110 protein-coding genes, 1 other RNA gene and 1 riboswitch (2 of these 112 running past the window's edge) are annotated in these 115343 nt (G+C 32.5%); of the genes, 95 read left to right on the forward strand and 16 right to left on the reverse strand.

The features are described from left to right. From ahrC to AST02_RS03030, 10 genes are all read left to right on the forward strand, one after another. Positions 1-401, forward strand: the 3' portion of a protein-coding gene (gene ahrC / locus AST02_RS02985; RefSeq protein WP_002507526.1) for a transcriptional regulator AhrC/ArgR. Its footprint begins 52 nt before the window's first position; only the last 401 of its 453 coding nucleotides appear in the window; its start codon lies off the left edge, out of view; its stop codon occupies positions 399-401. Positions 402-422: 21 nt separating this feature from the next. Continuing rightward, positions 423-2102, forward strand: a complete 1680-nt coding sequence (gene recN / locus AST02_RS02990; RefSeq protein ID WP_069815536.1) for a DNA repair protein RecN — start codon at positions 423-425, stop codon at positions 2100-2102. Between the two features lie 52 nt (positions 2103-2154). After that, the gene (locus AST02_RS02995; protein WP_069815539.1) at positions 2155-3051 is read left to right on the forward strand and encodes a phosphate acyltransferase; all 897 of its coding nucleotides are present in this window, start codon (positions 2155-2157) and stop codon (positions 3049-3051) included. A 263-nt stretch (positions 3052-3314) separates the two neighbouring features. Continuing rightward, positions 3315-4376, forward strand: a complete 1062-nt coding sequence (buk, locus tag AST02_RS03000) for a butyrate kinase (RefSeq protein WP_069815541.1) — start codon at positions 3315-3317, stop codon at positions 4374-4376. A gap of 10 nt (positions 4377-4386) precedes the next feature. Continuing rightward, the gene (gene lpdA, locus AST02_RS03005) at positions 4387-5808 is read left to right on the forward strand and encodes a dihydrolipoyl dehydrogenase (RefSeq protein WP_069815543.1); all 1422 of its coding nucleotides are present in this window, start codon (positions 4387-4389) and stop codon (positions 5806-5808) included. 15 nt (positions 5809-5823) lie between these two features. Further along, on the forward strand, positions 5824-6822 hold the full coding sequence (locus AST02_RS03010; protein ID WP_069815545.1) for a thiamine pyrophosphate-dependent dehydrogenase E1 component subunit alpha: 999 nt from the start codon (positions 5824-5826) through the stop codon (positions 6820-6822). Continuing rightward, the gene (locus AST02_RS03015) at positions 6815-7798 is read left to right on the forward strand and encodes an alpha-ketoacid dehydrogenase subunit beta (protein ID WP_046465401.1); all 984 of its coding nucleotides are present in this window, start codon (positions 6815-6817) and stop codon (positions 7796-7798) included. Before AST02_RS03010 ends, AST02_RS03015 begins: the two co-directional genes overlap by 8 nt. A 12-nt stretch (positions 7799-7810) precedes the next feature. Next, positions 7811-9079 carry a dihydrolipoamide acetyltransferase family protein gene (locus tag AST02_RS03020; protein ID WP_046465400.1) on the forward strand — a complete coding sequence of 423 codons (1269 nt, stop codon included), beginning with the start codon at positions 7811-7813 and terminating at the stop codon, positions 9077-9079. Between the two features lie 237 nt (positions 9080-9316). Next, entirely contained in the window at positions 9317-9754 is a 438-nt protein-coding gene (brxB, locus tag AST02_RS03025) for a bacilliredoxin BrxB (protein WP_046465399.1), read from the forward strand. Between the two features lie 12 nt (positions 9755-9766). Next, positions 9767-10759 carry an aromatic acid exporter family protein gene (locus AST02_RS03030; protein WP_069815547.1) on the forward strand — a complete coding sequence of 331 codons (993 nt, stop codon included), beginning with the start codon at positions 9767-9769 and terminating at the stop codon, positions 10757-10759. A 157-nt stretch (positions 10760-10916) separates the two neighbouring features. Here AST02_RS03030 and prli42 read toward each other — a convergent pair whose 3' ends face one another. Then, the gene (gene prli42 / locus AST02_RS14280) at positions 10917-11015 is read right to left on the reverse strand and encodes a stressosome-associated protein Prli42 (RefSeq protein ID WP_155398016.1); all 99 of its coding nucleotides are present in this window, start codon (positions 11013-11015) and stop codon (positions 10917-10919) included. A 219-nt stretch (positions 11016-11234) separates the two neighbouring features. On the opposite strand from prli42, the gene AST02_RS03035 reads away from it, so the two are divergent. The 4 genes from AST02_RS03035 to AST02_RS03050 all read left to right on the forward strand — a co-directional run bounded on the left by AST02_RS03035 (position 11235) and on the right by AST02_RS03050 (position 16819). After that, positions 11235-12371 carry a M20/M25/M40 family metallo-hydrolase gene (locus AST02_RS03035; RefSeq protein ID WP_069815550.1) on the forward strand — a complete coding sequence of 379 codons (1137 nt, stop codon included), beginning with the start codon at positions 11235-11237 and terminating at the stop codon, positions 12369-12371. Positions 12372-12439: 68 nt separating this feature from the next. Next, positions 12440-13849, forward strand: a complete 1410-nt coding sequence (gndA, locus tag AST02_RS03040) for an NADP-dependent phosphogluconate dehydrogenase (protein ID WP_021339229.1) — start codon at positions 12440-12442, stop codon at positions 13847-13849. Positions 13850-14151: 302 nt separating this feature from the next. Next, a complete protein-coding gene (locus AST02_RS03045) occupies positions 14152-15168 on the forward strand; it encodes a LacI family DNA-binding transcriptional regulator (RefSeq protein WP_069815552.1) in 1017 nt (338 codons plus the stop codon). Between the two features lies 1 nt (position 15169). Continuing rightward, entirely contained in the window at positions 15170-16819 is a 1650-nt protein-coding gene (locus tag AST02_RS03050; RefSeq protein ID WP_069815553.1) for a glycoside hydrolase family 13 protein, read from the forward strand. A 79-nt stretch (positions 16820-16898) separates the two neighbouring features. Here AST02_RS03050 and AST02_RS03055 read toward each other — a convergent pair whose 3' ends face one another. Beyond that, a complete protein-coding gene (locus AST02_RS03055) occupies positions 16899-17771 on the reverse strand; it encodes an AraC family transcriptional regulator (protein ID WP_069815555.1) in 873 nt (290 codons plus the stop codon). Between the two features lie 290 nt (positions 17772-18061). After that, on the reverse strand, positions 18062-19546 hold the full coding sequence (zwf, locus tag AST02_RS03060) for a glucose-6-phosphate dehydrogenase (RefSeq protein ID WP_046465393.1): 1485 nt from the start codon (positions 19544-19546) through the stop codon (positions 18062-18064). Positions 19547-19696: 150 nt separating this feature from the next. Between zwf and rnz the strand changes: the two genes are divergently transcribed. Next, a complete protein-coding gene (gene rnz / locus AST02_RS03065; RefSeq protein WP_046465392.1) occupies positions 19697-20617 on the forward strand; it encodes a ribonuclease Z in 921 nt (306 codons plus the stop codon). Positions 20618-20900: 283 nt separating this feature from the next. On the opposite strand, the gene proC is transcribed toward rnz, so the two are convergent. After that, positions 20901-21716: a pyrroline-5-carboxylate reductase gene (gene proC / locus AST02_RS03070; RefSeq protein ID WP_002507543.1), complete on the reverse strand. Its 816-nt coding sequence runs from the start codon at positions 21714-21716 to the stop codon at positions 20901-20903. Between the two features lie 142 nt (positions 21717-21858). Between proC and AST02_RS03075 the strand changes: the two genes are divergently transcribed. Next, complete coding sequence (locus AST02_RS03075) at positions 21859-22617, forward strand: SDR family NAD(P)-dependent oxidoreductase (RefSeq protein ID WP_046465390.1); 759 nt, start codon at positions 21859-21861, stop codon at positions 22615-22617. A gap of 140 nt (positions 22618-22757) precedes the next feature. On the opposite strand, the gene AST02_RS03080 is transcribed toward AST02_RS03075, so the two are convergent. Beyond that, positions 22758-23672 (reverse strand): aldo/keto reductase, encoded by a 915-nt coding sequence (locus tag AST02_RS03080; RefSeq protein WP_069815558.1) that lies wholly within the window; start codon positions 23670-23672, stop codon positions 22758-22760. A gap of 218 nt (positions 23673-23890) precedes the next feature. On the opposite strand from AST02_RS03080, the gene AST02_RS03085 reads away from it, so the two are divergent. The 3 genes from AST02_RS03085 to xerD all read left to right on the forward strand — a co-directional run bounded on the left by AST02_RS03085 (position 23891) and on the right by xerD (position 25914). After that, positions 23891-24433 (forward strand): NUDIX hydrolase, encoded by a 543-nt coding sequence (locus tag AST02_RS03085; RefSeq protein ID WP_069815560.1) that lies wholly within the window; start codon positions 23891-23893, stop codon positions 24431-24433. Positions 24434-24538: 105 nt separating this feature from the next. Continuing rightward, positions 24539-24985, forward strand: a complete 447-nt coding sequence (fur, locus tag AST02_RS03090) for a ferric iron uptake transcriptional regulator (protein WP_046465387.1) — start codon at positions 24539-24541, stop codon at positions 24983-24985. A 41-nt stretch (positions 24986-25026) separates the two neighbouring features. Then, entirely contained in the window at positions 25027-25914 is an 888-nt protein-coding gene (xerD, locus tag AST02_RS03095) for a site-specific tyrosine recombinase XerD (protein WP_046465386.1), read from the forward strand. A gap of 92 nt (positions 25915-26006) precedes the next feature. On the opposite strand, the gene AST02_RS03100 is transcribed toward xerD, so the two are convergent. After that, positions 26007-26513 carry a DUF309 domain-containing protein gene (locus AST02_RS03100; protein ID WP_069815562.1) on the reverse strand — a complete coding sequence of 169 codons (507 nt, stop codon included), beginning with the start codon at positions 26511-26513 and terminating at the stop codon, positions 26007-26009. Between the two features lie 93 nt (positions 26514-26606). Here AST02_RS03100 and AST02_RS03105 point away from each other — a divergent pair, with 93 nt between their 5' ends. The 6 genes from AST02_RS03105 to AST02_RS03130 all read left to right on the forward strand — a co-directional run bounded on the left by AST02_RS03105 (position 26607) and on the right by AST02_RS03130 (position 32201). Then, positions 26607-27341: a segregation and condensation protein A gene (locus tag AST02_RS03105; RefSeq protein ID WP_069815563.1), complete on the forward strand. Its 735-nt coding sequence runs from the start codon at positions 26607-26609 to the stop codon at positions 27339-27341. After that, the gene (scpB, locus tag AST02_RS03110; RefSeq protein ID WP_046465638.1) at positions 27331-27873 is read left to right on the forward strand and encodes an SMC-Scp complex subunit ScpB; all 543 of its coding nucleotides are present in this window, start codon (positions 27331-27333) and stop codon (positions 27871-27873) included. The genes AST02_RS03105 and scpB overlap by 11 nt, the downstream gene beginning before the upstream one ends. Next, positions 27866-28603: a pseudouridine synthase gene (locus AST02_RS03115; protein WP_046465383.1), complete on the forward strand. Its 738-nt coding sequence runs from the start codon at positions 27866-27868 to the stop codon at positions 28601-28603. Before scpB ends, AST02_RS03115 begins: the two co-directional genes overlap by 8 nt. A gap of 132 nt (positions 28604-28735) precedes the next feature. Further along, the gene (locus AST02_RS03120) at positions 28736-29461 is read left to right on the forward strand and encodes a response regulator transcription factor (protein ID WP_002507553.1); all 726 of its coding nucleotides are present in this window, start codon (positions 28736-28738) and stop codon (positions 29459-29461) included. Then, entirely contained in the window at positions 29445-31220 is a 1776-nt protein-coding gene (locus AST02_RS03125; RefSeq protein WP_046465637.1) for an ATP-binding protein, read from the forward strand. Before AST02_RS03120 ends, AST02_RS03125 begins: the two co-directional genes overlap by 17 nt. Positions 31221-31454: 234 nt before the next feature. Next, positions 31455-31590, forward strand: a riboswitch (FMN riboswitch). A 65-nt stretch (positions 31591-31655) separates the two neighbouring features. Continuing rightward, positions 31656-32201 (forward strand): ECF transporter S component, encoded by a 546-nt coding sequence (locus AST02_RS03130; protein WP_069815565.1) that lies wholly within the window; start codon positions 31656-31658, stop codon positions 32199-32201. A 281-nt stretch (positions 32202-32482) separates the two neighbouring features. Here the strand turns inward: AST02_RS03130 and AST02_RS03135 are convergent, their stop codons facing one another. Continuing rightward, on the reverse strand, positions 32483-32731 hold the full coding sequence (locus AST02_RS03135; RefSeq protein WP_002507556.1) for a ferredoxin: 249 nt from the start codon (positions 32729-32731) through the stop codon (positions 32483-32485). 109 nt (positions 32732-32840) lie between these two features. On the opposite strand from AST02_RS03135, the gene AST02_RS03140 reads away from it, so the two are divergent. From AST02_RS03140 to ypdA, 4 genes are all read left to right on the forward strand, one after another. Further along, on the forward strand, positions 32841-33806 hold the full coding sequence (locus AST02_RS03140) for a helix-turn-helix domain-containing protein (RefSeq protein ID WP_046465381.1): 966 nt from the start codon (positions 32841-32843) through the stop codon (positions 33804-33806). Next, positions 33793-35172 carry a RecQ family ATP-dependent DNA helicase gene (locus AST02_RS03145; protein WP_046465380.1) on the forward strand — a complete coding sequence of 460 codons (1380 nt, stop codon included), beginning with the start codon at positions 33793-33795 and terminating at the stop codon, positions 35170-35172. The genes AST02_RS03140 and AST02_RS03145 overlap by 14 nt, the downstream gene beginning before the upstream one ends. 148 nt (positions 35173-35320) lie before the next feature. Further along, positions 35321-37132: an elastin-binding protein EbpS gene (ebpS, locus tag AST02_RS03150; protein WP_069815567.1), complete on the forward strand. Its 1812-nt coding sequence runs from the start codon at positions 35321-35323 to the stop codon at positions 37130-37132. Positions 37133-37325: 193 nt separating this feature from the next. Then, positions 37326-38312, forward strand: a complete 987-nt coding sequence (gene ypdA / locus AST02_RS03155; protein WP_069815576.1) for a bacillithiol disulfide reductase YpdA — start codon at positions 37326-37328, stop codon at positions 38310-38312. A gap of 195 nt (positions 38313-38507) precedes the next feature. Here ypdA and AST02_RS03160 read toward each other — a convergent pair whose 3' ends face one another. Further along, on the reverse strand, positions 38508-39482 hold the full coding sequence (locus AST02_RS03160; RefSeq protein ID WP_069815578.1) for an asparaginase: 975 nt from the start codon (positions 39480-39482) through the stop codon (positions 38508-38510). 78 nt (positions 39483-39560) lie between these two features. Here AST02_RS03160 and cmk point away from each other — a divergent pair, with 78 nt between their 5' ends. From cmk to AST02_RS03285, 25 genes are all read left to right on the forward strand, one after another. After that, positions 39561-40220 carry a (d)CMP kinase gene (gene cmk / locus AST02_RS03165; RefSeq protein ID WP_046465636.1) on the forward strand — a complete coding sequence of 220 codons (660 nt, stop codon included), beginning with the start codon at positions 39561-39563 and terminating at the stop codon, positions 40218-40220. A gap of 308 nt (positions 40221-40528) precedes the next feature. After that, positions 40529-41710 (forward strand): 30S ribosomal protein S1, encoded by a 1182-nt coding sequence (gene rpsA / locus AST02_RS03170; protein ID WP_069815579.1) that lies wholly within the window; start codon positions 40529-40531, stop codon positions 41708-41710. Positions 41711-41900: 190 nt separating this feature from the next. Beyond that, the gene (gene der, locus AST02_RS03175) at positions 41901-43211 is read left to right on the forward strand and encodes a ribosome biogenesis GTPase Der (RefSeq protein ID WP_069815581.1); all 1311 of its coding nucleotides are present in this window, start codon (positions 41901-41903) and stop codon (positions 43209-43211) included. An 18-nt stretch (positions 43212-43229) separates the two neighbouring features. After that, a complete protein-coding gene (locus tag AST02_RS03180; RefSeq protein WP_069815583.1) occupies positions 43230-44228 on the forward strand; it encodes an NAD(P)H-dependent glycerol-3-phosphate dehydrogenase in 999 nt (332 codons plus the stop codon). Positions 44229-44396: 168 nt separating this feature from the next. Then, positions 44397-44669 (forward strand): HU family DNA-binding protein, encoded by a 273-nt coding sequence (locus AST02_RS03185; protein WP_002483248.1) that lies wholly within the window; start codon positions 44397-44399, stop codon positions 44667-44669. A 331-nt stretch (positions 44670-45000) separates the two neighbouring features. Continuing rightward, positions 45001-45570 (forward strand): hypothetical protein, encoded by a 570-nt coding sequence (locus tag AST02_RS03190; RefSeq protein ID WP_046465374.1) that lies wholly within the window; start codon positions 45001-45003, stop codon positions 45568-45570. Between the two features lie 6 nt (positions 45571-45576). Then, on the forward strand, positions 45577-46278 hold the full coding sequence (locus AST02_RS03195; protein ID WP_046465373.1) for a demethylmenaquinone methyltransferase: 702 nt from the start codon (positions 45577-45579) through the stop codon (positions 46276-46278). Positions 46279-46304: 26 nt separating this feature from the next. After that, the gene (locus AST02_RS03200; protein WP_176721567.1) at positions 46305-47258 is read left to right on the forward strand and encodes a polyprenyl synthetase family protein; all 954 of its coding nucleotides are present in this window, start codon (positions 46305-46307) and stop codon (positions 47256-47258) included. 140 nt (positions 47259-47398) lie between these two features. Continuing rightward, positions 47399-47848: a nucleoside-diphosphate kinase gene (ndk, locus tag AST02_RS03205; RefSeq protein WP_069815587.1), complete on the forward strand. Its 450-nt coding sequence runs from the start codon at positions 47399-47401 to the stop codon at positions 47846-47848. Positions 47849-48277: 429 nt separating this feature from the next. Then, the gene (gene aroC, locus AST02_RS03210; RefSeq protein ID WP_046465370.1) at positions 48278-49444 is read left to right on the forward strand and encodes a chorismate synthase; all 1167 of its coding nucleotides are present in this window, start codon (positions 48278-48280) and stop codon (positions 49442-49444) included. Positions 49445-49482: 38 nt separating this feature from the next. Further along, complete coding sequence (gene aroB / locus AST02_RS03215; protein ID WP_069815589.1) at positions 49483-50550, forward strand: 3-dehydroquinate synthase; 1068 nt, start codon at positions 49483-49485, stop codon at positions 50548-50550. 9 nt (positions 50551-50559) lie between these two features. Beyond that, the gene (gene aroA / locus AST02_RS03220; protein ID WP_069815590.1) at positions 50560-51858 is read left to right on the forward strand and encodes a 3-phosphoshikimate 1-carboxyvinyltransferase; all 1299 of its coding nucleotides are present in this window, start codon (positions 50560-50562) and stop codon (positions 51856-51858) included. Between the two features lie 4 nt (positions 51859-51862). Then, on the forward strand, positions 51863-53110 hold the full coding sequence (locus AST02_RS03225) for a tetratricopeptide repeat protein (RefSeq protein ID WP_046465367.1): 1248 nt from the start codon (positions 51863-51865) through the stop codon (positions 53108-53110). 18 nt (positions 53111-53128) lie between these two features. Beyond that, positions 53129-53689 (forward strand): YpiB family protein, encoded by a 561-nt coding sequence (locus AST02_RS03230; protein WP_069815592.1) that lies wholly within the window; start codon positions 53129-53131, stop codon positions 53687-53689. 4 nt (positions 53690-53693) lie between these two features. Next, complete coding sequence (locus AST02_RS03235; protein ID WP_069815595.1) at positions 53694-54296, forward strand: DUF1405 domain-containing protein; 603 nt, start codon at positions 53694-53696, stop codon at positions 54294-54296. Positions 54297-54333: 37 nt separating this feature from the next. Then, positions 54334-55029: a zinc metallopeptidase gene (locus tag AST02_RS03240; RefSeq protein ID WP_046465364.1), complete on the forward strand. Its 696-nt coding sequence runs from the start codon at positions 54334-54336 to the stop codon at positions 55027-55029. A 374-nt stretch (positions 55030-55403) separates the two neighbouring features. Continuing rightward, positions 55404-55721, forward strand: coding sequence for a nucleotide pyrophosphohydrolase (locus AST02_RS03245; protein WP_046465363.1), 318 nt, complete (start codon positions 55404-55406; stop codon positions 55719-55721). Between the two features lie 32 nt (positions 55722-55753). Then, positions 55754-56902, forward strand: coding sequence for an N-acetyl-alpha-D-glucosaminyl L-malate synthase BshA (gene bshA, locus AST02_RS03250; RefSeq protein ID WP_069815597.1), 1149 nt, complete (start codon positions 55754-55756; stop codon positions 56900-56902). Continuing rightward, positions 56895-58100, forward strand: coding sequence for a CCA tRNA nucleotidyltransferase (locus AST02_RS03255; RefSeq protein ID WP_069815600.1), 1206 nt, complete (start codon positions 56895-56897; stop codon positions 58098-58100). The genes bshA and AST02_RS03255 overlap by 8 nt, the downstream gene beginning before the upstream one ends. After that, on the forward strand, positions 58087-59058 hold the full coding sequence (locus AST02_RS03260) for a biotin--[acetyl-CoA-carboxylase] ligase (RefSeq protein ID WP_046465360.1): 972 nt from the start codon (positions 58087-58089) through the stop codon (positions 59056-59058). Before AST02_RS03255 ends, AST02_RS03260 begins: the two co-directional genes overlap by 14 nt. Before the next feature lie 23 nt (positions 59059-59081). Further along, positions 59082-61784: a helicase C-terminal domain-containing protein gene (locus AST02_RS03265; protein WP_069815601.1), complete on the forward strand. Its 2703-nt coding sequence runs from the start codon at positions 59082-59084 to the stop codon at positions 61782-61784. Positions 61785-61877: 93 nt separating this feature from the next. Beyond that, positions 61878-63170: an asparagine--tRNA ligase gene (gene asnS, locus AST02_RS03270; protein WP_046465358.1), complete on the forward strand. Its 1293-nt coding sequence runs from the start codon at positions 61878-61880 to the stop codon at positions 63168-63170. 88 nt (positions 63171-63258) lie between these two features. Continuing rightward, on the forward strand, positions 63259-63945 hold the full coding sequence (locus AST02_RS03275) for a DnaD domain-containing protein (protein ID WP_046465357.1): 687 nt from the start codon (positions 63259-63261) through the stop codon (positions 63943-63945). Further along, positions 63935-64594: an endonuclease III gene (gene nth, locus AST02_RS03280; protein ID WP_046465356.1), complete on the forward strand. Its 660-nt coding sequence runs from the start codon at positions 63935-63937 to the stop codon at positions 64592-64594. Before AST02_RS03275 ends, nth begins: the two co-directional genes overlap by 11 nt. 5 nt (positions 64595-64599) lie before the next feature. Beyond that, entirely contained in the window at positions 64600-64929 is a 330-nt protein-coding gene (locus tag AST02_RS03285; protein WP_069815603.1) for a YpoC family protein, read from the forward strand. A gap of 164 nt (positions 64930-65093) precedes the next feature. Here the strand turns inward: AST02_RS03285 and AST02_RS03290 are convergent, their stop codons facing one another. Continuing rightward, the gene (locus AST02_RS03290) at positions 65094-67337 is read right to left on the reverse strand and encodes a transglycosylase domain-containing protein (protein ID WP_046465354.1); all 2244 of its coding nucleotides are present in this window, start codon (positions 67335-67337) and stop codon (positions 65094-65096) included. Continuing rightward, positions 67334-67960: a Holliday junction resolvase RecU gene (gene recU, locus AST02_RS03295; RefSeq protein WP_046465353.1), complete on the reverse strand. Its 627-nt coding sequence runs from the start codon at positions 67958-67960 to the stop codon at positions 67334-67336. The genes AST02_RS03290 and recU overlap by 4 nt, the downstream gene beginning before the upstream one ends. Before the next feature lie 249 nt (positions 67961-68209). Here recU and AST02_RS03300 point away from each other — a divergent pair, with 249 nt between their 5' ends. The 9 genes from AST02_RS03300 to AST02_RS03340 all read left to right on the forward strand — a co-directional run bounded on the left by AST02_RS03300 (position 68210) and on the right by AST02_RS03340 (position 77879). Next, positions 68210-68548, forward strand: a complete 339-nt coding sequence (locus tag AST02_RS03300) for a DUF1798 family protein (RefSeq protein WP_046465352.1) — start codon at positions 68210-68212, stop codon at positions 68546-68548. Continuing rightward, positions 68545-69111, forward strand: a complete 567-nt coding sequence (locus AST02_RS03305; RefSeq protein WP_021339200.1) for a DUF1273 domain-containing protein — start codon at positions 68545-68547, stop codon at positions 69109-69111. Before AST02_RS03300 ends, AST02_RS03305 begins: the two co-directional genes overlap by 4 nt. A gap of 11 nt (positions 69112-69122) precedes the next feature. Beyond that, entirely contained in the window at positions 69123-69488 is a 366-nt protein-coding gene (locus AST02_RS03310; protein ID WP_046465351.1) for a DivIVA domain-containing protein, read from the forward strand. A 137-nt stretch (positions 69489-69625) separates the two neighbouring features. Continuing rightward, positions 69626-70001, forward strand: an RNA gene (gene rnpB, locus AST02_RS03315) — RNase P RNA component class B. A 171-nt stretch (positions 70002-70172) separates the two neighbouring features. Beyond that, positions 70173-71306 (forward strand): THUMP domain-containing class I SAM-dependent RNA methyltransferase, encoded by a 1134-nt coding sequence (locus AST02_RS03320; protein WP_069815611.1) that lies wholly within the window; start codon positions 70173-70175, stop codon positions 71304-71306. Positions 71307-71344: 38 nt separating this feature from the next. Further along, positions 71345-72250, forward strand: a complete 906-nt coding sequence (gene rarD / locus AST02_RS03325; protein WP_046465349.1) for an EamA family transporter RarD — start codon at positions 71345-71347, stop codon at positions 72248-72250. Positions 72251-72561: 311 nt separating this feature from the next. Further along, entirely contained in the window at positions 72562-73197 is a 636-nt protein-coding gene (locus AST02_RS03330) for an SDR family oxidoreductase (RefSeq protein WP_046465348.1), read from the forward strand. Positions 73198-73536: 339 nt separating this feature from the next. Continuing rightward, the gene (locus AST02_RS03335; protein ID WP_069815613.1) at positions 73537-76977 is read left to right on the forward strand and encodes a dynamin family protein; all 3441 of its coding nucleotides are present in this window, start codon (positions 73537-73539) and stop codon (positions 76975-76977) included. Positions 76978-76997: 20 nt separating this feature from the next. Further along, positions 76998-77879: a 5'-3' exonuclease gene (locus AST02_RS03340; protein ID WP_046465346.1), complete on the forward strand. Its 882-nt coding sequence runs from the start codon at positions 76998-77000 to the stop codon at positions 77877-77879. Positions 77880-77940: 61 nt separating this feature from the next. Here AST02_RS03340 and AST02_RS03345 read toward each other — a convergent pair whose 3' ends face one another. Then, positions 77941-78348: a ribonuclease HI family protein gene (locus AST02_RS03345; RefSeq protein WP_069815615.1), complete on the reverse strand. Its 408-nt coding sequence runs from the start codon at positions 78346-78348 to the stop codon at positions 77941-77943. A 167-nt stretch (positions 78349-78515) separates the two neighbouring features. Here AST02_RS03345 and AST02_RS03350 point away from each other — a divergent pair, with 167 nt between their 5' ends. Further along, a complete protein-coding gene (locus AST02_RS03350; RefSeq protein ID WP_069815617.1) occupies positions 78516-79097 on the forward strand; it encodes an RBBP9/YdeN family alpha/beta hydrolase in 582 nt (193 codons plus the stop codon). A 17-nt stretch (positions 79098-79114) separates the two neighbouring features. Here the strand turns inward: AST02_RS03350 and AST02_RS03355 are convergent, their stop codons facing one another. After that, entirely contained in the window at positions 79115-79819 is a 705-nt protein-coding gene (locus AST02_RS03355; RefSeq protein WP_069815619.1) for a queuosine precursor transporter, read from the reverse strand. 240 nt (positions 79820-80059) lie between these two features. Here AST02_RS03355 and AST02_RS03360 point away from each other — a divergent pair, with 240 nt between their 5' ends. From AST02_RS03360 to sucB, 19 genes are all read left to right on the forward strand, one after another. Beyond that, positions 80060-80254: a zinc-finger domain-containing protein gene (locus tag AST02_RS03360; protein ID WP_046465342.1), complete on the forward strand. Its 195-nt coding sequence runs from the start codon at positions 80060-80062 to the stop codon at positions 80252-80254. A 12-nt stretch (positions 80255-80266) separates the two neighbouring features. Continuing rightward, positions 80267-80524, forward strand: a complete 258-nt coding sequence (locus AST02_RS03365) for a NifU N-terminal domain-containing protein (protein WP_002507599.1) — start codon at positions 80267-80269, stop codon at positions 80522-80524. Positions 80525-80545: 21 nt separating this feature from the next. Further along, positions 80546-81661, forward strand: coding sequence for a conserved virulence factor C family protein (locus tag AST02_RS03370; protein WP_069815621.1), 1116 nt, complete (start codon positions 80546-80548; stop codon positions 81659-81661). Positions 81662-81707: 46 nt separating this feature from the next. Next, positions 81708-82142 (forward strand): bacilliredoxin BrxA, encoded by a 435-nt coding sequence (brxA, locus tag AST02_RS03375; protein ID WP_046465340.1) that lies wholly within the window; start codon positions 81708-81710, stop codon positions 82140-82142. 284 nt (positions 82143-82426) lie between these two features. Then, positions 82427-83383 (forward strand): thymidylate synthase, encoded by a 957-nt coding sequence (locus AST02_RS03380; RefSeq protein WP_046465339.1) that lies wholly within the window; start codon positions 82427-82429, stop codon positions 83381-83383. An 89-nt stretch (positions 83384-83472) separates the two neighbouring features. Further along, positions 83473-83958 carry a dihydrofolate reductase gene (locus AST02_RS03385; protein WP_069815623.1) on the forward strand — a complete coding sequence of 162 codons (486 nt, stop codon included), beginning with the start codon at positions 83473-83475 and terminating at the stop codon, positions 83956-83958. 9 nt (positions 83959-83967) lie between these two features. After that, complete coding sequence (locus AST02_RS03390; RefSeq protein ID WP_069815626.1) at positions 83968-84807, forward strand: DegV family protein; 840 nt, start codon at positions 83968-83970, stop codon at positions 84805-84807. 134 nt (positions 84808-84941) lie between these two features. Then, entirely contained in the window at positions 84942-85469 is a 528-nt protein-coding gene (gene msrA, locus AST02_RS03395) for a peptide-methionine (S)-S-oxide reductase MsrA (RefSeq protein WP_002507605.1), read from the forward strand. Continuing rightward, positions 85462-85890: a peptide-methionine (R)-S-oxide reductase MsrB gene (msrB, locus tag AST02_RS03400; RefSeq protein WP_046465336.1), complete on the forward strand. Its 429-nt coding sequence runs from the start codon at positions 85462-85464 to the stop codon at positions 85888-85890. Before msrA ends, msrB begins: the two co-directional genes overlap by 8 nt. A 14-nt stretch (positions 85891-85904) precedes the next feature. Further along, complete coding sequence (locus tag AST02_RS03405; protein ID WP_069815628.1) at positions 85905-86405, forward strand: PTS sugar transporter subunit IIA; 501 nt, start codon at positions 85905-85907, stop codon at positions 86403-86405. Beyond that, the gene (locus tag AST02_RS03410; protein WP_046465334.1) at positions 86405-86626 is read left to right on the forward strand and encodes a YozE family protein; all 222 of its coding nucleotides are present in this window, start codon (positions 86405-86407) and stop codon (positions 86624-86626) included. Before AST02_RS03405 ends, AST02_RS03410 begins: the two co-directional genes overlap by 1 nt. A gap of 154 nt (positions 86627-86780) precedes the next feature. Next, positions 86781-88259, forward strand: coding sequence for a S41 family peptidase (locus AST02_RS03415; protein ID WP_069815630.1), 1479 nt, complete (start codon positions 86781-86783; stop codon positions 88257-88259). 21 nt (positions 88260-88280) lie between these two features. Next, on the forward strand, positions 88281-88790 hold the full coding sequence (locus AST02_RS03420; protein ID WP_069815632.1) for a GNAT family N-acetyltransferase: 510 nt from the start codon (positions 88281-88283) through the stop codon (positions 88788-88790). A 10-nt stretch (positions 88791-88800) separates the two neighbouring features. After that, entirely contained in the window at positions 88801-89874 is a 1074-nt protein-coding gene (locus tag AST02_RS03425; protein WP_069815634.1) for an undecaprenyldiphospho-muramoylpentapeptide beta-N-acetylglucosaminyltransferase, read from the forward strand. Between the two features lie 16 nt (positions 89875-89890). After that, on the forward strand, positions 89891-90505 hold the full coding sequence (locus AST02_RS03430; protein ID WP_046465330.1) for a phosphatase PAP2 family protein: 615 nt from the start codon (positions 89891-89893) through the stop codon (positions 90503-90505). A gap of 635 nt (positions 90506-91140) precedes the next feature. Then, positions 91141-91803, forward strand: coding sequence for a response regulator transcription factor (locus tag AST02_RS03435; RefSeq protein WP_069815636.1), 663 nt, complete (start codon positions 91141-91143; stop codon positions 91801-91803). Continuing rightward, positions 91800-93155, forward strand: coding sequence for a HAMP domain-containing sensor histidine kinase (locus tag AST02_RS03440; RefSeq protein WP_069815638.1), 1356 nt, complete (start codon positions 91800-91802; stop codon positions 93153-93155). The genes AST02_RS03435 and AST02_RS03440 overlap by 4 nt, the downstream gene beginning before the upstream one ends. Before the next feature lie 198 nt (positions 93156-93353). Beyond that, a complete protein-coding gene (locus AST02_RS03445; protein ID WP_046465327.1) occupies positions 93354-96155 on the forward strand; it encodes a 2-oxoglutarate dehydrogenase E1 component in 2802 nt (933 codons plus the stop codon). A 13-nt stretch (positions 96156-96168) separates the two neighbouring features. Continuing rightward, positions 96169-97434 carry a dihydrolipoyllysine-residue succinyltransferase gene (gene sucB, locus AST02_RS03450; protein WP_069815640.1) on the forward strand — a complete coding sequence of 422 codons (1266 nt, stop codon included), beginning with the start codon at positions 96169-96171 and terminating at the stop codon, positions 97432-97434. A gap of 549 nt (positions 97435-97983) precedes the next feature. Here the strand turns inward: sucB and AST02_RS03455 are convergent. Both AST02_RS03455 and AST02_RS03460 read right to left on the reverse strand, forming a co-directional pair. Next, a complete protein-coding gene (locus AST02_RS03455; protein ID WP_046465325.1) occupies positions 97984-98532 on the reverse strand; it encodes a helix-turn-helix domain-containing protein in 549 nt (182 codons plus the stop codon). Positions 98533-99047: 515 nt separating this feature from the next. Next, entirely contained in the window at positions 99048-99923 is an 876-nt protein-coding gene (locus AST02_RS03460; protein WP_069815642.1) for an AraC family transcriptional regulator, read from the reverse strand. A 120-nt stretch (positions 99924-100043) separates the two neighbouring features. Here AST02_RS03460 and AST02_RS03465 point away from each other — a divergent pair, with 120 nt between their 5' ends. The 6 genes from AST02_RS03465 to AST02_RS03490 all read left to right on the forward strand — a co-directional run bounded on the left by AST02_RS03465 (position 100044) and on the right by AST02_RS03490 (position 105988). Further along, positions 100044-100910 (forward strand): sugar phosphate isomerase/epimerase family protein, encoded by an 867-nt coding sequence (locus AST02_RS03465; RefSeq protein ID WP_069815644.1) that lies wholly within the window; start codon positions 100044-100046, stop codon positions 100908-100910. Positions 100911-101034: 124 nt separating this feature from the next. Continuing rightward, positions 101035-101922, forward strand: coding sequence for a sugar phosphate isomerase/epimerase family protein (locus tag AST02_RS03470; protein ID WP_069815646.1), 888 nt, complete (start codon positions 101035-101037; stop codon positions 101920-101922). Beyond that, positions 101922-103064: a Gfo/Idh/MocA family protein gene (locus tag AST02_RS03475; RefSeq protein WP_069815648.1), complete on the forward strand. Its 1143-nt coding sequence runs from the start codon at positions 101922-101924 to the stop codon at positions 103062-103064. The genes AST02_RS03470 and AST02_RS03475 overlap by 1 nt, the downstream gene beginning before the upstream one ends. Positions 103065-103102: 38 nt before the next feature. Next, positions 103103-104110, forward strand: coding sequence for a Gfo/Idh/MocA family protein (locus AST02_RS03480; protein WP_069815650.1), 1008 nt, complete (start codon positions 103103-103105; stop codon positions 104108-104110). A gap of 464 nt (positions 104111-104574) precedes the next feature. Next, positions 104575-105135 (forward strand): dihydrofolate reductase family protein, encoded by a 561-nt coding sequence (locus tag AST02_RS03485; RefSeq protein ID WP_069815652.1) that lies wholly within the window; start codon positions 104575-104577, stop codon positions 105133-105135. Positions 105136-105166: 31 nt separating this feature from the next. Beyond that, positions 105167-105988 carry an ATP-binding cassette domain-containing protein gene (locus AST02_RS03490; protein WP_069815654.1) on the forward strand — a complete coding sequence of 274 codons (822 nt, stop codon included), beginning with the start codon at positions 105167-105169 and terminating at the stop codon, positions 105986-105988. A 969-nt stretch (positions 105989-106957) separates the two neighbouring features. On the opposite strand, the gene AST02_RS03500 is transcribed toward AST02_RS03490, so the two are convergent. Beyond that, positions 106958-107158 carry a hypothetical protein gene (locus AST02_RS03500; RefSeq protein ID WP_002507627.1) on the reverse strand — a complete coding sequence of 67 codons (201 nt, stop codon included), beginning with the start codon at positions 107156-107158 and terminating at the stop codon, positions 106958-106960. A gap of 206 nt (positions 107159-107364) precedes the next feature. Between AST02_RS03500 and AST02_RS03505 the strand changes: the two genes are divergently transcribed. The 6 genes from AST02_RS03505 (at position 107365) to AST02_RS03530 (ending at position 114921) form a co-directional block, all read left to right on the forward strand. Further along, entirely contained in the window at positions 107365-108177 is an 813-nt protein-coding gene (locus AST02_RS03505; protein WP_046465319.1) for a VOC family protein, read from the forward strand. An 18-nt stretch (positions 108178-108195) separates the two neighbouring features. Further along, entirely contained in the window at positions 108196-108399 is a 204-nt protein-coding gene (locus AST02_RS03510) for a DUF6501 family protein (RefSeq protein WP_002507630.1), read from the forward strand. 189 nt (positions 108400-108588) lie between these two features. Continuing rightward, on the forward strand, positions 108589-109380 hold the full coding sequence (locus AST02_RS03515) for an ATP-binding protein (RefSeq protein ID WP_046465318.1): 792 nt from the start codon (positions 108589-108591) through the stop codon (positions 109378-109380). Positions 109381-109392: 12 nt separating this feature from the next. Beyond that, positions 109393-111282, forward strand: a complete 1890-nt coding sequence (locus AST02_RS03520; protein ID WP_069815659.1) for a vWA domain-containing protein — start codon at positions 109393-109395, stop codon at positions 111280-111282. Between the two features lie 124 nt (positions 111283-111406). Beyond that, the gene (brnQ3, locus tag AST02_RS03525) at positions 111407-112750 is read left to right on the forward strand and encodes a branched-chain amino acid-like transporter carrier protein BrnQ3 (RefSeq protein WP_069815661.1); all 1344 of its coding nucleotides are present in this window, start codon (positions 111407-111409) and stop codon (positions 112748-112750) included. 641 nt (positions 112751-113391) lie between these two features. Then, positions 113392-114921: a BCCT family transporter gene (locus tag AST02_RS03530; protein ID WP_226957421.1), complete on the forward strand. Its 1530-nt coding sequence runs from the start codon at positions 113392-113394 to the stop codon at positions 114919-114921. Between the two features lie 350 nt (positions 114922-115271). Here the strand turns inward: AST02_RS03530 and AST02_RS03535 are convergent, their stop codons facing one another. Continuing rightward, positions 115272-115343: the 3' end of a toxic anion resistance protein gene (locus tag AST02_RS03535; RefSeq protein WP_046465314.1), read on the reverse strand. It continues 1062 nt past the right edge of the window; the window shows 72 of its 1134 coding nt (coding positions 1063-1134); its start codon lies beyond the right edge, outside the window; the stop codon is at positions 115272-115274.

A 115343-nucleotide genomic window follows, 5' to 3' on the forward strand; every position in this document is an offset into this window, starting at 1 on the left:
AAAAGATAGAAACACAAGATGAATTAGTAAAGCGTTTAAATGAGTACGAATTGAACGTCACTCAAGCAACTGTTTCAAGAGACATTAAAGAGTTGCAACTTATAAAGGTACCGACTCCTGCAGGACAATATGTCTATAGTTTGCCAAATGATCGAAAATATCATCCTTTAGAAAAATTAGGTCGCTATTTAATGGATTCTTTTGTAAACATTGATGGAACAGGCAATTTATTAGTTCTAAAAACATTACCTGGTAATGCTCAATCAATCGGTGCAATTTTAGACCAAATTGATTGGGAAGAAGTTTTAGGAACTATTTGCGGTGATGATACTTGTTTAATTATCTGTAGAGATGATTCTGCGAGCGAAAAAATTAAGACACGCATCTTTAATTTATTATAAGTATAAGGAAGTGATATAAGGATGCTACAAACTTTATCTATTAAGCAATTTGCAATCATTGATGAATTAGAAGTGCATTTTGGTGAGGGCTTAACAGTATTAAGCGGTGAAACAGGTGCAGGCAAATCAATTATCATTGATGCAATTGGTCAACTCATTGGCATGCGTGCTTCTTCAAATTATGTAAGACATGGGGAAAAGAAATCAATTATTGAAGGTATCTTCGACATTGATGAGAGTAAAGAAGCTATTTCCATATTACGTGATTTATCAATTGATATAGACGAAGATTTTTTATTAGTTAAAAGAGAAATCTTTAGTTCTGGAAAAAGTATGTGTAGAGTGAATAATCAAATTGTTACATTACAAGACTTGCGAAAAATAATGCAAGAATTGTTAGATATACATGGTCAGCATGAAACGCAATCATTATTAAAGCAAAAATATCATTTACAATTATTAGATAATTATGCAGAGGATACATATAAATCTTTGCTTGATGATTATGTGTCTACTTTTGATCAATATAAAGCTAAAAAGAAAGAACTTGAAGATTTGGAAACTGCAGATCAAGCACTGCTTCAGCGATTGGATTTACTTAAATTTCAATATGAGGAATTACAGGAAGCTCAATTAACTGATGAAGAAGTTTCACAACTTGAAACAGATATTAAACGCATTCAAAACTCTGAAAATTTAAGCCTAGCACTAAACAATGCACATCTAACATTAACTGATGAACATGCAATTACCGATCGTTTGTATGAATTAAGTAACCAACTTCAGTCAATTAGTGATATTTTGCCTGATAAATATGATCGCCTTAAAGAAGAGGTAGATCAATTTTACTACACATTAGACGATGCGAAACATCAGCTATATGATGAACTCACAAACACTGAATTTGATGAACAATATCTTAATGAACTAGAAGCTAGAATGAACGTATTAAATAGCTTGAAACGCAAATATGGCAAAGATATTAGTGAGCTTATTGTTTACCAAGATAAATTGGATAATGAAATCAACAAAATTGAGAACTATGAAGAGAGTACGTCACAATTGCGTGAAGAAATAGAATCACTTTATGATAAAGTTTTCAAGTTAGGTGAAAAATTATCTCAAGAACGTCGTGTTGTAGCTCAATCACTGCGAGACAATATTGTGGATGAAATTCAAAACTTACAAATGAAAGACGCGAACTTAGAAATTTCCTTTAAACCATTAGATACACCTAACCGTGAAGGCATTGAATTTGTAGAATTTCTAATAAGCCCTAATAAAGGTGAACCGCTTAAAAGCTTAAATAAAATCGCTTCTGGAGGAGAATTATCTAGAATTATGTTGGCGCTCAAAACAATCTTTGTAAAAACAAGAGGGCAAACAGCGATTTTATTTGATGAAGTAGATTCTGGTGTTTCAGGTCAAGCAGCACAGAAGATGGCTCAGAAAATGAAAGACTTAGCACAACATATACAAGTAATCTGCATTTCTCATTTACCACAAGTAGCGACAATGAGTGATCAACATTTATTTATTAGTAAAGCTTCTAAAGATGACAGAACAACTACTCATGTTAAAGAATTAACCGGTGAAGAACGTATTGATGAAGTAGCAAGAATGATTTCTGGAGCAAGTGTTACTGAGCTTACACGTCAGAATGCTAAAGAAATGATAGAACAAAATCACCTTAATGATTAATAATGCGAACGTATAAATACTACTTTACTTATAGGGAAAGGTGTTGGTTTTCATGCAATATCAACATTTAATTGATCCGACTACAACTTTAAAAGGTAATATAGCCATTTTATATGCAAATGATGAAAAGATGCTTTCAGTCGTGATAGAAGCACTTACTTTAACAGATATAGAAGTGTTTTTATATGATACACATGATCCTACTGAAATCATTAGATCTTTTAATATAGATGCACGATTATTAAACAGAATTCACATTTATACATTTGATGATGAAAATGAATTATTTAAACAATGTGCACAAGATTTATCACGCGGTAAAGTTTCGATGTTAATGAAAGGTAATTTAACGTCTTCATCATTACTATCTTTTGTTTTAAGTAATAAAAATTTTATAGAAAATCATGGTTTTCTAAGTCATGTCGCATGTTTCGATATACCAAATTATCATAAAACATTAATGATGAGTGATGTTGCTTTAAACATTTCACCTTCAGTAGAGGAAAAAAGACAAATTATTAAAAATTTGTCAGTATTTAGTAAGGCATTAGGTTATGAACAATTTAAAGTAGGTTTATTATCATCTGTCGAAAAAGTTACAAGGAAAATCCCATCTTCTACGGATTCTGAAAAAATCAAAAATATTTTTAATAGAGATATGGATGATTATTTAATTGTTGACGGTCCTCTAGCTTTTGATAATGCAATCAGTATGGAAAGCGTTATTAAAAAGAATATAAAGTCTACTGTAGCTGGTGATGTCGATGCTTTGCTTGTATCACATATTGATGTTGGCAACGCGTTATACAAGTCATTCACATACTTTGGTGGTGCACGTGTAGCAAGCCTAGTTTTAGGCGCAAAATTTCCAATTGTACTTACTTCTAGAGCTGATAATAAACAAAACAAACTTGATTCATTATTGTTAGCCCTAAAAGTTTTAAATTGACCTTGCTATGAAAGGCTCATTTTACTTGTTGCCATATAAAATAGGTTATTAATTTTATATTTTGTCTATTTGATGTAAAATATAAGTGGATATTATAAATAGTTTAATATAATCCTTTTATGTGCGATGACTTTTTCAAAGTTGACTATTTATTTCAACTTTGAAGCTGGTAATCTAGCCGTTGCATAATAATAAAAGCTATGTTCCTTGAGCAGTTAAAGTTAATAACTTTCTATTTTATTTTCAATAAAGAAGGTGGGGCAATGTCTCAAATTTTAGTGCTTAATTTAGGAAGCACATCTTCTAAGGTTGCTATTTATACAGATGCGTATTGCAATTATAACGAAATAATACGGCATGACCTCGAAATTACTTCCTTAAATTTGATAGAACAAATCAAACATCGACGATTTGAAATTGAACGTTTTGTAAAAAATATAGCTGGTGTGAATTTTAGTGCCTTTGATGGCATTGCGTGTAGAGGGGGATTATTGAAACCCATACGTGGTGGCGTTTATACAATCAACGAAACGATGTATAATGAACTTCGAACATTTAAATACGGTGACCATGCATCTAATTTAAGTGGGGTTATCGGTTACGAATTAAGTCAAGATCTTCAAATACCTGTTTTTACAATTGACCCTGTAGTTGTAGATGAATTAATGGATATTGCTAGAGTTACAGGTATCAAAGATATTAAGCGAAGGTGTATTTTTCATGCATTAAACCAAAAAGCTGTTGCAAGCTTATATGCAAATTCATCCAGTAAAACATATAAACAAGTTAACGTTATTGTTGCTCATATGGGTGGCGGTATAACTGTTGGCGCACATAAACAGGGTCTTGTCGTTGATGTGAACGAAGGCTTGCTAGGCGAAGGTCCTTTTAGTCCTGAACGGGCAGGTTCTATACCAAATGATTTGTTATATGAATATGGTTATAAACGCAATTTTACACCACAAGAAATGAATCACTTTTTGAGCAAAGAAGGTGGTTTTGTTAATATGTTTAAAACAAATGATTTAAAAATGTTATCACGTAAATATGAATCAGATAGTGATGTAAAACTAGCGTTTGATGCATTAGCATATCAAGTCGCGAAAGCGATTGGTGAACGCGCAATCGTTTTTAAAGGAAACGTTGATCAAGTTATCCTTACTGGCGGACTGAGTTATAATAAAATATTAACATCCTTAATCCAATCTTATGTCGATTGGATAGCACCGGTGACAATCTACCCCGGTGAAAAAGAAATGGACGCTTTAGCGACTCGCACATCGCTTGTTTTAGAAGGTATAGAAAGTGCTAAAGTTTATAGTTAGGAGTGCAAGCATGTCAGAAGAAAAATATGATTTAGTAATATTAGGCGGAGGTACAGCGGGTTATGTCTCGGCAATTCGAGCATCTCAACTAGGAAAAAAAGTTGCACTTGTAGAAAAGTCTTTACTTGGAGGCACTTGTTTACATAAAGGATGTATCCCAACAAAAGCACTTTTAAAATCAGCTGAGGTTATGCATACAGTTAAAAATTCAAGTGAATATGGCGTTGATATAAATGATTTTAAATTGAACTTTTCGCGCGTTCAAGAACGTAAACATGAAGTCGTTAATCAGATGTTTAACGGTGTGAAACATTTGATGGACCATAATAAAATCGATGTATTTAATGGTACTGGTCGCTTATTAGGGCCTTCCATTTTTTCACCGCAAAGTGGTACAGTTTCAGTAGAATTTGAAGATGGTGAGTCAGAATTAATTCCGAATAATAACGTGCTAATTTGTACTGGTTCTCAACCAATGGAACTACCATTTTTGCCATTTGATCATAATATCGTTCTTTCTAGTGATGACATTTTAAATCTTGAGCAACTACCAAATTCTATCGCAATTGTTGGAGGCGGTGTAATTGGTTTAGAATTTGCATCATTACTAGTAGATTTTGGTGTCGAGGTATCAGTGATTGAAGCTGGAGATCGTATTCTACCAACTGAAAGTAAATCAGTAGCAAAAGTATTAAAACAAGAATTATCTAAGCGTGGTGTAACGTTTTATGAAAACACGCAACTAGGTGAAGAAAATATTGTAATTGATGAAAATAAGATAACAATAACAATAAATGAAAAGTCGGTTACATTTGACAAAGCACTCGTTTCGATAGGTCGTAAACCGAACACTGATGATATCGGCCTAAACAATACTAAAATCAAGTTGACTGATAAAAAGCACATCATCGTCAATGAATACCAACAAACTGAAGATAAGCATATTTACGCTGCGGGTGATTGTATCGGTAAATTGCAACTTGCACACGTAGGCTCAAAAGAAGGAATGATTGCGATTGATCATATGTTTGATGCATCGCCATTACCGATAGATTATCAAAAAATGCCAAGATGCGTTTATAGTCAACCCGAAGTAGCGAGTATTGGCAAAAATATAGAAGAAGCCAAAGCAGAAAATATTAAAGCACGCACAGTAAAAGTGCCGTTTAAAGCAATTGGTAAAGCTGTAATTGAAGACACACAAAATCAAAGTGGTTTTTGTGAAGTCGTAATCGATCAAGAAAATGATATTGTATTAGGGCTGAATATGATTGGACCTCATGTCACAGAACTGATTAATGAAGTGTCGTTATTCCAATTTATGAATGGCTCAACATTAGAACTTGGTTTAACAACCCATGCACATCCTTCTCTTTCTGAAGTGTTAATGGAATTAGGATTAAAAGTTGAGAATAGATCGATTCACGTTTAATAAGGAGGCAATAAAATGTTTGATTATAAATCTGTAGGCTTAGAAAAAGAAGACCTACAAGCAATGTACAAATGGATGGACTTAGGTCGTAAAATAGATGAACGTATGTGGCTATTAAACCGTGCAGGCAAAATCCCCTTTGTCATTAGCTGCCAAGGACAAGAAGCAACACAAATAGGTATGGCTTATGCTATGCAAAAAGGTGATATTTCTTCACCTTATTATAGAGATTTAGCGCTTGTAACTTATTTAGGTATGACACCTCTGAATTCTATGTTAGCCGCTTTTGGTAAACGTGATGATATCAACTCAGGTGGAAAACAAATGCCTTCTCATTTTGGTCAAAGTGACATAGGGATGCTTTCTCAAGGTTCTCCGGTAGGAACTCAAATTTTACACGCTGTTGGTGCTGCTTTAGCTTTGAAAATGGATAACAAAGCAAACATAGCAATGACAACTGTCGGTGAAGGTAGTTCCAACCAGGGTGATTTTCACGAAGGATTAAACTTTGCAGGAGTACATAAATTACCGTTTATTTGTGTAATTGAAAACAATAAATATGCAATTTCAGTTCCTGATTCACTTCAATATGGTGCTGAAAAACTTTCTGACCGTGCTATTGGCTATGGAATACATGGCGAGCATGTGGATGGAAATGATCCAATAGCTATGTATAAAGTAATGAAAGAAGCTAGAGAACGTGCTTTAAATGGCGGTGGATCAACACTAATAGAAGCTATGTGTACGAGAATGACTGCTCATTCATCTGATGATGATGATAAATACCGTTCAAAAGAAGAACGCGATGAACTTAAATCTTTAGATTGTAACCTTAAATTCAAAGCATTTTTACTTGAAGAAGGTTTTATTGATGAAGGCTGGTTAGATGATTTAGAAAAAGAACATAAAGAAATAGTCAACCAAGCAACTAAGGAAGCTGAGCAAGCACCTTATCCATCAGCAGAAGAAACTTATACACACGTTTACGAAGAAGGAGGCTCAAACAATGGCTAAATTATCCTATTTAGAAGCTATCCACCAAGGACTAGACCAATCAATGGAAAAAGATAATGACGTTTTCGTATTAGGAGAAGATGTCGGTATAAAAGGTGGCGTATTTGGAGTCACTTTAGGATTACAAGAAAAATATGGTGAGGCACGTGTATTAGACACGCCATTAGCAGAATCTAATATAGTTGGTACAAGTATAGGCGCTGCAATGTTAGGTAAACGTCCTGTTGCTGAAATTCAGTTCGCTGATTATATTTTACCTGCTACAAACCAAATCATTAGTGAAGCTGCTAAGATGAGGTACCGTTCCAATAATGATTGGCAATGTCCCATTACAATTCGTGCGCCGTTTGGTGGCGGAATTCATGGTGCGCTTTATCATTCACAAAGTGTTGAAGCGATATTTGCATCGACACCTGGATTGACTATTGTTATACCGTCTACACCTTATGATGCAAAAGGTTTATTATTGTCATCAATTGAGACGAATGATCCAGTGCTCTTCTTTGAACATAAAAAAGCATATCGATTATTAAAAGAAGAAGTACCAGAAGACTATTATACTGTGCCTATCGGTAAAGCTGATGTAAAACGTGAAGGTGATGATATAACTGTTTTCACTTATGGTTTATGTGTGAATTACTGTATCCAAGCAGCAGATATGTTATCTGAAGATGGTATTAATGTAGAAGTTGTTGATTTACGTACAGTTTATCCTTTAGATAAAGAAACAATTATTGAACGTGCTAAATTGACTGGTAAAGTATTATTAGTTACAGAAGATAACTTAGAAGGTAGTATTATTTCTGAAGTATCTGCGATTATATCTGAAAACTGTTTATTTGATTTAGATGCACCTATAATGAGACTTGCGGGACCTGATGTTCCATCAATGCCATTTGCACCAACTCTCGAAGACGAGTTTATGATCAATCCAGATAAGATAAAAATTAAAATGCGAGAACTCGCAGAATTTTAAGGAGGCACAATCATGGAAATCAAAATGCCTAAACTCGGTGAAAGTGTGCATGAAGGTACAATAGAACAATGGCTTGTATCTGTAGGAGATACTGTTGAAGAATATGATCCATTATGCGAAGTTATCACTGATAAAGTGACAGCAGAAGTGCCATCTTCATTTTCAGGAACAATTAAAGAAATTATAGTAGAAGAAGGCACAACAGTAGCGGTAAATGAAGTCATATGCCTTGTTGATATTGGTGATGAATCGCAAGAAACAAACAATTCAAATACACAACAAACAACAGAATCTAATGAACCTCAAGAGGTTGCTTCAAATGATATAGATGATAATGTTAATAGTGCTTCACATGAAGATAAACCCAAAAACAATGGTCGCTTTTCACCAGTGGTATTTAAACTTGCTTCAGAAAATCAAATCGAGTTATCTGAAGTGATTGGTACTGGTTTTGAAGGTCGAGTTACGAAAAAAGATATTGAAAAAGTAATTAAAGAAGGTACGAACAAAACACCTTCAACAGTTGTAGCACCTAAAGATTCACCTAAAGTTACAAAACAAGCGTATTACAATGAACCTTCTCCAGGGTCAGCAATTCCAGTTAATGGTGTTCGTAAGCAAATCGCTCAAAACATGGTAAATAGTGTCAATGAAATACCTCATGCATGGATGATGGTAGAATCGGACGCTTCAAATCTAGTAAAAACACGTAACTATCATAAGCAAAGCTTCAAAGAAAGTGAAGGATATAATTTAACTTTCTTTGCATTTTTCGTAAAAGCTGTTGCAGAAGGGCTAAAAGCGTATCCACTGTTAAATAGTAGCTGGTCAGATTCAGAAATTGTTATGCATAAGGATATTAATATTTCTATCGCTGTCGCAGATGAAGACAAATTATATGTCCCTGTAATTAAAAATGCAGACGAAAAATCAATTAAAGGTATTGCCCGTGAAATTAATGAGCTTGCAAATAAAGCGCGTAACAAAAAATTACGTTCTGAGGATATGCAAGGTGGTACGTTTACTGTGAATAATACAGGAACATTTGGTTCTGTTTCATCTATGGGTATCATCAACCATCCTCAAGCAGCAATATTACAGATTGAATCTATTATTAAAAAACCTGTCGTTATTGATGATATGATTGCAATTCGCAATATGGTTAATTTATGTCTATCGATTGATCATCGTATATTAGATGGTCTTCAAGCAGGTAGATTTATGAATTTTGTAAAAACACGTATTGAACAATATTCAATTAAACATACAAGTATATATTAATATATTTAACTTTGTAGACTAATTAATTTTCAAGTTTAAAAAATGAGTGTGAGACAAAAGTTTCACACTCATTTTTCATTTAATTTTTTGGTTTAACATGTGTTTTATCAACCGTCCGCGATATAATTTTTATGAATTTAAGCAATATTATTATATATTATAATCACACATGTTGAAGTATTGCGCATATATTAGTAGAATAAAAGTAATAATTCAGAAATGAAAGGTGACGTTATTATGGATTTAAATTTTGATTTATATATGACTGATGTTGTTAATCAAGCAAGAAATGAAATAGAACAGGCTGGATATGAGCAATTAACATCTCCAGAAGAAGTCGATAAAGTATTACAACAAGATGGGACGACACTTGTGATGGTTAACTCAGTATGTGGTTGTGCTGGCGGTATTGCTAGACCAGCAGCAACGCATGCTTTACATTACGATAAAACACCTGACCGCCTTGTAACTGTATTTGCTGGTCAAGATAAAGAAGCAACACAACAAGCAAGAGATTATTTTGAAGGTTATGCACCATCAAGTCCATCGTTTGCATTAATCAAAGATGGTAAAGTTGCCCAAATGGTAGAACGTCACCAAATTGAAGGTCATGACGTAATGGATGTCATTACTCAATTACAAAACACATTCGACACTTATTGTGACGAAAAATAGAGGGACTAACACATGACACGTTTGAATCCATACCGCATCGGATTTAGAACGATAAAGACTGCAATTGGAATGGCACTAGGTATTATTATTGCAAAATTAATTGGTTTAGATAATTTTGCATCTAGTGCCATTTTAGTGGTTCTTTGTATTAAACATACAAAAGTGCATTCACTACAAGCAATTGTATCTCGTTTTGTATCTTGTCTTATGATACTCGCACTTGGTTCTATTGTTTTTAATTTATTAGGACAAAACGCAATTGTTTTAGGTATCATTGTGCTACTTTTTATTCCTTTAACTGTTGTATTTAAAGTTCAAGAAGGTGTTGTTACAAGTTGTGTTATCTTACTCCATGTTTTCAATGCTAAAACGATTAATATGGATTTATTTTTCAATGAAATTATCTTATTAATTGTTGGGCTCGGTATTGCATTCTTAATGAATGTTATTATGCCAAGCTTAGATAGTAATTTAAAACAGTATAAACAACAAATTGAAAATCAATTTACTGAAATTTTTCAAATGTTCAGTAAGGCTTGTACAAGTCCAAACCCAAGCTTAGATATATCCTTTGAGAAGTTAAAAGTTACGATTCGCAAAGCTAAATCAATCGCATTTAGAGATGTTAAGAATCACTATGTTAGAAATGAAAATTCTTATTATCATTATTTTGATATGCGGGAAGAACAGTTAGAACTGTTACGAAGAATGGCTCTAATCCTTCAAAATATTGAAACAAAAGATTGCTTATTATCCAAAATATCTAATTTATTTGCTGAAGTAGGAACAAACGTAAATAGTAATGATTATACTGCATTACGATTGCATTCGTTATATGAAATTCGAATAGAATTAAATGAATTAGAGTTGCCTACGTCACATGAAGCTTTTCGAACACGTGCAAACTTATTACAACTTTTAAATGAACTTGAATCATATTTATTATTAAAATCACAATTTGGATCATTAAGATTACATAATGATTCTAAAATCGCAACATCCTAAATAATAAAGCCATACAAAATTCTTTTGATTTAAGAATTTGTATGGCTTTATTCATATTTCTACTGTACTTATTAACTATACATATATTAGTGATTCATCGCTTTTAATAATAAAATAACTTTTAATTAAAAATTGATACTTTCAAAAACCATTATAATTAATTCACTAATGGAACGACACTTGTCAATACCAATGCAAGTATAATAGCTACTAACATGACTATAATAATGACTCTTAGAACTTTGTTGTTACCCAAAGATGATTCCTCCAAATCTAGAATATGGAATTAAAACATAGATAAAATACACTGTATATATCAATATAATTCAATTACAACACATTCAATTTTAAACTACTTTATAAGTTTATTATATCATACGCACCCTCTAGAATTGAAACATATTAGTTTTGCTTACGTACACATTTCGTTACACTTAAACGTATGGCATATAAATAATGGAATGGGGATTTTTAAATGATAAATAAACAACGACTCCTAGATACTTTTTTGGAATTAGTGCAAATTGATTCTGAAAGTGGAAATGAGAGTGAAATCCAACGGTTACTTAAATCTAAGTTTGAAAAATTGGGATTAAAGGTAGTTGAAGACAATGCTGGTCAACATGAAAATTTAGGAGCAAATAATTTGATTTGCACATTAGAGGCGACGACAAATGATGAAAATATAGATAATATCTATTTCACGAGTCATATGGATACAGTTGTACCTGGCGTTAATGTAAAGCCGATAGTTAAAGATGATGGTTACATCTATTCAGATGGAACTACAATTTTAGGTGCTGATGATAAAGCTGGATTAGCTACTATTTTAGAATTAATTTACATATTAAATGAACAAGACGTAGCACATGGTAAGATTCAATTTGTACTTACTGTTTCGGAAGAATCTGGTTTAGAAGGTGCGAAAGCATTAGATACATCTTTACTCGATGCCAAATATGGCTACGCTATCGATGCAAGTGTAGACGTTGGGACAACTGTTATTAATGCCCCCACACAAATGAAAATTAATACTACAATTCATGGTAAAAAAGCTCACGCGAGTGTACCTAACAAAGGTGTAAGTGCGATTAATATTGCCGCTAAAGCTATAAGTGCGATGAAATTAGGTCAGATAGACGAATATACAACAGCAAATATAGGTCGTTTTGAAGGCGGGTCTGCAACTAACATTGTAGCTGACAAAGTAACACTTATGGCTGAAGCCCGATCACACTCAGATGAAAGTATAAATGCTCAAGTAACTCATATGAAATCTGTTTTTGAAGAAACAGCAGAAAAATATGGTTGCTCAGCTACAGTTGAAATTATTAATAGTTATCCTGGCTTTAAAATTGCACAAGATGCCACAGTTACTAACGTAGCTAAAGCCAGCGCAATTGCATTAGGGTTAACACCGAACACAGTTATGGCTGGCGGGGGTTCTGATGGTAATATAATTAACCAATTAGGCATACCTACTGTCATCTTAGGCGCGGGTTACGAACACATCCATACAACTGAAGAACGTATGTCAATTGATGCTTTAAATCTTCTAGCAGAACAGCTTATAAAAATAGTTGAAATAATTACTCAAAAATCTGAAAACTGATTAAGTGAATATGAGTGATGCTTTGTGATACAATATATGAGAAAACTTTAATAAGAGAGGTTAGTTAAATGACACAACAAATTGGTGTAGTAGGTTTAGCCGTAATGGGTAAAAACCTTGCTTGGAATATTGAATCACGAGGATATAGCGTTTCAGTTTTTAACCGTTCATCTTCTAAAACAGATGAAATGGTAACAGAATCTGAAGGTAAAAATATACATCCGACGTACTCTATAGAGGAGTTTGTGAATTCTCTAGAAAAACCCCGTAAGATTTTATTAATGGTGAAGGCAGGACCAGCAACAGATGCAACAATCGATAGCTTATTACCATTACTAGATAATGATGATATTTTAATCGATGGTGGTAACACTAATTATCAAGATACAATCAGACGTAATAAAGCACTAGCTGAAAGTGGTGTTAACTTCATCGGAATGGGCGTTTCTGGTGGTGAAGTTGGCGCGCTTACTGGTCCTTCACTAATGCCTGGTGGACAACAAGAAGCATTTGATAAAGTTAAAGACATTGTAGAAGCAATCTCTGCTAAAGCTGAAGATGGCGCTGCATGTGTAGCTTATATTGGACCTAATGGTGCCGGTCACTACGTTAAAATGGTGCACAATGGTATTGAATATGCAGATATGCAGTTAATTGCTGAAAGTTACGCAATGATGAAAGACTTACTTGGTATGTCTCATGAAGAAATTTCACAAACATTCAAAGACTGGAATGCTGGCGAACTTTCAAGTTACTTGATTGAAATCACTGGTGACATCTTCACTAAATTAGATGATGATGGTAATGGTCCATTAGTTGAAAAAATCATGGATACAGCTGGCCAAAAAGGTACAGGTAAATGGACTTCTATTAACGCTTTAGAATTAGGTATTCCATTAACAATTATTACTGAATCAGTATTTGCACGCTTTATATCTTCAATCAAAGAAGAACGTGTGAATGCTTCTAAACAATTAAATGGACCAAGTACTAAATTTGAAGGTAACAAAGAAGAATTCCTTGAAAAAATCCGTAAAGCGCTGTATATGAGTAAGATTTGTTCATACGCACAAGGCTTTGCTCAAATGAGAAAAGCTAGTGACGACAATGAATGGAATTTAAAACTTGGAGAGCTTGCTATGATTTGGCGTGAAGGTTGTATTATCCGTGCGCAATTCTTACAAAAAATTAAAGAAGCATATGATAATGATACAGAATTACAAAATCTATTATTAGACCCATACTTCAAAGATATCGTAACAAACTATCAAGATGCATTACGTGATGTTGTAGCTACTGGTGTACAAAATGGTGTTCCAACGCCAGGTTTCTCTGCAAGTATTAACTATTATGATAGTTATCGTTCAGAAAACTTACCAGCTAACTTAATTCAAGCGCAACGTGATTATTTTGGTGCACACACTTACGAACGTAAAGATCGTGAAGGCGTATTCCATACACAATGGATTGAAGACTAATAATCATCTTTATATAACATTATAAAAGACGTGAAACTACTTCACGTTTGAAACTACTAGCAAAGTCTACGGACTTTACTAGTAGTTTTTTTATGTAAATTTTTAATAACAGCTTTAGTATTACATTAAATTTCCAAGTAATGGCATTTAAATAAGAAAAAGCTAACCCATGATTACAAAAAATGCAAACTTTGTGCAATCGTTTGCACAAATCCTTTGACTTTCCCTTTATACTTAATTATCATTATAATTATAGTTTTGAAAACGCTTTAATTATATACATTAGCAAAGGATGACTCAATTTGGTAACTATAAAGGATGTTGCAAAAGCAGCAAATGTAGCACCATCGACAGTTTCACGTGTCATTAGCGGTAACAATCGTATAAGCGATACTACTAGAGTTAAAGTATTAGCGGTGATGGAAGCATTAGGCTACCAACCAAATCATGCAGCCCGAACATTAGTTACAAAAAAATCTAAAACAATAGGTGTTATTCAAAAAAGCGGGCGTAATGAAACAAGGCAAAATCCATTTATCATAGATGTCCTTTCAGGTATATATAAATCATGCAAAGCACATGGTTATGCAACAATATCTACCACAAATGAGCAATATGAAAATATAGAATTAGAAGTAAGTCACATGATTTCTTATCATGCAGTAGATGGCTTTATTTTATTATACTCAAAAGAAAACGATATGATAGAACAAATACTCGCTCAACATAATATGCCGTACGTCGTCGTTGGGAAGCCCTTATCTAATCAACAAGTCGTTCATATAGATAATAATAATGTTGAAGCAGCAGAGCAATTAACACGCTATCTCATAAGTCTTGGTCATAGTAAGTTTTTATTTTTAGCTGAACGAGGAAATTATGAAGTTGTTAAAGATCGAATCAAAGGATTTACTAATGTCCTTAAACAACATGCACAAGTAGGTCATATCGAATATTTTGATATGAACTACCAAAGCATAAAATCTTATTTTCATTATTTACTCACACATAACGAACTACCCTCAGTCATTATTACATCAGATACGATGCTCAATCATATTGTGCTTAGCGTATTGTATGAACTACAACTTCGCGTACCAACAGATTTACAAACAGCAACCTTCAATGATTCTTACTTAACTGAATTTGCAGCGCCACCACAAACTGCGGTCAATATTCATCCTGACTTATTAGGTGAAGCAGCAGGCGACGCTATCATTCGATTAATTAGTGAAGAGCATATTGTCGATTTTAATAAAGTTATTCCAACAGATATTATTAAAAGAGTCTCAACTCAACATTTAAAAAAGGAGCAATAATATGAATAAACAGTGGTGGAAAGAGGCAGTAGCATATCAAGTTTATCCTCGAAGCTTTAACGATTCAAATAACGATGGCATTGGAGATTTACAAGGGGTTATTGAAAAACTAGATTATATACAAGATTTAGGTATCGATATCATTTGGTTAAGCCCGATGTATAAATCACCAAATGATGATAATGGTTATGATATTAGTGATTATCAAGATATCATGGATGAATTTGGAACGATGGATGATTTCAATCAATTATTAGATGGTGTACACCAACGTGGTATGAAACTCATTTTAGATTTAGTAGTCAATCATACATCAGATGAACATCCATGGTTTATAGAATCTAAATCGAGTAAAGATAATCCAAAACGAGACTGGTATATCTGGAAAGATCCAAAAGCTGATGGATCTGAACCTAATAATTGGGAAAGTATATTTAATGGTTCTACATGGGAGTATGATAAAACAACAGGTCAATATTATTTCCATTTATTTAGTAAAAAACAACCTGATTTAAATTGGGAAAATAAAGACGTTAAAGCAGCTGTCTTTAACATGATGAACTGGTGGTTTGAAAAAGGGATTGATGGCTTCAGAGTGGATGCAATCACCCATATTAAGAAAACATTTGAGGCTGGAGATTTACCAGTTCCTGAAGGCAAAACATACGCGCCTGCATTTGACGTAGATATGAACCAACCAGGCATACATGATTGGTTACAAGAAATGAAGGATGAATCCTTAAGTCATTACGATATTATGACAGTAGGAGAAGCAAATGGTGTGAATCCTGATAATGCTGATGAATGGGTCGGTGAAGACAAAGGTAAGTTTAATATGATTTTCCAATTTGAGCACTTAGGTTTGTGGAATACTGGCGATATTAAATTTGATGTTAAAGCATATAAAGATGTGTTAAATAGATGGCAAAAGAAACTTGAAGATGTAGGCTGGAATGCATTGTTTATAGAAAATCATGATCAACCTAGACGTGTATCTACATGGGGTGATGATGAAAGATTTTGGTATGAGTCAGCTACAAGTCATGCGGTTGTATATTTCTTACAACAAGGCACACCATTCATATATCAAGGACAAGAAATCGGTATGACCAATTATCCATTTGAAAGTGTGGAAACATTTAATGATGTTGCTGTAGTGAACGAATATAATATCGTTAAGGCTCAGGGTGGTGATTTAACAGAACTGTTAAACAAACACAAAATGGAAAATAGAGATAATTCTCGTACACCAATGCAATGGACTAATGCTATAAACGGTGGATTTTCTGAACATGAGCCTTGGTTCCCAGTTAATCCTAATTACACTGAGATTAATGTATCATCACAGCTACAAGATTCTGATTCAATTTTAAATTTTTACAAATCTCTGATTCAAGTAAAAAAATCACATGATATTTTTACATATGGCACTTTTAATCTGATAGATGCTGAAAATGACCGTGTATTTGCTTATATTAGAGAATTAGAAGGAGAACGTGTACTTGTAGTAGGAAATTTAACTGATAAGTCTGCCTCGTTGGCATTCAATGAAACGATAAATGAAAATAATATTAAACTGCACAATTACAAAGATAACAAATTGAATTTAACTGCCTTACGTCCATTTGAAACTTTTGTAATAGCTTTATAAAAAATTAATTTATTTAAGTCTACAAAAAACCTCTAACGATATTTGAATTATTTTGAATTCAAATTATGTCAGAGGTTTTTTATAGTTCGTTGTCATGATATTGTTCTTGATCTACAGGCATCCATAGCTGGACTTTAGTGACAGCATCATCAAAAGATAATTCTAAGGGATAAACTTCCACATACAGGCTGTTATGCTCATATGGCAGGGTCATTTGAAGGCTTGTTTCGATGTAATACCAAGCTTCGTTAATGACATAGTCTAAATCACCTTGTAAGTTAAATTTAGCATATTGTCTTTCAGGTAGGAAACGGCTTTCTAGGTGTGCAGGGTATCTTTCACTTGGTACACCCACAAATATTTCCATACCTTGATCTAATGGACAATTGACTACAAATAACTCATGTGGACTTACATCATTATAACGTTGAAGCTCTTTAATTTTTCCATCGGCTAATAAATCTTCTAAAAAGTCAGGTACTTTATATGGATTTTCTAATTCATCTGCATCTAAAAATCGATTGTAACCTACTAATGACAGGCCCTGTGTATCTTCTAATCTGTAATTATAAGGTGCAGTTTCAGTTGTTGTCAGTTTTATATAAAGTCTTGGCTGCATTTTAAGTTCATCGCGTTTGGTATTCACTTGGATGGGTGACACCCCGTGAAAATCACTGAAATCATTTGCGAACGCGTTAGTATCACTATAATTGTATTTTTTAGCTACGTCCATTAAACGACTTGAACCACTAATAATCTCTTTTGCTGCTAAAGTCATTCTACGTGACCTCGCATATTCACTTGGAGACTGACCAACAATCATTTTAAATGATTGATCAAGATGATAAGGTGAAAGACCAACGTAATCACTGAGTTCTTGCAAATGAAAAGGCTCTAGCAAATGATCTTCTATATAAACAATTGCCTGTTGTATTTGCTTGATAACGTCCAAAACTTTCACTCCTAATTTTCAAATGACTCATGCGCCATCATTGCTTTTAAATTTATTGTTGGAAAACGTTAGCATCGTTTACCTAATTAATTATATTCTACATCATTTTACTTATACTTACATCTCAAAAATATTAAATAGAGTAAAATGTAAATAAGTAAAGGCATAAACTTTATGTAATTTGCTCAATAGATTAAATCATAACACAAAAAAAGGTTAAGAAAAAAGCAACAACACAAGTGATTTTTTACACTTGCGTTGTTGCTTTATGTTATAGAAAGATAAACATATTAATGAATATCGTCCCACCAATGGAAACCATCTCTACTTAAGAGTAATTCACTTTCTAATGGACCATTTGATCCTGATTCATAGTTAGGGAATTCAGGTTCATTTTGGTCCCATTCTTCTTGTATTGCATCGACAAATTTCCAAGTAGATTTTAACTCTTCCCAATGGGTAAAGTTAGTAGCATCACCATTTAGACAATCAAATAATAAATTTTCATAAGCATCGACAGTATTCATTTTATCTTGTGCGCTCATCGCATAAGATAATTGAACAGGTTCTGTTTCAATACCTTGAACATTTTTCTTCGCATTTAAATGTAATGATACGCCTTCATTAGGTTGGATGTTGATGACAAGTAAATTTGAATCTAATTTCTTATCTGTTTCATAATATAAATTCATAGGCACTTCTTTAAATTCAACAACGACTTGAATCGTTTTACTCTTCATTCGTTTACCTGTTCTAATATAAAATGGCACGCCAGCCCATCTAAAGTTATCGACAGTCAATTTACCTGAAACGAAAGTAGGGGTTGTTGAGTCTTCAGCAACACGGTCTTCATCTCTGTAACGTCTTACTTTTTGACCATCAATTGTACCTTCATCATATTGTCCGCGAACAAAGTTTTGACGAACTTCTTCTGATTCTAACTTACGCAATGATTTAAGTGCTTTAACTTTCTCAGCTCGTATATCTTCACTGTGTAAACTAATTGGTGCTTCCATTGCTAATAATGCAACCATTTGTAACATATGGTTTTGAACCATATCTTTTAAAGCACCACTTGATTCATAGTAACCACCTCTATCTTCAACACCTAATACTTCTGAAGATGTTACTTGAATGTTAGAAATGTATTTATTATTCCATAATGGTTCGAACATCGCATTAGCGAAACGAAGTACTTCTATATTTTGTACCATGTCTTTACCTAAGTAATGGTCAATACGATAAATTTCTTCTTCTTTAAATGAACGACGTAATTGTTCATTAAGTTGCTCTGCTGACTCTAAATCAGTACCGAATGGTTTTTCAATAACTAAACGTTTGAAACCAGTAGTCTCGGTTAATCCAGATGATTTCAAATAATCAGAAATCACACCGAAGAAATTAGGAGCCATAGCTAGGTAGAATAATCTATTACCCTGAAGTTGGAACTCAGTATCTAATTTATTACTCACTTCTAGTAGTGATTGATAACTTGCTTCATCACTGACATCATGTTTATGATAAAACACGTGTTCCATAAATTTATCAAGATGTTTTGTATCTTTAACATGTTCTTGAATTGATGATTTCACTTGACTACGGAAATCATCGTTTGTTAAGTCTCTTCTACCTATCCCAATGATTGCAACTTGTTCATTTAAGTTTTCTTGTTGATACAAATGGAATAATGATGGAAATAATTTTCTGTGACTAAGATCACCAGTTGCTCCAAAAATTGTTATTAAGCATGGAATATCTTTGTTTCTAGTATTCAAGATCAAAACCTCAATTCTTTTTATAAATCTCTATTTATTATAGACCAACATTCAGTATTATTCCTACAATTTTGCTTGGAAGTATTTAATTTTAATATATTTTTTATTCTTTTGTGTGATAAAATGTGAACAAGAAGAGGAGGCATATGCATGGAAATCACATTTTTTGGCACGAGTGCAGGTCTACCAACCAAAGAAAGAAACACCCAAGCAATTGCATTAAATTTAGAACCATACTCAAATAATGTTTGGTTATTTGATGTGGGTGAAGGGACTCAACATCAAATACTGCATCATTCAATCAAATTGGGTAAAGTTGATCATATTTTTATTACACATATGCACGGGGATCATATATTTGGTTTGCCCGGACTATTAACGAGTCGTTCATTTCAGGGTGGAGAAGGCAAGCCACTCACAGTAGTTGGACCAAAGGGTATTCAACAATTTATAGAAACGGCCTTACAACTATCTGAATCCAGATTAAATTATCCAATCACATACATAGAAATTGAAGATCAATTAAACTATCATCATAATGGTTTTAATGTGAACGCACATCTATTAAACCATGGTATTACATCTTATGGCTACAGAATTGAAGCGCCCTATACCCCAGGGAAAATTGATGTTCAAGCTTTAAAGGATATTGGTTTGGAACCGGGACCTAAGTATCAAGATATTAAAATTAATGAAACTTTTGAACATAATGGATTAATTTATGATTCTAATCAATTTAAAGGCGATGCTGTTAAAGGTCCTGTTATCGCTATATTTGGCGACACGATGCCTTGTAAAAATGAGTTGTTAATTGCTCAAGATGCAACAGTAATGGTACATGAAAGTACTTATATAGAAGGGGATAAAATGTTAGCAAACAATTATCACCACAGTCATATTGACGATGTGTTTGAGTTAATTGATGAAGCTCAAGTTGAATATAGTTTAATTACACACATAAGTAATCGCTATACAAAAGAAGAAGTGGAAACGATTAGTGAATCATTAAAGTCTCGAGACACAACACCACCATTCATGTTTGTTAACGATTTTGATTCGTGGTCATTTTAGTTACAGCTAATTCAAAATAGTAATATAGATATCTAACGAAAGCGTAAGTTCTTAATCTAGGAACTTGCGCTTTCAAGCTATCAACAGTGCCTTTAATATAGATTGACAATATGTTACTTCATGTTTTGTGCACGCTTTCCACGAGTTTAGTTGTAATATAAAGTGGTGAAATATTTCGAAATTAAAATAACACTAATTCATATGCAACATGCAATGAATTAGTGTTATTATTTTATATTTATAAATGAGTTAAAATAGCACTTGTATTTATACTTTAATTTAACTAATCGTCATCTTGACTTGATAATTCAATACTTCTATTAACAGCAGCGCGTAAACAATCTTCGAACACACCTTCAATATCATGTTCTGATAAAGCATTTAAGCCTGCTTGGGTAGTGCCACCTTTAGAAGTTATATTTTTCCTCAATTGTTCCATACTCAATTCAGATCGTTCAATCATTTTACTTGTGCCTATAATTAAATTACGGATAGATTCTTCAACTTGAGATTTCTCTAAACCTAGTTGCGTGCCCGCTGTCACATATTGTTCGAATACGTGATATAAAAAGGCTGGACCGCTTCCTGTAATTGCAGTAACTTGATGCAAGTTATCTTCAGAAACTTCTATTGCTGAACCAAATGCATTGATCAAATCATCAACTTCTTCTTTAGATTTTGGTCCAAAATTATTAGAAAAACTGATACCTGTTACAGAATGACCTACATGCGCATTTGTATTTGGCATAATACGAGCAATTGGATTATCAGCACCAATTTTTTCGCGAATATAGCTTATTGGTAAACCAGCCATAATAGAAATGAATTTATTATTTTCTGTTACATTAGGTCTAATACGCTCAGATAATACATCAAAATCATAAGGTTTTGTACCTAAAAATACATAATCAGCATCTTTTAATAATGCTTCATCATCATAACTATAATTCACACCTAATTTTTCTGCATAATCTTTAAGTGCAACTTCGTTAGAACGATTTGTTAAATAAATATTGTTAGAATCAATCACTTTTGAATTAACGATACCTGTAAAAATGGCATGAGCCATGTTACCAGCACCATAAAATACTAGTTTCATGTGAATATTTCACTTCCTCTTAGTTTTTATGTTTCTATACTAACATAGATTTATAATATAACTAATATTTATATTATATACATGACATATCATAGCCATTTCAATTATACTAACTGTACATTGACAAAGGGTAGGGATAATTATGATTGGCAAACATTATATTTTAACTGGAGGAACGAGTGGTTTAGGTAAAGCAATATTAAAGATACTATTAAAGAAAAGGGTGTTTGTGACAGTAATCGTACGTAATCCACAAAAATTAGATGATATTATTGCGCAGTATGGTACAGAGCATTTATCTATCATACAATGCGACTTACAATCACAAGCTCAAATTCTAAAGCTTAAGCATCATTTTCAAGACCAATCAATCGATGGTTTAATTTATTCATCTGGGTTAGGTTATTTTAAAGCAATAGAGCAACATAGTATTGATGAAATGTTAGAAACTTATACTTTAAATATAGTGAACTTCAATATACTTTTGACTACTATTCAACCATTTTTAAGTACTAATCCATCTATCGTTGGTATTGGTAGCCAGTCTGCTTTTTTAACACAAGCTTATGCTGCACATTACGGGGCAAGCAAAGCTGCTTTTAACCAAGTCTTGAATGCACTTCGCATTGAAAGACCTAACTATCATGTCCTAACTGTAAATACTGGCCCCATCGCTACACCATTTCATGAAAAAGCAGATCCATCGTTAGCATTTGCACAAAAATATAAAAGTATTATGTTAGATTCAGATAAATTAGCACAGCAAGTCGTAAAAGGGATACTTATGAACAAAACAGAAATCAATGAACCTAAATGGATGCATTTTATATTAAAGATTTATCAACTTGCACCACGTTTTATTGAAAAACATTTCACGATATTTTTTAAAAATAAAGCTTAATTGCTACTATTCTGTTTATGTATTATTGAACTTAAATGGCAATATAAAAAGAGTTAGTTGAACTTAAAAGATAATAGATGAGTAACATGACATCTACTTTCACAAGTATCAAACTAACTCTTTTTTAGTGTTGTGATTTATTATTTTAAATGCTGTGTATATTCCAGATTCTTAACACGATTACGTGCAACTTTTAGTTTTTCTAAACTAATTTCTTTTGATAATTCGTAATTCTTCACATTTTCATCTAATTGGTCAACGCTGCTTGCCCCCATAATAATAGAACCTAGAGCATCATGTGACGTAAGATAGTTAAATGTTAAACCAGTTAAATTATTTTCAACCTCTTTAATAGAGGCTATCGTTTCTCCTAATTCTTGGTAAGTATAATCAAATATACCTTCTGCAAATTTAGAATCTAACGCTTGATTACTATTGGTAGTTAACAATCCTTTAAAAACAGGGCCACGTGCAAGTACTTTAACCTTCTTAGCATGCACATCATCTAATAATACTTCTGGTCTATTATCAATTAAGTTAAATTGAGACATTAAAGTTTCGATGTCGCTGTGTTTTAAATAATAATCAATGACATTAGGTCGAATTGAAGATATGCCATACGCGCGCACAACACCTTCTTTTTTCAATTCATCAAATGCACTAATTGTTTCATCTAGTGGATCATCAATCGTACCACCATGTAATTGATATAAATCTAAGTGATCTAATTCTAGTCTTTGTAAAGAGTCCTTCACAGCAGCTTTGATATATTTTTTAGAAGGATCCCAAAATGTAGTACCATCATCAGCTAAATGATTACCTACTTTTGTGCCAATCACAATATCATCTCGATTTTGATATTTTTTCAAGGCTTTACCTACAATATCTTCGTTTACACCTTTATCATAAATATCAGCCGTATCAAAATATGTGATGCCTTGTTCAATCGCACGTTCTATAATTGGCTCTGCTTGTTCATAATCAGTGCCTAAACTCATACAGCCTAAACCTAATTCTGAGATTTCAATACCACTTTTTAAAATATTTTTTTGCATGTCGTTTCTCCTTTCGATACACTTGATGATAGGGCATAGACGTAACAAAATAAGTCGTTATGAATTACTTTTATGCATTGCGCAAAAATTTTGATATAAATGAAATCTAAATACTTAGATTTCTACAAATATCGCTTTTATCGCTTTTGCTATTCCCTGAAACACTAACGTGTTAATCTTAACAATAACTTAATTCAAATAAAAGGAACGTGATTATAATGAATCTATTCGAGAAAACATTACATAAAGAGTCCATCTACAAAGGTGCAATTATTGATTTAGAAGTCCATGATATAGAACTACCCGATGGACAAACGTCAAAACGTGAATTAGTCTACCATAACGGGGCAGTTGCAGTATGTGCAATCAATCCAGATAACCAAGTTATTCTCGTCAGACAGTATCGTAAACCCGCTGAAAAAACATTATTAGAAATACCAGCTGGAAAATTAGAATTAAATGAAGAAAGAGAATCAGCTGCCAAAAGAGAATTAGAAGAAGAAACGGGCTATATTGCTGAAAATTTAGAATTGATTACTGAAATGTACGGTTCTCCTGGCTTCTCTAATGAAAAGATTTCAATTTATCTTGCCAAAGACCTTAAAATAGGTGAAATGAATTTAGATGATGACGAATTTATTGAAATCGAAACATATAATATTAAAGAAATAACATCCATGCTCCAAAACAAAGAAATCGAGGATGCTAAAACAATTATTGCTTTACAATATCTATTACTTAATTATAATCATTCCAAATAACTTGCCTACAGACTTGCGTATTTTATCAATTATTGGTATTTTATATATATAAATCATTATGTAAATTGAAATGATTATAATTATTAGTAGGGGAGTGAGGCTTCCGTGGAAGAACGATTAAATCGCGTGAAGCAACAATTACAACAATCATCTTATAAATTAACTCCGCAGCGCGAAGCAACGTTAAGAGTTTTAATTGAAAATGAGAAAGATCATTTAAGCGCTGAAGACGTTTATTTAAAAGTTAAAGATAAAGCACCTGAAATAGGACTTGCGACTGTCTATCGTACGTTAGAATTATTAGCAGAATTAAAAGTTGTGGATAAAATTAATTTTGGTGATGGTGTTGCCCGTTTTGATTTACGTAAAGAAGGCGCGAAGCATTTCCACCATCACCTTGTTTGTATGGAATGCGGTAAAGTAGAAGAAATCGAAGAAGATTTATTGCCTCAAGTGGAAGAAAAAGTAGAGCAAGATTTTAACTTTAGAATTTCAGACCATCGCTTAACATTCCATGGTGTATGCTCAGATTGCCAAGCTCAAGGTAAGTAAGCTCAACATCATACACTATTTTATAAATAGAGGTGGTACCATTGGATACGATAATTGAAGAATATTTGAGATTTATCCAACTAGAAAAAGGGTTGAGTTCGAATACAATTGGCGCATATAGAAGAGACTTAAAAAAATATGCCACTTTTTTAGAAGAACAAAAAATAGGGCATATAGATTTTGTAGATAGACAATTAATCAATCAATGCCTCGGCTATTTACACGACGAGGGTGCTTCCGCAAAATCATTGGCGCGTTTCATATCTACAGTACGCAGTTTTCATCAGTTCGCATTACGAGAAAAATATGCTGCAAAAGATCCAACTGTATTAATCGAAACACCGAAATATGATAGGAAATTACCTGATGTCTTAGAAGTAGATGAAGTACTTGCTTTGCTTGAGACTCCGAACTTATCAAAAATTAACGGCTATAGAGATCGTACAATGTTAGAATTGTTATATGCTACAGGCATGCGCGTTTCTGAACTTATACACATTGAACTTGAGGATATCAATTTAATCATGGGCTTCGTCAAAGTATTTGGTAAAGGAAACAAAGAACGCATTATCCCATTAGGTGATGCAGTAATAGAATATTTAAATACATATTTAGATACAACACGCCCTCAATTATTGAAGCGTACTGTGACAAATGTATTGTTTTTAAATATGCATGGTAAACCTTTATCAAGACAAGCTATTTGGAAAATGATTAAACAAAACGGTGTAAAAGCGAATATCAATAAGACGTTGACACCACATACATTGAGACATTCATTTGCTACACATTTACTTGAAAATGGTGCTGATTTACGTGCTGTACAAGAAATGTTAGGACATTCTGATATTTCGACAACACAACTTTACACACATGTCTCAAAATCACAAATTCGCAAAATGTATAATGAATTTCATCCACGTGCATAAACACAAACCAGTTTATTCGTTGAATAGCTAGCTTGTGTTTTTTTGTTTGCGTCGCCATTTTAATATGACTTGTTTTTTCATTTAACTTAAGTTTATTCTTTTTTTGCACGGCGTATATCAAGTGCTTGTTGTCGCGCTTTGTCAACTTCTGAACGATCTCTTTCTAAATGATGATTTACAATATAACTATCTTCTATCAAATGTGGTGTTCTAACAAAATCAGGGTATTTTTTAAAAATATCCTGTTCCATTTCTTTTGTTATTGGTAATTGAATTGGCACAAATTGCTTAGCACTAGCCACAGACTGAATTAATTCTATGATAATTTTTTTATATTTATCTGTATAGATGCCTAAATCAATGGATTGTTCACTTTGTTCTATAACACTTAATGCTTTTTTAAATGATCGTAACGCACCAACATTGTTATGTCTGCGATAATGATAGCAACCTGTTGCTAACAAAATCAAACTTACAATCGCATCATCTTTACTAAATTGCGGATTTTCTTTCCAAGCTTCTTCTAAAATGTCATGACACAAAAAGTAGTGTTGTTCCGTATGAAATTGATAATAAAAATCTTGCAATGCATTTTCCATAATTAAAACCGCTCCAAATTTAAATGTTTTCATTAAACATGCTATAATATTTTAGTGAAATACGCACATAACTTGCTATATGAGGTAGATACTATGTATGAAGTAAAACTAGATGCTTTTAATGGTCCTTTAGATTTATTATTGCATCTCATTCAAAAAATTGAAATTGATATTTATGATATTCCCATGAAAGCATTAACAGAACAATATATGCAATATATACATGCAATGAATCAATTAGAGATTAATGTTGCTAGTGAATATTTAGTTATGGCTTCTGAACTGCTTATGATTAAAAGTAAAATGCTGTTACCACAATCAGAAGAAGTCGACGAATTAGAAGAGGATCCACGTGAAGATTTAGTAGGACGATTAATTGAATATCAAAATTATAAAGAATATACTGAGATATTAAATGAAAAGAAATCTGAACGTGCTTTTTACTTTTCAAAGCATCCAACTGATTTAACACACCTAGAATCTAATGAAACATGGGATTCAAGTAATACAATTGATTTAACAGAATTAATCATCGCTTATCAAAAAGTTAAAAATCGCGTTGAATTCAACACGCCAAAAACTGTAGATATACGTAAAGAAACATTTACGATTCAACAAGCAACTTCTCAAGTTAATGCGCGTTTACAACAACATGATTCGTTTAATTTTTTTAGTTTGTTTAATTTTACAGAACCTGTTGAAATGGTGGTCACACATTTTCTAGCAATACTTGAAATGTCTAAATCGGGCATTGTAAATATAGAACAACTCAAAAATTTCGACGATATCAACATTATAAGAGGGGTAAACTATGGCATTGAACGATAAGGGTATACTAGAAGCATTACTTTATACAGCAGGTGACGAAGGTTTAGATGAAAAACAATTACTTGAAATTTTAGACATTGACCAAACACAATTGTCACTACTCGTTTCTGAATACATATCAGATGGCTTAGAAATTCAACATTTTGGTCAAACTTATGTACTTACAACAAAAAAAGATGCAGCAAATTATATTGAAAAATTAATAGAACAAAAATCAAAAATGAAATTATCGCAAGCAGCAATGGAATCATTGTCTATTATTGCCTACAATCAACCTTTATCACGAAGCGACATTGAGATGATAAGAGGTATAAATTCTGACGGCGCTGTTAAAACTTTAATCGCTCGTGGGCTAATAGAAGCTAAAGACGAAGCGGATTCCAGAAGCCAACAACTCTATACCACAGAACTATTTTTAAACGTATTTGGCATTGAACATTTAGATGATTTACCAACAACTGATGAGGAAGATGAAGAAATAGAAGCTTTCTTCAGTAACTTAGTAAATCAAAAAGGAGAAAATAATGAATAAAGAGACAGAAAGATTACAAAAACGTATTGCAAACAGTGGTCACACGTCACGTAGAAAAGCAGAAACATTAATCACAGAGGGCAAAGTCTTAGTTAATGGCTCAGTAGTAACAGAGCTAGGTACGAAAGTTAAACCTTCGGATACAATTGAAGTTGAGGGCATTAAATTAGAACAACAAGATAAACTATATATTTTATTTTATAAACCAGCACAAGTTATCACTAGTGTATCGGACGATAGAGGTAGAAAAGTAGTTACAGATTACTTTAAACAAATTAAAACAAGAATTTATCCAGTGGGTCGTTTAGATTATGATACTTCAGGTTTACTTTTATTAACTAACGACGGCGAATTCACTAATTTAATGACACATCCGAGTTATAAAATTAAGAAAAAATATGTTGTTAAATTAAAAGGCTATTTAATGCGTGAAGAAGTTAAAGCTTTAGAACATGGTGTTGAACTAGAAGATGGCCATACACAACCAGCTACTGTAAAAGTAAAGAACCAAGATAAAGATAAAAATTCAACACTTGTTGAAATTACAATTACAGAAGGACGCAATAGACAAGTCCGTCGCATGTTTGAACATTTTGGTCACGAAGTTACAAAATTACAACGCATTGAAGTTGGTCCGCTTAACCTAAAAGGGCTTAATGCAGGTGAAGGCAGAGTCTTAACACCTCATGAAGTAAAAGTGATGCGTCAACTTGCAGAACATGGTAACTAATTGTTATTACGTTTAATTTAATTTAAATCATGAGAAAATTTTCACAATCTTTTCTTCGTAATCACTTTTCCTATTAAACGTATGATATAATGTGATTAAATTGAAAGTTAGCAGTGTGGGAGGTACATATGTATGTCAAATGAAATACTTATCGTAGATGATGAAGATCGAATCAGAAGATTATTAAAATTATACCTTGAAAGAGAATCTTTTGAGATACATGAAGCAAGTGATGGTAATGAAGCGTATAAAATGGCGATGGAACATGATTATTCATGTATTTTATTAGACCTTATGCTTCCAGAAATGGATGGTATCACTGTTGCTTCACGTCTCAGAGAACACAAAGAAACACCAATTATTATGTTGACTGCTAAAGGTGAAGAAACAAATAGGGTAGAAGGATTCGAATCTGGTGCAGACGATTATATCGTGAAACCATTTTCTCCTCGTGAAGTGGTATTACGCGTCAAAGCGTTGTTAAGACGTACACAAGTAGCGCATACAGAACAAAGTGAACCTCATGCGCGTGATTTAATTGAATTTGACCACCTTGTCATTGACAACGATGCACACAGAGTATTAGCAGATAATAACCAAGTTAATTTAACACCAAAAGAATATGAGTTGTTAATATTTCTAGCTAAAACACCTAACAAAGTCTTTGATCGAGAACAGCTTCTAAAAGAAGTATGGCATTATGAATTCTACGGCGACTTGCGTACTGTAGATACTCACGTTAAACGTTTAAGAGAAAAATTAAATCGAGTATCTGATGCAGCAGCTCAAATGATTCAAACTGTTTGGGGTGTTGGTTATAAATTCGAGGTTAAGTCCAATGATGAATCGGCTAAATAATGTAGTAATAAAACTGTGGTTAACTATTATTTTAATAGTAACGACAGTTTTAATTTTACTAAGTGCTGCACTCATAACATTTATTCAGTCCTATTTTACGCAAGAAACCGAAGATTCATTACTCAAAGATGCACAGCGTATCAGTCAATTGGTGGAAAGTGCAGATGATAAAACTACAGCTATTGAATACAGTCGTAAATTGATAGAAAACCCAGATGGGCTTATTATTATGAATGATAAGCATATGGTGAGCCAACATAAAGATAAAATTAAAGACAAGATGTTTAAAGAAATTAAAAACAATAAAGATTATAACCAAGTGTTTGATAAAGGAAAACAAATTTCAGAACACGTTACTGTCAAAATCAATGGGCAACAGCGGACTTATGTGTTAATTGGTTATCCTGCTAAAAACTTGACTGAGCAAGATAATAATCGAAATAATAACTACAGTGGCGTATTTATCTATCAAGATTTAAAAACGATTGAAGAAACCAATAACGTAATTACAGTTATTATTTTAATTATCGCTATTATCTTCTTAGCTATTACAACCGTTTTTGCCTTTTTCTTATCATCTCGTATAACAAAACCGTTACGAAATTTACGGACACAGGCCTTGAAAGTTTCTAAAGGAGATTATGCTCAAGTCGTACCTGTCAATACGCGCGATGAAATTGGTGAGTTATCTCGTACGTTTAATACGATGAGTTCTGAAATTCAACAACATATAGATGCCTTGTCATCTTCAAAAAATATTCGTGATAGTTTAATCAATTCTATGATTGAAGGTGTATTGGGATACAATGATAAAAAAGAAATTATAATTTCTAATAAAATGGCTCAAAACACACTTCAAATACTTGGTGATCATGAACTCAAAAAGCTTGATAAACAAAATGAACGTACTTTCAAAAACAAGCAAACACAATTTGAAGAATATGAAATAAATACGCGTTATTTAGTAATAATAACGAGTTATATTGACCAAATTCAACCAGATGGTCGTAGTGGTATCGTAGCTATTATTCGTGATATGACAAACGAACATAACATAGACCAAATGAAAAAAGATTTTATTGCTAATGTTTCACATGAATTACGTACGCCTATTTCATTACTACAAGGCTATACTGAGTCTATAGTGGACGGCATCGTCACAGAGCCCGATGAAATACATGAATCACTATCTATTGTACTAGATGAAACTAAACGCTTAAATCGACTTGTAAATGAGCTTCTCAGTGTTGCACGTATGGATGCTGAGGGGCTAACGGTAGAAAAATCTGTTCAGCCTATTGATACATTGCTAAATAAAATGCAACAAAAATATCAAAGTCATGCAGAGAGTTTAGGTTTAAGCATCAATTTAAATCCAAATACGCACGAACAGCTGTGGTATTATGATTTAGATCGAATTGAACAAGTCTTAACTAATTTGATAGACAATGCAACAAGGTATACCGAAGCAGGAGATGCCATCACTATCAGTTATGGGGAAACAGAGACAGAAAATATATTATATATTACAGACACGGGCTCTGGTATTGCGCCAGAGCATCTACAACAAGTGTTTGAACGTTTTTATAAAGTTGATTCCTCGCGTAAACGTGGTAAACAAGGTACAGGTCTAGGTTTATTTATATGTCGAATGATTATAGATGAACATGGTGGTAGTATTGACGTTAAAAGTAAACTAGGTAAAGGAACAACATTTATTGTCAAATTACCAAAGTTAACTAATAATGAGATGTTATAGAAAATAGTTGAGTGGTTACTGCTTCAATTAAACTAATCAAACATTAATATAAAGACCGGCGAAATCATTATTGTGATTTCGCCGGTCTTTATTATCAATTATGCTTGCAGACTCACTAAAAAGTGTAGGTTTTCTTTAATTTAGTCGCTTTTACTCCCTTTTTAGCATATTTAGAGCAATAGTATTGTTTTTACCTGAGTAATAAGCTATGATATATTTATAAAAATTTAAGATATTCATCTTCGGGGTAGGGTGTAATTCCCAACCGGCAGTAATTAAAGCCTGCGACCCATTTATTTTCATTTAAATAAATGGCTGATCTAGTGAAAATCTAGAGCCGACAGTAAAGTCTGGATGGGAGAAGATGGAGGGTTATTTGTTGTGCTATTAAATCCTCCTATTCGATGAATGATGAATGGAAGGAGATAATTTAATATGCAACAACAAACAAAACGACTTATTACGATAAGTATGTTAAGTGCGGTTTCTTTTATATTGATGTTTATAAAATTTCCAATACCATTTTTACCGCCTTATTTAACTTTAGACTTTAGTGATGTGCCCGCATTATTAGCTACATTCACACTCGGACCGCTCGCTGGTATCATTGTAGAATTTATAAAAAATATATTAAACTTTTTATTTAATCTTGGAGATCCAGTAGGTCCAGTTGCTAACTTTTTAGCAGCATCCAGTTTTTTACTAACAGCTTATTATGTTACTAAAAACAAATATAACCTTAAATCACAGATTATAGGTTTTACTGTAGCAACTATTGTAATGACAATTATTCTAAGTATCTTGAACTACTTTGTGTTGTTACCTTTATATGGCATGATTATGAATTTATCTAATGTTGTAGAAAACGTTAAGATTGTCATTGTATCTGGTGTTATTCCATTCAACATTATTAAAGGCGCTATTATTTCTATAGTGTTCATTCTTTTATTTAAACGTTTAAAAAATGTATTACCAAAATAAATATAAAAACATCTGAGAGATTAACACTCAGATAAAGAAAAACAGGGTGATTTCTATTGAAGTAATACAGAAATCGCTCTGTTTTTATATTTTAAATCAACTATTCATAATTTAAAATCATTTTAGACATAAAAATTAGCATGCTCCATGCAATGTGAACACGCTAACCTTAAACGTAGCCATTAGTAAATATAATTAGTAATCACTATATTTAGACAAACGCTTATTATATATTATTAAGTATAAACCGCATACTTACTTTTATGGTACTAAACTTGCTTTTATTCAAACTTTAACGCATCTCCATCAAATGATTCTTCTTCAATTTTAATTGAATCAGTAGGACAACCATCTAACGCATCTTCCATATCCTCATATAATTCTTCCGGCACCTCTGCTGTACCTTTGTTGTCATCTAGTATCACATAAGCAATACCTTCATCATCATAGTCATATATATCAGGGGCAGCGGCACCACAAGCACCACATGCAATGCATGTATCCATATCAACAATTGTATATTTAGCCAATTTCTTCGCCTCCTTTGACAAAAATGCTACACTAATAGCACAATTATTATTGTAGTCACTGTTTTAAGATTTTTCAAATGTTTTCGTTTTATAGAATGAGGGAGTAAACATGTATAATATAATCCAATTTGCACAAACACATGCACACAATTACAAAACTGAAAAAAGTATATTTAATATTATCACAGGGAAAAAGTCACATCAAACCTTTTTTGATGCCTGTAGTCAACAACTCTTGTCATTATATCACAGCATGCCTAACTTGAAATATCAGTCGTTTGAGCGATATTTCAATCAATTTAATGCTCAAGATAATAGCTATCAAAATATCGCTAATCATCCGAGACATACGTTTGATAGTTTAACTAACACATTTAAAGCCATACAATTATTAACTCAGACCCTATCTAATACTAAACATAAGGTCTATCAATTCGTACCTATTACTCAACATAGTACTGTACACCAACAAGTTAAATTTGTATATAAAGAAATTATAAGCAATCAATTACAGGACCAATTCATTGCAGAACTTACGACATTATTCCAATCTATGTTGAATAAAAACAACACAATATATATTCACTATTACCTACAAGGTTTTGAAGAAAGTATGTATACACGACAACAAATTAGTTTAATAGAAGACATACCACAAGAACACTTATTTGAATTAGAATTTACAGATTTAGTCACATTAATGTACGAGATTGAGCACGAATCTAACTATCCACTGTTAAATAAACTGATTGTGCTACCATCATTATTAAATAAAACAGAGCAAACTTACGTAGGTTTACAAAATGGATTAAACTTCGAACAACTGGCTGCACAACAAAATGTTAAACCTAATACGATAGATGATCATATTTTAGAGCTATTTATAAAAGGCTACATATCGAATTATGAAGATTATTTAACACATTCAACTTATACTGATTTCATGACTTATTACATTTCACATCGTAGTGAGAGGTTACGCAATTATAAAGAAATATTTTCTGACCTCAGCTATTTTGAATTGAAATTGATTATCGTTGGAATTGAGAGAGGTGAAATCAATGTTACAACATGAGCTAAAAAAGTGGTTCGGGTTTGAGACTTTTAAACCTGGTCAACAAGAGATTATAGAAAGTGTATTGAACAATGAAGATACATTAGGTATTTTACCTACAGGAAGTGGTAAAAGTCTTTGTTATCAATTACCAACATACATACGTCAACAACCGACTCTCATCATTTCACCACTCATTTCTTTGATGGATGATCAAGTCATGCAACTCAAATTACATGGTGAACATCATGTCTGTTGTATTCATTCAGGCATGGATGAAAATGAGAGAAAAAGAAACATTGAATCACTAACAAATAGTCGATTTATCTATTTAAGTCCAGAATTTATACTCCAACCGCAAAATTTCAAACTCATTAAAAATTTGAATATCGGCATGGTCGTATTAGATGAAGCACATTGCTTATCTGAATGGGGATATGATTTCAGACCGCACTATGCACTTATAGGTAAAATTATCGCACGTTTTCCGACAGCAACCGTGCTTGCTCTGACTGCCACAGCACCGAATTATTTAACTTATGATTTAAATGCTATGTTAAAAAAATCTTTTCATGTCATTAAAACGAGTATGAATAGAGACAATATTTCTTTAACTCATAAAAATTTCGCAGACGATGAAGCTAAATTAAAATGGTTACTTCCAGCATTAGAAAATTCAGGACCTACAATTATATATGTTTCTTCCAAAAAAGTGTGCCTAACCTTAGCAAAAGAAATATATAACTATGGGTTTTTAACAGGGATTTATCATGGAGATTTATCTTATCAAGAACGGCACACAGTTCAGCATCAATTTTTGAATAATGAAATACCTATCATCGTGGCAACCAGTGCATTTGGTATGGGCATTAATAAAAAAGATATACGTTCTATTTTTCATTACCATTTATCAACAAGTCCATCAAACTACATGCAAGAAATTGGTCGTGCTGGTCGTGATGGGGCTGACAGTCAAGCAATTAGTCTATTTCAACCTGATGATAGTTTTTTACTAGAAACACTATTATTTACGGATATGATGACCACTGAGGATGTAGATGCCTTTGAAGTAGGTGCCTTTGTAACTCCGGATAAATTTGAAATATTAGAAATATTAAATAGCTATTACTCATTTACTGAGTTGCGTACGATATTCGACAGGACCTATCAACGAAAACGCCAAGGTTATATACGTATGCTAGGATACAAAAACCTAGACCAATGTCGACGTACTTATATGATGGAATTCTTTGGTGAAACGTTAAGTAAAAGACCTGATCAATGCTGTGATAATGATTCTGATTTAAATGTAATTAATTTAATTAATAGAAAAAAAGTAAAAAGAAAAATGGATTTTAATGAAAAAATACAAAATTTGTTTAAATAATAGACAAATACTTTACTTCACTTTTTCAAACAAGCTATAATACTACATATATACTAGTTTAATAGTGATTTTTTGCATAAAAAGTTATACATATTTACTTATTTTTAGGGTATAACAGTATATACTTAAATTAAAACGAGGAAGGATGATGAATTTGTCTAACAACAATTTTAAAGATGATTTTGAAAAAAATCGTCAATCCATTGATCCAAAAGAACATCAAGACAATGCAAAGGATTCCGTTAACGGTTCAGTTGACAACGTAAAAGAGGAAGTTTCTGATAAGACAGACGAACAATTCCCTCCTAGAAACGCTCAAAGAAGACAGCGCAGACGTGACACAGCAACAAATCAAAATTCAGATAATCAGCCTGAACATGACAATGATGAAGTTCAAGGCGAAAATCAATCACCACAAGATAATAATAACTCAACAAAAGATCCTTCGAAGAATAATGATTTAAGCCCTGGATCTACAAACAATCAAAATACAAAAGAAAACCAAAATGATTCCAATGAAAATATTGAATCACAAAAAGATAATGAATCTAATAAGAAAGGTGCTGCTGTAGCTGGTGGCACTGCTGCAACTGGTGCAGGTGCTTATGCTGCTGGCAAGCACAATGATAATAAAGATTCAGAAAATGACTTAAATGATAATGAACAAAATATCAACAACTCTGATAACGAACAAGCAGACAAATCAGATGATGCTTCGCATTCAGAAAATGATAATAATAGTTCTAAGAAAAAAGGTGCTGCTGTAGCTGGAGGCGCCGCTGCCGCAACCGGTGCAGGTGCTTATGCTGCTGGCAAGCATAGTGATAACAAAGATGAACATAAGCAAGATAACAACCAAGATAATAACAATAAAGCAACCGAGCAGAATAAAAATGAAAAAGATATAGAAGATCAAGATAAAAAAGAGCAAGATAAAGATAACTCTAAGAAAAAAGGCGCTGCTGTAGCTGGAGGTGCCGCTGCAACTGGTGCAGGTGCTTATGCTGCTGGCAAGCACAAAGGCAACAAAGACAATAAAGATAATCACAGCGAAAACGAAGCACAAGATAAAGATGAAAAGAACAAAGAAAAAAATGGTTCTAAGAAAAAAGGTGCTGCTGTAGCTGGTGGCGCTGCTACTGCCGGAACAGGTGCTGCCGCAGCGGCACATTCTAAAGCTGGCGGCAATGGCAACGGCGGTAATGGTAATGGCGGCAATGGTAATAATGGTGATAACAATGATGACGATAATAAGAAAAAGAAAAAAGGCGGTTTATTAGGTAAATTATTACCAATATTAGCTGCGATATTAATATTAGCTGCAATTGCTATTTTCGGTGGCATGGCTTTAACTGGCGATGACGATGGTGACAAAAATAGCGATGACAAAAAAGTAGCTGATAATAAAGATAGTAAGTCTGACTCTGAAAAAGATAAAGATGAAGATAAAAAATCAGAAGATGATAAAGCCAATAAAGATGAAGACAAAGATGACTCATCTGCAAACTCAGAAGACAGCAATAGCGGTTCAGATTCTGCCAATTCTGATAGCGAAAACACTGACCAAGCAAACAGTGATGCTAATTCTGATCAATCAAGTAACGATGCTAATTCTGATTCAGCTAGCAATGGTACACAAGATGCAACAAATAGTACGCAAGACAGTCAAGGTCAAAGCGACCAAAACAGTCAGAGCGGTCAAGATCAACAAAGTGATCAATCTAACGCTCAAAGCAATTCATCTTCAGATCAATCACAAGCAACTAACAACCAAGATAGCGAACAAGCAAATAATAACTCTGGCCAACAATCACATGTAGTCAATGGTCAAAACCTATATAGAATTGCTATTCAATATTATGGTAGTGGTTCTCCTGAAAACGTTGAAAAAATCAGACAAGCAAATAATCTACAAGGAAATGAAATCCATAATGGACAACGCCTTGTTATTCCACAATAGTTCATCACCTTATAAGTAAAAACCAATTAAACGACCAAACTCCTTAAATTAGTGAGTTTGGTCGTTTTTTATTAATTTTTTAAGTTTAATAAAGTGTCAATATCAATTGTGCAAAAATATTCGATTTCTATCATTTGGTTTTTTCTAAACTACTGGTATAATATATTGGTGGTATAAGGAGGACAAATAAACTATGCAAACAGTTGAAAGTATAATTATTGGTGGCGGTCCTTGCGGATTAAGTGCTGCTATTGAACAAAAGAAAAAAGGTATTGATACTTTAGTTATTGAAAAAGGAAATGTTGTAGATGCAATCTATAATTATCCTACACATCAAACTTTCTTTTCATCAAGTGATAAATTAAGTATTGGGGATATTCCATTTATTGTTGAAGAAAGCAAACCACATAGAAATCAAGCTCTAGTATATTACAGAGCAGTGGTTAAGCATCATCAATTGCGAGTTAACGCTTTCGAAGAAGTCCTCACAGTGAAAAAAATTAATAACCGTTTTACGATTACAACAACTAAAGATGTCTACCAATGTAGATTCCTTACTGTAGCAACTGGCTATTATGGTCATCATAATCATCTTGAAGTAGATGGAGCTGAGCTTCCGAAAGTAATGCATTATTTTAAAGAAGCACATCCTTACTTTGACCAAAATGTTGTAATTGTCGGAGGTAAAAACTCAGCTGTAGATGCAGCTTTAGAGTTAGAAAAAGCTGGGGCTAACGTAACAGTTATTTATCGTGGAGAAGATTATCCAAAGGCAATTAAACCATGGATTCTACCGAATTTCGAATCTCTAGTACGCCATGAAAAAATTAACATGGCATTTAACTCAAATGTTACTAAAATAACAGAAGATAGTGTATTTTATGAGCAAGAAAATCAAACAATTGAAATTCCTAATGATTATGTCTTCGCTATGATTGGTTATCATCCAGACTATGATTTCCTACAATCAATTGGTATAGATATCAACAGTAATGAGTTTGGTACTGCGCCAGTTTATAACAGAGAAACTTATGAAACAAATGTCGAAAACTGCTATATCGCTGGTGTCATTGCGGCAGGCAATGATGCAAATACAATTTTTATTGAAAACGGCAAATACCACGGCGGTATTATCACTCAAAGTATATTATCTAAAAAACAAACACCACTTGAATCATAATAATATAATAAACTAGGGCACGAGACAGAAATTTTTCTAATGAGATTTCGTCGTTCCATCCCGGCAGTGGCTGACTATAAAATGGAATGCAAGCTTGATATAAGCGTATTTTCAATTCCGTCAGCCACTGCTAATTTAAAAAAATGATGAGGCTGAGACATGTGATATGTCCCAATCTCATCATTTTTAAAATCATTATAACTGTGATTCGAAATATTTTTTTAACTGCTTAGCGTTTAATTGATTACTTAAACCTACTAAAAGTTTAAGTCTTGCTTTAGGTCCATTTAATCCGTTTGAAAAAACAACGCCTTTTTCAGCTAAGGTAGCACCGCCACCTTCATAGCCATAAATTGGGCCAACAATACCATTAAACGATCGTGAGACAAGTACAACAGGTATTGCTTTATCCAAACACTTATCTAGACCCTCTAAACATGTAGGTGGCAAATTGCCTTGGCCTAGGCCTTCGATAATGATGCCATCAACTTGATGCTTACTATAAAAGTTTAATACATCACTATTCATTCCCATATAAGCTTTTACTAAAGGAATATTTAAATCATGGTTAATATCATTTAAAACTAAATGTTCGTATGGTTTATGGTGAAATTGAACACTATTTTTTGTCACTACACCCAATGGGCCATGATTAGGACTCTGAAATGTATTTGTATTGGAGGTATGCGTTTTAGTCACATTTCGCGCAGTATGAATTTCATCATTAAATACGACCATAACACCCATATCTGCTGCATTATCACTTGAAGCCACTCTAATAGCTGAGATGAAATTATATAACCCATCTGAACCAATTTCATTTGAAGAACGCATAGCACCCGTAATTGTTATCGGTTTTGAAACATTTATAGTAAGATCTAGTAAGTATGCTGTTTCTTCTAACGTATCTGTACCATGTGTAATAACAAACCCATCATAATTTTCATTCCTACTAGCATCCTCAATAATATGCTTTAATGTTTCTACATATTTTATATTCATATGTGGGGATGGAACGTTAAATGGCGTAATTTCTGTTACATCAGCATATTGTTCAATAATGTCTTGATGGTTGGATATTGGATTGTCTGAATTTGTTACTACTTTATTAGTTTCATCTTGTGACATGCTAATCGTCCCACCAGTATGTATGAGAAGAAGTTTTTTCATATGGGCATTCCTCCTATTTATAACTTACATATTTATGATAAAATATTATACATAAAACAACAAGGAAGGTTTACTAAAATGAAATTAATTAATATCGCACTTGATGGACCTGCTGCTGCAGGGAAAAGTACAATAGCTAAACGCGTTGCTGCACAATTATCAATGATTTATGTAGATACTGGCGCAATGTATCGCGCTATAACTTATAAATATTTACAACAAAATAAGACTGAAGACTTCTCGCAATTGATAGATTCATCTGAATTATCATTGACGTATGATGAAGAAAAGGGTCAGAGAGTCATTTTAGATAACCATGATGTTACTGATTTTTTAAGAGAAAATGATGTGACAAACAATGTTTCCTTTGTAGCATCTAAAGAAGCTGTGCGCACTTTTGCAGTTAAAAAGCAACAAGAATTAGCAGCTCAAAAGGGTATTGTTATGGATGGTAGAGACATTGGAACAGTTGTATTGCCAGATGCAGATTTAAAAGTTTATATGATTGCCTCTGTTGAAGAACGCGCAATGCGTAGACAAAAAGATAATGAACAAAGAGGCATCGACTCTAATGTTGAACAATTAAAACAAGAAATTGCCGATCGAGATAATTATGACATGACACGTGAAATTTCACCTTTGAAAAAAGCGGATGATGCAATTACAGTAGATACTACAGGTAAAAGTATTGAAAAAGTAACTGAAGAAATTTTATCCTTAGTTACTCAAATTAAATAAAATATTAATCTTTTTCTTAAATACAGTGTATTATAATGCCGTTTCTTTTTAAATTGTGTAAAAAGGTTATATAATAACTAATATAGGGTATATAAATAAGGTACATTTTTATATCAATTAGATCTGCATATATATAAATAAATGTAAATTTTAGGTAAACATTTCAAAGCTTTTGTTAGCTAGAAACCCTGATTTTACAACTTTTTAACAAATAGAATTTGAATTCCTATAATAAAGGGGAATTTCTTGACAATTCTGTCAGTTTATAAGATGTTATAATTATGTAGTGTAATAAGGAGGCAGACAAGATGACTGAAGAATTCAACGAATCAATGATCAAAGAGATTAAAGAAGGGGATACAGTTACTGGTGAGATTCAAGAAATTGATGAAAAACAAGTAATTGTAAACATTAATGGTGCTAAATTTAATGGTATCATCCCTATTAGTCAACTTTCTACGCATCATATAGACAATCCAAGTGATGCTGTCAAAGTTGGTGATGAAATTGGTGCATATGTTACAAAAGTAGAGTATGACGAAGAAAATGAGACCGGTGCTTATATACTTTCTAAACGTCAACTTGAAACAGAAAAATCATATGAATTTTTACAAGAACAATTAGACAACAATAAAACGATTGAAGCTAAAGTCACTGAAGTAGTAAAAGGTGGTTTAGTAGTCGATGTTGGCCAAAGAGGGTTTGTACCGGCTTCATTAATTTCAACAGACTTCATTGAAGATTTCTCTGATTTCGAAGGACAAGTTCTTAAACTAAAAGTGGAAGAATTGGATCCTGCTAATAATCGTGTCATTCTTAGTCGTAAAGCTGTAGAGGCATTAGAAAATGCAGAGAAAAAAGACGATTTATTAAATTCACTTAATGAAGGCGATGTGATTGAAGGTAAAGTTGCACGCTTAACTAACTTTGGCGCTTTTGTAGATATTGGTGGCGTAGACGGACTTGTTCACGTTTCTGAATTATCTCATGAACACGTTAAATCTCCAGAAGACGTAGTATCTATTGGAGATACAGTTAATGTAAAAGTAAAATCAGTTGATAGAGATTCAGAACGTATCTCATTATCAATTAAAGATACTTTACCAAGTCCATTTGAATCAATAAAAGGTGAGTTTAACGAAGGTGATGTCATCGAAGGAACAGTTGTTAGACTAACTAACTTCGGTGCCTTTGTTGAAATTAAACCAGGCGTTCAAGGTTTAGTACACATTTCTGAAATAAGACATACTCACATCGGTTCACCAAGCGAAGTATTAGAGCCTGGGGAAGTCGTAGGTGTTAAAGTATTAGGTGTTGACGTAGAAAAAGAACGCATTTCATTATCTATTAAAGCAACATTAGAATCAGAAAATGTCGTTGAAAGTGATAGTGCCACTACGAAATCTTACTTAGAAAGTGGTTCTGACGATGATGACAATCCTACTTTAGGTGATGTTTTCGGAGATAAATTAAAAGACTTCAAGTTTTAACGTTTGAATTTAACACCAATTTTAAATCTTGTCCTAACATTTATTTAGGACAAGATTTATTTTTATGTAATCTCTAAAAACAAATTTTTTAAAACTAACCTAATAATATTAGTACAGATTAAATATTTCTTTTGATTTGGTTACCCCTTATGATAGAATTATAGAGATTAAAAAAGAGAGGAAGTTAGTTATGACTAAACCTATAGTAGCAATTGTAGGCAGGCCCAATGTAGGCAAATCTACAATTTTCAATAGAGTCGTAGGTGAACGTGTATCTATAGTAGAAGATACACCCGGTGTGACTCGAGACAGAATTTATTCATCAGGCGAATGGTTAACACATGATTTTAACGTCATCGATACCGGTGGTATTGAAATTGGTGACGCACCATTCCAAACACAAATAAGAGCACAAGCAGAAATTGCAATTGATGAATCTGATGTCATTATTTTTATGGTCAACGTACGAGAGGGTTTAACACAAAGTGATCAAGTTGTTGCTCAAATGTTATATAAATCAAAAAAACCTGTTGTTTTAGCAGTAAATAAAGTAGATAATCCAGAAATGAGAAATGAAATTTATGATTTCTATGCGCTTGGTTTTGGCGATCCTTATCCAATTTCTGGTTCGCATGGCTTAGGTCTAGGTGATCTTTTAGATGAGGTTGTCAAACACTTTAAAGAAGAAGAACCTGATCCATATGATGATGATACAATTCGCTTATCAATTATCGGACGTCCAAATGTTGGTAAATCTAGCTTAGTTAATGCAATACTAGGTGAAGAACGTGTTATCGTTTCTAACGTAGCAGGAACAACACGTGATGCGGTCGATACTCAATATACTTATGACGACCAAGACTATGTCTTAATTGATACAGCTGGTATGCGTAAAAAAGGGAAAGTATATGAAAATACAGAAAAATATTCTGTATTACGTGCCCTAAAAGCTATCGAACGTTCAAACGTTATTTTAGTTGTTATTGATGCTGACCAAGGCATCATCGAACAAGATAAACGCGTGGCAGGATATGCTCATGAAGAAGGTAAAGCTATTGTAATCGTAGTAAACAAATGGGATACAGTTGATAAAGAAACGAATACAATGAAAAAATTCAAAGATGAAGTTCGCAAAGAATTCCAATTCTTAGATTACGCTGAAGTTGCATTTGTTTCTGCAAAAGAAAGTCAAAGACTTAGAACGTTATTCCCATATATTACACAAGCTAGTGAAAACCATAAAAAACGCGTGAAGAGTTCAACTTTAAATGAAGTAATCACTGACGCTATTTCTATGAACCCAACTCCAACTGATAAAGGTCGTAGATTGAACGTATTCTATACTACGCAAGTAGCGATTGAACCACCAACCTTTATCGTATTTGTAAATGATGTAGAATTAATGCACTTTTCTTATAAACGTTATTTGGAAAATCAAATCAGAGCAGCATTCGGTTTTGAAGGTACACCTGTGCATATTATACCTAGAAAGAGAAATTAATTATCGGAGGAGATATTCATGTCTAAAGTAACAGTCTTTGGTACAGGAAGTTTCGGTACAGCTTTAGCAAATGTTTTAGCTGAAAATGGACACCAAATATTGATGTGGGGTAAAAACGAACAAACAATCAATGAAATTAATGAACAACACATCAATAGTAAATATTTAAAAACAGCTAAGATCAATGATTCAATCAAAGCAACATTAGATATAAAAGCTGCTGTAAATTTTTCTGAAGTCTTTTTAATGGCATTGCCTACAAAAGCTATGAGATCGGTAGCAAGCGAAATTGATTCACTTTTATCAACTCCAAAAACATTTATACATGTAGCAAAAGGGATAGAAAACGATACTTATAAACGTGTTTCTGAAATGTTAGAGGATTCTATTTCAGCAGAACATAATGCAGGTATCGGTGTATTATCAGGTCCAAGTCATGCAGAAGAAGTTGTCATCAAACAACCAACGACAGTTGCTGCATCTTCTAAGTCACCTGAAGTAAGTAAATTAACACAAGACTTATTCATGAATGATTACTTACGCGTTTATACAAATGAGGATCTTGTAGGCGTTGAATTAGGTGGCGCGTTAAAAAATATCATCGCTGTAGCAAGTGGTGTAATCTCAGGCATGGGCTTCGGAGACAACGCTAAAGCTGCACTCATGACTAGAGGTTTAGCAGAAATTAGCCGATTAGGTGAAAAACTAGGTGCTGATCCTATTACTTTCTTAGGTTTAGGTGGCATTGGTGACTTAATCGTTACATGTACATCTACGCATTCTAGAAACTACACATTAGGCTTTAAATTGGGTGAAGGAAAATCATTAGACACAGCGTTAGATGAGATGGATATGGTTGTCGAAGGTGTATATACCACAAAATCAGTTTATCATTTAGCAAAATCGCAAAATGTTGACATGCCAATAACTAACGCACTTTATAGTGTTTTATTTGAAAACAGACCTGTAGATGAGAGTGTTAAAGACCTTATGGGACGTGGAAAAAAATCTGAATAAAGAAGCATTATTACACTTTTTAACAAATATATAGCAATTTGTTGTTAAAATCCTATTATTTCAACGTTTTCTGCGCATAAATCATTGCAGTTGCAGTATTCGTTGTGTTAAAGTCATACCATAATGATATTAAGTATCATTATAAACCCTAGGGGAGGTGAATTCATAATGAACAAGACAGATTTAATCAATGCTGTTGCAGAACAAGCTGATTTAACTAAAAAAGAGGCTGGTTTAGCTGTAGATGCAGTATTCGAATCAATTCAATCATCACTTTCTAAAGGTGAAAAAGTACAATTAATTGGATTCGGTAACTTCGAAGTACGCGAACGCGCTGCTCGTAAAGGCCGTAACCCACAAACAGGTAAAGAAATTGATATCCCTGCAAGCAAAGTTCCAGCATTCAAAGCTGGTAAAGCATTAAAAGACGCAGTTAAATAATTCTTTACTAAAACTAAAGCCCTTTTATAAGGGGCTTTTTCTTTTTTTATACACTTTTAATCTAAGAACGTTAAACAATTTGCATTTATTTATACTTAATATGATATCATTCGATATAACGATGATATAAATTAAATATTGTAATTGTCATAGCGCTTAATATAAATTAAATTATACATACATAAATCAGAAAAATTAAACGTTTCATTACACTAAAAATGTATTTGTACAAATACATCATACATAAATATTTACCGCTTTAACTATCGTTGATTTTATTTTTCTCTATATAATGTTAATATGTATATGGATAATAACGTGAGGTGTGAACATGGAAACGACATTAAGCATATTAGAAAAACAAATTGTACATCGACTTAAAGGTATACATTATTATGAATCTATAGCTATTGATGAAAACTTAGCGCAAATTCTCGATTCATATGATATTCCTGAAGAAGCTAGATTAGCTTGCCTCACAATAGATACTGCGATGCGTCATTTAGACGAAGTTTCTACAACGTTATCGTCTAAAAAGTCTATTTTAATTGGTGACTTATTGAGCGCACATTTTTATACATTATTAGCAAAGTTAAACGCTCCAACTTATCAAAAAGAAATAAGTGCAGCAATCGTTGAAGTGAATGAAATGAAGTCATCCATACATCACGATGCACTTACTAAAGAGAACATCAGTCAATATATATTAAAAGTTGAAAACCTATTTCCACGTATTACAATTCAACATTTTGCTCCTGATGCCAATCTTGAATCAATCAATGATAAATTATTAGCGAACTTAGCTGAAAAGCATCCTTCTTATTTAAGTAAATTTTCTAAAGATGAATTAATTACATTTTTAGGTGAAATAAAGTCTGAAATACATTCAAAAAAGAGGTAATTAAATATGGCAGATAATAAAGCAAAAAAAGAACAAGTACATGACGTTTTTCAAAATATTTCTGGCAAGTACGATCGCCTAAATAATATTATTAGCTTTGAGCAACATAAGACTTGGAGAAAACGTGTTATGAAAGAAATGAACGTTAAACCTGGTAGTAAAGCTTTAGACGTATGTTGTGGTACTGCTGATTGGTCTATTTCACTCAGTAAGGCTGTAGGACCTACAGGTGAAGTCATTGGTGTAGATTTCAGCGAAAACATGCTCGAAGTCGGCAAAGGTAAAACACAAGATATGCATAATATACAACTTGTACATGGCGATGCAATGAATCTACCATTTGAAGACAATGAATTTGATTATGTAACTATTGGGTTTGGTTTACGTAATGTACCTGACTATCTAGCTACACTTAAAGAATTATACAGAGTGCTTAAACCAGGTGGTATGGTTGTCTGTTTAGAAACTAGCCAACCTACAACACCAGTATTCAAACAAGGTTATAAACTTTATTTTAAATTTATAATGCCTATTTTCGGTAAAGTTTTTGCAAAATCTAAAGATGAGTATGAATGGTTGCAACAATCTACTTTTGATTTTCCAGATAAAGAAAAATTAAAACGTCTGTTTGGTCAAGCAGGTTTCAGTAACATAAAAATACGTAGCTTTACAGGTGGCGTTGCAGCGATGCACCTTGGCTATAAATAAAAATGAATCAACCAAAGGTGATTAACGTGTCAAAGTTAAACATGAATAGTGAAATAAAGAAAATCGAAAAGCGATTAGAACAATCTCTTATAAGCAATGATAAAGTACTAGAAGATGCTTCTTATCATTTGTTTTCTTCAGGTGGTAAACGCGTTAGACCTGCCTTTGTAATTTTAAGTAGCCAATTTGGTAAAGAAATGAATGATGATGTTTATCGTGTAGCTGTTGCGCTTGAATTAATTCATATGGCAACTTTAGTTCACGATGACGTCGTAGATAAGAGTGATAAACGTCGAGGAAGCTTAACTATAGCTAAAAAGTGGGATCAAAATACTGCTATTCTTGCCGGTAACTTTTTACTTGCGTCAGCACTTGAACATATTTCAAACATTGAAGATAATCGTATTCATTCGGTGATTTCAAATGCAATCGTTGAAGTATGTATGGGGGAGCTATTTCAATTCCAAGATCAATTTAATGGTTATCAAACAATCACGAGTTATTTGCGTAGAATTAATCGCAAAACAGCATTACTGATACAATTATCTACTGAAGTAGGTGCGATTGCTTCTGGTGCCGATTTGAAAACAGTTCACAATTTAAAAATGATTGGCCATTATATTGGCATGAGTTTTCAAATTGTGGATGATATCCTCGATTTTACAAGTACAGAAAAAAAATTAGGAAAACCAGTTGGTAGTGATTTGATGAATGGTCATATCACTTTACCTGTATTATTAGAAATGAGAAAGCACCCAGAATTCAAAGCGCAGATACAACAACTTACTCCAGACTCAGATCAAGAAACGTTTGACTACTGTATTCAACGCATTCAATCATCTGATGTTATACAACAATCACAAGTAATTAGTGATAAATATTTAGATAAAGCGTTAAACCTACTTGATCAATTGGAAAGCGAAGCTGCTAAACCCTTGTTTAAGAAATTAATTAAAAAAGTTGGAAAAAGAAATTTATAAGTTATATGAAAAGCATTGAAAGCGCTTTAATTACCTGTTAATATATTAATGTATCTCAAAACATAATCTTTTATTGATACATAGTCATGTACATTATTACTGTACAATTGATACATAACAAACAGGGGGATTCACACATTATGGAAAGAACATTTCTAATGATTAAACCAGACGCGGTACAACGCAATTTGGTAGGAGAAATCATTTCTCGTATTGAACGAAAAGGACTAAAACTTGTAGGCGGTAAATTTATGACTGTACCACAGTCACTTGCAGAAGAACATTATGCAGAACACACAGATAAACCGTTCTATAACAAATTGATTGACTTCATCACTTCTGCACCAGTATTCGCTATGGTAGTTGAAGGTGAAGATGCCGTAAATATTTCGCGTCATATTATAGGTAAAACTAATCCGTCTGAAGCTACACCAGGCACAATTAGAGGAGACTTAGGTTTAACTGTAGGTAGAAACATTATTCATGGTTCAGACTCAGTAGACTCAGCTAAAAAAGAAATTAATCTCTGGTTTAAAGCTGAAGAATTAAGTGATTATACTGGATCACGTGAAGCATGGTTATACGAATAATATTAACTTCAATAAATATTAGGCTTTATGATGATAAATTTTTAAAATATAAAAAGCTAACTGAAATTTAATTAATTCAGTTAGCTTTTTTATTTTACGTGTAACATTTAGTGAAACCCTAAAGTGAGTATAGAGTATAAAATAACCTTCGGATATCTAAATAGCCTTATAGATGGAAAGAACGAAATCAAATTTTAACCTTTACTTTCTTTTCCACCCTAATTAATAGATAATATTGGAAAATGATAATGTTTCTATATAAAATCTAAAGTTCTTACTATAAAAAATATTCAAATGTTACACTTGAAACATGGAAGTTTTCATAAGATTCAATATTTGTAAATTTTTCTGTTAATTTGAACAATTGAATGTGATAAGATATAGAGAATATTATAATTTAAAGTACTAAAGGAACGGAGTGGGAAAAGTATGAGATATTTAACTTCTGGTGAATCACATGGACCACAGTTAACTGTAATTATTGAAGGTGTACCAGCAAATCTAGAAATCAACGTAGCAGATATTAATGAAGAAATGTTTAAACGACAAGGTGGATACGGTAGAGGTCGTCGCATGCAAATTGAAAAGGATGCAGTTGAAATTGTTTCAGGAGTGCGTAATGGATATACTTTAGGTAGTCCAATTACATTGATTGTTACAAATGATGACTTCACACATTGGAAGAAAATTATGGGTGCTGATCCAATTAGTGAAGAAGATCAAGACAATATGAAACGTGTAATTACCAAACCACGTCCTGGCCACGCTGATTTAATTGGTGGTATGAAATACAATCATAGAGACTTAAGAAACGTGTTAGAACGTTCTTCAGCAAGAGAAACTGCTGCACGTGTTGCAGTTGGTGCAGTTTCTAAAATTTTGTTAAAACAATTAGATATTAATTTTTATAGTAGAGTGGTTGAAATTGGTGGCATCAAAGATGATATTGAATATGATCTTGAAACAATTAAAGCTAATATCGATAAAAATGATGTTCGCGTTGTAAATGATGAGATAGCTCAAGAAATTCGCGATAAAATTGACTCAGCTAAAAAAGCAGGTGATACAATCGGCGGTGTAGTCCAAACAATTGTTGAAGGCTTACCAGTGGGTATTGGTAGCTATGTACATTACGATCGTAAACTTGATGGTAGAATTGCTCAAGGCGTTGTAAGTATTAATGCATTTAAAGGTGTAAGCTTTGGTGAAGGTTTTAAAGCAGCTGAGAAACCAGGCAGTGAAATTCAAGATGAAATCTTGTATGATACTTCGAATGGTTACTACAGAGGTTCCAATCACTTAGGTGGCTTTGAAGGTGGTATGTCTAATGGTATGCCTATTGTGGTTAATGGTGTAATGAAACCCATCCCAACACTTTACAAGCCGCTAAACTCCGTTGATATTAATACAAAAGAATCATTTAAAGCTTCTATTGAGCGTTCCGACAGCTGTGCTGTACCTGCAGCAAGTGTTGTAGTTGAGAATGTCGTAGCATTTGAAATTGCAAAAGCATTACTTGAAGAATTCCAAAGTAATCATATAGAGCAATTAAAATCACAAATAGACGAACGTCGTTTATTAAATATAGAATACTAAGTAGCAATTTAAAATTTATGAAGTAACTAGGTGAGCATATGAAATTAGAAACTACTTATACATCCAATAACTATCCAATTATTGTAGAACACCATGCATTAGATCAATTACATCAATATATAAATAATTATAAAGATGTTGTGTTGGTAGTTGATGAAACGGTAAATAATAATTGGAATGAAACGATAGATTTTATCACTTCTGAATATGGCGCACATAAACTTACCATCCCTTCTGGTGAAGCGACCAAATCGCTAGCCTTTTATGAAGAAACGATTGAAGTATTACTCAGTAAACAATTGACGCGTGATACTTGTTTAATCGCAGTTGGTGGTGGCGCTACCGGCGATTTCACAGGATTCCTTGCTGCAACCTTATTAAGAGGTGTAGATTTTATTCAAGTACCAACGACAATTCTTGCACATGATTCAAGTGTAGGAGGCAAGGTAGGTATTAATTCTAAACATGGTAAGAATTTAATAGGTGCCTTTTATAGACCTAATGCTGTCATTTATGATTTGAACTTTCTAACAACTTTACCTTATAGAGAAATTTTAAGTGGGTATGCAGAAGTTTATAAACATGCCTTATTGAGTGACATGGAAGCTGTGCAAAATATTGAAACACAATACCCTGATCAGCCAGCACTCGCTTCGTTAAATGAAATTGAATATTATTTATTTAAAGGTATCCAAACGAAATTAAATATTATCGTCAAAGATGAAAAAGAATCCAATGTCCGTAAATTTTTAAATTTAGGTCACACATTTGGACATGCAGTTGAATACAATTTTAAAATTCCTCATGGCCATGCAGTGATGATAGGCATTATTTATCAATTTATTGTTGCTAATAAAGTCTTAAATAGAGATTTTGAAATATCTCATTATATTAATTATTTAGTTTCATTAAATTATCCATTAGATATCATTAATGAATTTGAGTTTGAAGCCTTATATCAGCTCATGTTAAAAGATAAGAAAAATGATCAACAAGGTGTCCAAATGGTATTATTGGATGGCATTGGCAATCCTGTGGTAAAACACATAGATAAGCCAACACTTCTACATGCATTCACAGATTTCCTAACATATTTTAAAAAGTAGGTGGATTTTTTGACAAACAGTAAAACAATTGACATTAACGGACCATTGATTGGTGAAATAGAAGTGCCAGGAGATAAATCTATGACACATAGAGCCATTATGTTAGGTTCTCTTGCATCTGGCGCCTCTACAATATATAAACCGCTTCTTGGTGAAGATTGTCTGAATACAGTGGAAATTTTCCAACAATTAGGTGTTGAAATTACTGTTGGCGAAAATAAAATAGAAATTAATTCGCCTGGTTATAAACACTTCAAAACGCCTCATCAAGTACTGTATACAGGTAATTCTGGTACAACGACACGTTTGGTCGCTGGTCTGTTAAGTGGTTTAGGTATTGAAACTGTTATATCAGGTGATGAATCTATTGGTAAAAGACCGATGGACAGAATTATGAAACCTTTAAGCTTAATGAACGCTAATATAACAGGCGTGGATAATAATTACACACCGCTAATCATTAAACCTGCACAAATTAACGGCATGTCTTATCAAATGGAAGTTGCGAGTGCACAAGTAAAAAGTGCAGTTTTATTCGCAAGTTTATTTGCAGAAGAGGCGACAACTGTTAAAGAATTAGGAACGACACGTAATCATACAGAAACAATGTTCCAACATTTCCATATTCCTGTTACTACTGATGGGAAAACGATAGACATGCCAAAACGAGGGATCGAACACATTCAACCCGTAGATTTCCATGTGCCAGGCGATATTTCTTCAGCAGCATATTTTATAGTGGCGGGCTTGATAACAAAAGACAGTGATATTACAATTCACAATGTTGGCATAAACCCAACACGTTCAGGTATTATAGATATCGTGAAACAAATGGAAGGGAACATTACGCTATTCAACCAAACAGATGGTCCAGAACCAACTGCTTCAATTCGCATACAATATTCTCCTGATATGAAGCCGATTCAAATTGATGGCGATTTAGTACCAAGAGCAATTGACGAAATCCCAATTGTAGCATTACTATGTTCACAAGCTGAAGGTACAAGTATTGTAAAAGATGCAGAAGAATTGAAAGTTAAAGAAACAAATCGTATTGATACAACTGCGAATATGCTAAATTTATTAGGATTTATGTTACAACCAACAAGTGATGGTATGGTTATTCATCCTTCTACTTTAAAGCAAACAGCAACAGTCGATAGTTTTACTGATCATCGTATAGGTATGATGCTTGCAATTGCATCATTATTAACAGATGAATCATTAACTATTAATCAATTTGATGCTGTAAATGTTTCTTTCCCAGGTTTCTTAACGAAGTTAAAACAATTAGAAAAAGAGGGATAAAAGTATGGAAGATATCTATAAACTCATAGACGATATCAACTTACAAAAATTAGATAACTTAGACACTCGTGTGAATGAAGCATTAAGTTCTCCAAAGGACGATGCACTTTTTATACTTGGTGAAACGTTATATAATTACGGTTTAATGCCTCAAGGGCTTGAAGTATTCCGTACGTTATACCATAAATATCCTGATGAAAGTGAATTGCTTATTTACTTCATCGAAGGTTTAATGGCTGAGAATCAAACTGATGAAGCTTTAGAATATTTAAACCAAGTTGAATTATCAACTGAACGTTTAATGTTAGAAGCTGATTTATATCAACAATTAAATATGTTAGAAGTTGCGATAGATAAATTGGTTGACGCCATAGATATAGAACCAAATGATCCAATCATACACTATGCACTTGCTGAATTATTGTATTTTGACGGACAATACCTACGTGCAGTTTCTGAATACGAAACTGTGCTTGAAACAGGCGAATATCAAGTGAATGGCACAAATTTATTTTCTCGCTTAGCAGATTGTAGTTTGCAAAGTGGAAACTACAGTGATGCGATTAAAATGTTCGATGAAATTAATGAAGAAGAAATGGTGTCTGAAGATTACTTTAAAAAAGCGATTGCTTATGAAAAAAATGAGCTCTCTCAAGAAGCGATTAATTTAGTTCAAACACTATTATCTAAAGATCCAGACTTCTTACAAGGCTATTTTTATCTGCAACAACTTTATGAAAATGAACATAACCATGCAGAAGCCATTGAAATTGGTAAAGAAGGCTTGAGATTAAGTCAATTTTATAAAGAGTTGATGGTATCAACAGGCAGTATAGCAATTGAACATGGCGATGCTAATGAAGGTGTACAATTATTACTACAAGCCCTAGAAGTTGATAATGCTTACCAAGAACCACTTTTAATCCTAAGTGATTTATATAGACAAGAAGAAGATTACGAGGCACTTATAGCATTATTGAAATATGTTGACGAAGAAGATTTAGATCCCGTCTTTATGTGGCATTTAGCATTTGCATTAGGACAAGAGGAACGTGACAAAGAAGCACAACATTTCTTTGAATTAGCATATCCAACATTGCACACGCAGTCTGCGTTTCTAAGTGATTATTATTTCTATCTAGTTGAAATCGGACAAATTGAACAAGCAAAAGCAATGCTAAATCAATTACTTGAATTAGATCCAAGCAATGAAACATGGCATGATGAAGCAGAAAGATTATTATCTTTCTAGTCAAGGAAGGTGATTAAGATGAGCAATACCCTACAACAAGTGAAAGCTAATTTCATTGAATATCTGCTTTTTCAATATCAGTTTAAATCTAGGATTAGTGTGTGGGTATTAAACTTAATTAAGTCTTCACCTGAGTTATTGCAACAAATCCATTTTGTGGATGAACTCATTTCCGATCATCATATATTGGAAATTGCTATGGAAGATACTGATCAACAAGGTATTAGATTTACACTTAAAAATCAACAGTTGATTAATAGTGACGAAATCTTCAATTATATAGCAAACGATGCTGTGTCTTTTGATATCAAACTGCATTTTAATAAAACACTATCAAGAGAATCTCGTTTAGATGAATTATTATTAATGCAATTGTTACATTCACCATACTATGCTATGTATATGCAAGACATCTATAGTATCCCACTATCAAAACAAAGCGAGTCCTCTATAATCACACATTTACAATATAATATTGATTTAAGTTTACAATTGCATGATAAAGCACTGTTTTATCAATTAACTCAAATCCTTAATACTTTTGAGTTAAGAAATGTAAATAAAACAATGAAGGATTGACCTTATGAATATAAAATATTTATGGCATTTACTCATTTATAATAAAGGTGTACTTTACTTTCTGCTTATTTGTAATTTATTAGGCACGATATATGGTTATATATGGTATAGCAGTCAACTGAGCGTGTCCAGTTGGCAGTTCGTACCGTTTGTGCCAGATAGTCCAACAGCTTCATTATTTTTATGTATTGCACTCATTGGACTCATCGCAGGTAAGAACTTACCAATTATAGAAGCTTTGGCTTTTGTATCGTTGATAAAATACGGTGTATGGGCTGTTATTATGAACATTATTATGTTTATCCAATATGACTCGGTTACAATCATTGGCTGTATGCTTATCCTTTCTCACGGTATAATGGCTATAGAGGCATTTTTCTTTTATCCAAGGTTTAAAATCACTATACCTGCTTTTACTATTGCTGTGATATGGGTATTCCATAATGACATTATTGATTATGTATTTATGCAATATCCTTACTATGATTTTATTGCTAGCCATATTGAAGGTGTTGCTTATCTCGCGTTTTGGTTAAGTGTCATACCTTTAGTGCTATATTTAAATTTAACTCGATTTAAAAAGGATAAAATATTTGACCATCATTAACGTTCACAGTAAAATGTTTATAAAGGAGTGAGGATTTTTGTCTTTTATCTATATGATTATATACTTTGTTATTCTAATGGTATTGCCTTTATGGGCGCAACACAAAGTTAAGTCTAATTATGAAAAGTATTCACAAGTAAGATCGACAAGTGGTAAGACTGGTCAAGAAGTTGCTATAGAAATACTTCATGCAAATGGCATTTATGATGTAGATGTCGTCGAAGGAAAAGGGTTCTTAACAGATCATTATGATCCTAAAAAGAAAGTCCTTGTGTTATCACCAGCTAACTTCAGTAGACCTTCAGTTGCTGGTACAGCAATCGCAGCTCACGAAGTTGGACATGCGATACAACACGCAGAAGGTTATTTCTTCTTAAGATTCAGAACATCTTTAGTACCACTGGCTAACGTAGGTAGTTCAATTGGTTACTTAGCAGTATTTGCAGGTATTATTTTAACTACTATGCAAAGCACTTTAGGTTCTACAGCATTATGGATTGGTATTGCATTCATGTCTCTTGCAGTATTATTCTCAATCGTTACACTACCAGTTGAGTTTAACGCAAGTAGTAGAGCGATGAAACAAATAAAAAGTTTAGACATTGTTAATGAAAAAGAACACCGCCATGCTAAAAAAGTACTTACAGCAGCAGCAATGACTTACGTTGCATCAACTGCAGTTGCATTAGCAGAACTTGCAAGATTTATTCTTATTGCTAGATCAAGTGAATAATAATATAAATGAGATTGAGACATAATTACATGTCTCAATCTCATTTTTTATAGTCACCTTTGCCGGAGCGGACGGTGAAATCTTATTACAAAAATTAGATTTCTGTCTCGCTCCCATTTTTTATTTAAAAGACATTCCTCTCATTACAAAGTTAAATCTCATATTAAAAACACATCAAAGCAAAAACATTAATTTACCTATTTTAAAAAAAGAAGCATGCACTACTTAATTACGTGTAATAATGAAATAAACAAATTAAAAAGATTATAGTCAAATAGTAAATAATATAACGGTTAACTATTGCAGGAATAATGCATGAAGCCTAAAATTAGTCTATACTATATAAGAAACCGTTAGAATGTGAGGCGTATATGATGAAGACTATGAAAAGTATGCAAACTGAAGTGGACGACTATATTGGTCAATTTAAAACAGGGTATTTCTCTCCCTTAGCTAATCTTGCGCGATTAACTGAAGAAGTTGGAGAACTGGCAAGAGAGATTAATCACTACCACGGTGAGAAAAAGAAAAAAGAGACAGAAGCTGAAAATACAATTAAAGCAGAACTAGGCGATAATTTATTCGTTTTATTATGTATTGCCAATTCTTTAGATATTGATATGACAGAAAGCTTTGATGAAACAATGAATAAATTTAATACACGTGATAAAGATCGTTTTGAACGTAAATAAATTAATTTGAAATAGAGAGGGTGTCCCACCTTATGAAAATAGGCATTACTTGTTACCCATCTATGGGTGGTTCTGGAATCATCGCCACTGAATTAGGCATAAAGCTTGCTGAACGTGGGCATGACATCCATTTTATTACATCTAATATACCTTTTAGAATACGAAAACCATTACCAAATATCACATTTCACCAAGTTGAAGTCAATCAGTATGCTGTTTTTCAGTATGCTCCTTATGACATAACTTTAAGTACTAAAATTGCTGAGGTTATCAATGAGTATGATTTAGATTTGTTACATATGCACTATGCAGTGCCTCATGCAGTTTGTGGTATCTTAGCAAAACATATGTCCAAAAAAGACATTAAAATTATGACTACATTGCACGGGACTGATATAACTGTACTAGGTTATGATCATTCTTTAAAAAATGCAATTAAGTTTGGTATAGAAGAAAGTGATATTGTGACGAGTGTAAGCCAGTCACTTGCGAAACAAACTAATGATATCATTGAGACAGATAAAGAAATTGTTCCAATATATAATTTTGTTCGAGAAAATGAATTCCCAACAAAACCTGATGTACAAACTGAAGAAAATGAACAATTAAAAGCTTGTTATGGTATTAAACCAGAAGAGAAGGTTTTAATTCATGTTTCAAACTTCAGAAGCGTAAAACGTATCGATACTATTATCGATACATTTGCAAAAGTACATAAATCTATGCCATCAAAATTATTATTATTAGGCGATGGTCCAGAATTAATGGATATGAAACAAAAAGCACGTGATCTAAATATTGAAAATGAAGTTCTTTTTTTAGGAAAACAAAATTGGGTTAGTGAATTTTATCAAATTTCAGACTTAGTCTTACTACTAAGTGAAAAAGAAAGCTTTGGCCTAACACTACTTGAAGCAATGAAATCCGGAGTAGTGCCCATTGGTTCTACGGCTGGTGGAATTAAAGAAGTCATTAAACATGAAGATACCGGTTTTTTAGTTGATGTAGGTGATAGTACAAGCGCAAGCCAGTATGCCTTGAAATTACTCACAGATGCAAAGCTTTATAAAACAATGCAAACACGAATGCTAGCAGATGTCTCAGAACGCTTTTCGTCTGACTTAATTGCAGATCAATATGAGTATTACTACAAAAAAATGTTAGAGGGTAACAATGACTAAAACATTATTCGAAGCGGCAAAGCCGATTTTAGAAACTTTACAAAAACATCAGTACCAAGCATTTTATGTTGGTGGGGCAGTTAGAGATTACTTAATGCAAAAACCAATTCATGATATCGATATTACGACTAGTGCCATACCAGATGAAATTGAAGCAGTATTTGATAAGACCATTCCTATTGGTAGGGAGCATGGTACGATTAATGTCGTCTATAATGGCGATCAATATGAAGTGACAACCTTTCGTGCAGAAGGGGAATATGATGACCATCGTAGACCTAATGAAGTCTTTTTCGTAAGAGACTTATACGAAGACGTAAAACGAAGAGATTTTACAATGAATGCCATTGCTATGGATGTGAATTATCAAATCCATGATTACTTTGATGGTCTAAAAGATATAGAACAGCGATTAATCAAGACAGTTGGCAATCCAGCAGAACGTTTTGACGAAGATGCGTTACGTATTATTAGAGGTTTGCGCTTTCAATCACAACTTGGCTTTACGTTAGAGAAAGCCACATTTAATGGTATGCATGCCCATATAGCAGATATTGCGCATTTATCTATTGAACGTATCGTAATTGAACTTAAAAAATTAACATTAGGTCAATATGTGGCTCAAAGTTTCAATAATTTAAAGTATTTTAATGCATTTAATTATATACCATTTTTTAACCGTTTTAACTTATCAAAATTCATATTAGAAGAACCAATATCATTATCAATGTTAATTGCATTCTTAAAAGCACAACAACCTGATGTTGACACACAGCTCTCGGATTTGAAAATTAGCAACAATGAAAAGAAATATATCACCAGACTCGAACGTATGTTACAACAAATGCCAGAAATCCAAAGCAAACAAAATTTGAAGTTATTTGTTTATGATTATGGCAAAGAAGATATACTACAAGTATTAAGTTATGAACGCATGCTCAATGACAACAATATTATGAAGGTATCTCCATTTATTTTTAACGCTGCTTCCATCAATGAAGTTAGCCAAAAATTACCGATTTCCTCAAGAAAAGAAATGGATATAGATGGCAAAGATATATTACAAGCATTAGATAAACCGAGTGGCGCATGGCTTAAATCCATATTACGTCAGGTTGAATGTGCCATCATATCAGATGAGGTCAAAAACTTTAAACCAGAACTGCTAAAGTGGGTGAAAACACATGTCCAAATATAGTAAAGATGTTGTTCAAATATTGTATCAACACCAACCTGATTATATATCGGGTCAGTTTATAGCAGAACAATTAAGCATTTCACGTACAGCGGTAAAGAAAGTAATAGATCAACTTAAGCTGGAAGGATGTCAGATTGATTCAGTGAATCATAAAGGGCATCGCTTAATCCAATTACCTGATAAATGGTATAGTGGCATTGTCCTACCAATGCTAAAAGCACAAAATGTATTTGATCAAGTTGAAATATTGGAAAGTATTAATTCAACTCAATTATTGGCTAAGCAAAAATTAGTAGGTAATACAAATACGTTTCTTATTTTAAGTGATGAACAAACACAAGGTAAAGGTCGATTTAATAGACCTTGGTCATCCTCCAAAGGAAAAGGCTTGTGGATGTCGATTGTGCTACGCCCTGATGTACCTTTTGAAATGATAACAAAATTCAATTTATTTATGGCTCTAGGGATAAGAGATGCGATACAACAGTTCAGTATCGATCCGGTTACCATTAAATGGCCAAATGATATTTATATAAATAAACAAAAAGTTTGTGGCTTTTTGACAGAAATGGTTGCGAATAGTGATGGTATTGAAGCGGTAATTTGTGGCATTGGTATTAATATGAATCACTTACAAGAAGATTTTAGTGAAGAACTGCAACAAAAAGCCACAAGTGTCCGCATTCATGCTGACGAAAAAATTAATCGTTACTATTTTTTACAATCACTTGTAAGTAATATTGAATACCGATATAAACAATTTCTTACAGAACCATTTTCAACTATTCGAGAAGAATACATAGTAGCCTCGAATATTTGGAACAAAACATTAAGATTTACAGAAAATGGTAGACAATTCCACGGAGAAGCAGTTGATATTGATGAAGATGGGTTTTTACTTGTTTTGGATGAAGCAAACAATCAACATCGTTTAATCAGTGCAGATATAGAATTTTAACCTCGTTGAAAGGAGGAATGAGAATGACAAAACCGTGTTATGCCGTTATGGATTTAGAAACAACAGGAAATCAATTAGACTATGATGAAATTATTCAAATAGGTATTACTTTTGTTCGAGAAAATAAAATAATCGGCACGTACCATTCAATGATTAAAACAGATTTAGAAATTCCTCCTTTTATACAAGCATTAACGTCAATAGAAGAAGCAATGTTAAATCAAGCACCATATTTCCATGAAATAGCTGAAGATATTTATAAGCAAATAGATGGGTGTATCTTTGTGGCACACAACGTTGCTTTCGATTTGAATTTCATAAAAAAATCTTTTAAAAATTGTGATATCAAATATCGTCCAAAAAAAGTAATGGATACGTTAGAATTATTTAAAGTCGCTTTTCCAACAGATAAAAGTTATCAGTTAAGTGAGTTAGCAGAAGCACATGGTATTGTTCTAAACAACGCACACCGCGCTGACGAAGATGCCGCAACAACAGCGCAACTTATGATACTCGCATTTGAGAAATTCGAAACGTTACCTTTAGATACTTTGAAACAACTATATTATTTAAGTAAGAATTTAAAATATGACTTACATGATATTTTATTTGAAATGGTGCGTAATCATGAAGATAAGCCACTAGAAGATGTTTATGACCAATTCGAACAAATTATTTATAAAAAACAAAAAGATTTCAAAGCACCTACAGTAGACTTTGATGGTACTTTGAAAGATTTATATACCTTGATTACTAAGGAACTTAGTTTGACCTATCGACCACAACAATTGTATCTATCTGAGATTATTTTAGAACAATTAATGAATAGTGAAAAAGCAATGATTGAAGCACCACTTGGTAGTGGCAAGTCATTTGCATATTTACTCGCATCATTGATGTATAATATTGAAACTGGTAAACACGTAATGATTTCAACTAATACTAAATTATTACAAAACCAATTGTTGGAAAAAGATATACCTGCGCTTAAACAAGCTTTAGATTTCAAAATAAATGCTACTTTAATAAAAAGTAAACGTGATTATATCTCATTAGGTTTAATCAGCCAAATTTTGAAAGAAGAAGCCAGTAATTACGAAGTCGGTATATTAAAAATGCAATTATTAATTTGGATTACCGAAACAGATACAGGTGATATTCAAGAACTAGATTTAAAAGGCGGGCAAAAAATGTATTTCGAACAAAAACTAGAGACTTATGTGCCTGTTCGCAACGATATACATTACTTCAATTTCATTAAACGAAATGCTCAAAATATTCAAATTGGTATAACAAATCATGCTCATTTAATACATGCTGCTCATGATAATTCTATATATCAATTATTTGATGATTGTATTATCGACGAAGCACACCGTTTGCCTGACTATGCTTTAAGCCAAGTGACTAATGAATTGAGTTATTCTGATATTAAATATCAACTTGGCTTAATTGGTAAGACAGAAAATGAAAAGCTACTTAAATCTATCGATCATTTAGAACAACAAAGAATTCTTGAAAAATTAGATATACCACCTATAGATGTTTTCGGATTAAAAACAACAGTCAATGAGATACATGATTTAAATGAGCAATTATTCACTACTATTTTTGACATCATTCAAAGTTCTGAAGTGCATGATGATGAAGTTCACAAGCTCCATTTTGTCTATCATTTCGACGTTGCACCAATTTTGAACGATTTACATTCAATTATTCATAAACTCAATATGACATTAGAATTCTTCAATGGTATGAGTCATAAAACAATCAAGTCGGTGCGTAAACAAATCCTTTATATTAATAATCGTTTTAAAGAAATTGAACACAGTTTAAAAAATAGTCACACAAGTTATTTATCAATTAAAAATATAAATCAAAAATCAACAATTAGACTTAATGTTAAAGACTATGATGTTAAAGAAATATTGACCACACAAGTGTTAGATAAATTTAAATCACTTACATTTATTTCAGGTACATTAACGTTTAACCATTCATTTGAAAACTTCAAACATTGGTTTAATAAAGATATCGTATTTAACACGTATGAGATTGATTCGAAGGTGATGTCACCAAACCAAACTACTGTATTCATACCTAATGATGTAGCTTCATATAATTATAAAAGTATTGATGATTATGTGAGTTCTATCGTTAATTACGTAATTGAGTATATTAACATTGTAGAGTCTAAATGTTTAATACTATTTACAAGTTATAAAATGATGCATATGGTTCAAGAGTTATTAAATGAATTGCCAGAATTTGAAGACTATGTCGTTTTGACACAACAGCAAAATCAAAACTATAAGATTGTTCAACAATTTAATAGTTTTAATAAAGCCATTTTACTAGGTACAGGTACATTCTTTGAAGGCTTTGACTTTCAATCTAATGGTATCAAATGTGTAATGATTGCTAAGTTGCCTTTTATGAATCAAAACAATACAAAATATTGGCTAATGGAGTCTGAGTTTACTTCTACATTCAAAGATTATGTATTACCTGATGCTGTAACGCGTTTTAGACAGGGTCTTGGTAGATTGATACGTAGCGAAAATGACAAAGGGATTATCGTATCCTTTGATGATCGCTTAATTCGCAGTAATTACAAGCAATTTTTTGAACAATCATTAGAAAGTTATCGTCAAAATAAAGGCGATATCAAACAATTTTCAAGCATACTTAAAAAATTAAAAAAAGAAGACCAACGCAATCAATAAACTTAGCACGCGCAACTAGAACTTATACATCGATTTTGTTAAAATATATAAGGATAAAGAAAAGAAGACTACAATATTATTAGGAGACTGGCTATGAAGACAACGATTAAAGAAGCTAAAAAATATCTTAACCAAGAAGTGACTATTGGCGCTTGGTTAACTAATAAACGTTCAAGTGGGAAAATAGCATTTCTACAATTAAGAGATGGTACGGGCTTTATGCAAGGTGTCGTAGCAAAAGCAGAAGTAACTGAGGAAATATTTAAATTAGCTAAAGAATTAACACAAGAATCATCTATTTATATTACTGGCATTATATCTGAAGATAATCGCTCAGATATTGGTTACGAAATGCAAGTGAAATCTATAGAAGTAATTTCAGAAGCTCATGATTACCCAATTACACCTAAAGACCATGGTACAGAATTTTTAATGGATCATCGTCATTTATGGTTACGTTCTAAAAAACAACATGCTGTAATGAAAATTAGAAATGAGATTATTCGTGCAACTTATGCCTTCTTTAATGACAATGGTTTCACAAAAATTGATCCACCTATTTTAACAGCAAGTGCACCTGAAGGCACAAGCGAACTATTCCATACAAAATACTTTGATGAAGACGCATTCTTATCTCAAAGTGGACAGCTTTATATGGAAGCTGCTGCAATGGCTCACGGTAGAGTGTTCTCATTTGGTCCAACATTCCGTGCTGAAAAATCTAAAACACGTCGTCATTTAATTGAATTCTGGATGATTGAACCTGAAATGGCTTTTTGTGAACATGCACAAAGTTTAGAAATCCAAGAACAATATGTGACACATGTGATTCAATCTGTATTAAATAATTGTAAACTTGAACTTAATATATTAGAGCGTGATACATCTAAACTTGAAAAAGTAACTACACCATTCCCACGTATCACATACGATGATGCTGTAGTATTCTTAAAAGAACAAGGTTTTGACGATATAGAATGGGGCGAAGATTTCGGTTCTCCACATGAAACGGCTATCGCTAATCATTATGATTTACCAGTATTTATCACTAACTATCCAACAAAAATCAAACCTTTCTATATGCAACCAAATCCAGAAAATGAAGATACTGTACTGTGTGCAGATCTCATTGCACCTGAAGGTTATGGCGAAATTATAGGTGGGTCTGAACGTATAAATGACCTTGACTTACTAGAGCAACGTATTAACGAATATGGCTTAGACGCTGAGAGTTATAGTTATTATTTAGATTTACGTCGTTATGGCAGTGTACCTCATAGTGGTTTCGGTTTAGGATTAGAAAGAACTGTAGCTTGGTTATCGGGTGTAGACCATGTCCGTGAAACTGCACCATTCCCACGCTTACTTAATCGATTATATCCATAATATTTAAAATAAGATTCACAATAAGCGTCCAGTCCACAAATAATGGCTGGACGTTTTTATAGCAATATCAAAGATGGGAGGGGCTACTTTGGATAGAGAACAATTAAAAACGAGACCAGTCGTAATTCGAAAAGAACTACTTGATCATTACAATGAATTAGGTTTAAATGAAACAGAGTTAGTTATTTTAATCAAATTATTACATGCATCAGAAACCTCTAATAAACAACCTTCAATTGAATCTTTACAGCAAGGCTCTGCATTAGATTCAAGAGAAATCACTTCAATCATTCAAACTCTAATACAACATGATTTACTAGAGCTTAATGTCAATAAAGACGAAGAAGGCAAGTTTACTGAATATATGAACCTTAATCAGTTCTATGATCGATTAAGTGAAATTATGCAACAAATGAATGTAAAACAAGATGAACACGAATCTGAACTAGAGTTCAATACACTATTTCAAAAAATTGAACAAGCGTTTGGCAGGCCTTTATCTCCATACGAGATAGAAACATTAAATCAATGGTTAGATATAGATAAACATGATTTAAGTGTCATTCAAGCTGCTTTAAATGAAGCAGAGAGCCAAAATAAAATGAGTTTTAAATATATCGATCGTATTTTACTGAATTGGAAAAAGAATAATGTGAAAACGATTGAAGACTCAAAAAAAATTAGCCGCCAATTTAACCAACCTAAAATGAAACATACAGTTAGCAAGGTCCCTAAATTTGATTGGCTGAATGGGGAGAATCCAAATGGTAAGTAATAAAAAAGCACTTGAAATGGTTGATGTCATAGCTGAAATGTTTCCAAATGCTGAATGTGAACTTGTCCATGACAATGCGTTTGAACTTACAATTGCTGTACTCTTATCTGCACAAACAACTGATATTTCTGTAAATAAACTCACGAAACCTTTATTTGAAAAATATAAAACACCCGAAGATTATTTAAGTGTGGATATTTCAGAATTAGAAAATGATATACGTACTATTGGTTTATATAGAAATAAAGCTAAAAATATTCAAAAATTAAGTCAATCGCTTTTAGATAAATTTGATGGTAAGATTCCTCAAACACATGATGAGTTAGAAAGCTTAGCAGGTGTGGGTAGAAAAACGGCCAACGTCGTTATGAGCGTAGCTTTTGGAGAACCTTCATTAGCTGTAGATACACATGTAGAACGTATCTCAAAACGTTTAGGGATATGCCGATGGAAAGATAATGTACGTCAAGTAGAGGATAAATTGTGTAAAGTAGTTCCTAGAGAAAGATGGAACAAAACACATCATCAACTCATATTTTTCGGTCGCTATCATTGCTTAGCTCGTAAACCAAAATGCGATGTTTGTCCATTATTCGAAGAATGTAGGGAAGGTCAAAAGCGCTATAAAGCAAGTTTGAAAGAGGCATGAATAAAATGATTACAAAAGAAGACTTTACAAAGTTAGAACTGGAATTGGATTCATACGCGAAAGTAAAAAAACTAAAATCACCAGAAGCAAAAAGATTGTTAGATCAATACTTTAATCTGATTCAACTTTACTTTCAACAAATTAATGATATTGAAATGATTGATTTTAAATGCTTAGATGAATATGCTATCGTTCCAATGAACTTTGAAGAAAGATATCATTATATGATAGCACGTAAATATCATTTTATGGGTTACAGCCAAATGAAAACATTAAAATCAGAACTTATTAAAATGAACGCATCTTATCAAATTCGTCTAAAAAACAAACGTTAAACAATAAAAACAGCGTAAGCTCTCAAAATTAGGAGACTTACGCTGTTTTTTTATTCATGTTTGTATCTGTTTGATGAATTAATATGTATAAATATACTTTAACTAAAAACAAAGACCCGATTCCAATTAATATGGAAACCGAGTCTTTTAAAACTGAAGTCTTATTATTGTGTACTATTTGAAGTAGCTGTTCCACTTCTATTTGCATTGGTAGTGTTTGTGCCACTTGTATTATTGGTATTTGTGCTACCAGTATTGTTACTACTTGAACTATTACTGTCTGAATCACTCTCAGAATTACTGTTTGAGTCACTGTCTGAATCACTGTTACTGCCTTGACCTTTAGGATCATTATCAGTTGTATTGTCATCAGGTTCACCTTTAACTGATAAATTATCTTTACTGTCTCCGCTAACAGAGTCTGGTTTCGTGAAGTCTTCACCATCGCGCGGTGAAATATTAGACATTACATCTTCTAATAGGAATTGAGGATATTCTTGTTCATCACTTCCTACAAATGAGTTTGTTCCGCCTTGTTTAACTTCATTGAATCCCATCCATACAGACATACTGTATTTAGGAGTGAAACCATTAACCCAAACATCTTTAGCAGCATCATCAGGTAGATTATACTGTTGCTGAGTTTGTTGACCATAAGTACCTGTACCTGTCTTAGCACCTATGTTTAATCCAGAAATGCCATGTCCATATGCAGAGCCATAAGCCTCAAATGTACCTTTAAGTGTTTCGGCTAGCATATAAGCAGTAGAATCTTTCATAGCTTTTTTGCTTGTATGGTCATATTCAATGACTTCGCCATCTTGTTTTTCAACTTTTTCAATTGAATGTGCATTGTTGTACTCGCCACCATTTGCTATTGCAGCAAATGCTGATGCTAATTGTGTAGGAGAGAACTCAGATGCAGAACCACCTAATACTTCAGAAGGTCCAATCTCTCCTTCGTATTCTAATCCTACTTTTTCAGCGAATTTCTTCGGTGCATCGTTTCCAGCATTTTCTTTTGTTGATTGCCAAGCTTTTAAGGCAGGGATGTTGAAACTTTGACGTAATGCATCATAAAGTTTAACCGTTCCGTGACTTTCCAAGTCATAGTTTCTAAATGTAACACCATCAACTTGATATTCTTCTTCATCTTTCATGGCATGGTCTGTTGCCCAAGACATGTTTTCAATTGCTGGACCATAAGATAAGAATGGTTTTAATGACGATCCGGTAGGGTGTGCATCTGTTGCTAAGTTTCTATCAACGACGTCTTTATAATTTCTACCACCAGATATTGCAACAAGTTCACCAGTTTCACTATCTACGATAGATGAACCAACTTGTTGATCATCATTTTTATAGTAGCTACCATTATCTATACGTTCTTGCAATGTATCTTGAACATCTTTGTCCATATTCGTATGAATCTTAATGCCACTATTTAATACAGATCCTAAATCTTCACCTTTGAACGCTTTATTATTCATAAGCTCTGATTTCACAAAATTAATATATGAATCATATTCTTTTTTAGAATCATCATTGCTTACTTGTCGTTCTTCATTAGTTCGTTGAACAAGTGTATCTTGAATTTTAGTATCTTGTGCTTTTTCTTTCTCTTCTTTAGAAATCCTATCATGATATTCCATGAGATATAGCACAGTATTTTTACGTGATTCCGCTTCTTCAGGATTATCATAAACATTATACGTATTTGGTACTTGTGGTAATCCAGCAAGGTATGCTTCCTCAGTTAAAGTTAAATCTTTCAATTCTTTATCAAAGTAATATTTAGCTGCCGCTTTCACACCATAAACACCATCAGAATAATAAATCTTATTCAAGTACATTTCGAATATTTCATCTTTACTGTACTCTTGTTCTAATCTGTATGACAAGTATGCTTCCTGTGCCTTACGTGCGATAGATTTTTTATCTGTCAAGAATGATCGTTTAACAACTTGTTGTGTTAAAGTCGATGCACCTTGTGAACCAAATCCACCAGTAATATTTTTGGCAACAGCGCCGAACAGACGTTTATAGTCAAGTGCACCATGACTGTAGAAGCGATTATCTTCTGTAGCCAAAACAGCATCCTTCATTGCTTTAGGTACTTCATCTAATTCAACATGTTCACGTCGTTGTCCGTTATCAATTGTTTTCACCAATTCTCCATCTTTATCATAAATCTTAGCTGGGATTGGATCTTGTAATTTTGACTCAGTAAATGCTGGAGCTTTCCAAGCATAATAAGCAAATAACAAGATACCTATTAACGCTAAGACAATGAAGGCAATGATAAGAAAGCCAATTATCTTGATTATCGTTCGTTTAATATTCCTATTCTTTTTTTGCTCGGACTTACCTTTCTTTTTAGATTGGGAAGTCCTTTTTTTCTCCGTCATACGCGGTCCTCACTTTCATCTAATATCAACTTATCAACAGCTTTGAGGTAATTCAATCGTGGTTGATACTGATAAGGAATATAGTAACCATTTTTTCTTACTTCTTCAACCGTTACCGACTTTTTAATGTTATTCGTATGTCTTTCCCAAAAGTGTTCAAACTTAGAATAGGGAAGTAGATATACTTCATCAAGCGTTTTAAATCGAATTAATAAAAATACTATCCCATTTTGTTTGAAACAAGACGCCATATGTGAAACTTGGTGTTCATGCATATTACTCAATGGGAAAGAAGTTTTATTTTTCGTTTCTTTCGCTTCAAAGTCAAGGTAATGTCCATTATAAATACCATTATAATCAGTTGTAGACGGCGTTCGGAAATAAGCCTCATTAATTACAGCCTTACTTCGCATAGGGTAATGAACATTTACGATTTGAACAGGCGTTGGTTTTTTATGTATAACCGCCATTCCATGGTTCAAATAGTAAGTGTTCGACAGTTCGATATCGTTTTCAAGCGACATACCTCTGCCACCATAGTCTATTTTACCCGTTTGACCCTTATGAGTTCGTCCGACTTGAGACTTATTTCTATTAAATGGTTTCCCATTAGGGTAATTCATTGTTTTTCACCACTTTAGTTTGGAAATCAAAAACTTTTTCCATTATACCCGACTTTGGCAAATTTTTCCAAACCTTGAAATATGAATCAATGTATTTACAAATACATCAAGTACATTTTAACGTGCTTTGCATAATTAAACAATATTTGGAACTAAATAAGGCGCTATTATAACATAATTGTAAGACGACGCTTTAGAAATGACGCACATTGTCTTTTATGGTAAATTTATTGTGTAGGAGGAAACTTCATGCAACAGTTAATTACGCAATTATTAGATGATGTACAGCTTATGCAAGATAAATATGAATCCGTAAAAGCATCTGGCGAAGATTATGATTTTTATTCTGTTGTCGTCCCATTCACGAATAATATTGATGAATTGCTCACATCCTTTATTCAATATGAAACTCAAATACTTCAATTGCAATATATGAACAAACAAAAATTTGATTTATTAGTTTCTAATATCGAAGAATTATCTGTGGAGTGCCACTTTAAGCGCTCAAGTAGAAAGTTATTCACAGAAAAAATAAAGGCTGTTCAATATGATTTAAGCTATATTCAAAGAAGTGAGTTGTATCTATGATAAAAACAGTTTATGTCACAGGCTATAAATCTTATGAACTTAATATTTTCAAAGATGATGCTCCAGAAGTTTCCTATTTAAAAAAATTTATAGCACATAAATTAAATCAATTGATTGAAGAAGGCTTAGAATGGGTATTAATACAAGGACAGATGGGTATAGAGTTATGGACAGCAGAAGTAGTACTTGATTTGAAAGCAACATATCCAGAACTTAAATTGGGTATTATAACGCCGTTTTATGGTCACAGCGATAGATGGAACGAACAAAATCAAGCTAAATATCAAAATATCACACAAAAGGCTGATTTTGTAGATAGTGTGTTTCATTCACCATACGAAGGACCTCATCAATTTAAACAGACAGATCAGTTCATGTTAGATCACACAGATCAAACATTATTAATATATGATGAGGAGCAAGAAGCAAGTCCAAAATTCTTCAAGCAGATGTTAGTTGATTTTATGGAAAAAACAAATTATACTTGTGACATTGTGACGTTCGATGAATTAACTGAGTTCATCAATGATTTACAGTGGTCTCAAGAACAAAGTTTCGAATGAGGTGGGAAAAAATGGCAGATATTTCATTGAAATTATCAGCAAAGGATATTTATGAAAAAGATTTTGAAAAAACTATGACACGTGGTTATAGAAGGGAAGAAGTCGATGCCTTCTTAGACGACATCATAGCGGATTATCAAAAAATGTCAGACTTAGATAGTGAAGTTGTTAAGCTTTCCGAAGAAAACAATAAACTAAAAAAAGAACTTGAAGAACTTAGATTACGTGTAGCAACGTCAAGACCACAAGAAAATAAGAATTTCTCTTCCAATAGTAATGCTGCAACTAAGAGTAATAACAACAATAACAATAATAATAATAATGTTGATATTCTAAAAAGAATTTCTAACTTAGAAAAAGCGGTATTTGGAAAATAACACGCTAATGAATGATTATAGTGTGTGCAAATCGTAGATATAGCTTCATCTACATAAAACCAAGTTTTGATTTCATTCAAAACTTGGTTTATTTTGTTTGTTTAGCCGTCTAAAGCATGGTATACTTTCAAAGATGGTGTTTTGGGTGATCGCTATAGCAATATAGAGGAAAGTCCATGCTCACACAATCTGAGATGATTGTAGTGTTCGTGCTTGATGAAAAAATAAGTCAAGGCATTAAATTGACGGCAATGAAATAACCTAAGTCTTATAGATACGGTTAAAATAGTTTGAAAGTGCCACAGTGACGTAGCTTTTATAGAAATATAAAAGGTGGAACGCGGTAAACCCCTCGAGTGAGCAATCCAAATTAGGTAGGAGCACTTATTTAACGGAATTCAACGTATAAATAGGACATGCTTTTAAAAGCATGTAGACAGATGGTTACCACCAGCGTACGAGTGTATCTAGTACACGATAGCAGTACAACGGTACAAAACATGGCTTACAGAAATATCATCACTAGACCCAAGCTCTCCCACATAGGAGAGCTTTTTTAATTTCTAAAGTTATAGAAGGCATTCATTAAACTGAGTTGCATTAGAACTTAGTACAATGTCATATCTATTTAAAAATTTTTTTGATAAAATATAAGTAAATCTTTATTAAAGAAGGAGCAAACTAATGTATCAATTATTAGCCGTATGTCCTATGGGATTAGAAGCAGTTGTGGCAAAAGAAGTTCAAGAATTAGGTTATGAAACAACTGTCGAAAATGGCAGAATATTTTTTGAAGGTGACGAATCTGCAATTGTTAAGTGTAATTTATGGTTACGTACAGCCGACAGAATTAAAATTGTAGTAGGTCAATTTAAAGCCACTACATTTGATGAGTTATTTGAAAAAACAAAGGCTTTACCATGGGAGGCAATTGTTGAACAAGATGGTAACTTCCCAGTACAAGGTCGGAGTGTGAAATCGACGTTGTTTAGTGTTCCTGATTGCCAAGCAATTGTAAAAAAAGCAATTGTTGAACGTTTAAGACGCGCGTACCAAGAACGTGGTTGGTTAAATGAAACAGGTGCAAAATACCCAGTGGAAGTTTCAATATTAAAAGATAATGCACTTCTTACAATAGACACTTCTGGTTCAGGATTGAATAAACGTGGTTATCGTTTAGCTCAGGGTGAAGCACCAATTAAAGAAACACTTGCAGCAAGTTTAATTCGTTTAGCGAATTGGACAGGTGATACGCCGTTAATAGATCCATTCTGTGGTTCAGGCACAATAGCAATAGAGGCTTGCTTAATCGCGCAAAACATTGCACCTGGGTTTAATCGTGATTTTGTTTCTGAAAAATGGGACATGATGCCTGACAATTTATATGACGAAATGAGAGACGAGGCAGATCAACAAGCTAATTACGATAGAAAACTTGAAATCTATGCTTCGGATATCGATCCAGAAATGATAGATATTGCACGCAGAAACGCTGAAGAAGTTGGATTAGCTGATATTATTCAATTTAGCGTGAAAGATGTTAATACACTTACAATAGATACAGAGGAGCCAATCGCACTTATAGGTAACCCGCCATATGGTGAACGTATCGGTGACCGTGACGAAGTAGAAGTTATGTATCGCTATATTGGTGAATTAATGCAACAACATCCTCATCTATCTACTTATATTTTGACAAGTAGTACAGAATTTGAACATTTAGTTAACCAAAAGGCAACTAAGCGTAGGAAGTTATTTAATGGATATATTGAATGTACGTATTATCAGTATTGGGGTAAAAGAAAACCTCAAAATTAAAATTTAATAGATTGAAAAAGTAGAAAGAGGTGCATCTTTTGAACACTGAATTTAAAAAGGGTATCGTATTCGCTTTTGCTGCTTATATATTATGGGGCGTTCTACCCATATATTGGGATTTAATTAGAGATTTAGGCGCATTTGAAATTTTAGCATATAGAATTGTGCTTTCGATGATATTTATGCTATTTGTTGTAGTGTTCACTAAAAATACTGGACCCTTTAAACGAGATGTTCATCAACTCTTTACAAATCCAATTCAACTCATTGCTATTATTGCAGCAGGTTATGTAATTACAATTAACTGGGGCACATTCATATGGGCTGTAGCAAATGGTCATGTACTGCAAACGAGTTTAGGATATTATATTAATCCACTCGTAAGTATAATACTTGCGCTTATTTTCTTGAAAGAACGTTTTAATAAATTAGAGTGGATCGCAATTGCATTAGCAGTTATAGGTGTGCTCTACATGACATTGAAAATGGGTGTATTCCCAGGTATTTCCTTATTATTAGCAAGTTCGTTTGGCTTGTACGGATTAATTAAAAAACTAGTGCCGATAGATGCCATTAGCAGTATCACTATAGAATGTATTGCTACTGCTCCAGCAGGCTTTATATATCTGTGGTATATATGGCAACAAGGGAGTTCTTCTCTAGGAGTCAATAGTTCATCATTTTGGCTATTATTCTCAGGGGCGATTACAGCGATACCGCTAATACTGTTTTCAGCAGGCGCACGTAGAATTCCATTGTCTTTAACTGGCTTCATACAATACATTGCTCCAACGTTGATGTTTATATTAGGGATATTCTTATTTAAAGAACCATTTAATATTGACCAGTTAGTAACGTTCATTTTTATATGGATTGGTATTATTGTCTATAGCATTTCACAGTACTTTAAAATTAAGAAAGATAAAACCCCTGTAATTCGTTAGCAATTTAAGTTTATCATTACAATTAGATCTCTAGATGTTGAAAACTGTATTAAGTTGATACTTAAGAACTGTTTAACATATCTAGGGATTTTTCAATTCAATACATTATAGTAATCAATTAAGCACTCAGATTGTAATCAAGTATGTTTTAAGTTTAATATGGGGGTAAAGAGGTTAACTATAGTACTGTGAGTATAAACAGATTATATGTAACAAACGTACTTCAGAATTTGGAGATAAAAAGAAACTTAAAACATTTTTGATTATATAGTAAAATTATTGTAACGATAAAATGATATTGGAGTGATTGGATGACAAGAGTATTAATTCTAGGGGCAAATGGTGCAGTTTCTAAAGCAGCTATTAATTCTTTTTTAGAAAACACATCCTATACCTTAAGATTATTTTTAAGAGATGCGAATAGATTACCTGACTTTGCATCAGATAGAATTCGTGTGCGTGAAGGTGACGCTACTAACTTTGATGATGTTAATAGTGCAATGGACGATGTAGATATCGTTATAGCTAGTCTATCAGGTGATCTTGATAAAGAAGCATCGACTATTGTAAAAGCAATGCAAACAAATGATGTGAAACGTTTAATCTTCGTAACTTCTTTAGGTATATATAATGAAGTACCAGGAGAATTTGGGGAATGGGTCCAACAACAAATAGGTGATAGACTACCTGTATATAAAGAAGCAGCTGACATTATTGAAAATTCAGGGCTAGATTATACTATTTTTAGACCAGCGTGGTTAACTCATACGAACGAGATTGATTATGAAATCACTCAAAAAAATGAATCCTTCAAAGGTACAGAAGTATCTAGAAAAAGTGTAGCAGCTGTCGCTGTTAAAATCGCTAAAGATCCAAGCCTTTATTTAAAAGAAAACATTGGTATCAATAAGCCTAATACTGATTACAGTAAACCTAAAGGAAGTTAATAATAAGTAAGTGTATATAAAGGCTGTAAGTAAAACAATAGACAGACTAACAATACTGAAGCGGATATATAAGATAGCTCATCATAAACTATCATATGCTGTTGTCATTCCAAATGTGTTTGGAGTGACTTTTTTATTACAGCCGTTTATATGATAACGACATATTTTAATAATCAGCCTAGTGATTAGAATACACTACGTACGCAACGTAACATTAAGACAAATTATCATTAATAAGTAATTAAAAGAAATTTAATTTCACTTACTACCTTTAGACAAACAATAATTTGTTATACAATAAGATTAATTACATACAAGTAATCAAAGGGGATACATATCATGTCTAATACTGAGCAACTCGATATTTTATATAAACTAAAAAAAGAAGTTGAAAAATCAAATAATGGACGTCTTGTCCACATCATCAATCAAGTTATTAAAAAGGTATACTTAGAACAATACACTGCCACTTTTGTGGGCCACTTCTCAGCAGGGAAATCTACTTTAATTAACTTACTCTTAGAAGAAAGTATTTTGCCAAGTTCGCCTGTACCAACAACAAGCAATACGGCTATTGTTTCTGTGTCAGACGAACCAGGAATTATTGCAAACTTGAGCAATCAACAATATACATTATTAAATAATTACGATGAAGTTAAACAAATGAATCGTGAAAACATAGATGTAGAATCTGTAGAAATAAAATTTCCATCAGACAAATTCAAAAAAGGTTTCACGTTACAAGATACACCTGGTGTAGATTCTAATGTTGCAACACATCAATCAAGCACTGAGGAATTTATGTATACGAGTAATGTACTTTTTTATACAGTAGATTATAACCACGTTCAATCAGCTTTAAATTTCCAATTTATGAAACAGTTAAATGCAGCAAATGTGCCTGTGGTATTTGTAATTAATCAAATAGATAAACATAGCGAAGAAGAAATTACTTTTGAGACATTTAAAGATCGCGTAGAGAAATCAATCGCTGAGTGGGAAATCGAATTAGATCAAATATTTTATGTGTCAAAATATGAGCATGAATATAATGAAATTGACGCGCTTTCTAATTATTTGATTGAAAAAGACACCCATAGAGAATCTATCGAGGATTATGTGGAACGAATTGTTAAATTTATTACTGATGAACAATTATCTTATGTTCAATATGAAATTCAAGATATTTTAGAACAACTTGATATTTTCGAAGCGGATTTTGATCAAGCTTATCTCAATTTCCAACAAAATCAAGAGGTCAGTGAAGAAGCCAAGTTATTAAATAACCCTGATGAATTATATGATTTTTTAAAGCAAAAACGTAAAGATATTTTAGATAATGCATATATCATGACGCATGACACGAGAGAAAAAATCAAAATTTATTTAGAAAGTCGTACGAAAGACTTTAAAGTCGGTGGTTTATTTAATAAAAAACAAAAAACATTAGAAGAACAGCAAAAGAGATTAACAGCAGTTGTTGAACAACTCCAAGACAAAGTGAATCAAGAAGTCAGACAACCACTAAGAGAAGATATGTCATTTTTAACACGATTTATAAATTCTTCAGAGGTCAATGATGACATTCTTAATCAGCATTATACAATACACCCAGAACTCATAACTGATTTATATCAAATGCAAATAACGATTAGTAATCAATACGTTTTAACATTTGCAGATGATTTGATGGCTTCACTCAAAAAATTCATTGCAAAAGAATCTGATCCATTATTTAAAAAAGCCATTAACCATTCACAAGCAAATGATATCGGCACAGAACAAGAAGACGATTATAATGATTATGTGAAATTTATGGAAATGCGCAATTTGAGAGAGTCACTCGAAACACAAAACTACATGCATTATTATATTCATATGGATGACTCTTTAGATAAATTAATAGATCGAACAGAAATCAATTACACAGCACAAGACAATACTGATACTGTAAAGATGAGTAAGAGAAATACAGTTGCAACACATTACGATAACCAAGATAATACCCAAAACATCAAAAATGCACTTGAATTAATTCAAGATATCCCATTATTCGAACAAACAAAACAAGACATTGATGATACATTAACCCGGTTAGAGAATAAAGTTGTTAAAATAGGGGTCTTTGGTACATTTAGCGCAGGTAAGAGTAGTTTAATTAATGCGCTATTAGGTGGTTCGCACTTAGTCAGTTCTCCTAATCCAACCACTGCAGCAATGACTGAATTAACTTATGGTCATGAAAGCCAGATAACCCTTAAATCATCTGAGCAACTTTTAGATGAGTTGAATCAAGTTTTCGAAATTGAAAATAAAACATTTGAAAGTATTGATACGTTTTTAAGTAAAAATACAGATAAAATCAAAGCAACTTTGGAAAAAAATCAATTGGCTTTTGTGAACGCAGTTGAAAAACATTACAGTATGTATAAACGCATGTTAGAAGAAGGACAAACACATACTATTCCGCAAGACGACATTAAAAAGTGGAGTGCAGAAGATGAGTATGCAACGTTTGTAAATACAGTACATCTTAAACTACCAATAGAATGGTTAAAAGATAAAATCATCGTTGATTCTCTAGGTCTACATTCAAATAATCAACGTCATACGAACGAAACTGAGAAAATACTGACATCTTCAGATTTAATCTTATATGTTAGTTATTTTAATCATTCGTTTACAAATAATGACAAGCGCTTTATTGAACACATGAAAGAAATGAACCAGTTGAATGAAAATCAAGCCTTCAAAATGATTATAAATGCGACCGACTTAGCAGAAACTGACGAAGATTTAAATGCTGTGATAGAATATGTTGGTGATGCTTTAACTCAAGTCAACATGGATTCAGATATTTTTGCTGTTTCTAGTAGAGAGGCACTTAAGTCTGGCGATAAAGGTATCGATAAATTACAGGAGAGTATTCAATATTTTACTCAAGTTGAATCTAAATATATACTCCAACAACAAATGTTAAAACAACTCACACATATTTCCGAAGCGTTTGAGCAAATGATTGAAGAAACAACGAACAACAAAGCTCAAATCGAACAACGTAAACAAAAATTAAAAAATTATGAACAATCAACAGTGTTGAGTTATAACATATTACAAACTGCAGAACAACGTGCTTCAAATGAAGTAGAAGACCAAATCTATCATTTAAACGAACGCTTGAAATTACAATTACAAGATGAAGTCAAATCTATTTATAATGGACAAATGACAAAAAACAGTAATTTCAACGAAGAAAAACGACTATCTACGAAAATTTATTTAGATCAAATTCATCAACGCTTGTACTTGGAGCAATCCTTACTTGTTGAACGCGTCAAAAAATACTTCCACGAACAATTGCATAATGAAATTGCGCCATTGAAACAAAAACTTGAACAATTGCATGTATTTATTGAACCAGAATTTGATAAAAACAATATTGAATTAGATGAACCTTATTTAAAAGTGGAGTTAAGTCATATGATTGATGCATTACCTAAGTCACTTTCTAAAAAGAATATACTGCAACCTAAGACACAGGGTGAATTACAAGAACAAATTACACAAGAAACAATCAAGTTGCTCGCCCCTTGTATTGCTGATCTTAGAAAAGCACTCAATGAAATTGTCTTAGTTATGGACGAAAATGCTGAAACAAAATTCAAGCAATTTGAAAATGACATTCATCGTCAAATTAAAGAATTATTATCATTTGAAATCGATGATGCATTGATTCAACAATTGCAAGAAACGAACGCACAATTAAAAGTGTTATTGTAAATAAGAAAGAGGTACACAAAATGTCTAATAAAATATTACTAATAGATGGCATGGCTTTATTATTCCGCCATTTTTATGCTACAAGTCTTCACAAACAATTTATGCGCAATTCTTCAGGTACACCTACAAATGGGATACAAGGGTTTGTGCGTCACGTATTTAGCGCAATCAATGACATACAGCCAACACATGTAGCTGTATGTTGGGATATGGGAAAATCCACTTTCAGAAATGATATGTTTGATGGGTATAAACAAAATAGACCGGCACCACCTGAAGAACTTATTCCTCAATTTGATTATGTGAAAGAGGTGTCCAATCAATTTGGTTTTGTAAACATTGGCGTTCAGAACTATGAAGCTGATGATGTTATTGGAACCTTAGCACATCAATATTCTGATGAAAATCAAATTTATGTAGTAACTGGTGATAAAGACATACTACAATGTATCAATCCCAATGTAGAAATTTGGTTAACTAAAAAGGGGTTCAGCATTTATAATCGCTACACGCTTGATAGATTCCAAAGTGAATATGGATTGAATCCGTTACAACTTATTGATGTAAAAGCGTTTATGGGAGATAGCGCAGATGGTTATCCTGGTGTAAAAGGTATAGGAGAAAAAACAGCAATTAAACTTATTCAAAATTATGGTTCTGTAGAATCTGTCGTTGACGCAATTGATGAATTAACACCTGGTCAACAGAATAAAATAAGTAATGACATGCAAAATTTAAAGGTTTCCAAGTCTTTAGCTAAAATTCACACTGAAGTACCTTTAGATACAACGACGTTATTACAAGATATGAAATTTGGTACAGATATCACTAAGATATTAAATATCTGTAACGAACATGAGTTATACGTATCAGGAAAATACTTGTCTACTCATTTCAGTTAAACATACAAATAAAAAGTGGCTGTTAGCAATCCTTCTGGAAAGTTAGCAGCCACTTTTTATATTATTTGCCTTTTTTATTTTTAGTGATTTTATATAGTGCATTTTTAGCATGATGATTTGCTTCTTTATTTTGATTTCTAGGAATCCATCTTACAAAAAGTAAATCAAACTGTTGTTCTAATTTTAACATTTCACTGTAATAAGGTTTGAATTTATTATTTTTTACGCGTCCCTTATTCAAACTATCTTCAATTAATTTTGAATCTGTATAAACTATCGCCGTTGTCACTTCGTGTTTCACAGCACTTTCTAAAGCAAACACTAACGCGGACCATTCAGCACTATGGTTATCCATTATACCTAAACTAGCGTCATACTGAATCCGTTCATTGTCTGTTACTATGACAACGGCACAAGCACTTTCACCTGGATTACCGGCAGTAGCTGCATCAAAATATATTTTTGCCATAAATTCACCCTCATTATTTAAGTTAATCTAATCTTATCAAAACTATTACATTTATACTATATAATCGCTAATCATATCAGTTGGAAATTCAATATGTTTTTCGTATCATAGACATATATTGAATTTATACTTAATTAGTCGGAGTTGAGCAAGAGAGGTCTGATACTTTGAAAAATATGTTTATTATACATGGTTATCAAGCACATACTGATAGCCATTGGTTTCAATGGTTAGCTGCTAAAATGAGAGCTTCTGATTATGATGTCGAAGTCATATATTTACCAGACTCAAATCATCCAGATATAGATCAGTGGTACAAAGCATTACACAATAGTATGGCACATAAATTAAATTCTGAAACGCTTATTGTCGCTCATAGTCTTGGGGTAGTATCCGTGCTTAATTATTTATCTCAACTTCCTCAATGCCCACATATTAAAGGGTTATTTTTAGTTTCAGGCTTTAATGAAACATTAGAGAATTTACCAGAATTAGATTATTATATCAATCAAACTAACGTTCAGCTTGATCGCATCAATGCTCAACATATTATTACTATTGGTAGCAATTATGACCCTGTTGTTGATATACGCGCAACAGATCATTTGTCTAAAGCTTTAGGAACTCAAACAATTCATATTCCACACCAAGGACACTTTCTAGCTAGCGATGGTTATGTAACATTTGAATATCTAAGAGAACAAATTACTACTGTTTTAAATCAAAAAAACTCTGAAATCGGTATATAACCAATTTCAGAGTTTTTTTAGTAACCTTCATCTAATTTCTGTATTTTACCTTTTCGATACATAGACTTTGCCCAGTAACCGAACGGCACGTTAAATATTGTAGAAATAATTTTCAACAAGTAAGTTGTTATAAAAATTTCAAATACTGCTTCATTTGGCATTGTTCCTAAAAACGCAATAGCTACGAATAATGCTGTATCTATAATATTACTAATTATCGTACTTCCATATGCCCTAATAATAAATGTTCTATCTGAACTGAACACCTTTTTAATCAATGAAAATAGCAGTACATCTAAATGCTGTCCAATGATATATGCAATAACAGAACCTAATGCAATTCTAGGCACAAGATTAAATATTGTATCTAATGCACCTTGTGTCGTGTCCACGGGAGATGGGGTGAAGTGTAACGATAATTGCATGACAATAATCATGACTAACGTTGAACTAAAACCCAACCAAACCGCACGCTTTGCAATTTTTCTACCATATATCTCATTCAAAATGTCAGTAGCTAAATATATCGATGCAAACATTACATTACCTAATGTTGCAGAAATAGTAAAAATATCTACTGTTTTTATTACTTGTATATTAGCGATAATTGTACCAATTGCAATCCAAGCAATTAATCCTTGTTTTCCAAAAAAGCGATACATTACGACTAATAATAAAAATGTGATTAAAAACGTTAACACACCAAAAACTTCGTTAAACAATTTAAATTCCTCCTAAATTTTGATGATGCGGGTGTTTAGAAACCGCATATTTAACAACTGCATTATCTTATCAGATAAATTAAAAATTGCAAGTATACTTTAAAAATTAATACACATTATTTCTACATTAATCTTAATTGCAAATTTAATATTAAACAATCGTAGTTACAAATGATATAATACCTTCAAGCGTCAAATCTTAATATAATTAAATACTTTTATTTACAGAAACACAGGAGAGTGAAGATTATTCTAACTTATTCTGAAAAAGAAGCAATTGATGCGATAGATCATTTAATGAACACCTACTGCAAAGAATGCTTGCTTAAAAATCATATCAGAAAGACTGAAGGAAAAACACAGGCACATCACTTTTGTATAAATGAGTGTTCAATTGGAAAACAAATTAAACAAATAGGAAATGAATTACAATAAGGAGGATTTATCATGGAAATTTTAAATGTAGAAGCAACCCCAAATCCAAATACAATGAAATTTGTATATAGCGTAGAAGGTGGAGATACAAAACCCAACACGTATACTAAAGTAAAAGAAGGACAACCTGAATTTATTAATGCCGTATTAGAAGTAGAGGGTGTTAAATCTATATTCCAAGCTATGGATTTTATTTCAGTTGATAAACAAGCTAATGTTGAGTGGGATGATGTATTACCGAATATATTAGCTACGTTAGAAAGAATATAAATATAACAAGGAGGTTCCTTGATGGAAATTGTTCGTGTTGAACCTACACCAAGTCCAAATACAATGAAAATTGTCTTGAGTGAGAAAAGAGAAGATAATAAATCAAATACGTATACTGCAGTTGCAGAGGGACAACCTCATTTTATTAATGATGTATTAGCAATAGAAGGCGTTAAGTCTATATTCTATGTCATGGACTTTTTAGCAGTGGACAAAAAGCCGAAATTTGATTGGGAAGATGTTTTACCTAACGTAACTGCAACGTTAAATGAAGACCAAGAAGAAATAAGTGAACCTTTACCTGATGAACACTATGGAGAGGTTAAGGCTGAAGTATTAAAATTTAAGGGGATTCCTTATCAAATCAAACTTACTACAAGCTCTGAAGAAAAACGCAAACAATTACCAGAAATTTATATAGATAGCATGCTAGCTGCACAAAAAGATAATGATAATATTGTCTTTCTTCGCAAATGGGATGATTTAGGTGTGCGCTACGGTGAATTAGATGATATTATGGCTGAAGTATTTGAAGAAATTACTGTGATTTATCCTGAAGAACGCTTAAAAACACTTGTCCAAGAAGCATTAGCTACAGATATTGTTGTACCAGAAAAACAATATCAACACGTTACGCTTGAAGCTTATCAAGCTGCAGATGACTGGAAAGAACGATTAAGAATGTTAAAATCCTTCCCAACACCAACTGTACAAGATTTCCCATTATTAGGTGAAGCAGTGAGCGATGAGCAAAAAATACCCTTGAGACGTGAAGCTATCGTACTACTTGGAATGGTGGAAGATAAGGCTGTATTACCTTATCTGTTTAAAGGTTTAAATGACAAAAGTCCTGCAGTAAGACGTACGGCAGGAGACTGTTTAAGCGATTTAGGTTTCAAACAAGCGCTACCCGAAATGGAAAAAGCATTGAATGACCCACAAAAAATTGTAAGATGGAGAGCTGCAATGTTTATCTTTGACGAAGGTGGCCCTGAACAACTCGAATCATTAAGAGCACATGCAGATGACCCTGCATACGAAGTAAAACTACAAATAGAGATGGCAGTTTCTAGAATAGAAAATGGTGACGAAGCTTTAGGATCCGTTTGGAAACAAATTGCTAACAGAAACAAGTAATTACTGATAAAAATGAATTAAAAGATAAATTTTAGGAGTGTTATCAATGAATGCATATGATGCTTATATGAATGAATTATCTACACAAATGCGTAGTGAATTAACAGAACATGATTTTGAAAGTTTAGAATCTGCTGAAGCAGTTTCTAATTATATGAATAATGTCGCAGCAGATGACACAACTTTTGTAGTTATTAACTCTACATGTGGTTGCGCAGCTGGGTTAGCAAGACCTGCAGCAGTGACTGTTGTTGAACAAAATGATAAAAAACCTAGTAATAAAGTCACAGTTTTTGCAGGACAAGACAAGGAAGCTACTGAAGAAATGAGATCATTTATTCAGCAAGTACCGTCTAGTCCATCATTCGCTTTATTTGAAGGTCAAGAATTAAAACATTTTATTCCACGCGAACATATTGAAGGTAGAGATATTCAAGATATTTGTATGGATATCAAAGATGCTTTCGATGAATATTGCTAATTACTTAATTTAATATAATCTGTTATTTTATATTAAATGATAATAGTAATTGGACTTGGATAAATGTTTCTCTAAACCAACTTATCATATCTAACTTATTATTTAAGATATGGTAAGTTGGTTTTTTAAATTTAAAAATAATGCTACATTTTAAACGTTTTCAAAAAAATAATGTATACTTTATATAAAGTGAATTGTTTTTTACACAATTAATAGTAAACTCTTTTAATTGTCAGTAATTTCCAATAAGATAAATATAAATAATAGAAAGGAGTGTGGTTGTTATGCTTAATAGTTTTGACCAATCATATCACAATCTATGCGAAGAAATTTTAGACATCGGCAAACAAAAAAATGATCGCACAAATACAGGCACAATTTCAAAATTCGGACATCAATTAAGATTTGACCTCTCGAAAGGATTTCCTTTATTAACAACCAAAAAAGTATCCTTTAAATTAATTGCAACGGAATTATTGTGGTTTATCAAAGGTGATACGAACATTAAATATTTACTCCAATATAATAACAATATTTGGAATGAATGGGCGTTTGAGAATTATGTGAAATCATCAGATTATAAAGGGCCAGATATGACCGATTTTGGACATAGAGCACAAGCAGATGAATCTTTTAATAAACTATATAAGGAACAAATGCAAAAGTTCAAACAACAGATTTTAAACGATGATGCATTTGCCCAAAAATTTGGTGACTTAGGCAATGTGTATGGTAAACAATGGCGCGACTGGGAAGATAAAAATGGTAACCATTTCGATCAACTTAAGACTGTTATAGAACAAATCAAAAACAATCCGAATTCTCGACGTCATATTGTCTCAGCTTGGAATCCAACTGAAATAGATACCATGGCATTGCCACCATGTCATACGATGTTTCAATTCTATGTACAAGAGGGTAAATTAAGTTGTCAACTTTATCAAAGAAGTGCAGATATATTTTTAGGTGTGCCATTTAATATTGCTAGTTATAGTTTATTAACGCATTTAATTGCGAAAGAATGTGGACTAGAGGTTGGAGAATTTGTGCATACATTTGGCGATGCCCACATTTACGCTAATCATATTGATGCTATAGAAACACAATTATCACGTGATGGTTTTGAACCACCTCAATTAAAAATCAACAGTGATGCTTCTATTTTCGATATCAATTACGAGGATTTGGAAATTATAGATTATAACTCTCATCCAGCAATAAAAGCACCGATAGCAGTGTAATCTACAAAACGATCAAAATTGATTAATATATGATAATTATTAAAAATTCAAAATAATATTTTACTATATTAGCAGTAGGGAGGAAAAATATGACACTATCAATACTCGTGGCGCATGACCAACAACGTGTTATCGGCGTAGATAACACATTACCTTGGCATTTACCGAATGACCTTAAACACGTTAAAAAATTAAGTACTAACAATACCCTCGTTATGGGACGCGCAACATTCGACTCTATAGGAAAACCACTTCCTAACAGGCGAAACGTTGTATTAACTAGAAATAAAGCGTTTCAACATGAAGGCGTTGATGTAATTCATTCTATGGATGATATATTTGATTTACCTGGCCATGTTTTCGTATTTGGTGGTCAATCATTATTTGAAGCAATGATTGATAAAGTTGACGATATGTATATCACAGTAATTGAAGATAAATTTGATGGGGATACATTTTTCCCACCTTATACATTCGAAGATTGGGAAGTCGAATCATCAGTTAAAGGGGAATTAGATGACAAAAATACAATTCCTCATACTTTTTTACATTTAATTCGTAAGAAAAATTCATAGGAGGATATTATGATTAAAAAGAAAATTGTAACCGATTCAACTTCAGACTTATCAAATGACTATTTAGTTGAAAATGATATCCATGTTGTACCACTTAACTTAACAATAGATGGAAAATCATACGTAGACCAAGTCGATATCACTTCTGAAGCATATATACAAAGAATTCAGGATGATGCAGATGTTAAAACAAGTCAACCAGCGATTGGCAAATTCATTGAGATGTATGATGAATTAGGTGCTGATGGTTCTGAAATCATTAGTATTCATATCACTTCGGGATTAAGTGGTACTTATCAAACTGCACTGCAAGCCAGTCAAATTTCTGATAGCAATGTAACGGTTATAGACTCTAAATCAATTTCCTTTGGTTTAGGTTATCAAATTCAGCACGTTGTAGATTGGAATAATGAAGGTATTGCAACTGAAAAAATTATTGAAAAATTGAATGAATTACAAAAAAACATTAAACTTTATGTTGTTATTGGCCAACTTAATCAACTGATTAAAGGTGGGCGTATTAGTAAAACAAAAGGTTTAATTGGGAATATGATGAAAATTAAGCCAATTGGTACACTTGTTGATGGGAAACTTGAAATGTTACACAATTCACGTACGCAAAATGCAAGTGTTCAATTTTTAAAGAAAGAAATAAGTCACTTTATAGGGGATAAGAATATAAAATCTATTGGTATTGCTCATGCCAATGTCATTGAATTTGTAGATAAGGTTAAAAAGCAATTTTCTGAAGAATTTAATTTCCATCATTTCGATACAAATATAACAACACCTGTTATCTCAACACATGCTGGTCAAGGCGCCATTGGATTAATTGTTTTAAGATCTTAATATGATTTTGCTCCATATATGCTGTTACTATTATTAAGAAAATTTACAGTCCTTATATTATTTATAAACAATTTGATAGCATATCTCTTAAAATAATGGTAACTTTATGACAAAATAGATATAGGAGGTATATTATGGCTTATGCGACATTAGCTGGCGGTTGTTTCTGGTGTTTAGTTAAACCTTTTACTTCTTATCCAGGTATCGAAAATGTTGTTTCTGGTTATAGTGGTGGCCATTTGGATAATCCTACTTACGAAAGTGTAAGTACGAATCAAACTGGTCATGTAGAAGCAGTACAAATCACATATAACTCTGAAATCACTTCCTTCGAAAATATTTTAGATGTTTATTTCAAAACATTTGACCCAACTGATAATGGTGGCCAATTTTTTGATCGTGGTGAACACTACGAACCAGCCATTTTTTATCACAATGAAGAACAAAAGAAAGCTGCAGAAGCAAAAATACAGCAATTAAATGAACAGGCTATTTTTAATAATCCTGTAATTACACCCATCAAACCATATAAAAACTTTTATCCTGCTGAATCACAACATCAAGATTATTATAAAAAAAATCCATTGCATTATGAGCAATATCAACGTGGATCAGGACGTAAAGCATTTATAGAAAAACATTGGGGGGAACAAAATGATTAAAAAAAGCAAAGATAGTTTAAATGAAATGGAATACCTAGTTACACAAGAAAATGGAACAGAACCTCCATTCCAAAATGAGTACTGGAACCATTATGAAAAAGGCATTTATGTCGATAAAATTTCAGGAAAACCTTTATTCACCTCAGAAGAAAAATTTGAATCAGATTGTGGTTGGCCTAGTTTTTCTAAAGCTCTAGATGATGAAGAAGTTGTTGAACTTGTAGATAAAACTTTCGGCATGGTACGTACAGAAGTACGTTCAGATGATGCAAACAGTCATCTCGGTCATGTATTTAATGATGGACCGAAAGAAAGTGGCGGTTTAAGATATTGTATTAATTCCGCAGCAGTTCAATTTATTCCTTTCGAAAAGCTTGAAGAATTAGGCTATGAAGATTTAATATCACATTTTGAAAAATAAGGAGCGAACAAGATATGTTTAAAAAATTATTCGGCAAAGGTAAAGAAGTCAATAAGGATAGTGTTATTTATGCGCCAATTACAGGAGAATATGTAAAAATTGAAGATATTCCAGACCCAGTTTTCGCACAAAAAATGATGGGCGAAGGTTTTGGAGTAAACCCAACAGAAGGCGAAGTCGTATCACCAATCGACGGAAAAGTAGATAATGTATTTCCAACTAAACATGCTATAGGCTTAAAAGCTGACAATGGTTTAGAATTGCTCGTTCATATCGGTTTAGACACAGTTCAATTGGATGGCAAGGGATTTGAAATTTTAGTTGAAAGTGGAGATACAGTAAGTGTTGGCGATCCATTATTACGTTTTGACTTAGATTATATTAAAGAAAATGCGAAATCTGTAATTTCACCAATCATTATCACAAATTCTGATAATACCTCATCTCTTAATGTTGCAGATGTAAATTCTATTACTAAAGGCGAGACAAAAATCGTTGATGTGACAATGAACTAATGAAAGATCATTCATTTTATCAATTTGTGCTAACGGCAAGAGGTCGTAAAAACGAAAAAGGTGAATTAGCAGAAGAAATTTTTGATGATTTATCTTTTCCGAGACAAGAGAAAGATTTTCATATTATATCTGATTATATAGAGACACAAGGCAATTATCCCATTTCAATGGCTGTGTTCGATGATTTATATGAAGAATATACAGAATGGCTAAAATTTTAAATCACTTAATGTTTGTGTATATAGATTCAAATATATTAAAATATTATAGTGTCATATAAGTAGCTGGGATTAATCGAATATGGTTCAATCCTAGCTTTTTTATTTTAGTTAAACTTTAATAGGAATTTTTACATATGTAGTAGGAAGTGATTAAATGTCAGATCATAAAGACATACATGAGGAAAACAGTAACGACAGTAATAACGATAATAATCACCAAAATAAATCTAAATTCTTAAATTTCAAACGCAGCCATTTCATTTTATTGATAATAGCTACTGTGATCATCACAGCACTCATTGCAGTATTTGCAACAATTGGCGTTAGTAATTGGAAAAGCGGACTAAATAGTGATCAACGAACAGAAATGCAAAAGGTGCAAAAAGTTTATAAAACTTTAAATAATGAATATTATAAAGAGACAGATTCCGAAAAATTATCTGAAGCTGCTATTGATGGAATGGTAAAAGAGTTAGATGATCCATATTCTGACTATATGACTAAAAAAGAAACGAAATCTTTTAATGAAGATGTTTCTGGAGATTTTGTAGGCATCGGCGCAGAAATGCAAAAGAAAGGCAATAAAATTGAAATCACAAGTCCAATGAAAGGTTCGCCAGCTGAAAAAGCAGGTATACAACCTAAAGATGTTGTGACTAAAGTTGATGGTAAATCTATCAAAGGACAACCATTGGAAGCGATTGTAAATAAAGTGCGCGGTAAAAAAGGAACGAATGTAACTCTAACAATTGAAAGAGCTAACCAAGCACACGATATCACAATTGAGCGTGATAAAATACACGTAAAAAGCGTTGAATATGAAAAACAAAATGACATAGGTGTCTTTACTATCAACAAATTCCAAGATAGCACTGCAGGAGAATTAAAATCTTCAATTATCAAAGCACATAAAGATGGCGTCCGTAAAATTGTTTTAGACTTACGTAATAACCCAGGTGGTTTATTAGATGAAGCGATTAAAATGGCTAATATATTTATAGATAAAGGTGAAACCGTTGTACAACTTCAAAAAGGCGACCATAAAGAAGAAATTACAGCTTCTAATGATGCTTTAAAAGAAGCTAAAGACATGGAAGTATCAATTCTTGTCAATAAAGGCTCTGCAAGTGCTTCTGAGGTATTTACAGGTGCTATGAAAGACTATGACAAGGCCAAGGTTTATGGTTCTAAAACATTTGGTAAAGGAATTGTTCAAACAACAAATGAATTTGACGATGGATCATTATTAAAATTCACCAACATGAAATGGCTAACACCACATTCACATTACATTCATGGTAAGGGAATTAAGCCGGATGTAAAAATTAATGAACCAGAATACCAAACATTAAATGTTATACCTAATGATAAAACATTTGAGGTGGGTGATAGCGATAAAAATGTTAAAACAATGAAGGTTGGATTATCTGCATTGGGTCATAAAGTAAATAATAACTCTAATGAATTTGATAATGCTTTGCAATCTGCTATTGAATCATTCCAAAAAGAAAATAATTTGGAAGTAAATGGCACATTCGACAAAAAAACAAATGAAAAATTTACCCAAGCGCTTGTCAACAAAGCAAATAAAGAGGATACTGTTTTACAAAATCTTCTTAAAAAATTAAATTAACTATAGAGAGGTACTATTTCTATGATTAGAATTGCTAACAAAAACGATTTATCAAGTGTTCTAAAAATTGTAAAAGAAGCTAAAGCAATCATGAAACAAGATAATAATAACCAATGGGATGAACAATATCCTTTGGAGCAGCATTTCAAAGAAGACATACAAAAAGAAACACTTTATGTACTTGAAGAAACTTCTATAATTTATGCTTTTATAGTTGTCGACCAACAACAATCAGAGTGGTATGATGAACTAGAATGGCCAATTGACAGAAGTGGTGCATATGTAATCCACAGACTTGCTGTTTCATCAGCATATAAAGGTGCTGCTACTCAATTATTTAACTTTGCTGTTAACCTTGCACTTAATCATAATATTCACGTTATAGTGACAGATACATTTGCATTAAACAAACGTGCACAAGGTCTGTTTAATAAATTGGGCTTTAATAAAGTAGGCGAGGCAGAAATTGATTACCCTCCTTTTAATAAAGGAGAACCCTTTTATGCCTATTATAAAAAATTAGAAGAATAGAGGTTACAATATGACGAAAATCGCATTTACTGGGGGAGGCACTGTTGGACATGTCTCAGTCAATTTAAGTTTAATACCCACTGCCTTGGAAGAAGGTTATGAAACCTTTTACATCGGTTCAAAAAAAGGAATTGAACGCGAGATGATAGAATCTCAATTACCTGAAATCAAATATCATTCAATTTCTAGTGGTAAATTAAGACGTTATATTTCTTGGGACAATATAAAAGACGTATTTAAAGTATTAAAAGGTGTATTAGATGCGAGAAAAGTATTAAAGAAAGAGAAACCTGACTTATTATTTTCAAAAGGTGGTTTTGTATCTGTGCCAGTAGTTATGGCTGCAAAATCTTTGAAAATTCCAACAATAATTCATGAATCAGATTTAACGCCTGGCTTAGCTAACAAGATTTCACTCAAATTTGCTAAGAAAATCTACACTACTTTTGAAGATACATTGCAGTATCTCCCTAAAGATAAAGCAGATTTCGTCGGCGCAACTGTGCGTGAAGATTTGAAAACTGGAGATAAAAACCGAGGATATCAACTCACTAAATTTACTAATGATAAAAAAGTATTGCTCGTTATGGGTGGTAGTCTAGGTAGTAAAAAATTAAATGAAATCATACGACAAAATTTAGACGCACTGAATGAAAGCTATCAAGTTGTACATTTAACTGGTAAAGGCTTGTTAGAAAAGCAATATTCAAATAAAGATGGTTATATTCAATTTGAATTCGTGAAAGATGATTTAACAGACCTTTTAGCAATTACTGATACGGTTATTAGTCGTGCTGGCTCAAATGCGATTTATGAATTTTTAGCACTTAGAATTCCTATGTTATTAATTCCTCTTGGTTTGGATCAATCCCGTGGTGATCAAATTGATAACGCTAAGAATTTTGAATCTAAAGGTTTTGGTAAAACACTACCAGAAGATACGTTAACTGAAACACAATTAATCACACAGCTTAATGAAATTGAAGCTAACCGTGAATCGATAGTTAAACAAATGCAAACATATAAAGAAAGCTATACGCGTCAAGATTTATTCAATAAAATTATTAATGACGCACTAAACTAATGGGAGGTCATATGCAATGAGTCGATGGAAACGAATATCATTACTAATCATTTTCACTTTAATATTTGGCATCATTGCATTCTTTCATGAATCTAGATTAGGAAAATGGATTGATAATGAAGTATACGAATTTATTTATTCTTCTGAAAGTTTTATTACGACTACTTTCTTCTTAGGCGTAACTAAGATTGGTGAAGTATGGGCAATGGTTTGCTTGTCACTACTGTTAATTGCTTATTTAATGCTAAAACGATTAAATATTGAGGCTTTGTTTTTTGCTATCGCAATGAGTTTATCAGGGACTTTAAATCCTTTGCTAAAGAACCTCTTTGATAGAGAACGTCCAACATTATTAAGGCTCATTGATATTTCTGGGTTTAGCTTCCCAAGTGGTCATGCTATGGGCTCCGCCACATTCTTTGGCAGTACGATGTATATCGCTAATCGAGTGCTACAAGGTAAATCCAGAGCATTTATGATAGGATTATCTGCATTATTTATCATTTTAATATCATCATCTCGCGTATACCTTGGTGTTCACTATCCAACTGATATCATTGCTGGAATCATTGGTGGCGCGTTCTGTGTGGTACTACCAACGCTTATTTTAAGACATAAACTACAAGTTTAGTATTGATAGTTTATCAATACTAAATCAACTAGATATATGTTGCATCTAGTTGGATAGTCTGCCGAAAAGTCACTGACTTTTCGGCAGTTTTTTATTTATAATTTTGAAAATATCTTGTTTGCATTTTGAATTGCAAAAAAACAAGCCAAACGTCAATATTAACTTAACGTTTGGCTTGCCTTAATTTTGAGCAACTTGATATATAACGTATCTTGTTGCTTTTTGTGTCAAAATTTATTATAAAAACCGATTTTACAATGTAAAACCGGTTTTTATATTCACGTTGTCTCGCAACGTTAGTCTTTTACGGGCATATAAAAGGGGATATTTCTGAAAATGATCAATCCAATAAGATCGAAATTCGTGTGGGGGGGAATGTCTTATATTTGGAATTGATAATCATTTTCAATTACATTATACAACACTGAGAATTATTGTCAATTAGAATTAGAGAATTTTTATAGATTCTTATATTTATCAAGACTTAATAATCTTTAAAAGGCAATACGAGGGGATATAATACGATTTATTTGTTTTATTATATCTCGTATACAAGCAACAAATATTATACAATTATTAGTAATAACTTCCTACATTGTGTATTATCATTTAAAATATAATTTGAGGTGCAACTTATGACAAAAATATTAATAGTAGAAGATGAACAAAATCTCGCTCGCTTTATAGAACTTGAACTTGAACACGAAAATTACACTGTAGATATAGAATACGATGGACGTCCTGGTTTAGAAAAAGCATTATCAAATAACTATGATCTTATACTTTTGGATTTGATGCTACCAAATATCAATGGCTTAGAAATCTGCCGTCAAATTCGTCAAAAGCAAACAACGCCAATTATTATTATTACTGCTAAAAGTGATACCTATGATAAAGTCGCAGGTTTAGATTATGGCGCTGATGATTATATTGTTAAACCATTTGATATAGAAGAATTACTAGCTAGAATACGTGCTATGCTACGTAGACAGCCACAAAAGAACGTCATTGATATCAAGGGTATCATTATAGACAAAGATGCTTTTAAGGTCACTGTAGAGGGCGAATCCTTAGATTTAACAAAAACAGAATATGACTTATTATATTTACTTGCTGTTAATAAAAATCATGTTTTGCAGAGAGAACAAATTATCACTGATGTTTGGGGATATGATACCGAGGTTGAAACAAATGTTGTTGATGTTTATATTCGTTATTTAAGAAACAAACTCAAACCATACGGTAAAGATAAATACATCGAAACTGTTCGTGGCGTTGGCTATGTGGTTAGACAATGAAGCAAAGAAAATTAAAAACAAAATGGATGATGATAACAACAACAATAACGTTTTCAACAATATTTATTTTTAGCTTGATTATTATATTCTTCTTAAGCAATAGTTTACGTCACAATGAATTTACTGAGGCAGAACGAAGTTCATCAGATATTGTAAACCTTTTTGAAACTAAGCATATGAAAGATATCACACCCTTAGATTTAAATGCTTCTTTAGGCAACTTTCAAAAGGTAATACTTTATAGTGACAATGGTAACAAATTAATGGAGACTTCAAATGATAATACGATCAATTACACACCAAATTTTGCGACTAAAGATGCGAATCAAGCTTCAATTAAAAATCATCATAATACGGAATACCTGACTATAACGCAACACATCGATTCTCAAAGTTTCAAAGGGTATAGTGTGATCGTCCATTCATTAGAAAGCTATAATACACTGGTAAATTCTTTATATTTTATTGCGCTTATTTTCGGCATCATTGCAACGTTTATCACTGCGATTATAAGTTACTTTTTCTCATCACAAATTACAAAGCCATTAATTTTGATGTCTAACAAAATGCAACAAATACGTAGAGATGGTTTCCAAGAAAAAGTAGAGTTAACTACAAACTATGAAGAAACGGATAATTTAATCGTTACTTTTAACGAAATGATGTTCCAATTAGAAGAATCTTTTAATCAACAAAGACAATTCGTGGAAGACGCTTCTCACGAATTACGTACGCCATTACAAATTATCCAAGGACACTTAAATTTAATTCAACGTTGGGGAAAAAAAGATGCAGCAATACTAGAAGAATCTTTAGACATTTCCTTAGAAGAAATGATGAGAATTACAAAATTAGTAGAAGAGCTTCTCTTACTCACTAAAGATAATAATAATAGTCGAGATGGAGATATCGAAAATGTAGACATTAATCAGGAAATTACTTCTCGTATAAAATCTTTAAAACAATTACATCAGGACTATAAATTTGAATTTGAAGCTTATCCTAAACCACTTAATATTAAAATAAATCGTTACCAATTAGAACAAATATTAATTATCTTCATTGATAACGCTATGAAATATGATCAACATAACAAACATATTCATATTCAAACCAATCTTAGAAACAAACAAATTTCTATTGAGATAACAGACCACGGTGTTGGTATTCCTAAAGAAGATATTGAATTTATTTTTGACCGTTTCTATAGAGTCGATAAATCACGTTCACGTAAATTAGGTGGCAATGGTCTCGGTCTATCTATTGCTAAAAAAATAATTGAATTGAATCATGGCACTATACAAGTTGAAAGTGAAACAGGTAAATATACTACTTTTAAAATCACTTTTTAACACGTTAAATCTAGCATTAAAAAAGTTTTAATTTAGCAAAACATACGTTACATTATTATATATATTACAAAAGTAACAGAATCTATTTAATTTAGGTTCTGTTTTTTCATATAACTAGGCTATTGGTACTTTAATTTACGCCTGTTTAATGCTATTATTGATTTGTAAGCGTTTCAACTATTTTGTGGAGGGTGTAATATGAGCAACGAAAGACAGGTTTCCGAGGCACCTGTAAATTTCGGGGCAAATCTTGGATATGTTTTAGATTTATATGACGTATATCTAAATGATCCGACTTCAGTCCCTGAAGATTTGCAAGTCCTATTTAGTACAATCAAAAACGGTGAAGCTAACATCGTAACAAATACTGAAGGTCAAAGTAATGTGACTAAAGGTGATAGCACAATCAAACGTGTTATGCGCTTAATAGATAATATCCGCCAATATGGGCATTTATTAGCAGATATTTATCCAGTCAATAGACCTGTAAGAGAAAATGTTCCAAAGTTAAACTTTGAAGATTTCAATTTAGACAAAGAAACACTTGAATCTATTTCTGCAGGTATCGTATCAGAGCATTTCAAAGATATTTATGACAATGCTTATGAAGCTATTGTACGTATGGAAAAACGTTACAAAGGACCAATCGCCTTTGAGTACACGCATATCAACAACAATAGAGAACGTGTATGGTTAAAACGCAGAATTGAAACACCGTACAAAGCAACTTTAAATGACAATCAAAAAATCGAACTTTTTAAAAATTTAGCCCACGTTGAAGGTTTTGAAAAATATCTACACAAAAACTTTGTAGGCGCAAAACGCTTTTCAATTGAAGGTGTAGATACATTAGTCCCAATGTTACAGCAAACTTTAAAACTTGCGAGTGACGAAGGTATTCAAAACATTCAAATTGGTATGGCCCACCGTGGGAGATTAAACGTACTCACACATGTTTTAGAAAAGCCATATGAAATGATGATTTCTGAATTTATGCACACAGATCCAATGAAGTTTTTACCAGAAGACGGAAGCTTAAAATTAACTTCTGGTTGGTCTGGCGATGTTAAATATCACCTTGGTGGCGTGAAAACGACGCGTTCATATGGTAGTGAACAACGTATTTCATTAGCTAATAACCCAAGTCATTTAGAAATCGTAGCACCTGTGGTTTTAGGTAAAACACGTGCAACACAAGACAATACAGATCAACCTGGTGCAGTAACAACTGAATTCGAAAAATCTATGCCAATATTAATTCATGGTGACGCAGCTTATCCTGGCCAAGGTATTAATTTTGAAGCAATGAACTTAGGTAGCCTTGATGGTTATTCTACTGGTGGTACTCTGCACGTTATTACAAATAACCGTATCGGCTTTACAACAGAACCTGAAGAAGGTCGTTCTACAACATATTCTTCAGATGTTGCTAAAGGATATGATGTGCCAATTATGCATGTTAATGCAGACAACGTTGAAGCAACAATTGAAGCAATTGAAATTGCTATGGCTTTCAGAAAAGAATTCCATAAAGATGTTGTTATTGACTTAGTTGGTTACCGTCGATATGGTCATAACGAAATGGATGAACCATCAATCACAAATCCACTACAATATCATGAAATACGTAAACATGACTCCGTTGAACTTTTATACGGAAGACAGCTCGTAGATGAGCATATTATTACAGAAGATCAAATGAATAATATTATGGATGAAGTACAAAAATCATTACGAGCAGCTCATGACAAAATTGATAAAAATGATAAAATGGATAATCCAAATATGCAAAAACCAGATGACTTGGCAGAACCAATTCAAAGCCAAGATACTGAATTGAGTTTTGAACATCTTAAAGAAATTAATGATGCGATGCTTACGTATCCTTCAAATTTCAATGTATTGAAGAAACTTAATAAAGTATTAGACAAACGTAGAGAGCCATTTGAAAAAGAAGATGGATTAGTTGACTGGGCTCAAGCAGAACAATTAGCTTTTGCGACAATTACTCAAAATGGCAATCCAATACGCTTAACAGGGCAAGATAGCGAACGTGGTACTTTCAGTCACCGCCATGCAGTCTTACATGACCCAGAGACTGGCGAGAAGTACACACCGTTACATCATGTACCTGATCAAAAAGCGACGTTTGAAGTACGTAACTCACCATTATCAGAAGCTGCAGTAGTTGGCTTTGAATATGGTTATAACGTTCAAAATAAATCATGTATGACAATTTGGGAAGCACAATATGGTGATTTTTCAAATATGTCTCAAATGATTTTTGATAACTTCTTATTTAGTTCAAGAGCTAAATGGGGTGAACGTGCTGCTTTAACATTATTGTTACCTCATTCATTTGAAGGACAAGGACCAGAACATTCATCTGCACGTTTAGAAAGATTCTTGCAACTTGCAGGAGAAAATAATGCGACAATCGTTAATTTATCTAGTTCAAGTAACTATTTCCATTTATTACGCGCACAAGCTGCTACATTAGGTACTGAATCTATGAGACCTTTAGTAGTAATGTCACCGAAAAGCTTATTACGTAATAAAACAGTAGCAGATCCTATTAGTAAATTTACTACGGGCAAATTTGAAGCGATTTTACCAGAAGAACATCAAAAAGACACTGTAAGAAAAGTTATTTTAGCTTCAGGAAAAATGTTTATTGATTTAAAAGAATATTTGGCTAAAAATCCAAATGATTCTATATTAATTGTTGCAGTAGAGAGACTTTACCCATTCCCTGTAACAGAAATCGAAGCATTGTTAAATGAATTGCCGAATTTAGAAAACGTAGCTTGGGTACAAGAAGAACCTAAGAACCAAGGTGCATGGTCATTTGTTTATCCATATCTAAAAGAATTAACTACAGATAAATACGATTTAAGTTATCATGGTCGTATACAACGTTCGGCACCGGCTGAAGGTGATGGTGAAATCCACAAACTCGTTCAAAATATGATACTCGAACAAAGTACAAAAATTAACTAGGGGGAAGTCAAGCATGCCAGAGGTAAAAGTTCCAGAATTAGCAGAATCCATAACAGAAGGTACCATTGCAGAATGGTTAAAACAAGTAGGCGATAACGTAGATAAAGGTGAAGCTATCGTTGAACTAGAAACAGATAAAGTAAACGTTGAAGTTGTTTCAGAAGAAGCAGGCGTTCTTCAAGAATTACTTGCAAACGAAGGCGATACAGTTGAAGTAGGTCAATCTATCGCTGTTGTTGGAGAAGGTAGCGGAAACAACGCTTCTGAAGCACCAGCTAAACAAGATGACACTAAAGACGATTCATCATCAGAAAAAGCTCAACCACAACAATCTGAAACGCAAAATGATAAATCAGAAGAAAAAGATCAAGACAACGGACAACGTGTTAATGCAACACCATCAGCTCGTAAATATGCTCGTGAAAAAGGTATCGACTTATCTGAAGTAGCAGCACAGTCAAATGATGTTGTAAGAAAAGAACATGTTGATCAAAGTCAAAATCAAGCTAGCTCAAAACAATCAGCTCCAGCCGCTAAAGAAGAAGCGAAAAAACCGGCACAACAAAATCCATCAAAACCAGTAGTGAGAGAAAAAATGTCTCGTCGTAAGAAAACAGCTGCTAAAAAATTATTAGAAGTTTCTAATAACACAGCTATGTTAACTACATTTAACGAAATCGATATGACGAACGTAATGAATTTACGTAAACGTAAAAAAGAACAATTCATTAAAGATCATGATGGTACTAAACTCGGCTTCATGTCATTCTTTACAAAAGCAGCTGTTGCAGCGCTGAAAAAATTCCCAGGTGTGAATGCTGAGATTGACGGCGACGATATGATTACTAAACAATTCTATGATATCGGTGTTGCAGTATCTACTGACGACGGTTTACTTGTTCCATTCGTAAGAGATTGTGACAAGAAAAACTTTGCTGAAATCGAAGAAGAAATTGGCAATTTAGCTAAAAAAGCACGCGATAAAAAACTCGGCCTAGACGATATGGTAAATGGTTCATTCACAATTACTAATGGTGGTATCTTTGGTTCAATGATGTCTACACCAATCATCAATGGTAGCCAAGCTGCTATTCTAGGTATGCACTCAATTATTACACGTCCAATTGCTGTCGATGCAGATACAATCGAAAACCGTCCAATGATGTACATTGCATTAAGCTATGATCACAGAATCATTGATGGTAAAGAAGCAGTAGGATTCTTAAAAATGATTAAAGATTTAATTGAAAATCCAGAAGATTTACTATTAGAATCTTAATCCACAACACAAAATAGTTTATTAATCCCAATACAACGGCGCTAAGCGTCGTTGTATTTTTTGTTTTTAAAATTTTAATTACTCTAAAATCCAAATAAGAGGCGTGAACATGAAATCAAAATTCGACTTCGTATTCACGCCCCCAAAACTAATCCAAAAACAAATGCGATGATTAATAATATCAAGCCACACGTTAAACAAATATAACCGGAAACCTTTGAGCGTTGTCTTAGAAGAAAAATACTAAAACTAATTATGGCGACGCTTAAAATCAACAATGCTATTAAGTTTAACCATGAATTTAATAAAAACAGATAGAATTAAAAAACCTGAGTTATGTCTTTGACTATGCTTAACAGATACATGGAGTTTTAAAAAATATGCTCATTTAAGAGGACATATACAACAACAATAACTAAAAAGGTATATTTGATCACAAAATAAGACATTAACTCAAAATCGTACTTAAATTACAATGTGAGCGATCAGCATACAGTTACTTATATTTTTATTACAACTCTGAAAAAGTTAAATATTTCTGCAAAGAAATTAATAATGCACAATCATATTAAATCGAACTGATGAAATATTTTCATTTGAGTAAAAATGGAAGATATTGGCGTTAAATTGGATAGATTCATCTTTATGAACCGTATAGTTATCTCCATCCAATTTAAGCGTTAGTGTACCTTCATAAACCGTTATGTACTCTATAGATCCAGAACCATGTGGCGAATCTTTCATAAGACCTTCAGGCTCTATAATAACCATATGACTCTCAAACTTTTTCTCAATATCAAACTTAAAAAATGGATATACTTTATATTTATTGTCTTCTGAAGTTAATGGTTTCAATTCATTCGCAGATATCTTTCTAATATTTTCAATATTTTCTTGTGTAAGTTCAGAGAATGAAACTTTTAAACCGTTAGCAATTTTCCATAATGTTGTAATCGATGGAATAGATTCTTTACGTTCAATTTGCCCAAGCATCGTTTTACTTACTTCAGTCAAAGTGGATAAATGTTCTAGTGAATAACCATTTTGTTTTCTATATAACTTAAGATTTTCAGCAATAATATCATTAATTTCTTTCATAGATTTTTCCGCCTTTATTTTATAATCTAACGCAGGAAAATTCATTCCAAGTCTTAAAACGTTATAACGTCATTATACACGTTATAACGTTTTATGCGAGAGGGGAGGTGGTAATGAAACTGTTGTAAAAGCTATAAACCTTGTAGCATCAGTGTCCTTACCACTATTTACTAATTTAAACATTCTGGATTTTAAACACGTAAAACAGCAGATTTCATGTTTAAAATCTATACTAGTTACCATATTTCTATTTGTTCTAATGACTACAGTTCATTATTCTATTTCAATAACAAGCTTATTATATTAGATTTTCGACCATTCAAATAATGATTACTAACCGTTGAATATTGCTTGAGCATAAACATAATTTTTGTATCTTTAAAAGAATAGCCGCATTTATTATCATATTAAGTACTTTTTTCATGATCGGTCTTTCCATTAAAAAATGCCATTACTTTAGACTCACTAGCTGAGACAATTCTAAAGTAATGGCATTTCTCTACTCTATAAACAGTTTAATTTTTGGCGTGTTTTTGATAATAATCACGTGGACTGCACCCATAAGACGTTTTAAATTTTCGATAAAAGTTAGAATAATCGCTAAAACCGCATTGATTGGCAACTTGTTGTGGACTTTCTCCATTTTTCAACATACGTTGCGCATTTTGCAATCGTTTCTGTAATAAATAACGATATGGTGGATAGCCTACAAGGCGAGTGAAGTGCTGAGTAATTTTATAGCGACTAACATAGAATTTCTTTTCGAGATCTTCTAATGAAATAGGATCTGCGTAGTGTAACTCCATATAATCTAATACTTGTCTTACTAACTCAGATTCCGGGTCATCTATCACTGATACTTGTTCATTAGCAATTGACACTCTATTTAAAAGTATAAAAAATTGAGTGAGCAATGCTTCTTCTGCTAATTTCTTCCCAAATTTCTGACTATTTTGTTCATTAATTAAACCCTGAAGTAAATAATATAGTTCTCTTTTTTGTGATTCTGACAATTGCAGTAAATTTTTAAAGTTTGGTGATTTTGTGTCGAAGCATGCACTTAAATCATATGTATCTGTAGACAAAGATTCTAATAAATGTTCATCAAATCTTAATCCAATACGTTCGGCATGCCCATCCATTTGTTCATTTAACTGATGAAATTCATATGGTGTAATGAGTAATAAAGAACCTACGTCTAGCTGATATTTTCTACCTTCAATGGTATATAGCATATTGCCAGACAGTGAGAAGAATATTTCATAATGGTCATGATAATGTAATTCATTGCCAAAGTGACCATCACTTATCCTGTGCCATGCTGCATACTCTCCATCAAAAGGTAACGAAATAGAATCAAATTTAAACTTAATATCCCCGTTGCCTTTCATTCAAATACCTCCTGCTCAAAAAACAATCTTTTTCCCTTTATTTACAATGTTGTTAATTTTCACTCAATATATAATTAAATTATAACACTAAAGCAATATTATATTGAAAGGATGATTTATATGACTGAACCACAAATTGGAGTTCAAATGATGATGCTTAAAGATAAGGTAGCTGAAGATGGGATATACAATGTTTTAAATAAAGTAAACGAGCTTGGCTACCATGCTGTTGAGGTATCTCAAATAGAAATGACAGAACAGAATATTACTGAAATGCAACGTGCAATTAAAGATTTTGGCATGAATATCGCGGCAATGTCTTGTGGTGTCGAAGATATTTCTGAAGATCAAAAATATCCAGGAGATACATTACAAAATGATTTTGATAAAATTGTAGCAGATTGTAAAGCTGTAGATTGTACAATTTTACGTATTGGCATGCTTCCTATGAATTATATGGGTTCTAAAGAAAGTACGCTTAAATTTGCCGAAATATGTGAGGAATATGCGGAACGCTTAAAAGAACATGGCATCGATCTTTACTATCATGCGCATAACGTAGAATTCGTTCGTTATAATGGAGAGCTCATGTTAGATTTAATGCGTGATAACACTGAACATTTAGGCTTTGAGTTAGATGTACATTGGATTTGGCGTGCTGGTATAGACCCAGCTAAATTCATACCAACATATGCAAATCGCATTCGTGCCATCCACTTAAAAGATTATCGTATTGGCGAAATTGATTGGGACCAATACCCTGGAGAAGGCGTTGAGAAGGTATATTATATGCTCCATATGATTACACAATTTGCTGAACTTGGTGAAGGTACTTTACCTTTACGAGATATCATAGAAGCTGGCCTTGAAAGTGGCAGTGAATATTTCTTTGTTGAGCAAGATGAATTATACGGTGCCGATCCATATGATTGCTTAATCACAAGTCGTGATCACTTAATTGATTTAGGTTATAAAACATGGTTCTAATTTAAATTAATAGTCTATCTACACCTTAATAGGTGCTTTTTTAAAGAAGTTAAATGTAAGCGATTGCAATTTGCTACTTTATAAAATTCAAGTTATATTTAATGAAAATGGAGGTATTTTTATAATGAAAAATATCGCAATATCAGGATTTTCGGATGAAATATCATCCGAATTAGATACCCAGTTAAAAACTGTCAGTGAATTAGGTATGCGCTATATCTCATTGCGTGGTGTTGATGGTGAAAATATTAGCAAATACTCTGTTGATAGCATACAAAAAGATGTCTTACCAAGGTTGAAAAAGTGGAACATTGGCATTTCATCCATTGGTTCGCCAATAGGTAAAATTTATATTAATGATGAAGATGCTTTTAAAGCGCAATTAGAGACATTAAAAACATTATGTCAAATATCAAATACTTTAGATTGTAAATACATTAGAATATTTAGTTTTTATATACCAAAAGATGATAATTTTGATGATTATGAAAAAGAAGTCATTGCTAAATTAAAGCAATTTGCCAAAATTGCTGAACAATATAATGTGATATTACTTCATGAAAATGAAAAAGATATCTTTGGCGATATTGCTCGACGTTGTAATGTTATTTTAAATGAAGTCGGTTCAGAACATTTTAAAGCAATCTTTGATTTCGCAAATTTTGTTCAGTGTGGCGAAGATCCACAAGCATGTTATGAATTATTGACTCCACATATTGAATATATTCATATTAAAGATGCTATTTATGAAGATAGCGTCAATGTCTTATGTGGCACAGGAGATGGTCAAATTGAATCGATACTTAAACAAGCAATCAACAGTGGCTACGAAGGATTTTTAACACTAGAACCTCATCTCGTTGTGTTTGATTCACTTAAAGATTTAGAACTTGAACATTCCACAGAGACGATCCAAAACACAGTAGCTAAAGACGGTGCTGAAGGATATAAAATGCAATATGAAGCTTTACTAAAAATACTATCTAATATTGAACAAGAGGAGAATGCATAATGGAAAAAGTTCGTTTAGGAATTATTGGTTTAGGTGCACAAGGTGGTACTTATGCAGGTTTTATTCATAGCGGAGAAGTAGATAAACTAGAAATTGGCGCAATATGTGACATTGATCCTGAGAAAAAAGCATTAAGTGCTGAAAAATATCCAGATGTACCTTTCTACGATAACTATATTGATATGTTAGAAAGTGGCGATGTAGATGCAGTCGTTACTACAGTGCCTCATTACCTTCATACAGAAATAGGTAAAGAAGCATTGTCTAGGGATATTCATGCACTTTTAGAAAAGCCTGCAGATATCTATGCTGAAAAAGTTAAAGAAATCAGTGATTTAGCAGCTTCTAAACCAGAATTAACGTTTGGTATTTTCTTTAATCAAAGAACCAATCCTTTATACCAAAAAGTTAAAGCATTAATTGATGCTGGTGAAATTGGTCATATTCGTCGCACAAATTGGATTATCACTACATGGTGGCGTCCACAAGCATATTATGATCAAAGTTCTTGGAGAGCAACTTGGGATGGAGAAGGCGGTGGCGTTTTAGTAAACCAAGCACCACACCAAATCGATTTACTCCAGTGGTTATGTGGCTTACCTGAAAAAGTATTTTCAAATGTTAAATATGGTTACCAAAGAGAATTAAACGTCGATGATGATGTAACAACTGTATTAGATTATGGCAACGGGGCAACAGGTGTATTCATTACATGTACACATGACATTATCGGAACAGACCGCTTAGAAATCACTGGCGATAAAGGGAAAATATTAGTAGAAGATAGTAACAAAATTACACTGACTCGCTTAAAAGAATCTGAGACAGACATGAACCGTAATATGTCGTGGGAAGATGCTGCCAAAATATTCACTGGCAATGGTTTTGACGATATCTATGATCAAGAAACGTTTGAATTCGAAAGTGTATGGGGTCAACAACACATCAGCGTATTAGAAAACTTTGCAGCTAACATTATTGATGATACACCACTGATTGCTCCAGGCAGTGACGGTATTAATGGTGTTAACTTTGTAAATGCCATTTATCTTTCAAGTTGGTTAGGCAAAGAGGTATCACTACCAGTAGATCCAACTGAATTTAAAAATGCATTACAAGAAAAAATTCAATCAGAGCAATAAATCAACTCATAAAAGCATAAATAAACGGAGATGGTCATATGCTTAAAATTGGAATTGTTGGATTAGGTGATATCGCTCAAGTACATATTCAAGCGATTGATGATAATCCAGAGGCTCAATTAGTAGCAGTTTGTGATGAAAACGAATTATTAAAAAACAAAGTACCAAATACGCATTTTTATAAAGAATTAAATGAAATGTTAGATTCAGAAGCGTTAGATTGCGTTCATATTTGTTTACCACACTATTTACACTTATCAGCAACAGCGACTTGTGTCGAAAAAGGCGTTCATGTGTTGCAAGAAAAACCACTTGCAATTAATGCCAAAGAAGGTCTTGAATTAGTGAAATTAGAGCGCAAATACCCAAAAATTAAAATTGGTATTTGTTTTCAAAATCGCTATAATGATACCTTTCAAACACTACAGAAAATCGTCGAAAGTAGTGAATATGGTAATGTCATTGGCGTAAAAGGGCTAGTAACTTGGTTTAGACCTGAAGCTTATTATACAGAGAAACCTTGGCGCGGTAAGATGGACGCTGCTGGTGGTGGCGTACTAATCAATCAAGCTATTCACACACTAGATTTAATGCAATTACTTTGTGGCAAAGTCACATCTATTAAAGGCAATGTCTCACAACTATTAGATTATGATATTGAAGTAGAGGATACCGCAGCTGCACACATAGCGTTTGAAAATAAAGCAAATGGTATGTTTTTCGCTACAAATGCCAGTATTGGTAATTCTAGTGTTGAGCTTCAAGTCATCTTTGAAAATGAAAAATTCACAATTAAAGATAATATTCTGACACGTGTAAATGAAGACGGTTATAAAAAGCAAGTTATAGAAGATGCTAAAGCACCTAAAACAAAATCTTATTATGGACCAAGCCATGGTAAACTGATTAATCAATTTTATGATTGTCTGCATAACGATACACAAAATTATGTACATGCTCAAGATGCACTCGCATCCATCGCTATGATAGATGCAATTCAAATGTCTTCTGAATCAAAACAAACCGTAACATTTACCAGTGATTAAATTTCAACTTTCTTAAAAATCTATTCAGCGCACGGAACATAAATACAACATGTTATTTTGTAAATGTAAATTATATATTTCACTGTAGTTGTCTGTATTTACTCAGCTATGTGGGAGCAGGGTAAGTAATCAAACATTGATTGCTTATCTTGCTCCTTTTTATTCGAACATTTTTGATTTTTGAAAGTACATGTTTGCTTGGAATATGAATCGAATCTATTATCTCTCTCTCATACCATTTCACTGGACGTCAGCCTTATAAAAAATGGGACAAGTGCATATAAATATTTAAATCATCTATATCGTTTCAACTTCATTAGGGATGCTTATGACTTGTACTCTTTTTCATACAATTTTTAAGTAAATAAAATAATTTTATCATTCAATACAATGATTGTTTTTTCATTTAAGCTTCACTACAATAAATATATAATAATATATTTTAATGAATGAAGGTGCATTTTATGAACGATAATAGCAAAATCATATTAGATTTAGCTGTATCTTTAGATGGTTTTATAGAAGGATCGAATGGTGAAATTGATTGGTGTATCATGGATCCAGAAATGAATTTCACTGCATTTTTAAACCAAATAGACGCTATTATTTATGGTAGGAAAAGCTATGATTTATGGGGAACTTTCCAACCGCAAGCAGACGATAGCAATGGAGAGCAGTTCATGTGGGACAATATTCATAGCAAAAGTAAATATGTATTTACACGCCAGCATATTTCAAATCAAACAACTACTGAATTTATTTATAATCCTGACATTACCAAAGCAGTCGAACAAATCAAATTAGCTCATACAAATGACATATGGTTATATGGCGGGTCTAGTATTATCACCTCATTTATAGATAAAAATTTAATTGATGAATATCGTTTATCTATTCACCCAGTAGTATTAGGTGCTGGAAAACCATTATTTGAAAATATTAATCAAAGATTGAATTTGTCATTATTAAAAATGCATACTTATCAAAGCGGTGTCGTACAGCTCATTTATGGCAAAGATAAATAATGATCTTTTATAGAAAAAGGAATGATATTCAATGAACATAGCGATTGAAGCTAAAAACGTGTCAAAAGAGCTTAACCAGAATCTTATCATTAATGATTTGTCTTTTAAAATCCCCAAAAATTCCATAACTTTAGTAAAAGGAATAAATGGAGTAGGTAAAAGCTTAACATTAAAACTTATTTCTAAATTACAGTTACCAAGTAGCGGCAATATTTATACTGATTCTAAAATTAGCTATGCCCCGGATGCATTTCCTAAAAACATTAAAGTAACAGTAAAACAATTTTTATTATTTATAATTAACTCAAATAATCAAATTAATAAAAAACAAGTACATACTATACTGCAAAATTATTTGGATTTATTTTATTTAACTGAATTTCAAGATTTGAAATTGCATCGTTTATCTAAAGGTACATTACAAAAAGTTAATATTATACAATGTCTATTAGCGGATGCTGACATTTTAATTTTCGACGAACCATTTTCAGGTCTAGATAATAAATCAGAAAAACGGTTTGTAAATCATTTACGACAATTAGTTAAAACGAAAACAATTATTATAACAGCGCATGATTACATTTTTGAAAATACTGTAGTCACTCATATACTCAATTTAGACGATTACACATTTAAATCCATCTCTAAGCAAGATACGCAGAAATTAATTACTGTGCAAAGCTATAAACAAAACCACAACTTAATTATGGCAAATAATGAAGGTTCTATACTTTCTATGCTAGAAATTAGCGACAATAAGTTAGCGATACAAGTATATAAATCAAAATCTAACTTAGTTATACAAAATTTAATAAATAATAATTATGAAATTATAGAAGTAAAGGACTTATAATATGCTACTTACTTTTTTAAAATATGAAAATTTAAAGTTTTTAAAATCTTTTATTTTTATACCACCTATTTTTATTTACTTATTATTTCTAATAAGCATCTATATCTATAAAGATGTCCCTGTATTATCTAGTTATGGATCCACATCAATTGTGCTATTTCTTATAATGACTTGGCTTACAATTATTAACTTTAAGCACGATACTATTAACGAACGCTATATTTTATATATCCAATTAAGGTCTAAAAGCAATTATTTAAAGCTTAAAGTTTTATATCTTTTTCTAGTTAGTTGTTTATTAATTCTAGTTTCACTATTCTATCCATTATTAATCCAAGTTTTTAATAAAGAGATTACATTAAATTTAATTTTCATAGGTTTAATCACACATATATTAATGAGTTCTTTTGGGATATTATTAGGTTCTTTTGTAACAAATACACAAATTGCCAGTAAAAACTTTAATTGGCTTCTTACAACACTTATCATAATTGTTACACTGACCAAGGATTTATTAATAGAACAATTTTCATTTTTGCAATGGATATTATGGATTCTTCCTCCTATAAGCAATATTTTGTATCTTTTAAATAAGGATTCTATTCATATATTTAACTTAGACTTTATAACGTTGTGCATTCATTCTGTAATTTATATAGTTATAGTTTTTCTCATGACCAAATATTTTTTCAATAGACAATAAGATAAAAAATTGTTGTTAATACAAAAAGCTTCTAGCCATACGGATACAAGTAGACACTTTAGTATCTTTGAATATTAAATAGAAAGCCCCAATCTATTAGTTTTCTAATAGATTGGGGCTTTCTAATAGAGCATGAGATAATTCTGTCCCACGCCCATTTAAATTTTACTACGACTTTATTATTCAAGTATAACAACTAACTATTCTTTTAAATTATAACTCCAATAATCTCGATTCAATTTACATGTCTTAAAAATGTAAAATTATTAAGCTATATACACGAAAAGCTCAATAATAGCTAGAATTAAAAATACTAAGAAAACTACGCCATAGATATTATTTTTCTTAACACTTTTAGCATTAGCATTTTTTTGCTTTGCTTTATTATTTATATTCGAAAAGAAAGTAATTCCAGAATACACTGCTATAAGCACAGTAATGCCAAATACAACCCATACAGTTAACATTTTAAAACCTCCTTCTAATTCAATAAATCTATTTTCAAATTTGTCATGAAAAATAATAAATCACGATATATATACATTTTAATACATTTTCTTAATTCGTCCAATGTATATTCGTTATAATTTTGTAAAACCATTATTCATCATACAAATAATACTTAAAGTAAGTTATAATTAGTTGAAAAGATATGAATAGAGGGGTTAATATAATGAATGGTCTTAGAAGTGTTACTACAGGGACAAATGATTTAGAAAAAACTAAAACTTTATTTAAAGATATACTCGGACTCAATGTGACAAACAAAGGACAAGCGCTACGTTTTGGAGATGCTGAACTTAATTCTGGGACACGTATACATTTTGTAGAAATACCTAACTATATTAACAATAATAATCATATAGATAATATTGGCTTGCGTGTGCCAAGTGATGAAGGTTTGGATGAGTATAAATCAGTATTAGATAATCATCACATTAATCATGGTGGTATTACCGATTTAAATGGTCATCAATATTTTGATTTTAAAGACCAAAATGATCAAACATTTAATATTTACTCAAATGAACATAATACTGGGACACCATTAGGTATGCCATCATTTGAAAGTACTGTAAATCCGTTACACCAGATCCAAGGATTAGGGCCTGTCCTCTTGAAAGTTAATGAACTTATATTAACGCAATCTATTTTAACTAAAGTTTTTGGACTCATACATTTTGCTGAATACGCACCAACAGACGATGCCGATTATAAAGTACAAGTGTTTCGTATAGGAGACGGCGGGCTAGGTGGCGAGCTACATATTTATGCTGCAAAGGATGAAGTGAAAATGCCTGAACATGGTATAGTTGAACAAATTGAATTTGCTACTGAATCCAAAGCACATTTTCAAAATGCATTGCAACAACTTGAAGTCATTGGTATTCCTTATCAAACATTAGATCAAGATGGCGAACGTTCTTTAAGAATTAGTGAAAAAAGCGGCATCACATTTATATTAACTTTAGAAACAAAACAATAAAGAGAGGTTTTTACAATTATGTTACATGAAACTTGGAAAACAAATACACCTATTAAAAAAGTCGAAGTTGAACATGCAGAAGCGAAAAAATTCACAGTATCTGATATGCTAACAGTAGGTAAACAATATGACGTTATCAATGAAACTGAAGAGTATTATCAAATCATCGATAACTCTGGTCTAGTTGGCGGATATTATAAAGAATATTTTAAAGAAGTATAAGATTTTAAATATATCGTATTACACCATGAACGCAACAAACAATACCTCACAAACTATTGTGAGTTTATAAATTTTCTTATTAAAATAGGGCTAGGGCAAAATATGATAATGTATTCTTGCCCCAGTCTATTTTTAATGATTTTTAACAATCATTAGATAAACATGTAAATGCAAAAGGAGATACAAAACATGACAAATGCACAATATATTAATAGAGACGAGACTGTCTTTAATGATGCTAAATCATTAATGCAATTAAATAAAAATATACTGTTAAAAGGACCAACTGGTTCTGGTAAGACGAAACTTGCAGAAACGTTAAGTGAAACTTTAAATAGACCGATGCACCAAATTAACTGTTCAGTCGATTTAGATGCTGAAAGTTTATTAGGCTTTAAAACAATACAAACAAATGACAATGGGTCACAAGAAATTGTCTTTATAGACGGACCTGTCATACAAGCCATGAAAGAAGGAAATATTCTTTATATTGATGAAATCAATATGGCGAAACCAGAAACACTTCCTATACTGAATGGTGTATTAGACTATCGTAGAAAATTAACTAATCCATTTACAGGAGAAGTTGTAAGTGCAGCACCAGGTTTTAATGTTATTGCAGCAATAAACGTAGGGTACATTGGCACATTACCTATGAATGAAGCATTAAAAAACCGTTTCGTTGTTATTGAAGTAGATTATATTGATGGTGATATTTTAAGTGATGTTATTAAAAACCAAAGCCAGTTAAAAGACGACGCTGTTATCCAAAATATTATAAAGTTCAATGAAGATTTGAGAACAATGACAAAACAAGGTCAAATTTCTGAAGAAGCAGCCAGTATTCGAGCGCTGATTGACTTGAGCGATTTAGCAACAATCATGCCAATAGAACGTGCGATACAGCGTACGATTATAGATAAATTAGAAGACGAACGTGAACAACAAGCAATTAAAAACGCAGTAGAATTAAACTTTTAGTGAGGGATAATCATGAGTGATCGTTTTATAAAATTTAATGACGAACAACTTGATGCAAAGCAAGTCATGATGCTACAAGATTTAGCTCGTCTTTTACTGAAAAATGAACAAGCACACGTTAAAATACAAAAATTTCCATACTATGATCCAATCAATCATACCTTAATTACAAGCTCATTTTGGTCACATAGGAGTAAAGAAATAGAATCCACAGGATTAAAATCAGATGTATTACTTGCTACTTATGGTTATCAAATGATGGATGAAAAAATTGTAAATAAAGTCATTCATAATCGAGAGTTTCAACACCCAAAATTCTTCCAACAACTTTTCAAATTATTAGAAGACAAACGTGTATTAAATACCATAGTTCAATTACGTCCTTCGACAAAGCCTATAATTCAAATGCGTAATGAGGTTAGATTGAATTATACTCAGACACAAATCAAAGTTTATAAAACCAAAACAACTTTTACAGACTTACTATTTTTATATTTAGAAGCATCTTTTTTAACAGAAAACTTTTATGATGTACCGCAAATCCATCCTCAAATTGATGATGTTTTAAATCATATGTATCAATACTTACCTAATTTCTTTTATAATGAAACGTCTGAAGATAACATGTTTTTAGCAGAACGTATCATGTATCAAATCGATGATATTTTAAAAGAAGATATGTTGAACGAATATTATCATTTACCGAAAAAAGTTTATGAAGCAATAGAAGAACTTAATTTTGAGGATATAACGAGAACTGACGCAAGTAACTCAGATGGTCAGTCTGATGAACAAAACGATGAAGACGTTGTAAGCGAAGATATGGAATCTAATAATCAAGATAGTGCGTCAGAAGGTGGCGCTTATTTAGAAATGGAATTACATGAAGGTGAGAATAGTGATGTCATGGGTGATAATGACACCGCACGTGAGGGTGATGCGAGCGATGATATGACTGATATGCAAACTAAAAAGGGCAAAGGCTCTACTGATAACGTTGAAGATGACGAAGGCGGTTCTGTCGGCCATAACCAAGCGTTTGCACTTAAAGGTATCAATCAAAACGTAGAGATTAAATGGAATATTCCAGACATAGAACCACAATATATCAATGATTATCGTGACGTTGAATCTGAAGTCCAGTTTGAGACAAAAGATTTAATCCAAATCATAAAGAAAACAATTGATAGAGAATACCAGGATGAACGTCATAATTTAACTAAAGGAAGACTACAGAAGAATCTACTTAATTGGTTTATTGATGATCAATATAAGCTGTTTTATAAGAAACAAGATTTAAGTCAATCCTTTGACGCTACTTTTACATTGCTCGTTGATGCATCTGCAAGTATGCAAGATAAGATGGAAGAAACGATCAAGGGCGTTGTCCTATTCCATGAAACTTTAAAATCATTAAATGTTAAACATGAGATACTTGCATTTAACGAAGATGCGTTTGATGCAGATGAATCAAATCAACCCAATATTATTGACGAAATCATTTCATACGACCGTTCAATTTTAGAAAAAGATGGACCAAGAATTATGGCTCTAGAGCCTCAAGATGATAATAGAGATGGCGTAGCAATTAGAATAGGAAGTGAACGATTAATGCGTCGTTCACATAATCAACGTTTTCTAATTGTATTTTCAGATGGTGAACCTTCAGCATATAATTATAGTCAAGATGGTATTTTAGACACTTATGAAGCCGTTGAAACTGCTAGAAAAATGGGAATCGAAGTATTCAATGTCTTTTTAAGTCAAGATCCTATTACAGAAGACATAGAACAAACGATTCATAATATTTATGGTCAGTATGCCATCTTTGTAGAAGGCGTAGAAAATTTGCCAAGCCATCTGTCACCATTATTGAAAAAACTTTTATTAAAATCATTTTAGCTAGACTAATTTTTATAAATTAATCGCTATATATTTAAATATTCTGAAATTTATATAGACGGCATCTAATTAAACGTGATAGAATAGGTAATATTATTTTATTGGATTAAAAGGAGAACGTCATATGAATAAAAATACATGGATTATAGGCTTCACATTGTTTGCAATGTTCTTTGGCGCTGGCAACCTTATTTTCCCACCTAATTTAGGTTTAGATAGCGGAGAATATTTCTGGCCATCCATTTTAGCATTTGCATTAACTGGAATCGGATTACCGTTATTAGGCGTTGTTGTAGGTGCATTAGATAAACAAGGCTACATCGGGTCATTAAATAAAATATCACCTAAGTTTTCAGTAGTATTCTTAGTAATTATATACTTAACAATAGGTCCATTATTTGCGATTCCACGTACAGCATCAACATCATTTGAGATGACTGTTACACCAATTGCACAAACAAATAGTAGTTTAGCATTATTTATATTTACAGTTATTTATTTCTTAATTGTATTATATTTATGTATCAATCCTAGTAAAATGGTTGATCGTATCGGGTCATTGCTAACACCATTACTACTTATCACGATATTAGCGATGATTATTAAAGGATTCGTAGATTTTGGTGGTAATGCACCAAGTCAATCTGCAGAATCGTTTACTTCTGGCTTTGCTGGGTTTTCACAAGGGTTTACCAATGGTTACCTAACGATGGATGCTATTGCAGCAATTGCCTTCTCAATGATTGTAGTTAATGCTGTAAAAGCAACAGGCGTTACAAATGCTAATAAGATCTTTAAGCAGACATTATTAGCTGGTTTAATCGCTGCAGTTGCCTTAATGTTCATCTATATTTCTCTAGGTTTTATAGGAAATCACATGGATGTATCGCAAGAAAAAATTGCTAGTTTAACAGCAAAAGATCAAAACATAGGTACATACCTATTAACTACAATGGCAGATGTAGGCTTTGGAACTTTTGGTAAATATCTATTAGGTATTATTGTTGCACTTGCGTGTTTAACTACTGCATGTGGTTTAATCGTTTCAGTGTCAGAATATTTCCATAGAATTTTACCGAAAATTTCTTATAAAGCTTATGTAATTGGATTTACGCTAATTAGTTTTATATTAGCAAATCAAGGTTTAAACTCAGTAATTACAATGTCTGAACCAGTACTTAGTATTGTATATCCAGTAGCAATTACTTCAGTATTACTGATATTGATTGCACGTTTCGTACCAACTAAGCCAATTGCACAACAAATTCCAGTTGCGATTGTTTCTATTGTTTCAATATTAAGTGTAGTACATACACAAGGCTGGATAAAAATGAGCTTTATTGATAGCTTACCTTTAAAAGACTATTCATTAGAATGGTTCCCAATTGCTATAGTCACTACAATCATAGGTTATATTGTAGCTACTATGGTTAAAAATCAAAAACCTATCGTTTACGAAAAAGATTAAAGGTCATTTAAGTAGATTCTGCTCAATATTTAAATGCATCGTTTTTGTAAAGATACAATCCCTTCAAAGTAGTCACTGAAACAGTGATTGCTTTGAAGGGATTTTTTATGTGTAAAAATATCATTTTGCTGTTAAAATCTTCATTTAAATAAAAATATCATTTTTTAAGATGCAGAATTTTCCAATTCCATGATTAATATATAATAATTTAATCTTAAAAATTATAACTATTTTGCAAAGTCCAATTGATTACTAAGAAGAAGTGGGCTATAATCTTAACTTCAAGTGTTTCGTCAGTGACAATAGTAAGTCTCTTGTCACAATCATAAATAGACTTACACATTTTTATTAAAGATGGAAAGTACACGTGTTCATATTCACAAAAACACCATTTGCTATAGCGTAAGACTTCGTTTTCATACTTATAATCTTGAACTCTAAAACAATATTCAATGATATTCTTAAGCAATTTGATAAGTACTGAAAAAGCTAAACTATTTATTATAAAAGACTTAATATAGAGAAAAATAGAGAGAACCTAAAAAGAGGAGTAGAATAACATTAAATTTTCTTATTGGAAAGACAAACTAGATTGGCCGGTGTTTCTTATTAGCGGTGGCATACTCGTATTATTTGTAATTATGTCATCACTATTTACTACAGCAACTTCGGATTTCGTGCAAAAAGGCTTTGAACTATCCATTACATATTTCGGTGCATTTTGGCAAATTTTATTACTAGCAACATTTGCGGTAGGTGCGGTTTTAGCCTTTTCAAAGTATGGCCGTGTAAGGCTCGGAAATGCTTCTAAACCTGAAATGAGTTACTTCAGATGGGCAGCAATTGTGATTACGTCAGGATTAGGCGCAGGCGCTATATTTTGGGCTGCTGCTGAACCTATGTATTATTTTATTGATGTGCCACCAACTATGGATCCAAGTATCAAAGATAGTAGTTCAGCTGCTATACCAGCAGCAATGGCTCAAAGTTTCACATCATGGGGATTCACAGCCTGGGCCGTTTATGGTGCTGTCAGTGGTATCATTATTATGTATGCACATTATAATAAAGGCATGAAAATGCGTCCAAGAACAATTTTATATCCAATATTTGGTAAAAAGATCGAGCATACTAAGACAGGCTCTATGATAGATGTCTTTTGTATTTTAGGTGCTGTAGCTGGAACAATTGGAACAATTGGATTTTTCGGTTTTCAATTTAGTTACTGGTTACATAGTATTTTTGGTATTCCAGATAATATCATTACTCAAGTCTTATCTGTTGCAGGACTTATGGTCATTGTATCTATATCTGCAACTACAGGGATAGATAAAGGTATACAGTTTCTTAGCAAACTAAATATATGGTTAGCAATAGCACTTGCTGTCTTTATATTATTAATAGGCCCTGGTGGTTTTATTATTGATACTTTTATTTCTTCTTATGGAACATATATCACTAATTTCTTAGAAATCAGTACCTTTAGAGGTGATAATCAATGGGCCGGCGCATGGATGCTTTTCTTCTTTGGCTGGTTTATAGGTTATGGTCCTTTAATGGCTATGTTAGTTGCCCGTGTCTCAAAAGGGCGTACAATCAGAGAAATCTTCATACTCGTTTCAGTCGTAGCAGCTGTAGTTTCTCATTTTTGGTTTTCTATTTTAGGTGGAAGTGGATTGTTTTATGAATCTAAAAATAATGGTTCAATTAGTGATCCTTTATCTGAAAATGGTTTACCTGCAGCAGTTATCTCAATTGCTACACAATTACCTTTAGGCAATGTGTTAGTTATAGCTTTACTCATTTTGACACTTATATTTGTAATAACAACTGCCGATACAATGTCATATTCAATTTCTATGTCCGTTACTGGCGAAGGAGATCCGCCTAAAATCATCAGATTATTCTGGGTTGCTATTATGGGTGTAATCTCAATTATTCTTATTAATATTGGTGAGGGTAGTATTAGTGCAATACAGTCCTTTATAATCGTAACAGCAGTACCTATATCGATTATCATGCTTCCTGTCGTTTGGACAGCGCCGAAAATTGCGCACAAACTTGCTGTGGAACAAAATATAGTAACTACTAAATCCTCAGACAAAGTTGACAATACAGAGAATTTAATTAAAAATTCAGCAAATCAACATACAGAAGATTCTAAGCATTAAATAGAGCGATTAGAATTAAATCTCAAAATGAGTGTGAGACATAAGCTTCTCAGATAACTAAAAAATGATGGTTTCTACATGAAATAAAGTAGAATCCATCATTTTTATGTTTTTATCTATTTTTGTAGCTCGATGAGCTACTATTATCCTTATATTTATTGCCATTCATGCTAATCCTACTTCTCGTTTTAAAGTTATGTTAGATTAACTTTATTATACGAAAGCGTCTTATTTTTTGTATTAATTTATATAATTGTACAGATTTTAAATAGAAAAAGTAGATGGGGCGGGGAGAAATCAAAATTTGATTTTCTGTCCCGACTCCATCTACTTTATTTGTTCATAAAACTTTATTTATTATCTTTCATATCTAACAATTGATTTTGTAATTCTGATTCAAGTTGATTTAATTCTGTTTCTGC

This window comes from Staphylococcus equorum, assembly GCF_001747895.1.
In the GTDB taxonomy this organism is placed as follows: Bacteria; Bacillota; Bacilli; order Staphylococcales; family Staphylococcaceae; genus Staphylococcus; species Staphylococcus equorum_A.

Excerpts from the sequence above, each read along its gene's own strand:
- recN (WP_069815536.1), top strand. The coding sequence starts at position 423 with ATGCTACAAACTTTATCTATTAAGCAATTTGCAATCATTGATGAATTA.
- AST02_RS02995 (WP_069815539.1), top strand. The coding sequence starts at position 2,155 with ATGCAATATCAACATTTAATTGATCCGACTACAACTTTAAAAGGTAAT.
- buk (WP_069815541.1), top strand. The coding sequence starts at position 3,315 with ATGTCTCAAATTTTAGTGCTTAATTTAGGAAGCACATCTTCTAAGGTT.
- lpdA (WP_069815543.1), top strand. The coding sequence starts at position 4,387 with ATGTCAGAAGAAAAATATGATTTAGTAATATTAGGCGGAGGTACAGCG.
- AST02_RS03010 (WP_069815545.1), top strand. The coding sequence starts at position 5,824 with ATGTTTGATTATAAATCTGTAGGCTTAGAAAAAGAAGACCTACAAGCA.
- AST02_RS03015 (WP_046465401.1), top strand. The coding sequence starts at position 6,815 with ATGGCTAAATTATCCTATTTAGAAGCTATCCACCAAGGACTAGACCAA.
- AST02_RS03020 (WP_046465400.1), top strand. The coding sequence starts at position 7,811 with ATGGAAATCAAAATGCCTAAACTCGGTGAAAGTGTGCATGAAGGTACA.
- brxB (WP_046465399.1), top strand. The coding sequence starts at position 9,317 with ATGGATTTAAATTTTGATTTATATATGACTGATGTTGTTAATCAAGCA.
- AST02_RS03030 (WP_069815547.1), top strand. The coding sequence starts at position 9,767 with ATGACACGTTTGAATCCATACCGCATCGGATTTAGAACGATAAAGACT.
- AST02_RS03035 (WP_069815550.1), top strand. The coding sequence starts at position 11,235 with ATGATAAATAAACAACGACTCCTAGATACTTTTTTGGAATTAGTGCAA.
- gndA (WP_021339229.1), top strand. The coding sequence starts at position 12,440 with ATGACACAACAAATTGGTGTAGTAGGTTTAGCCGTAATGGGTAAAAAC.
- AST02_RS03050 (WP_069815553.1), top strand. The coding sequence starts at position 15,170 with ATGAATAAACAGTGGTGGAAAGAGGCAGTAGCATATCAAGTTTATCCT.
- rnz (WP_046465392.1), top strand. The coding sequence starts at position 19,697 with ATGGAAATCACATTTTTTGGCACGAGTGCAGGTCTACCAACCAAAGAA.
- proC (WP_002507543.1), bottom strand. The coding sequence starts at position 21,716 with ATGAAACTAGTATTTTATGGTGCTGGTAACATGGCTCATGCCATTTTT.
- AST02_RS03075 (WP_046465390.1), top strand. The coding sequence starts at position 21,859 with ATGATTGGCAAACATTATATTTTAACTGGAGGAACGAGTGGTTTAGGT.
- AST02_RS03080 (WP_069815558.1), bottom strand. The coding sequence starts at position 23,672 with ATGCAAAAAAATATTTTAAAAAGTGGTATTGAAATCTCAGAATTAGGT.
- AST02_RS03085 (WP_069815560.1), top strand. The coding sequence starts at position 23,891 with ATGAATCTATTCGAGAAAACATTACATAAAGAGTCCATCTACAAAGGT.
- AST02_RS03100 (WP_069815562.1), bottom strand. The coding sequence starts at position 26,513 with ATGGAAAATGCATTGCAAGATTTTTATTATCAATTTCATACGGAACAA.
- AST02_RS03105 (WP_069815563.1), top strand. The coding sequence starts at position 26,607 with ATGTATGAAGTAAAACTAGATGCTTTTAATGGTCCTTTAGATTTATTA.
- AST02_RS03115 (WP_046465383.1), top strand. The coding sequence starts at position 27,866 with ATGAATAAAGAGACAGAAAGATTACAAAAACGTATTGCAAACAGTGGT.
- AST02_RS03120 (WP_002507553.1), top strand. The coding sequence starts at position 28,736 with ATGTCAAATGAAATACTTATCGTAGATGATGAAGATCGAATCAGAAGA.
- AST02_RS03125 (WP_046465637.1), top strand. The coding sequence starts at position 29,445 with ATGAATCGGCTAAATAATGTAGTAATAAAACTGTGGTTAACTATTATT.
- AST02_RS03130 (WP_069815565.1), top strand. The coding sequence starts at position 31,656 with ATGCAACAACAAACAAAACGACTTATTACGATAAGTATGTTAAGTGCG.
- AST02_RS03140 (WP_046465381.1), top strand. The coding sequence starts at position 32,841 with ATGTATAATATAATCCAATTTGCACAAACACATGCACACAATTACAAA.
- AST02_RS03145 (WP_046465380.1), top strand. The coding sequence starts at position 33,793 with ATGTTACAACATGAGCTAAAAAAGTGGTTCGGGTTTGAGACTTTTAAA.
- ebpS (WP_069815567.1), top strand. The coding sequence starts at position 35,321 with ATGAATTTGTCTAACAACAATTTTAAAGATGATTTTGAAAAAAATCGT.
- ypdA (WP_069815576.1), top strand. The coding sequence starts at position 37,326 with ATGCAAACAGTTGAAAGTATAATTATTGGTGGCGGTCCTTGCGGATTA.
- AST02_RS03160 (WP_069815578.1), bottom strand. The coding sequence starts at position 39,482 with ATGAAAAAACTTCTTCTCATACATACTGGTGGGACGATTAGCATGTCA.
- cmk (WP_046465636.1), top strand. The coding sequence starts at position 39,561 with ATGAAATTAATTAATATCGCACTTGATGGACCTGCTGCTGCAGGGAAA.
- rpsA (WP_069815579.1), top strand. The coding sequence starts at position 40,529 with ATGACTGAAGAATTCAACGAATCAATGATCAAAGAGATTAAAGAAGGG.
- der (WP_069815581.1), top strand. The coding sequence starts at position 41,901 with ATGACTAAACCTATAGTAGCAATTGTAGGCAGGCCCAATGTAGGCAAA.
- AST02_RS03180 (WP_069815583.1), top strand. The coding sequence starts at position 43,230 with ATGTCTAAAGTAACAGTCTTTGGTACAGGAAGTTTCGGTACAGCTTTA.
- AST02_RS03185 (WP_002483248.1), top strand. The coding sequence starts at position 44,397 with ATGAACAAGACAGATTTAATCAATGCTGTTGCAGAACAAGCTGATTTA.
- AST02_RS03190 (WP_046465374.1), top strand. The coding sequence starts at position 45,001 with ATGGAAACGACATTAAGCATATTAGAAAAACAAATTGTACATCGACTT.
- AST02_RS03195 (WP_046465373.1), top strand. The coding sequence starts at position 45,577 with ATGGCAGATAATAAAGCAAAAAAAGAACAAGTACATGACGTTTTTCAA.
- ndk (WP_069815587.1), top strand. The coding sequence starts at position 47,399 with ATGGAAAGAACATTTCTAATGATTAAACCAGACGCGGTACAACGCAAT.
- aroC (WP_046465370.1), top strand. The coding sequence starts at position 48,278 with ATGAGATATTTAACTTCTGGTGAATCACATGGACCACAGTTAACTGTA.
- aroB (WP_069815589.1), top strand. The coding sequence starts at position 49,483 with ATGAAATTAGAAACTACTTATACATCCAATAACTATCCAATTATTGTA.
- AST02_RS03225 (WP_046465367.1), top strand. The coding sequence starts at position 51,863 with ATGGAAGATATCTATAAACTCATAGACGATATCAACTTACAAAAATTA.
- AST02_RS03230 (WP_069815592.1), top strand. The coding sequence starts at position 53,129 with ATGAGCAATACCCTACAACAAGTGAAAGCTAATTTCATTGAATATCTG.
- AST02_RS03235 (WP_069815595.1), top strand. The coding sequence starts at position 53,694 with ATGAATATAAAATATTTATGGCATTTACTCATTTATAATAAAGGTGTA.
- AST02_RS03245 (WP_046465363.1), top strand. The coding sequence starts at position 55,404 with ATGAAGACTATGAAAAGTATGCAAACTGAAGTGGACGACTATATTGGT.
- bshA (WP_069815597.1), top strand. The coding sequence starts at position 55,754 with ATGAAAATAGGCATTACTTGTTACCCATCTATGGGTGGTTCTGGAATC.
- AST02_RS03255 (WP_069815600.1), top strand. The coding sequence starts at position 56,895 with ATGACTAAAACATTATTCGAAGCGGCAAAGCCGATTTTAGAAACTTTA.
- AST02_RS03260 (WP_046465360.1), top strand. The coding sequence starts at position 58,087 with ATGTCCAAATATAGTAAAGATGTTGTTCAAATATTGTATCAACACCAA.
- AST02_RS03265 (WP_069815601.1), top strand. The coding sequence starts at position 59,082 with ATGACAAAACCGTGTTATGCCGTTATGGATTTAGAAACAACAGGAAAT.
- asnS (WP_046465358.1), top strand. The coding sequence starts at position 61,878 with ATGAAGACAACGATTAAAGAAGCTAAAAAATATCTTAACCAAGAAGTG.
- nth (WP_046465356.1), top strand. The coding sequence starts at position 63,935 with ATGGTAAGTAATAAAAAAGCACTTGAAATGGTTGATGTCATAGCTGAA.
- AST02_RS03285 (WP_069815603.1), top strand. The coding sequence starts at position 64,600 with ATGATTACAAAAGAAGACTTTACAAAGTTAGAACTGGAATTGGATTCA.
- AST02_RS03290 (WP_046465354.1), bottom strand. The coding sequence starts at position 67,337 with ATGACGGAGAAAAAAAGGACTTCCCAATCTAAAAAGAAAGGTAAGTCC.
- recU (WP_046465353.1), bottom strand. The coding sequence starts at position 67,960 with ATGAATTACCCTAATGGGAAACCATTTAATAGAAATAAGTCTCAAGTC.
- AST02_RS03300 (WP_046465352.1), top strand. The coding sequence starts at position 68,210 with ATGCAACAGTTAATTACGCAATTATTAGATGATGTACAGCTTATGCAA.
- AST02_RS03305 (WP_021339200.1), top strand. The coding sequence starts at position 68,545 with ATGATAAAAACAGTTTATGTCACAGGCTATAAATCTTATGAACTTAAT.
- AST02_RS03310 (WP_046465351.1), top strand. The coding sequence starts at position 69,123 with ATGGCAGATATTTCATTGAAATTATCAGCAAAGGATATTTATGAAAAA.
- AST02_RS03320 (WP_069815611.1), top strand. The coding sequence starts at position 70,173 with ATGTATCAATTATTAGCCGTATGTCCTATGGGATTAGAAGCAGTTGTG.
- AST02_RS03330 (WP_046465348.1), top strand. The coding sequence starts at position 72,562 with ATGACAAGAGTATTAATTCTAGGGGCAAATGGTGCAGTTTCTAAAGCA.
- AST02_RS03335 (WP_069815613.1), top strand. The coding sequence starts at position 73,537 with ATGTCTAATACTGAGCAACTCGATATTTTATATAAACTAAAAAAAGAA.
- AST02_RS03340 (WP_046465346.1), top strand. The coding sequence starts at position 76,998 with ATGTCTAATAAAATATTACTAATAGATGGCATGGCTTTATTATTCCGC.
- AST02_RS03345 (WP_069815615.1), bottom strand. The coding sequence starts at position 78,348 with ATGGCAAAAATATATTTTGATGCAGCTACTGCCGGTAATCCAGGTGAA.
- AST02_RS03365 (WP_002507599.1), top strand. The coding sequence starts at position 80,267 with ATGGAAATTTTAAATGTAGAAGCAACCCCAAATCCAAATACAATGAAA.
- AST02_RS03370 (WP_069815621.1), top strand. The coding sequence starts at position 80,546 with ATGGAAATTGTTCGTGTTGAACCTACACCAAGTCCAAATACAATGAAA.
- brxA (WP_046465340.1), top strand. The coding sequence starts at position 81,708 with ATGAATGCATATGATGCTTATATGAATGAATTATCTACACAAATGCGT.
- AST02_RS03380 (WP_046465339.1), top strand. The coding sequence starts at position 82,427 with ATGCTTAATAGTTTTGACCAATCATATCACAATCTATGCGAAGAAATT.
- AST02_RS03385 (WP_069815623.1), top strand. The coding sequence starts at position 83,473 with ATGACACTATCAATACTCGTGGCGCATGACCAACAACGTGTTATCGGC.
- AST02_RS03390 (WP_069815626.1), top strand. The coding sequence starts at position 83,968 with ATGATTAAAAAGAAAATTGTAACCGATTCAACTTCAGACTTATCAAAT.
- msrA (WP_002507605.1), top strand. The coding sequence starts at position 84,942 with ATGGCTTATGCGACATTAGCTGGCGGTTGTTTCTGGTGTTTAGTTAAA.
- msrB (WP_046465336.1), top strand. The coding sequence starts at position 85,462 with ATGATTAAAAAAAGCAAAGATAGTTTAAATGAAATGGAATACCTAGTT.
- AST02_RS03405 (WP_069815628.1), top strand. The coding sequence starts at position 85,905 with ATGTTTAAAAAATTATTCGGCAAAGGTAAAGAAGTCAATAAGGATAGT.
- AST02_RS03410 (WP_046465334.1), top strand. The coding sequence starts at position 86,405 with ATGAAAGATCATTCATTTTATCAATTTGTGCTAACGGCAAGAGGTCGT.
- AST02_RS03415 (WP_069815630.1), top strand. The coding sequence starts at position 86,781 with ATGTCAGATCATAAAGACATACATGAGGAAAACAGTAACGACAGTAAT.
- AST02_RS03420 (WP_069815632.1), top strand. The coding sequence starts at position 88,281 with ATGATTAGAATTGCTAACAAAAACGATTTATCAAGTGTTCTAAAAATT.
- AST02_RS03425 (WP_069815634.1), top strand. The coding sequence starts at position 88,801 with ATGACGAAAATCGCATTTACTGGGGGAGGCACTGTTGGACATGTCTCA.
- AST02_RS03430 (WP_046465330.1), top strand. The coding sequence starts at position 89,891 with ATGAGTCGATGGAAACGAATATCATTACTAATCATTTTCACTTTAATA.
- AST02_RS03435 (WP_069815636.1), top strand. The coding sequence starts at position 91,141 with ATGACAAAAATATTAATAGTAGAAGATGAACAAAATCTCGCTCGCTTT.
- AST02_RS03440 (WP_069815638.1), top strand. The coding sequence starts at position 91,800 with ATGAAGCAAAGAAAATTAAAAACAAAATGGATGATGATAACAACAACA.
- AST02_RS03445 (WP_046465327.1), top strand. The coding sequence starts at position 93,354 with ATGAGCAACGAAAGACAGGTTTCCGAGGCACCTGTAAATTTCGGGGCA.
- sucB (WP_069815640.1), top strand. The coding sequence starts at position 96,169 with ATGCCAGAGGTAAAAGTTCCAGAATTAGCAGAATCCATAACAGAAGGT.
- AST02_RS03455 (WP_046465325.1), bottom strand. The coding sequence starts at position 98,532 with ATGAAAGAAATTAATGATATTATTGCTGAAAATCTTAAGTTATATAGA.
- AST02_RS03460 (WP_069815642.1), bottom strand. The coding sequence starts at position 99,923 with ATGAAAGGCAACGGGGATATTAAGTTTAAATTTGATTCTATTTCGTTA.
- AST02_RS03465 (WP_069815644.1), top strand. The coding sequence starts at position 100,044 with ATGACTGAACCACAAATTGGAGTTCAAATGATGATGCTTAAAGATAAG.
- AST02_RS03470 (WP_069815646.1), top strand. The coding sequence starts at position 101,035 with ATGAAAAATATCGCAATATCAGGATTTTCGGATGAAATATCATCCGAA.
- AST02_RS03475 (WP_069815648.1), top strand. The coding sequence starts at position 101,922 with ATGGAAAAAGTTCGTTTAGGAATTATTGGTTTAGGTGCACAAGGTGGT.
- AST02_RS03480 (WP_069815650.1), top strand. The coding sequence starts at position 103,103 with ATGCTTAAAATTGGAATTGTTGGATTAGGTGATATCGCTCAAGTACAT.
- AST02_RS03485 (WP_069815652.1), top strand. The coding sequence starts at position 104,575 with ATGAACGATAATAGCAAAATCATATTAGATTTAGCTGTATCTTTAGAT.
- AST02_RS03490 (WP_069815654.1), top strand. The coding sequence starts at position 105,167 with ATGAACATAGCGATTGAAGCTAAAAACGTGTCAAAAGAGCTTAACCAG.
- AST02_RS03500 (WP_002507627.1), bottom strand. The coding sequence starts at position 107,158 with ATGTTAACTGTATGGGTTGTATTTGGCATTACTGTGCTTATAGCAGTG.
- AST02_RS03505 (WP_046465319.1), top strand. The coding sequence starts at position 107,365 with ATGAATGGTCTTAGAAGTGTTACTACAGGGACAAATGATTTAGAAAAA.
- AST02_RS03510 (WP_002507630.1), top strand. The coding sequence starts at position 108,196 with ATGTTACATGAAACTTGGAAAACAAATACACCTATTAAAAAAGTCGAA.
- AST02_RS03515 (WP_046465318.1), top strand. The coding sequence starts at position 108,589 with ATGACAAATGCACAATATATTAATAGAGACGAGACTGTCTTTAATGAT.
- AST02_RS03520 (WP_069815659.1), top strand. The coding sequence starts at position 109,393 with ATGAGTGATCGTTTTATAAAATTTAATGACGAACAACTTGATGCAAAG.
- brnQ3 (WP_069815661.1), top strand. The coding sequence starts at position 111,407 with ATGAATAAAAATACATGGATTATAGGCTTCACATTGTTTGCAATGTTC.
- AST02_RS03530 (WP_226957421.1), top strand. The coding sequence starts at position 113,392 with ATGTCATCACTATTTACTACAGCAACTTCGGATTTCGTGCAAAAAGGC.